Here is an 87,824-nt window from a genome sequence, read left to right on the forward strand (position 1 = left end):
CGAGGCGCTGGCCTTCGTGCGCCGGCTGGCGTTCGACCCACCGGCGGCCGCGTTCGACGCGGCCTTCGCCAGCGGGAACTAGGAGGGTCCGGGGGGGGGGGGGGGGGGGGGGGGGGGGGGGGGCCCCCCCCCCCCCCCCCCCCGGGACCTGGCGTGGTCCTACGACTTCCCGACCCGCGAGCTGCTGCCGATCGCCGGGATGGTCGCCTTCTACGACGAGCGGGTGGACGTCGTCGTCGACGGTCGGCGCCAGGAACGCCCGCGGACCCCGTTCTCCGACTAGCCGCGCAGCCGCCCGGCGGGGTCGACGTCCCACGCCTCGACCGCGCCGGTCAGCCGGCCGGCCAGGTCCGCCAGCAGCGCCGCGCCCTCCTCGGCCGAGGCGCCGGCCGGGTCTCCCAGCACGCCGGTCGGGCTGACGCTGCGCACCCCCTCGGCCCGCAGCCGCGGCAGCAGGTCCGCCAGCGGCGCGGTCTCGCCGGCGACCGCCCGGTCGGTGCGCACCAGCGCCGGTTCCACGTGCAACATCACCGACGTCTCCGTGCGCCCGGCGTGCGCGTCGGCACCGGGCACCGCGCACGGGAACCAGGCGACGTCGCGGCCCTCGGTGCGCAGCAGCGGGACGGCCGCCCGCAGCGCGTCGAGGTTGCCGCCGTGCCCGTTGACCAGGAGCAGCCGCCCCGCCCACCGGCAGGCCGACCGCCCGTACTCGACCAGCAGCCCGGTGAGCGCCTCGGTGCCGATGGAGACGGTGCCGGGGAAGCCCTCGTGCTCACCGCTCGCGCCGTAGGCCAGCGCGGGGGCCAGCAGCGCGCCGTCCAGGTCGCCGGCCGCGGCCTCGGCCACCGTGCACGCCACCGTGGTGTCGGTGGCCAGCGGCAGGTGGTGGCCGTGCTGCTCGACGGCGCCCAGCGGCACCAGCAGCAGCGGGCGCTCGGGCAGCTCGGGCCAGACGGCCCCGGCGAGGTGACTCACCGGGGCAGCCTAGAGAGGACCCCTGCCCCCACCCGCTCGCGAGCCCGCGGCGAGGGCCCTACTCCGTGGTCCGGAAGACCCGTGCCGCGAGGGTGACCAGTCCGAGGGTGATGGCGGCGACGGTCAGCAGCTGCACCACGACCGGCACCTCCCAGCCGAACCAGGTGAGCACCGGCACCAGCCGCTCACGCTCCTCGCCGGTCAGCGACAGGTGCTCCAGCACGAAGTGCCGCATCGGCTGCACCACGTAGGTCAGCGGGTTGAGCCGGGTCAGCACCGCCAGCCAGTCGGGCAGCCCCGAGATCGGGAAGAGCGCGCCCGAGAGGAACATCATCGGCATGATCAGCAGCTGGCTGACCGGCATCGCCGTCTGGATGGTCGTGATGCGGGTGGAGAGGAGCACGCCCAGCGCGGTCAGCAGCAGCGACCCGAGGAACAGGCAGGCGATCAGCTCCAGGATCAGCACCGGCGAGTAGGGGATGCCGACGGTGCCCATCAGCGCCAGCAGGACCAGGCTCTGCACGGTGGCGACGACGGCGCCGCCCAGGCACTTGCCCCAGATGATCGAGCCGCGGGAGATCGGGGCGACCATCATCTCGCGCAGGAAGCCGAACTCCCGGTCCCAGACCAGGCTGATGCCGGCGAACGCCGCGGTGAACAGCACCGACGTCGCCAGGACGCCGGGGAAGAGGAACGTGCGGAAGTCCGTGTCCCCACCGGTGTCGACGATGCTGGCCAGCCCCGTGCCCATCACGAAGATGAACAGCACCGGCTGCAGCAGCATGGTGAGGATGCGGGCCTTGTCCTGCTTGAGCCGCAGCAGTTCCCGGCGCATGACCACCCAGGTGGCGCGCAGCTCGTGACCGAGGTCGCTGCGCACCTCGGCGAGCGGGGTGGGGGCGGCGGTCGCGGGTCGGGTCGTGGTCATGCTCATCGCCTCCCGGCGAACGGGAACCCGGCGGGGCTGGCCCCCTCGGAGTCGCGGATGGTGCGGCCGGTGTAGGTCAGGAAGACGTCGTCCAGGCTCGGCCGGGTGACGGTGACCGATCGGATGCCGACGCCGAGCTCGGTGAACAGCCGGGGCACGACCTGCGCGCCCTGGGCCACGGCGAGGGTCACCTGCCCCTCGTGGACGCCGGCCTCGATGCCCAGGCGCTCGCGGACGCGGGCGATGGCCAGCTCGTCGTCGTCGGTGCGCAGCGCGATCCGGTCGGTGCCGACGCTGGACTTCAGCGCCTCCGGGGTGTCCTCCACGACGATGTCGCCGTGGTCCATGATCGCGATCCGGTCGCAGTGCTCGGCCTCGTCCATGTAGTGCGTGGTGACGAAGACGGTGATCTCCGTCGTCCGTCGCAGGTCGTGGAGGTACTCCCAGATCGCGGCGCGGGTCTGCGGGTCCAGGCCGATCGTCGGCTCGTCGAGGAAGAGCACCTGCGGGGCGTGCACGAGGCCGCGGGCGATCTCCAGCCGCCGCTTCATCCCCCCGGAGAACCGCTGGACGACGTCCGTGCGGCGGTCGGCCAGCGCGACCATCTCCAGCACCTCGGCGATGCGCCGGTCGGCGTCGGCGCGGGAGAGACCGTAGAGCTCGGCGTGGAAGCGGAGGTTCTGCTCGGCGGTGAGCTGCAGGTCCAGCGTCTGCTGCTGGAACACCAGCCCGATCCGCCGGCGCACCTGGTCGCGCTCGCGGACGACGTCGAACCCGGCGACGCGGGCGGCGCCCGACGTCGGGTTCCGGATGGTGCACAGCATCTCGATCGTCGTGGACTTGCCCGCGCCGTTGGGGCCCAGGAAGCCGTAGGTCCGGCCCCGCTCCACGCGCAGGTCGATGCCCTTGACCGCCTCCACGACGGTGTCGCCGGTCTTGTAGGTCTTCGTCAGCCCGACCACCTCGATGGCCGGCTCTCTAACGGCGTTAGGCACGCGGGACACCGTCCTCTAACGCCGTTAGGCTGTCAAGCGTGAAAGCGGCCGAGCGTGCCCCGGTGACCCGGGAGGCCGTCGTCGACGCGGCGCTGGCGCTGCTGGCCGACGGCGGCCTGGAGTCGGTGTCCTTCCGGCGGGTGGCCGCGCGCCTCGGGGTGGCCGGGCCGACGCTCTACTGGCACGTCGAGAACAAGCGCCAGCTCATGGACCTCATGGCCGAGGAGCTGTTCCGCCGGGCCGGTGTCGACCACGCGGCGCCCGAGCCGGGCCAGCCGTGGTGGGAGTGGCTGCGCGAGGACGCCCGGCAGATGTTCGCCGCGCTCGTCGCCACCCGCGACGCGCCCCGCGTGCTCGCCGGCAACCGGCCGGGGCAGCAGAGCCTGGCGCGGATCGAGCGGTCCCTGGCCGTGCTGGTCGACGCGGGGCTCACGCCCGGCCAGGCCCAGCACGCGCTGTTCGCGATCGGCTCCTACGTGATCGGCAGCGCGACCGAGTGGCAGGCGGAGGCCGAGCGCAGCCGCGGCACCCCGCTGCCCACCGCGGACGACGAGGACGCGAGCGACCTGCGCGCCGGCCTGCTCGCCGACCAGCCGCTGCTGCTGGCGGCGATCAGCGAGGTGCTGGGCGAGCCGCACGAGACGACGTTCGAGTTCGGCCTGGACCTGCTCGTCGCGGGGCTGCGCACCCGCTTCGCGCCGGGCGGGGGGGTGCGCCCACTAGAGGGCCGGGGGCGCGAACCGGAGGGCCGGGGCCCCCGCTAGAGGGCCGCGCCGACCCGCTCGCCGTCCAGGGTGGCCGCCGAGGCGCGGCGCGGGGCCAGGCAGTCGCCGACCCGGTGCACCTCCAGCCCGCTGCCGGCCAGGGCGCGCCACAGCTCGTCGTCGGCACGGGCGGGCGTGGCCACGACGACCCGGTCGACCCTCCGCTGCTCGCGGACGCCCGTCGGGTGGTGCAGCAGCCGCACGACCGGCCCCTCGACGCCCTCGACGACGAGGTCCGTGCCCAGCCGGATGCCGAGCTCCGCCGCGCGCCGGCGCCAGCGGGGCGCGTCGAGGGTCAGGCCCAGGTCCTGGCCGACCACCATCCCCGCCGTCACGACCTCCACCGCGCAGCCGCGTTCGGCCAGCAGCTCGGCGACCGACGGCGCCGCGGCCGAACCCAGGTCGTCGACGACGAGCACGTCGCCGGCCGGCTCCACCCGGCCGGCGAGGACGTCGCGGACGTCGACCACCCGCTCCCCGGCGCCCGCCCACCCCGGCCGCACCGAGCGGGCGCCGGTGGCGAGGACGACGGCCTCGGGCGCCTCGGCCGCCACCAGCGCCGCGGTGGCGCGCACCCCGGTGCGCACCCGCACCCCGGCCCGCGCGCACTCCGCGGCGAGGTCGTCGACCAGCGGCCGCAGCCCGCCCCGGCCGGGGGCGGACGCCGCGAGCAGGACCGCGCCGCCGGTGGCGGCGGCCTGCTCGAGCAGGGTGACCGCGTGCCCGCGCTGCGCGGCGGTGGCGGCCGCGCGCAGCCCGGCCGGGCCCCCGCCGACGACCAGGACCCGTCGGCGGCGCACCGGTACCGGCAGCGGCGCCTCGCGGCCCGCCCGCGGGTTGGTCACGCAGCCCAGCGGCCGGTTGAGGCCGACGCGGCCCACGCACTCCTGGTTGCAGCCCAGGCAGGTGCGGATCTCCGCGGCCCGCCCGGTGAGCGCCTTGCCCGCGAACCCGGGGTCGGCGATCTGCCCGCGGGCCACGCCGACGAGGTCGCAGTCGCCGTCGGCCAGGGTGCGCTCGGCCTGCTCCGGCGTGAGGAACCGGCCGACGCCGATGACGGGGACGCCCGCCGTGGCGCGGACGGCGGCCGCGAGCCCCCGCGCGTAGCCGGGCGGGGTGGTCATCGGCGGGATGACCCGGTCGAGGGTGGCCGTCGCGACGCCCACCGTCGTGCTCACGTAGTCGACCAGGCCACGCTCGCCCAGCAGCCGGGCGGTGGCGGCGGCCTCCGCGGGCGTCGTCCCGTCGTCCACGCCCTCCTCGGCGGCGAGGCGCACGCCGAGCGCCCGGCCCGGCCCGATCGCCTCCCGGACGGCGGTGAGCACCTCCACGAGGAAGCGGGCCCGGTGCTCCAGTGGTCCGCCGTAGCCGTCGGTGCGCCGGTTGGTCGCGCGGGACAGGAACTGCCGGGCCAGCGAGGACTGCGAGGCCTGCACCTCGACCCCGTCGAAGCCGCCGTCGGCGCAGCGGGCGGCGACGTCGGCGTACCCGGCCACCAGCCGGGCGATGTCGGCGGCGGTGGCCTCGCGCGGCACCTCGCGGAACAAGGGGTCCGGCACGGGGGACGGCGCGGTCAGCGGCGCCCGGGTGTGCGTCGCGTCGGACTGCCCGCCGTTGTGGTTGAGCTGGGCGAACACCGGCACGCCGTGCGCGTGGACGGCGTCGGTGACCCGCCGGTAGCCGGGCAGGACGGCCGGGTCGTACCCGCGGACCAGCTTCTCGTAGGGCCGGTCGGCGGGGTCGACGGTCGACTCCTCGGTGACCACCAGCCCGGCGCCGCCCGCCGCCCGCGCCGCGTAGTAGGCCGCGTGCCGCTCGGTGGGCAGCCCGTCGACGGCGAAGTTGGTCAGGTGGGCGGGGAAGACGACCCGGTTGGGCAGCGTCACCGGCCCCACGCGCAGCGGGGCGGCCAGCCGCTCGAACCCCACGTGCCCTCCTCCCCGCCCGTCCCGGAGCCCCCGGGTCCTCGGGGACACTCTCGCGCATGGCTCCCCGACGCTGTCCCTGCGGAACCGGGCTCCCCTACGCCGAGTGCTGCGGCCCGCTGCACGACGGGACGCGCGTGGCCGGCAGTGCCGAGCAGCTCATGCGGTCGCGGTACAGCGCCTTCGCCGTCGGGGACGCCGGCTACCTGCTGGCCACCTGGCACCCGACGACCCGCCCGGCGTCGCTGGAGCTGGACCCGGCGGTGCGCTGGACCGGGCTGGACGTGCTGGGCGGCACCGGCGGGGGCCTGCTGGCCGGCGAGGGGACGGTGGAGTTCCGCGCCTGGTACCGGCACGGCGGGGAGACCGGCAGCCAGCACGAGGTCAGCCGGTTCGTCCGCGAGGACGGCGCCTGGCGCTACGTGGCCGCGGTCTGAGCGGGCCGGAGCCCGGCGGCTACTTGACGGTGAACCCCGCGTCGACCGGCAGGGTCACCCCGGTCACGTAGCGGGCGTCGTCGCTGACCAGCCAGACGACCGCGTTGCTTATGTCGGCCGCCTCGAGCAGCTCCACGGGCAGCAGGTTGGTCAACGCCCCGGTGACCGTCGGGTCCTGCGCCAGCCACTGCTGCATGAACTCGTTGACGACCATGGGGGTGTTGACGCCGGTCGGGTGCACGCTGTTCACGCGGATGCCGTGCGGCCCCAGCGAGTTCGCGAAGCTGCGCATCAGGCCGACGACGCCGTGCTTGGAGGCGGTGTAGCCCTGGCCGCCACCCGAGTCGCCGCCGATGCCCTTGAGGCCGGCCGTCGAGCTGGTCAGCACGATGGCGCCGCCCTGGCCCTGCTCCACCAGCACCGGGGCGGTGGCCCGCAGGGTGTTCCAGACGCCGGTGAGGTTCACGTCGATGACGTCCTGCCAGGCGCGGGCCGCCTCCTCCTCGTCGCCCATCGGGGCGATCCCGGCGTTGGCGAGCACGATGTCGAGCCGGCCCAGCTGGGCCACGCCGTCCCGGACCGCCTGCTCCATCGCCGGCAGGCTGCGGACGTCGGCCTCGCTGGCGACGATGCGGCGGTCGAGCGCCTCCACCTCCTCGACGGTCCGGGCGAGGTCCTCCGGGGTGGCCATGGGGTAGGGGACGGTCTCGATCTGCCGGCAGAGGTCGACGGCGATGACGTCGGCGCCCTCCTGGGCCAGCCGGACCGCGTGCGACCGCCCCTGACCGCGGGCGGCTCCGGTGATGAACGCGACCTTGCCGTCCAGCTTGCCCACGTCGACCCCTCCCCCGGCTCGCCGGTGACCTGCGCCACACCGTAGGGGGACCCGGTTGCTGCCGACAACGACCACCCATCCCACGCATGGGGGCGGCTCCCTCGGGGCACCGCCCGGTCATGACCACCGAGGACACGCGCAAGGTCGCGGAGCTGATCAAGGGGGAGCGGTTCGGCTTCCTCACCACCGTCTCGCCCACGGGGAAGCTCACCAGCCGCCCCATGACGCTGCAGGAGGTGGAGTTCGACGGCGACCTGTGGTTCTTCGCCGAGCGGGGCACCGACTGGCTGGCCCACGTCGCCGCCTCGCCGCAGGTGAACGTCGGCGTCGGGTCCGGCGGCACCTGGGTGTCCCTCACCGGGCACGCCTCGGTCGTGGACGACGTGGCCAAGAAGAAGGAGCTGTGGAACAGCGGCGTCGAGGCGTGGCTGCCGCAGGGCCCCGAGGACCCGTCGACGGTGCTGGTCAAGGTCGACGCCGACTCCGCGGAGTACTGGGACAGCCCCGGCGGCCGGCTGGCGACCGCGTTCAGCTTCGTGAAGGCCAAGGCCACCGGGCAGCGGATCGACGCCGGCGAGAGCGGGAAGGTCGACCTCTAGGCCCCGGCGCCGCCTCCGGCCACCAGCACCGCCCGCGCCGCGCGCCGGCCCTCGAGCACCGCCTCGAGCACGGTGCGCGGCGCGACGACGTCCCCGGCGCCCACCGCGCCGCCGGGCACGGTGCCGGGCAGCGGGGGTGCGGCGTCCACCACGACCGCGCAGGGCAGGCGGCGCTCGCTCCCGGTCCAGCGGTCGGCCATCACCGCCGTGCCGTCGGCGACCGCCCGCAGCACGGAGCCGGTCTCGCGGCGCACCCCGGCGCGCAGCAGCCGCGTGTTGGCCGGCGCGAGGTCACCGGCCAGCCGGACACCGACGACGTCGTCCGGGGTGACCACGGTGACCTCGCGCCCGGCCGCGGCGAGCAGCTCGGCCACCCCCGTGCCGGCCGGCCCGCCGGCGGGATCATGCACGACGACCGGCCCAGGGGGAACGACTCCCCCGGCCAGCACGTCGGCGGCGGCGAGCACGCACGCGCCGTCCGCGACGGTGAAGCCCGGCGGGCGCGGCCGGGCGCCGGTGGCGACGACGTCCCCGGAGTCCGCCGCGGTCCCCAGCTCGACGCGCACCCCCAGCCGCCGCACCTCCTGCTCCAGCCAGCCGGCCAGGTCGGCGAAGCGCGCCCGGCCCGGCAGCGCCGCGACCTGCAGCAGCGCTCCCCCGAGCCGGCCGGACCGCTCGACCAGCCGGACGTCGGCGCCCGCGCCGGCCAGCACACGGGCCGCCTCCAGCCCCGCGGGGCCACCACCGACGACCACGACCTCCCGACGACGGCCCTCGTGGCCATTCCGGCCGCCCCGAGGGCGGCCGGAATGGCCACAAGGGCCGTCGTGGTCGGGCTCCTCGGTCTCGTGGCCGCTGCGCGGGTCGGCCACGCAGCTGACCGGCGGGTTGCGGACGTCGAGCACCTGGCAGGCCTGGTTGCACAGCGTGCACGGGCGCACGGGGACGCCGGCCCGCGTCTTGGCGACCAGGTCGGCGTCGGCGATCTGGGCGCGGGTCATCTCGACCGCGTCGGCCACCCCGGCGGTGAGGGCCGCCTCCGCGGCGGCGACGTCCACCACCGAGCCCTGCAGCACCACCGGCGTCCCGCCGGCCGCGGCCCGCACCGCCGCGGTCAGGCCGGCACTGGAGCCGGGCGCGGTGTGCCCGTCGGGGCGGTACGCCGAGGGCGCCAGGCCGCTGCCCCGGACGACGACCAGCAGGTCGACCAGCGGAGCCAGCTCGGCGACGGCGGCGACGGCGGTCTCCGGGGTGATGCCGGCCCACGGCGCCTGCTCGTCGCAGGACAGCCGCAGCCCCAGCACCCGGCCGGGCCCCAGCTCCGCGCGGACGGCGGTCAGCACCTCGCGGAGCAGCCGCAACCGGTCGGTGCCGTAGCCGTCGGTGCGGGTGTTGGTGAGGCCGGAGGCGAACTGGCGCAGCAGCGCCCGCGGGCCGGCGTCGACCTCCACGCCGTCCACGTCCGCGCCGACCGCGGTCCGGGTCGCGGCCCGGAAGCCGTCGACGAGCGCGGCGATCCCCTCCGGGTCCAGCTCCGCCGGGACCTCGCGGGTGACGACGTCGGGGACGGCGGACGGCGCCCAGAGCGCGGCGCGGGTGTGCGCGCTGCTGCCCTGCGACCCGGTGTGCCCGACCCCAGCGAGCACGAGCGCGCCCGCGGGCCGGCAGGCGGCGACGACGGCCGCCCAGCCGGGGCCGCAGTCGGCGGCCAGCGGTGCCCGCTCGTAGGGCCAGTCGCCGTCGTGCACCGACGCGGTCTCGGTGACGACGACGCCGCAGCCGCCGCCGGCCCGGCGGGCGTAGTAGGCGACGTGCCGGGGCGAGAGGGCCCGCCCGCGGCCGAGGTTGGTCTCGTGCGGGCCGAACAGCACCCGCGAGGGCGCCGTCCGGCCCGCCAGGACCAGTGGCTCGAGGAGCCTCAGCGCAGGTTGAGCCCGGCCAGCGGCGACTCGTCGCAGATCTTCGCCGGCGGGATGCTCGGCATGCCCAGCAGCGTCGGCTGACCGCGGACCGGGCCCTTGTGCGAGTGGTCGATGTGGCTCTTCGGCGTGACGAGGTCCAGGTCCCGCGCGGCGAGAGCGCTCTCGCCGTAGCCCTGCACGCACTCGGGGTCGGGACCGTCCAGCGGCAGGCCGGTGAAGAACTTGGCCGCCATGCAGCCGCCCCGGCAGGCGTCGAAGTGCGCGCACTTGGTGCAGGCGCCGCCGGTCTGCGGGCTGCGCAGGTCGGCGAACAGCTCCGAGGACTGCCAGACCCGCTGGAAGCCGCCCTCGTCGCGGACGTTGCCGGCGAGGAAGTTCTCGTGGATGGCGAACGGGCAGGCGTAGACGTCGCCCACCGGGTCGATCAGGCACACGACCCGGCCGGCTCCGCACAGGTTCAGCCCGGGCAGGGCCTCGCCGAACGCCGACAGGTGGAAGAACGAGTCCCCGGTCAGGACCTCGTCACCGTTGGCCAGCAGCCAGTGGTAGAGCTCCTTCTGCTGCTGCTGGGTCGGGTGCAGCTCGTCCCAGACGTCGGCGCCACGGCCCGACGGGCGCAGCCGGGTGATCCGCAGCTGGGCGCCGTAGGAGTCGGTGAGGGCCTTGAACTGGTCGAGCTGCCCGGCGTTCTCGCGGGTGACGACCACCGAGACCTTGAAGTCCTTCATCCCGGCCTCGGCCAGGTTCTCCAGCGCGCGGATGGCGGTGGCGTAGGAGCCGGTGCCGCGGACGCGGTCGTTGACCTCGGCGGTCGCGCCGTCCAGCGAGATCTGGACGTCGACGTAGTCGGTGCGGGCCAGCTGCGCGGCGCGGGTCTTGTCCAGCTTCACGCCGTTGGTGGAGAACTTGACGCCGACCTGGTGGTCGATCGCGTAGTCGAGCAGGTGCCAGAAGTCCGGCCGCACCGTGGGCTCGCCGCCGCCGACGTTGACGTAGAAGACCTGCATCCGCTGCAGCTCGTCGATGACCGCCTCGGCCTCGGCGGTGGACAGCTCGCGGGGGTCCCGCCGTCCCGAGGAGGACAGGCAGTGCGCGCACGCCAGGTTGCACGCGTAGGTGAGCTCCCAGGTCAGGCAGATCGGCGCGTCCAGCCCGTACTCGAACTGGTCGATCAGACGCCCGCCGGTCGGGCGGACCGGGGCGGGCGTGCGGGGCGGCAGGACGGCGGTCATGCTGGGCTCTCCCGTACTTCGATCATCTGCGAACGTGCGAGGTCGGCCAGCGCCTTGACGTAGGCGGCCCGCTGGGCCTCGGGGACACCGCACGCGACGAGGGTGGCCTCGGCGCTGGGGTGGTCGGCCAGCGTCTCGACGACGGTGACCAGCGTCTTCGACTTGAGGAACGACAGCTTCCGGTTGCCGAAGTGGTAGACGAGCGCGCCGAACGGCTCGGGGCGCAGGGCCACCGAGCGGGCCCGACGCCAGGGCAGCGACGCGTCGAACGCGGGGGCGGGCCCGGGCGCACCGGAGCCCGGCGGTGGAGCGGCGCCGGCGTCGCTCATCGGCTCAGCCGGCGCCGCGACGGGGGCGTCGATCAGTACACCCCGCACATGCCGTCGATGGAGACCTCCTCGACGAGCGACTCCTCGACCAGGGTCTCCTCGGCGGCGGGCGCCTCGGTGGCCTGGGTGTCGGTGATCTCGGGCACGGTGCCTCCTGTGATCGGCGTTACGAACGTGGGGTGGACGTTAGTGACACCCAGTGCCACGGGCAACACCGGGGGTCGGTCGCGCTCGACGGGTTGCCGCCCCCCTCGCCCCATCCGGGGACGCAGTGCGGCGACGGCGCCGGAGAGGCGCTCCGGTGCCGCAAGATGGACCCGTGACCTCCGTCCTGGCCGACGCGCGCGCAGACACCCGCGCCCGGATCGAGCAGGCCGCCCTCGAGCTGTTCGCCCGCACCGGCTTCGAGCAGGTGACCACCGACGAGATCGCCGACGCGGCCGGCATCAGCCGCCGGACGTTCTTCCGCTACTTCGCCACCAAGGCCGACGCGGTGTGGGGCGACTTCGCCTCCCACGTCGAGCGGCTCGACCAGCTGCTGGCCGACGCCCGGGCCGACCAGCCGGTGCTCGCCTCGATCTGCGCGGCCTACGTCGAGGTCAACGACTACTCGGCGGCCGACCTGCCGATGCTCCGCCAGCGGATGGCGCTGATCCTGGGCGAGCCGGCGCTGCAGGCGCACTCCCAGGTGCGCTACGCCGACGTCGACCGCGTCGTCGCCGAGCACGTCGCCCGCCGCACCGGGGAGCGGCCGGACGCACTGCTCCCCCGGCTGGTGGCCACCACGACCCGCGCGGCCGCGACGACGGCGTTCGAGGTGTGGCTGGCCGACGGGACGACGTCCCTCGGCGACGACCTCCACGCGGCCTTCGACCAGCTCGCCGCCGGCTTCCCCACCCTGCGCACGGCCTGACGCGCCCACAGCCGACTCCTCGGTGCCGCTCAGCCGGCGAGCCACTCCCCCAGCCCGCCCAGCAGCCGGTCGACGTCCGCCTCGTCGGAGTAGGGCGCCAGGCCCACGCGCAGGCCGCCCGCGTCACCCAGGCCGAGCCGGCGGGAGGCCTCGATCGCGTAGAAGGAGCCGGCCGGGGCGTTGACCCCGCGCCCGGCGAGGAAGCGGTGTGCGTCGGCGGCGTCCCGGCCCTCGAAGGTCAGCAGCAGGGTGGGCGTGCGGTGGCGCGCCCGCGACCACACCGTGACGCCGGGCAGCGTCCGCAGTCCGTCCTCGATGCGCTCGCGCAGCCGGTCCTCGTGCTCCTCCAGCGCGGCCATCCCGACCTCGAGCCGGGCCCGCCGGTCCCCCTCCGGGCCCCCGAGACCGGCGAGGAAGTCGACCGCCGCGGTCGTGCCGGCCAGCAGCTCGTAGGGCAGCGTGCCGAGCTCGAACCGCTCCGGGACGGCGTCGGTGGAGGGCAGCAGCTTGTCCGGGCGCAGGGTCTCCAGCAGCGCGGGCGCGGCGACGACGCAGCCGCAGTGCGGGCCCAGGAACTTGTAGGGCGAGCAGGTGAACAGGTCGGCGCCGAGGGCCCGCACGTCCACCGCGGCGTGCGCGGTCAGGTGCACGCCGTCGACGTACGTGAGCGCGCCGGCGTCGTGGGCCAGGGCGGTGATCGCGGGGAGGTCCGGCCGGGTGCCGATGAGGTTGGACGCGCCGGTGACCGCGACCAGCCGGGTGCGGTCGGAGAGGACGGCGGCGACGGCCTCGGGGGCGAGCTCGCCGGTGGCCGGGTCGAAGTCCGCCCAGCGCACCGTCGCCCCGCGCGCCTGTGCCGCCTGCACCCACGGCCGCACGTTGGCGTCGTGGTCCAGCCGGGTCACCACCACCTCGTCGTCCGCGCCCCAGCCGGCCGACAGCACCCGGGAGAGGTCGTAGGTCAGCTGCGTCGCGCTGCGGCCGAAGACGACCCCGGCGGGGTCCCCGGCGACCAGGTCCGCGACCGCCCTGCGCGCGCCCAGGACGACGTCGTCGGCGTTCCGCTCGGCCTGCGTCACCCGGCCGCGGTTGGCGATCGGTGACGTCAGCGTGGCCGCGACCGCCGCGGCCACCGACTCGGGGACCTGCGAGCCGCCCGGCCCGTCGAAGTGCGCGGTGCCGGCGCGGAGGGCGGGGAAGCAGGCGCGGACGGCCTCGACGTCGTAGCTCACCCCGCCAGCATGCCCAGCCGACCGCGGCCGTCCGCCACCGGCCGCCGGGTGTGCACGGACCGCGGTCCGGAGCCGGCGGGGACCGCGGTGTGCGCACACAGCGCGCGGGGCGTCAGCGCGCCGACCGGACGATCCGGTCGGGGCGGACGACGACGGTGGTCGCGCGCGCCCGCCGCAGCCAGGTGGTGAGGACGCCGTCGACGTCGGCCACCACGACCTCCGCACCACCCGCCGGACGCACCGCCACCCGCCCGGGGGCGAGCAGCCGCAGCCGCGCCGTCCCGGGCCCCAGGACGTCGTCCACCGGGCACCGCCGGCCGCCGGCGTCCACCGGGGCGCGGGGCAGCAGGGTGCCGGCCAGCCGCCGGGCCGGTCTCCCGCGGCGGGCGACCAGGGGGCCGGGGGGCAGCGGCGGGGTGCGGCTGTCGGTGGCGAAGGCGGCGACCGCGGGGACCCGCCCGGCCGCCGCCAGCACCGCGCGCCGCAGCACCGCCCCGCCGGCGCCGCCGCCGGTCATGAGCCGGCCGACGAGGAGCGCCAGCCGCACCATCGCCCGCGCGTGCGGCGCCCGTTCGGCCTGGTGGGTGTCGAGCAGCCGGTCGTCGGCGCCGCCGGTGAGCACCGCGGCGAGCTTCCAGGCCAGCTGGTGGACGTCGCGCAGCCCCAGGCCCAGCCCCTGGCCGATGAAGGGCGGGGTGAGGTGGGCGGCGTCCCCGGCCAGCAGCACCCGGCCGGACCGCCAGCGGTCGGCGACCTGCGCCCGGTAGACGTACTCGGCCACCCGCACCACCTCCGCGCCGTCGGCTCCCGCGGGCGCCAGCAGCGCCGGGAGTCGCGCCGCCAGCTCCTCGCGGGTCTCCCCCGCCCGCATCCGGAACTCCCAGCGGTAGCGGTCGCCGGCGACCGGCATGAACGTCGCCGGCCGGTGCGGGTCGCAGACCTGGTGCACACCGGGCCAGACCGGCAGCGGGACGGCGGAGCGGAGGTCGGCGACCAGCCAGCGGTCGGCCCGCCCCAGGTCGCGCATGGTCGCGCCGATGAGCCGGCGCACCGTGCTGTGGGCGCCGTCGCAGCCGAGCACCGCGGCCGCGGCCAGGTCCGGCGCCACCCCGCCGGCCCGGTCCCGCACGTGCACGGTGACGCCGTCCCCGTCGCCGGTCAGGTCCACCACCTCGGCACCGGTGCGCAGGGTGATCCCGGGCGTCGCGCGGACGGCGGCCAGCAGCGCCGCCTCCAGGTCGGGCTGGTGGAACATCGACCCCTGCGGCCAGCCGTGCGCCCCGGCCGACGGCGAGCGGCGGAACTCGGCGAGGGTGCGCAGCCGGCCGTCCAGCAGCCGCAGCCCGCTCATCGGCCGGCTGACCCGGAGGAACGCCGCGGCGACGCCGGCGTCGGCCAGCGCCCGCAGCGCCTCGTCGTCCAGGTGCACCGCCCGCGGCCGGGCGTAGGGGGCCGGCTGGCGCTCGAGGACGAGGACGGGCAGGCCCCGGCGGGCCAGCAGCAGCGCCCCGGTGAGCCCCACCGGGCCGGCGCCCACGACGACGACCGGCCTGCCTGTCACGGCGCCACTCTCCCAGGGGACGGGAACCGGGGTAGCGGGAACGTTGCAGCTCCCTTCCCCTGGTGTGAGCCACGCCATAACGTGCCGGTCACGGTCATGCGTCGTGCATGCGCGAGTGCCCTCGACGACGAGGGCGACGAGGAGGTTCCCTGTGCCCGTGAACACCCGCGGCGCGATCCTGCGCTCCGCTCCCGGCAAGTGGGAGGTCACCGACCTGGTCGCGGACGACCCGCGCCAGGGCGAACTCCAGGTCAAGCTGGCGGCGTCCGGCCTGTGCCACTCGGACGACCACATCGCCACCGGCGACATGCAGGTCGGCCACTACCCGTTCCTCGGCGGCCACGAGGGGTCCGGCGTCGTGACGGCGGTCGGCCCGGGCACGCCGGGCTTCAAGGAGGGCGACCACGTCGTCTTCTCGTTCCTGCCCGGCTGCGGCCGCTGTCGCTACTGCGCCAACGGCCAGCAGTACATCTGCGACTCCGGCGCCAACCTGCTCGTCGGCTCCCGGTGGGACGACGCGGAGAGCTTCCGCTTCCAGACCTCCGACGGCACCCCGGTCGGGCAGATGTGCGGCCTGGGCACCTTCGCCGAGGTGACGACGGTCGACGTCCGCTCGACGGTCAAGATCCCCGACGACATCCCGCTCGACGTCGCCTGCCTCGTCGGCTGCGGCGTCGGCACCGGCTGGGGCACCGCGGTCCAGGCCGGTGAGGTCAAGGCCGGCGACACGGTGATCGTCATGGGCATCGGCGGCATCGGCATCAACGCGGTGCAGGGTGCCGCGCACGCCGGCGCCAGCCACGTCATCGCCGTCGACCCCGTGGCCTTCAAGCGCGAGAAGGCGCAGGAGCTCGGAGCCACCCACGCCTTCGAGAGCATCGAGGAGGCCGCCGACTTCGCCCGCAGCGTCACCAACGGGCAGGGCGCGGACAAGGCGCTGGTCACCGTCGGGATCCTCAAGGGCGAGCACGTCGCCCAGGCCTTCGACGCGATCGGCAAGGGCGGCCGGGTGGTCATCACCGGCCTCGGCGACCTCACCGACGTGGGCATCCCGATCAACCCCAGCATGCTGGCGCTGTTCACCAAGGAGATCCGCGGCGCGCTGTTCGGCGACCAGAACCCCAGCGCCGACATGCTCAAGATGCTGCGCCTCTACCAGGAGGGGAAGCTCAAGCTCGACGAGCTGATCACCAGCCGGTACAAGCTCGACGACGTCAACGCCGGCTACGAGGACATGAAGGCCGGCAAGAACATCCGCGGCGTCATCATCTACGACTGAGGGAGGACCACCCTCCCCCCACGCCTCGCAGGCTCGGCGAGGGGCCCTGGAGGGTGGCCGTTCCAGCACGTCACCGGGCCGGGGCGCTCCCTTCGGGGGCGCCCCGGTCGCGTGTCACCCACCCCGAGGAGGACCGTGAGCACCACCACCACCGCCCGGCGCCTGGACGTGACCGGCATGGTCCGGGTCGCCCGTGAGCGGGTGGTCGCCCGCATGCGCGAGGCCGAGGTCGTCGCCGCCGCGCTGTCGGCCGGCCGCAACGTCCTGCTGGAGGGCCCGCCCGGCACCGGCAAGACCACCCTGCTGCGCTCGCTGGCCGACGGCGCCGGCGTCCCGCTGGTGCTGGTGGAGGGCAACGCCGAGCTCACGCCGACCCGCCTGGTCGGCCACCACGACGCCTCGCGGGTGCTGACCGAGGACTACCGGGCCGAGAACTTCGTGCCGGGCCCGCTCACCCGCGCGATGACCGACGGCGCGATCCTCTACGTCGAGGAGTTCAACCGGGTGCCCGAGGAGACGATGAACGTCCTCCTCGGCGTCCTCTCCGAGCGCGAGATGCACGTGCCGCGGTTCGGCCGGGTGACCGCCCGGCCCACCTTCCGGCTGGTGGCGGCCATGAACCCGTTCGACGCCGTCGGCACCGCGCGGGTCACCCCCGCCCTCTACGACCGCTCCTGCCGGGTCGCGATGGGCTACCAGGACGAGGAGGCCGAGCTCTCCGTCGTCGCGACCGCCACCGACGGCCCCGCGCCCCTGGTCGCCCAGGCGGTGCGCACGGTCCGCATCACCCGCGACCACCCCGAGCTGCGGATCGGCTCCTCCGTGCGCGGCGCCATCGACACCGTGCTCATCGCGCTGGAGCTGGCCACCGTCCGCGGGCACGAGAGCATCGAGGAGACCACCGGCCTGGACGCCGCCCTCGCCGCGCTCACCGGCAAGGTCACCCTCGCCGACGGCACGGCCCGCCCGGTCGAGGACGTCGTCGCCGACATCTGGCGCCGGGCGGGTGAGGAGCTGGGAAAAGCCTGACGCCCGAGGAACCGGGCGACCCCGCCGACGCCGCCGATCCGGCCGACCCACCGCCACCCCCGCCCGGGCCGGGCGGCCTGCAGGACCCACCCGGGCGCCGGCCGCCGCAGCCGGCACCGGTGGAGGACCCCGACGACGTCGAGCAGGTGCTCAAGCAGCACGCCGCCCGCAAGGCCGGCCGCGACGAGCTGGCCCGGGCGCACCCGGAGTTCCAGCAGGTCTCCCCGCAGCTCGGTGAGCTGGACGAGGAGGCGATGGCCGACCTCACCGCCCGGGACCCCGACGCGGCCAACCGGCTGCTCACCGCGATGGGCCGGGCCTTCGACCCCGGGCTGCGGGCAGCCGCGCGGGCGCTGGCCTGCCGGCTGCCGGTGGGCACCCCGCGGGCCGGCGTCCCCGACCGCCCGGGCACCCGCCGGGTGGTGACCCGCCGCGACGACACCGGCAGCGACATCGACCTCGACGCCACCCTCCAGGCCCGCGGCGCGGAGCCGCACTGGCGCGCCGAGCACCTGCACACCCGCGGCTGGCGCTCCACCGGCCGGGCCTGCGTGCTGCTGGTCGACGCCTCCGGCTCGGTGGCCGGGGACGAGCTCTCGGTCGCCGTCCTCACCGCCTCGGCGCTGGCCCAGCGGATGCGGCCCGGCGACGAGCTGGCCGTGGTGGCGTTCTGGTCGCAGGCGGTGGTGCTGCGGCCGCTGTCGACCGACCCGCGCACCGACGTCGTCATCGACCGGCTGTTCGACCTCGACGGCGGGGGCACCACCGACCTCGACCTCGGCCTGCGCACCGCCGCCGTCCAGCTGGCCCGCTCCCGGGCCGCCGCGCGCGACGTCCTGCTGCTCTCCGACGGCATGCCGACCGACAGCCCCGACCCGCTGCCCGCCGCCGGCGCGCTCGCCCGCGCCGGGGCGCACCTGCACGTGCTGTCGCTGTCGGACGAGCCGGAGTCGGTGGCCAACTGCGCCGCGCTCGCCGCCGCCGGGGACGGCCGGGTGGCGCCGCTGCTCAAGCCGACCCAGGCCCCGGCCGCGGTCCGCACCGTGCTCGGCTGACGGGGCATCCACCGGATCGGCTCGACGCGCTCCAGCCCGCCGGGGACGGCGTCGGACACCCGCGCCTGCCGGCGCCGGTACGGGCGAGGCCTGGCGCTCCCCGCCCGGGCCGCCTAGCGGGGGCGCGGCGCCGGCCGCACCGCGTCGCCGGCGCGGGCCGCGTCGAGGGGGACCGCGGAGGTGAGGACGGCGGGCCCGAGCCGGAGCACGCCGTCGGACAGGGCGGCGCAGCGGACCCCGCCGCGGCCCCGCAGCCCGCGGTGCGCCCCGGGCGCGAGGACGGCGTCCATCCACGCGCACGGGTTCGCCGGCCGGCCGCCGCGCAGCCGCACCGCGCCGGAGCCGGTGTCGAGGGCGAACTCCTCGCCGCGCAGCGCCTCCACCTCCGCGCCGCGCAGCACGACGGTGCGCCGGGCCAGCAGGGGGTCGAACGGCGGCACCCCGAGCTCGGCGGCCAGCGCCTCCAGGCCCTCGACGGCGAGCACGGTGAGCTGGGCGTCGCGGTGCGCGGGGCGGCCGGCGTAGCGGTCACCCACCACCCCGGAGCCGGCGCGCACCTCGATCTCCACGCGCCGGTCGCCGTCCACCGCCGGGACCTCCCCGCCGGGCCGCCCGCCGTAGCGGTGCACCGGGGAGGCCAGCAGCCCGACGACCTCGACGTCGTACCGGTACGGCAGCGGGTTCAGCGGCCCGGCCCGGCGTCGAGCAGGCCGTAGGCGCGCGCCTCCTCGACGTCGAGCAGCCTCCCGGCGCGCATGTCGGCGGCGACCTCCTCGACGGGACGGCCGCAGGCCCCGGCCAGCCGCTCCTGCAACCGGCGCAGCTGCCGCAGGTGCTCGGCGGCCCAGGCCTCCACCTCGTGGCCGGGCACGCCGCGCGGCGCCCGCGGCTCGCACAGCCGGAAGCTCGCGTGCGCCCCGGCCTGCCGGGAGTCGGCGACGGCCAGCACGGCGAGCGCGGGACCGGTGAGCGTGCCCAGCGCGGTCGCGTGCACGGGCGCACCGACGAGGTCGAGGGCGTCGACCAGGGTGAGGGCGCCGTCGAGGTCGGCACCGACGCCGGACAGCCGGAGCCGGACCGGTCCGTCACCGGTCGCGTCGAGCAGGGCGAGCTCGGCCACGGCCCGGTTGACCGCGTCGGCGTCCAGCACGCCGGCCAGGGTGATCACGCGCTGCTCGAGCAGCCGCTCGGTCAGCCAGTCCGCACCGCCGAGGACGACGGTGGCCGACGCCGAGGAGGGCCCGGGCACCGGCGGCCGGCCCTCCGGCTGCCAGGGGGTGCGCGGCCACTCCGGCGGCCGCGGGGGGAACGGCGGGTCGGGCGGACCGGGCGGCACGGGTGGCCAGGTGGCTCGGGTCATGACGACTCCTCGGACGGTCGGACCTGCCAGTCGACGGTGCGGCCCAGCGCGGCCGCGTAGCGCTCCAGCGTGGACAGCCGCGCGTCGAGCTCACCGCTCTCCAGCCGGGCCACCGCCGACTGCGACGTCCCCATGCGTGCGGCGACGTCGGTCTGGCTGAGCTCGCTCTCCCGGCGGGCGCGGACCAGCTCCTCGATCAGCTCCCGCCGACGGTCGGCGAGCCCCTCCAGGCCCGGGAACCGGCTGCGGCGCGGGGACGACATACCAGCAACGGTATACCCGATCCGCTATGGCCGACAGGTCCCGCCGCGATCATCGGATCGGTGCACGGGACACGCGCGGACCCGCCGCTGCGCCGGGCACGCACCCGATGACCACCACGGACGGCGGGGCCGGGCGGGGTCCCGGGGCCTCAGCGGTCGGCGGTCTTGTGGATCGGGCCCTCGATGCCGGTCAGCCGCTCACCGGAGCCACCCCAGCGCCCGGCGATGATCTCCGCCGCGATGGAGATCGCCGTCTCCTCCGGCGTGCGCGCGCCGAGGTCGAGGCCGATCGGCGAGGAGAGCCGCGCCAGCTCCTCCTTGGCCAGGCCGGCCTCCTCGAGCCGGGCGAGTCGTTCCTCGTGCGTCCGCCGGGAGCCCATCGCGCCCACGTAGGCCACCGGGATCCGCAGCGCGACCTCCAGCAGGGGGACGTCGAACTTCGGGTCGTGGGTGAGCACGCACAGCACGGTGCGCTCGTCGATGCGCCCGGCGTCCACCTCGGCCTGCAGGTAGCGGTGCGGCCACTCGACGACGACCTCGTGCGCGTCGGGGAAGCGCTTGGGGGTCGCGAACACCGGGCGGGCGTCGCAGACGGTGACCCGGTAGCCGAGGAACGCCCCCACCCGGGCGACGGCGGCGGCGAAGTCGATGGCGCCGAACACGATCATCCGGGCGGCCGGGGCGAAGGCGTTGACGAACAGCGACAGGTCGTCGCCGCGGCGCTCGCCGTCGTGGCCGACGTGCAGCATCCCGGTCCGGCCGGCGGCGAGCATGCCGCGGGCGTCGGCGGTGACGGCGTCGTCCAGGCGCTGCAGACCGAGGGTGCCCGAGGCACGGTCGGGCCAGACGACCAGGCGCCGGCCCACCCGGTCCTCCGGGCCGGCGACGCAGGTGACGACGGCGACCGGCTCGTGCGCGGCGACGGACTCGGCGATCTCGCCCAGCTCGGGGAACGACTCGCGCGAGACCCGCTCCACGAAGACGTCGAGGATGCCGCCGCAGGTCAGGCCCACGGCGAAGGCGTCGTCGTCACTGACGCCGTACCGCTCCAACGTCGGGACGCCGCTCTCCACGACGTCCTTGGCCTCCTCGTAGACCGCGCCCTCGACGCAGCCCCCGGAGACGCTGCCCACCGCGGTGCCGTCGGGGCCGACCAGCATGGAGGCGCCCGCCGGCCGCGGCGCCGAGCGCCAGGTGGCGACCACCGTGCCCATGCCGACGGTCTCGCCCGCCTGCCACCAGCCGACCAGGTCCTCGAGCACGTCACGCATCGGACAGCTCCTCTTCTCGGTGTGGGAGACCTACGGCCCCGTCCGGGTGCCCACCCCGAGCGTGCGGAGGGTGGGGGGAACGGGGTCCACTGTCAGGCACGCGAGATCACTCCCGCGAGCTTCTCGAACGCGGCCATGCTGTGCCCCGCGACGAAGTGGTCGATCGACGGCAGCGCCGCCTGCATCCCGGCGGTGAGCGGCTCGTAGCCCTCGCGGCCCTTGTGCGGGTTGACCCAGACGACCGCGTGGGCCAGCCGGTGCAGGCGCGCCATCTGCTCGGCCAGCACGTCGGTGCCGCCGCGCTCCCAGCCGTCGCTGCAGACGACGACGACCGCACCGCGCGCCGTCCCGCGCTGCCCCCACCGGTCGAGGAACGCCTTGAGCACGTCACCGAGGCGGGTGCCGCCCGACCAGTCGGGGATGGCCGCACCGCTGGCGGCCAGCGCCTTGTCCGGGTCGCGCATCCGCAGCTCCCGGGTCACGCGGGTCAGCCGGGTGCCGATCGTGAAGACCTCCGTCGCCGCCGGGTGGGCGCGGACGGCGGCGTGCGCGAACCGCAGCAGGGCGTCGGCGTAGGGGCTCATCGAGCCGGAGACGTCGACGAGCAGCACCACGCGGCGCGGGCGGGGCCGGGCCCGGCGGTGCAGCAGCCGGGTCACCTCCCCGCCGTCGTGCAGGGCGCGGCGCACGGTGCGGGAGGCGTGCACGGTCCCGTGCGCGCTGGGGCGGCGGCGGCGCGACGGGCGCATGGGGGACGCCGGGACCAGCAGCGCGAACAGCCGGCGCAGGTGGTCCCGCTCGGCGACGCTCATCTCGGCCACGTCGCGGTGGCGCAGCACCTCGTCCGCGCTCGCCGTCCCGGCCAGCTCCGGTGGCTGCTCGCCGTCGTCGCTCTGCCCGGTGCCCTGCTCCAGCGGGGCGGTCGTGGCCAGCTGCCGCTCCGGCTGGGCCGCCGAGCGGGCCGGCCGCGGCGCCTCACCGCCGAAGTAGGCGGCGAAGGCGGCGTCGTAGCGCTCCAGGTCGTCCGGCCCGCCGCACAGGGTGAGCCGGCCGGCCCAGTACACGTCGGTCGCGTCGAGCACGTCGAGGGCGCCGACGGCGCCCAGCATCGCCTCGACGCGGTCGGGTGAGGCGGTGACCCCGGCGTGCCGCAGGGTGCGCGCGAAGCCCAGGACCGTGTCGACGACGTCGCGCCGCGACGTCCGGGCCTCAGCTGCCACCGAAGAGCGCCCCCCGGGCCAGGGCGTGCACGCGGTCGGCGTCCTCCCGGTACTTGAGGACGGCACCCAGCGTGCGTGCGGCGATGTCGGGGTCGAGGTCGCGGGCGCCCAGCGTCTGCAGCGCGGTGGCCCAGTCCATGGCCTCGGCCACACCGGGCGGCTTGAGCAGGTCCAGCGTGCGCAGCTTCGCCGTCGCCCGGGCCACCTCGCGGGCCAGCTGCTCGGTGACCTCGGGCAGCCGGCGGCGGAGGATGGCGACCTCGCGGTCGAAGTCCGGGTGCTGCAGCCAGTGGTAGAGGCAGCGCCGCTTGAGGGCGTCGTGCACCTCGCGGGTGCGGTTGGACGTGAGGATCACCAGGGGCGGGGTGACCGCGCGGATCGTGCCCAGCTCCGGGATGGAGATGGTGAAGTCCGAGAGCACCTCGAGCAGGAAGGCCTCGAACTCGTCGTCGGCGCGGTCGACCTCGTCGACCAGCAGCACGGACGGCGAGTCCTCCAGGGCCTGCAGCAGCGGGCGGGCCAGCAGGAACCGGCGGTCGTAGAGGGAGGCCTCCAGCGTCTCGGTGTCGCCGGTGGCGTGCGCGGCCTCCGCGGCCCGCAGGTGCAGCAGCTGGCGGCCGAAGTCCCAGTCGTAGAGGGCCTGGCTGGCCTCCAGGCCCTCGTAGCACTGCAGCCGGTACAGCGGCCGGCCGGTCACCTGGGCCAGCGCCTGGGCGAGCGCGGTCTTGCCGACACCGGCCTCGCCCTCGAGGAACAGCGGCCGGTGCATCGCCAGGGCCAGGTAGGCGGCCGTGGCCAGCCCCTCGTCGGGCAGGTAGCCGGTGGCCTCCAGCGCGGCGGCCAGGGCCTCGGGGCCGGCGGGGGTCCCGCGCGGGTCGGTCACCGGCTCCAGCGTGGCCTCACCCACGCGTCCGCCTCGCCGTCGCTCGTCGTCCGCGTCCGTGGCACCGCTGTGTTCCCCGCGTCCGCTCGCAAGCTCGCTCACGTACCGAGCATCCCACCTGCGCGGCAGCACCTGCTCTGCGGAGCCGGGCGGCCCCGGACGGCAGGTGGCCGGCCGGAGAACTCGTCTCGGCCGGCCACCGCCGTGCTGGGTCCGGCCTGCGGCCGGGCGGGGACGTCAGATGCGACGGTCGCGGCCCGTCGTGTCGCCGTCGACGTCGATCTGCTCCTTGCGGACGTCGGCGGAGACGGTCTCGGTGTCGGTGACCGTCTCGGTGTCCAGGCGCACGCGCTCGACGGGGACGGCCTCCTTCTCCACGACCGGGCGCTCGGCGTGCAGCGTGACCTCGTGCTCCTCCTCGGAGATCGCGGGGCCGTCCATCGCGTTGCCGATGTTGGCGTCGGTGATCGGCTCGCGCTCGACGCGGACCTCCTCGCGCGAGACCGGCACGGTCTCGGTCTGGTTCTCGGTCACGACGTACTTGCGCAGCCGGGCCCGGCCGACCTCCTCGGTGCGGGTGCCCACGTTCAGCTGCTCCTCGGAGCGCGTCATCGCGTTGTCCGTCGTGGGGCCGGAGGTGTCGTGGCCCACGGCGCCGCGGGTGTCCACGCCGGCGGTGCCGGTCAGGTCGCGGTCGGTCGTGCCGGTGGTCGCGTGCCGCCCGGTCGTGTCCCGGTCGGTCATGCCGGTGGTGGCCATGCCGGTCGTCGACTCGGTGCCGGTCATCGTGCCGGTCGTCGTCTCCGGCCGGTCCACCCGGCCCACGGTGGTGTCGGTGCGGCCCGTCCCGGCCGTCCCGGTGCCCGTCTCGAGGTTGTAGTACCGGTAGAGCTCCTGCTCCTCCTGCGGCGAGAGGTGCCCGTCGGTGTCGATCTTCGGGGCGTCCTTCACGGCGCTCTTGCTCACCGGTACCCGGAGCCCGTCGTCGGTCAGGTCGGCGTCCCGGATCGGGACGAAGGACTCCTTGGTGCCGAACAGGCCGGTGCGCACGGTGACCCACTCCGGCTGGCCGGTCTCGTCGTCGAGGTAGACCTCCGAGGCCGACCCGATCTTCTCGCCGGACTGGTCGTAGACGTCCTTGCCGATCACGCGGCTGATGGTCTCGGTACCGATCATCGTCGTTCGTCGCTCCCATCTGAGCACGGGCTGTCACGGTCACCTGGATGGGTGACCCCGACCCGGCGGACGAAACAGGACCACCCGGGCGACACGCCCGGAGACCGCACGCGTCCACCCGGCGGCGCCGGCCGCCGACCCGCGCGGCGCAGGATCCGTGCAGGTCAGGCGCCAGAGAGTGGCGCGCAACCGATCGGCCGGACGCGCCGGGGCACGTCGCGACTCTCCGCGACCACCGCACCGCCGGGCGTGTCACCTTCCCCGGCGCCCCGGCGCGTCGCCGCCGTCGCCGGGGGCGCTCCTGCCCATCCTGGACGGCGTGCCTCCCCGCTCGCCGTACGACGACCTGGTCCACCCGCGCACCGTGAAGAAGCCGCCGCCGCAGGTGGAGGCGCTCAGGGACGTCGTCGTCGAGGACCCGAGCAGCGGGTTCGTCGGCGCCGTCGTGCGCTGCGAGAAGGACGTCGTCCACCTCGAGGACCGGTTCGGGAAGGTCCGCGCCTACCCCCTGGGGCCGGGCTTCTGGGTGGACGGCCGCCCCGTCGTGCTCGTCCGGCCGAAGCAGCACGCCCCCTCGGGCCCGCAGCGCAGCGCCTCGGGCTCGACCTACGTGGTCGGCGCGCGCGCCCGGGTCGCCCGCGAGGGCCGCATCTACGTCGAGGGCAAGCACGACGCCGAGCTGGTGGAGAAGGTGTGGGGCCACGACCTGCGGATCGAGGGCGTGGTCGTCGAGCCGTTGCACGGCGTCGACGACCTCCCCGCCATCGTGCGCGACTTCCGCCCCTCCTCCGGACGGCGCCTGGGCGTGCTCGTCGACCACCTGGTCACCGGCTCCAAGGAGTCCCGGATCGCCGACCGGGTCACCGGTGCGCACGCCCTGGTCGTCGGTCACCCGTTCATCGACATCTGGCAGGCGGTCAAGCCCCAGGTGGTCGGCATCCGCGCCTGGCCCACCGTGCCCAAGGGCGAGCCGTGGAAGGAGGGCGTCTGCCGGCGGCTGGGCTGGGAGGACGACACCGGGTACGTGTGGGCCCAGCGCATCCTGGCGCGGGTGCGCACCTGGACCGACCTGGAGCCGGCGCTGATCGGGCGGGTCGAGGAGCTCATCGACTTCGTCACCACCGACTGAGACCCCGTCACCACCGACCGGGACCCGCGCCCGATCCCGTTGACCGCGGGGCCGGCGACCGCCATTGTCTCAAGCACTTGAGTCAATGGGGGAACGCGTGAGCCTGCTCGTCCTGCTGCCGCTCCTCGCCGGAGCGGCGACCGCCGCCGTGACCGGGCTGCTCCGCCGCACCCCGCCCAGCCACGAACTGGCGGTGGCGGCCGCCCGGCGACACGCGCGGCTCGGCTCCGCTGCCGCCCTGGTGGCCGGGCTGGCCGCCGCGCTGTGGGTGGGCACCACCCGTCTCGGGGACCCCTCGCCCGGCAGCCTGGGCGTCACCGCACTGCTGGTCCCGGTTGTGTGCGGGGTCGTCCACACCGCCGTGCTCGGCCTCACGGAGCTCACCTGGCCCCGGCCGGCCGGCTCCGTGCGCCGGGCCCGGTTGGAGCGCCGCGGCCTGCTCGACGCGGCGCCCCGGTGGCTGGTCCGCCTGGCCGGTGCCGCGGCGGGCGCGGCGGTGCTGACCGTCGTCGTCGGCGCCCTGACCGCGGCACCCGACGGCCGCAGCCTCCGGGTCGACGCCCCACCGGTGGAGGCCACGGCGGGCCCCTTCCCGGGGCTGGTCTACGGGCGGCCGGCCGCACTCGGCCTGGTGGCGCTGGCCGCCCTGACCGCCGCGACGCTGTGGGTCGTGGCCAACCGCCCGGCGGTGGCGACCGAGGACGCCCGGGCCGAGGCCGCCCTGCGGTCGGCCTCGGCGCACCGGGTGCTGCGCGTGGCCACCGCGACGACGCTGGTGGTCGCCGGCGGGCTGCTGGCCGCGGCCGGCAACGCGGTGTGGAGCGCGTCCACCGCGACCGGGCAGCAGGTGCTCGGCGTCCTGGGGACCGGGCTGGGCGGCTGCGGGTTCGCCGCCCTGCTGGCCGGGGCGGTGGTCGCCTGCGTCCGGGCGCCCGGCGTCCCGTCGGACCGGCCGGTGGCCGCCTGACCGCCGTGGCCCTGGACATCACGGTCGACGTCACGGCCGCGACGCCGCCGTACGAGCAGATCCGCCGCCAGATCGCCGCCTACGTCGACGCGGGGCTGCTCGCCGAGGGCGCCCGGCTGCCCACCATGCGCGCCCTCGCCGCCGACCTGGGGGTGGCGGTGGGCACGGTGGGGCGGGCCTACGCCGAGCTGGAGGCCGCCGGGCTGGTGGCCAGCCGGCGCCGCACGGGCACGGTCGTCACGGGCCGCTCGCCGGCGCCCGCGGAGGTGGAGCTGCGGCGCGCCGCAGCCGACCTCGCCGCCCGCGCCCGGGCGGCGGGCGTGGACGGCGAGACGGTGCTGGCCATCGTGCGGGCGGCCCTGCTCCGCGCCGGCTGAGCGGGGTCGCCCGGGCACGGGGACCGCTCCCGGACGACTCCGCGACCCTCAGCCGGGGATGTAGTTGAAGGTGTCCGGGTCCGGGCCGGTGCGCTCGCCGCGGTCGAGGCCGGTGATGGCGGCCATCGCGGACTCGTCGAGCTCGAAGTCGAACAGCGCGAAGTTCTCCTCGACCCGCGAGCGGGTCACCGACTTCGGGAAGACGACGTCCCCGCGCTGGATGTGCCAGCGCAGCACGACCTGGGCCGGCGTGCGGCCCAGCTGCTCGGCGATCGTGGTGATCGCCGGGTCGCCGAGCACCTTCCCCTGCGCGATCGGCGACCACGCCTCGGTCACGATCTCGTGGTCGGCGTCGAACGCGCGCAGCTCGTCCTGGGCGAGGTAGGGGTGCACCTCGATCTGGTTCACCGCCGGGCGGACCCCGGTCTCGGCGAACAGCCGGCGCAGGTGGGTGGCGGTGAAGTTGGAGACGCCGATCGCGCGGCACTGCCCGCCGGCGTAGATCTCCTCCATCGCCTTCCACGTCTCCACGTAGTCGACGTCGATGCCGGGCAGCGGCCAGTGGACGAGGAACAGGTCGAGGTGGTCGGTGTCCAGCTCGGCCAGGGTCCGGTCGAAGGCCCGCAGCGCGTCGTCGCGGCGGTGGGAGGCGTTGCTCAGCTTGCTGGTGATGAAGACGTCGTCCCGCTCGACGCCGGCGCGCTTGATGCCCTCCCCGACGCCCTTCTCGTTGCGGTACATCTCGGCGGTGTCGATGTGCCGGTAGCCGACCTCGAGTGCGGTGGCGACGGCCTCGGCGGTGTCCTCGGGCGGGACCTGGTAGACGCCGAACCCCAGCTGGGGGATCTCGACACCGTTGTTGAGCCGGATCGTGGGCACGGTTGCCACGGGTGCTCCTCTCGACGGATGGGGGCGCCGCGCGCGACCGGACGGCGCGCAGCCTGCCGGGACGAGGGCTACCCGGCGGCCTCGCGCTCAACCCGGCGGCTTCCACCATGTGGCAGCCCGGCCTCGACCCGGCGCAGGAACGGCGCCCCGCAGAGCGCGAGCAGCCCGGCCAGCGCGGCGGCGAGGGCGGGGACGGCGAACGCCGACTCCGCGCCCCAGGCGTCCACGGCCGCACCCGCCAGCGCCGACCCCGCGGTCACGCCCAGCGTCAGCCCGGTGATCGTCCAGGCCAGCGACTCGGTGAGGACGCCGGGCGCCACCCGCGACTCCACCAGCGACGTCCCCGAGACCAGCACGGGCGCGATGGTCAGCCCGGCCAGGAAGCCGCAGCCGATGAGCACCGGCAGCGAGCCCACGCCCCACAGCACCTGCGCGGCCAGCCCGAAGGCGACCGCCGTCCCGACGAAGCGGGCGGCGAGCGTGCCGGGCAGCCGCGCCAGGCCGTACACCAGGCCGGCGACGAGGCTGCCGCCGGCGAAGACGGCCAGCGCCGCGCCGGAGAGGGCCGGTGCCCCCTCGGCCTCGGCGAACCCGACGACGACGACGTCGATGGCGCCGAACACCGTGCCCACGGCCAGGTACGTGACGACGACGACCAGCAGCGTGGGCGTGAGCACCGACCGCCGCCGGACCGGCGCGGCCGTGTCGACCGGGTGGACCGGGGGTTCGGTGGCCCGCTGGGCGGCCAGCCACAGCCCGCCGACGACGCCGAACCCGACCCCGGTGAGGAAGCCGACCGGCGGGGCGATCAGCGTCGCCAGCAGCGTGACCAGCGGCGGCCCGAGCACGAAGACGACCTCGTCGGCCACCGCCTCGAACGCGTAGGCCGTCTGCCGGGACACCGGGTCGAGCACCGCCGACCACCGGGCACGCACCAGCGAGCCGACGTTCGGACCGCTGGCCCCGGCGAGAGCGGCGAGCAGGAACCAGCTCCACCGCGGGCCGCCGGCGACGACGGAGGCGACGAACGCGATCCCGGCGAGCAGGAAGGCGGCCATGGCCACGCGGAGCACCACGCCCTGGCCGCGGCGGTCCATGGCGCGGGCCCACTGGGGGCCGGCCAGGCCGTAGCTGAGCGCCAGCGTGCCGGAGACGGCGCCGGCCACGCCGTAGCTGCCGGTCTCCCCCTCCACGAGCAGCACGGCGCCGAGGCCGAGCATGGGCGCCGGGAGCCGGCCGACCCAGCCGGCGAGGGAGAAGGCCACCGAGCCGGGCACGGTGAACAGGCGGGCGTACGGACCGAAGACGGTGCGGGGTGACACGGGACTCTCGCGCTTCCTGGCCACGAGCGAGTGCGGGGCTGCCCGCCGGTCTCTCGGGTGGCCCGTTGACGGTAGCAACGACCCCCGACGCCGCGCCGCCGGTTTCCGAGGGCGGGCCCTGCGTGTCACCTCGGCACTGCATGAACGTTCATGCACTCTGTGTGAGCGACCGCACACGCGGGCGCACCACCGCCCGAAGGAGTCCCGTGTCCGCGACCTCGCGCCCGCGCCTGCTGTGCGCCCTGCTCCTCGCCCTCGCCGTCTCGGTCGCCCCCGGCACCGCCGCGGCCAAGGGCGGTGACGACGCGGCGTCCGCAGAGGACGGCGGCGGTGGGGCGACCGCCGCTGCGGGGGACTTCGCGGTCACCGTCAACGGCCGCACCACCGACCCCGCCGCCGGCCGGGAGGCGCGACTGCGCGACGTGACGCCCACCGGGCCGATCGCCGTCCAGGGCCGCCACGTCACCTTCACCATCGACCCGGCCACGCTGGGCGTCTACCGCTACACCCTCACCGGCGCCCCGGACCCGCAGCGCATGGTGACCGCCCCGACCGTCGTGTTCGCCTCGAAGGTGCCGCAGCTGTCCGCCGCCCAGCTGCGCGGCGTCCGCATCAGCGAGCTGCGGCTGCGCGACGGCGTGCTGGTCGCCGAGTTCGCCACCGCCGGCGGGAAGTTCAAGGTGCAGGCGAAGGACGCTCCGCAGGGCGGCATCTTCCAGATGGAGCAGGAGTTCGGCGGGCCCGTCGAGTACGTGCACACCCTCGGGCCCTCGCTGTTCTACTTCGTCAACGAGTTCACCGGGAAGGTGAACTTCGGCGACGGCGTCAGCGGCGACGCGACGCACCAGATGCTGCTCGGCAAGGACAGCCCCCAGGTGGCCACGAAGCTCTCCCAGGACGGGACGACGACCCGCTGGTCGGTGGCCTCCGGCGGCCGGATGGGCGGCGTGCTCGGTGAGGACGCGATCGAGCTGTCGGCGGGCGCGACCGACTGCACCAGCGACTGCCAGGCCCGCAACCGCATCCAGGGCTCGGTGCCGGTGCCGCCGGAGCCGGTGGCACCGACCCCGATCGGCTGACCCGCACCCACCCCGACGGGGGCGACCGGAGCACCGGTCGCCCCCGTCGCGCGTCCGGACGGCGGCGCGGGGTCGCCCTCCACCACTACATTCGGGGCGTGACCTCGACGAGCCCGCTGCCCGACCCGGTGCTGCGCCGTCCCGACCCGGTGCCCGGCACCGGCGGGTTGGTCGACCGGCACGGCCGGGTGGCCACCGACCTGCGGGTGTCCCTGACCGACCGCTGCAACCTGCGCTGCACGTACTGCATGCCGCCCGAGGGGCTGGACTGGCTGCCCAAGGTCGAGGTGCTGACCGACGACGAGGTCGCCCGGCTGGTCCGCATCGGCGTGGAGCAGCTCGGCATCCGCGAGGTGCGCTTCACCGGCGGCGAGCCCCTGCTGCGCCCCGGCCTGGTCGGCATCGTCGCCGCCGCGACCGCGCTGCGGCCGCGCCCGGAGGTCAGCCTCACGACGAACGCGATCGGTCTGTCCCGGGTGGCGCCGGCGCTGGCCGAGGCCGGGCTGGACCGGATCAACGTCAGCCTCGACACCCTCGACCGCGACCGCTTCAAGCAGCTCACCATGCGCGACCGGCTCGACGACGTGCTCGCCGGCCTCGCCGCCGCGCAGGCCGCCGGCCTCACCCCCGTCAAGGTCAACGCCGTGCTGCTGCACGGGATGAACGACGTGGACGCCGTCCCCCTGCTGGACTTCTGCCTGGAGCACGGCTACCAGCTGCGCTTCATCGAGCAGATGCCGCTGGACGCCCACCACGCCTGGACCCGCGGCCGCATGGTCACCGCCGAGGACATCCTGGAGCGGCTGTCGGCGGCGCACACCCTCACGCCGGACACCGAGGAGCGCGGCTCGGCGCCCGCCGAGCGGTGGCTGGTCGACGGCGGCCCCGCGACCGTCGGCGTCATCGCCTCGGTGACCCGCTCGTTCTGCGGCACCTGCGACCGGACCCGCCTCACCGCCGACGGACAGGTGCGCAACTGCCTGTTCGCCCGGGAGGAGTCCGACCTGCGCACCCCGATGCGGGCCGGCGCGACCGACGAGGAGCTGGCCGACCGCTGGCGGATCGCCACGCTGGGGAAGCTCCCCGGGCACGGCATCGACGACCCCAGCTTCCTGCAGCCCTCGCGTCCGATGTCGGCGATCGGCGGCTGAGCCATGAGCACCGCCACCGTCACCGTCCGCTACTTCGCCGGGGCCCGCGCGGCCGCCGGCGTGGACACCGAGACCCGCAGCGCCGGCACCCTCGAGGAGCTGGTCGGGCAGATCGTCGCCGCGCACGGCGAGCGGCTGGAGCGGGTGCTCACCGCCTGCAGTTTCCTGGTCGACGGAACGCAGACCCGGGACCGCGCGTTGGTCCTGGAACCCGGGGCGGTCATCGACGTGCTGCCCCCGTTCGCCGGAGGTTGATCCCCCCGCAGTGACGGCGCTGCCTCACCATCCCCCGTCCCCTGACCCACGCACCCCCCGATGACCGAGTGGCTGCTCGTCGGCGTCGGCGTGCTCCTCGTCCTCGCCTGCGCCGGGTTCGTCGCCTTCGAGTTCGCCCTGGTCACCGTCGACCGCGCGACGGTCGAGCGCGAGGCCGCGGCCGGCCGGCCCGGTGCCGGCGGCGTCCTGACCGCGATGCAGACGCTGTCGACCCAGCTCTCGGGCGCGCAGCTCGGCATCACGGTCACCAACCTGGCCATCGGCTTCGTCGCCGAGCCGTCGATCGCGGCGCTGCTGCAGGGCCCCCTGGCCTCCGTCGGGCTCTCCGGCGGCGCGGCGCGCTCGGTCTCCATCACGCTCGCCCTGGTGCTCGCCACCGCGCTGACGATGGTCTTCGGCGAGCTGGTGCCCAAGAACCTCGCCATCGCCGCGCCGCTGGGCGTGGCCAGGCGGGTCTCGGGCTTCCAGCGCGGCTTCACCCGGGCCACCGCGCTGCTCATCCGGCTGCTCAACGGTTGGGCCAACGGCATCCTGCGCCGGCTGTTCGGCGTCGAGCCGCAGGAGGAGCTGGCCGCGGCCCGCTCCCCGGAGGAGCTGACCTCGCTGGTCCGTCGCTCGCGCACCGTCGGCACGCTGCCGGCCGGGACGGCGACACTGCTCGAACGCGGGCTGGCCTTCGGTGAGCTGCGGGCCAGCGACGTGGCCACCCCGCGGATCCGGATGACCACCGTCGAGGTCGACGCCCCGGTCGCCGCCGTCCTCAGCACCGCCCGGGAGTCCGGGCACTCGCGGTTCCCCGTGGTCTCCGGGGCCGGCGCCGACGACGTCGTCGGGATGGTCCACGTGAAACACGCGCTCGCGGTGCCACGCGACCAGCGCGGCGCCGTCCCGGTGCAGCGGGTCATGGTGCCGCCGCGGTTCGTCCCGACCTCCCGGCAGCTCGACGACCTGCTGGTCGACCTGCGCCGCGGCGGGCTGCAGATGGCCGTCGTCGTCGACGAGTACGGCGGCACCGACGGTGTGGTCACCGTCGAGGACCTCGTCGAGGAGCTGGTCGGTGCGGTGTCCGACGAGCACGACGAGGAGGGCGAGCAGGACGTCGTCGACCGCGGCGACGGCACCTGGTCGGTGTCCGGGCTGCTGCGCCCCGACGAGGTCAGCGCCCTCACCGGCCTCGCCGTCCCGGCGGACCGGCACTACGAGACGATCGGCGGGCTCGTGCTGCACCAGCTGGGGCGCATCCCCGAGCCGGGCGACCGGGTGACCGCCGTCCGGCAGCTGCCTCCCGAGCTGGCCGCCCAGGCCGAGGGCCACCCCGGCGGCGTGTGGGTCGAGGTGGAGAGCCTCGACGGCACGCGCGTCGACCGCGCGCTGGTCGGCGCGCTCCCCACCGAGGAGGCCGGGGATGCCTGACTGGGCCGGCGTGGTGGTGGCGGTCGTCCTGCTGCTGGCCAACGCCTTCTTCGTCGGGGCCGAGTTCGCGCTCATCTCGGCGCGGCGCTCCTCGATCGAGCCGCTGGCCGAGGCCGGTTCCCGGCGGGCACGGACCACCCTGGCGGCGATGGAGCGGGTCTCGCTCATGATGGCCGGCGCGCAGCTGGGCATCACCGTCTGCTCGCTGGGCCTGGGTGCCATCGGCGAGCCGGCCGTGGCGCACCTGCTGGAGCCGGTGTTCGAGGCGCTCAGCGTGCCCGAGGCGCTGGTCCACCCGATCTCCTTCGTCATCGCGCTCACCGTCGTGGTCGCGCTGCACGTGGTGATCGGCGAGATGGTGCCCAAGAACCTGGCGCTGGCCGGTCCCGACCGCGCCGCGCTCGCGCTGGCCCCGCCCCTGTCGGCCGTGGTCACCGTGCTCAAGCCGGTGATCGTCGTCCTCAACGCCCTGGCCAACGGCGTCCTGCGGCTGCTGCGGGTCGAGCCCAAGGACGAGGTCACCAGCTCCTTCACCCGTGACGAGGTGGCCGGTCTGTTCGACCAGTCGCGCGCCGGCGGGCTGCTCGACAAACGGGGCCACGACCTGCTCACCGGTGCGCTGACGCTGGAGGACCGCGACACCCGGTCGGTGCTCATCCCCCGCGCCCAGCTCACCACCGTGCGCCCGGGCGACGGCGCGCCCGCCGTCGAGCGCGCCGCCGCCCGGACCGGCTTCTCCCGGTTCCCCGTGCTGCACGACGGCGAGCTCACCGGCTACGTGCACGTCAAGGACGTCCTGGTGGCCGACGGGGAACCCGACGTCCGGGTCGCCGACATCACCCGCCCGCTCCCCCGCGTGCCGGCCACCGGCGACCTGCGCACGACCCTGCAGACCATGCAGGCCGACGGCGCGCAGCTCGCCGCGGTGACGCAGGACGGGACGGTGTTGGGCGTCGTCGCGCTGGAGGACATCCTGGAGGAGCTGGTCGGCGAGATCCGCGACTCGGTGCACCGGTGACGCCACGCCCGGGACTGCTGCGCCGCAGGTCACGCCGCCGGACAATGGGGGCATGAGCATCTGGGGCAGGGCCAAGGCGAAGGCCGAGGAGCTCATCGGCCGCGCCGAGGAGGTCTACGGGGAGTCGCACGGCGACGCCGCGGCGAAGGCGGCCGGTGAGGCCCGGCGCCTGGAGGGCGAGGCGGAGGAGGAGGCCGAGCTCCGCGGCGACGCCGGCCGCCGTCCGCCGCAGGACGACGACGGGGTGCCCGCACGACACTGACCGGGGCCGGCCGACCAGGCGACGCCTGCACCTGCGGCCCGCTGGGACACTGGACGGCATGGTTCCAGAACCGGGTATCGCCGACGTGGCGCCCTGGGGCGACTTCGCAGCCGCCGCCGGCGGTGCCCTGCAGTTCCTGCACGAGCACCTCGGCTGGGACGTGTGGACGGTGACCCGGGTGGTCGACGACCGCCAGGTCGTCCTGCACGCCCATCCGGCGACGGCACTGCCTCCCGGGGCGTCCCTGCCGTGGGAGGAGAGCTTCTGCCGCCTCATGGTCTCCGGTGAGGCCCCGCGGGCGGCCACGGTGACCGCCGCCGTCCCCGAGTACGCCGCCCGCTCGATGGGGCCGGTGCACCGGGTGGCGGCCTACCTCGGCGTCCCCCTGGTCACCGCGGACGGCGAGCTGTTCGGCACCGTGTGCGCGGTGGGCTTCCGGGCCCGGCCGCGCAGCGCGAACCGGGACCTCCCGCTGGTGGAGCTGGTGGCACGGATGCTCAGCACCCTCATGGCCGCCGGGCTGACCCCTCCCGAACCGCCGCCGGGGCCGGACTTCTCACCGACCGCCAACTGACCGGCCGCCTCTTCCGGCGGCGGGGCAGCGGTGCCATCGTGGGACCCCCGCGCCCCGCGCGCTCCGACCCGGAGGCACGCATGCCCAGGTCCCCCTCCCCCACCCGCACGACGGTGCTCCTCGGCGCCGTCCTCGGCCTCCTCCTGGGCACCGGCGGCCCGGCCACCGCGGCGCCCGAGGACGACGTCATCGTCCTGCCCGGCGCCAGTTCCGCCGAGGGCATCGCGCAGGGCCGGGGCGCGACCTTCTACGCCGGCGACCTCTTCCGCGGCGACGTCTTCCGCGGGGACCTGCGGGAGCGGACGGCCGAGCTGTTCATCGACGCCCCCGACGGGCGCCTGGCCGTGGGCATGGACACCGATCCCCGGCACCGGCTGCTCGTCGTCGCCGGGGGCGCCACCGGCCAGGGCTACGTGTACGACACCCGGTCCGGCGAGACGGTGGCCACCTACCAGCTCGACGACCCGACGACGTCCTTCGTCAACGACGTCACCGTCACCCGCGACGGCGCCTGGTTCACCGACAGCCTGCAGGCCCAGCTCTACTTCGTGCCGCTGGAGGACGGCGAGCCCGGGGAGGCCCGCACCCTGGCCCTCAGCGGCCCGGCGGCCGACACCAGCGGGCAGTTCAACCTCAACGGGATCGTCGCCACGCGCTCCGGCGGGACGCTGGTGGTCGCCCACTCGGGCACGGGTGGGTTGTACACCGTCGACCCGGGCTCCGGCGCCAGCGCGGTGGTGGCCGGGGTCAGCGTGCCCGACGCCGACGGCCTCGTGCTCGACGGCCGCCGTCTCTGGGTGGTCCAGAACCCGGAGAACCGGGTGGTCGAGGTCCGGCTGAGCCAGGACCTGACCTCGGGGACCGTCCGGGAGGAGATCACCGACGAGCGCTTCCAGAGCCCGTCCACGGCGATCCGGTACGAGGGCGAGCTGGCCGTGGTCAACGCCAAGTTCGACACCGGCATCCCGCCGCGGGCCGACCAGTACGAGGTCGTCCTGGTCGACGACTGAGGGGACGCCCCTGCCCGGCGGGGGCCTAGGGACAGGCGACCCACTCCTCCTCGCCGTCGGTGAAGACCTGCCGCTTCCAGATGGGCAGCCGCTTCTTCACCTCGTCGACGAGCTCCGCGCAGGCGGTGAAGGCCTCACCGCGGTGGGAGGCGCTGACCGCGCAGGCCAGGGCGACGTCGCCGATGCCCAGCATCCCGATGCGGTGGGACACCGCCACGGCGTGCACCTCGGGCCGGGCGGCGAACTCCCCGGCGATCTCGGCGAGCAGCTCCTGCGCGGTCGGGTGACCCACGTACTCCAGCTCGGTCACCGAGCGGCCGCCGTCGTGGTCACGCACCACGCCGGCGAAGGAGACGACCGCGCCGGCCGCCTTGTCCGCGACGGCGTCCTCGTGCTCGGCGACCGACAGCGGCGTGTCCACGACCCGGGCGATCACGGCGCCGACGGTACCCCGCCGGGGGGCACGTCGAGGTCGGTCGGATCCGCCAGTCCGGTGCAGTCGACCTCGCTGACCCGGTGCGCGGCCAGGTAGCGGCGGGCGCCCTCGTCCCCGGTCGCCGACGCCGCGACGCCGGCCCAGTGCTCGCGCCCGAGGAGCACCGGGTGCCCGCGGACCCCGTCGTAGGTCGCCACGGCCAGCGCGTCCGGTGTGGCGTGCCCGGCGAGTCGCTCCAGGGCCACCGGCGTCATCCCGGGCATGTCCACGAGCAGGACCAGCGCGGCGTCGACCCGTCCCGGCCAGCCGCGCAGCCCCTCCAGCCCGGTGCGCAGGGACGACGCCATGCCGGTCTCCCAGTCGCGGTTGGCCAGCACGGTCGCCCCGTCGAGGTCCGCGGTGCGCCACACGTCGACCGCCCGGGCGCCGAGGACGACGAGCACCGGGTCGCACACCGCCCGCGCCGTCCGGACCGCCCGCTCGACCAGCAGGCTGCCCTCGTACTCGACCAGTGCCTTGGGCATCCCGTACCGACGGCCGCCCCCCGCGGCGAGGACCAGACCCGCGACTGCGCTCACGGGACCAGCGTCCCAGGGACGGCCTTCGTGGCCACGATGGCCGCCCGGGAACCGGCACAAGTGGCCACGATGGCCGCGTGGGAACCGGCACAAGTGGCCACGATGGCCACGTCAGCGGGCGTAGACGGCGACCTCGGAGGCCTTCACCGTGGCCCACACCGGCGCGCCGGGGGCGAGGCCGAGCTCGGCGAAGGCGGTCGCGGTGACGTCGGCGACCAGCGGCACCTCGCCGTCGAGCTCGCAGCGCACCGTCGCCCCGTGCGGGGTCGCCGAGACCAGGCGGGCCGGCCAGACGTTGCGGGGGCTGCCGTGCGGCGCGCTCAGGTAGAGCGCCACCGACTCGGGGCGGACGGCGACGAACACCGGCCCCGCGGTCTCCTCGGCCACCGCCACCGTGCCCCCGCCGTCCAGCCGCACCGACGTGCCGGCGCCGGTGCCCGGCAGCAGCGCCAGCCCGACCAGCCGGGCGACGTAGTCGGTGCGCGGGTGCCGGCTCACGTCGGCCGGCGTCCCGGCCTGCACGACGCGGCCCTCCTCGACGACGACCACCCGGTCGGCCAGCGCCATGGCGTCGACGGGGTCGTGGGTGACCAGGACGGTGCTGCCGCCGAACGCGCCCAGGTGCCGGCGCAGCTCGGCGCGGACGGTGAGCCGGGTGCGGGCGTCCAGCGCCGACAGCGGCTCGTCGAGCAGCAGGACGGCGGGGTCACCGACCAGCGCCCGGGCCAGCGCCGCCCGCTGGGCCTGCCCGCCGGAGAGCTGCCCGGGCCGCCGGTCGCCGAGGCCCTCGAGCCCCACCCGCGCCAGCCAGTCCCCGGCGGCGGCCCGGGCGGCGGCCTTCCGCACGCCGCGGGTGCGCAGGCCGAACGCGACGTTGTCGACGGCGGAGAGGTGCGGGAACAGCAGGTGGTCCTGGAAGACCATCCCCAGCCGGCGGTCGTGGGCGGGCACGTGCACCCCGGCGGCGACGTCGTCCCAGACCCGCGCGCCGTCGACGACGACGCGGCCGGAGTCCGGCGGCAGGAGGCCGGCGAGCACCCGCAGCAGGGTGGACTTGCCCGCCCCGTTGGGCCCGAGGACGGCGAGCACCTCCCCGTCGGCGACGTCGAGGTCGAGGTCGACGGTGAGCGCGCCCCGGGCCACGGTGAGGGCGGCCGCCAGGCTCATGACACGGCCCGGGACAGCCAGCGGTCACGGAGCAGGAGCAACGTGGCCAGCGAGACGACCAGCAGGACCAGCGAGAGGACGATCGCCGCGTCCGGGTCCCGCTGCAGCGCCAGGTAGACGGCCAGCGGCATCGTCTGCGTCGTCCCCGGGAAGTTGCCGGCGAAGGTGATCGTGGCGCCGAACTCGCCCAGCGCGCGGGCCCAGCACAGCACGGCGCCCGCGGCGATCCCCGGGGCGACCAGCGGGAGGGTGACCCGCCGGAACGTCGTCCACCGGTCGGCGCCGAGGGTGGCCGCGGCGTCCTCGAAGCGGGCGTCGGCGGCGCGCAGCGCCCCCTCGACGCTGATGACGAGGAACGGCATCGCCACGAACGTCTCGGCGATCACGACCGCCGTGGTGGTGAACGGGATCGTGACGTCGAAGGCCTGGTCCAGCCAGCGGCCGACGATGCCCTGCCGGCCCAGGACGAGGAACAGTGCCACGCCGCCGACCACCGGCGGCAGCACCAGCGGCACGGTGACCAGGGCCCGGAGCACCGACCGCCCGCGGATGCGCGAGCGGGCGAGCACCCAGGCCAGCGGCACGCCGAGCAGCAGCGAGACGGCGGTGGCCAGCGTCGCCGAGACCAGGCTCAGCCGCAGTGCCTCCCCGACGGCGGGCTGGGCAAGCTGGCCGGGGAGGTCCCCCCAGGGCGTCCGGACGACCAGGCCGGCCAGCGGCAGGACGAGGAAGGCGACCGCCAGCAGCGCCGGTACCAGCAGTGGCGCCGGCACGCTCCCGGCGCGGTCCCGTCGGCGGCTCAACCGGCCGCCGGGCGGAAGCCGGCGTCGGCCAGCGCCCGCTGCCCCTCCTCGGACCGGACGAGGTCGACGAAGGCGGCCGCCGCTGCGGGGTTGGGGGCGTCGGCCAGCATCGCGATCGGGTAGTCGTTGACCGCGTCCCCGGCCTCGGGGAAGTCCAGGCCCTCCACGGCGTCCCCGGCCGCGGTGACGTCGGTGGTGTAGACCAGCGCGGCGTCCACCTCCCCCAGCTCGACCTTGGTCAGGGCCGCCCGCACGTCCTCCTCCAGGGTGTCCGGCACCGCCGTGACGCCGGCGGCGGCGAGGACGTCCTCGGCGGCCGCGCCGCAGGGCACCTCCGGCGCGCAGACCGCCAGGGTGAGGTCCTCCCGCCCGAAGTCGGCCAGCCCGGTCACCCCGGCGGGGTTGCCCTCGGGCACGGCGATCTGGAGGACGTTGGCGGCGAACACCGTCGGGTCCTCGGCCGGCAGCCCGGCGTCGGTCACCACCGTCATCTGCGCCTCGTTGGCCGATGCGAAGACGTCGGCCGGCGCCCCCTGGGTGAGCTGGGTGGCCAGGGCCGAGCTGCCGGCGAAGTTGAACCGGACGTCGAGGTCGGGGGCGTCCTGCTCCAGCCGGTCGCCGAGCTCGGTGAAGACGTCGGTGAGGGAGGCCGCGGCGAAGACGGTCAGGGTGCCGCTGAGCCCGGCCCCCGACGGGCTGGGGGTGTCCCCGGCCGCGCCGCCCGCCGTCCCGCCGCAGCCGGCGAGGGTCAGCGCGGCGACCGCCAGGACGATGGGTGTCCGCACCCGCGGGACAATAGCGCGCATCTGCCCCGGGGATGCGGATCGCCGGTGCGCGACCCCTCCGAGGATGCGGGGACTCAGGGGACGTCGACGCTGACCTGGGTGGCCTTGACCGTGGCCACCGCCCGGACGCCGACCTCCAGGCCCAGCTCGTCGGCGGCCTCCCGTGACATGAGGGAGACCACCCGGAACGGGCCGGCCTGGATCTCCACCTGCGCCATCACGGTGTCGCGGACCACGCGGGTGACGATGCCGGTGAGCCGGTTGCGGGCCGACGAGCCGCGCGTCGCGCCCGGCTCGGGCGCCTCGTGCAGCCCGGCGGCGACCCGGGCGAGGTCCGCGCCGGCGACCTGCGCCGGGCCACCGCCCTGGCGGCGGGCCGGCAGCCGGCCGCTGTCGATCCAGCGGCGCACGGTGTCGTCGCTCACCCCGAGCAGCGCGGCGGCCTCGGAGATGCGGTAGGAGGCGGCCACGGCGGGACACTAACCCGTCGCCCGGGCGCCGGCCGACGGTCGCGGCCACCGCGCAGACCACACCGGCGGCCGGTTTGCCGATCTCGCGGCGCGGGGAGGGGTGGCCGGTGCCCCGCACCGATGAGACCAACCCCGCCGGGGCATCCGCCTCCGTCCGCACCCGCCGCATCCGCGAGGTCGCCCGGGACCTGCTCGGCTTCGAGGAGTTCCGGCCGGGCCAGGAGGAGGCGATGAAGTCCGTCGTCTCCGGCCGGGACACCCTCGCGGTGCTGCCGTCGGGAGCCGGGAAGTCCGCCGTCTACCAGGTCGCCGGGCAGCTGACCGACGGCCCGGTGCTCGTCGTCTCCCCGCTGATCGCCCTGCAGCGCGACCAGGTCGACCGGCTCGACGAGCTCGACGGCCTCGACGGGCAGGCCGCCCAGCTGAACTCCGCGCTCAGTGCTGCCGACCAGCGCGCCGCCCTGGAGGGCCTGGCGGACGGAACGGTCCGCTACCTGTTCCTCGCGCCCGAGCAGCTGAGCAAGCCCGAGGTCGTCGAGGCGATCGGGCAGGCCTCCCCGGCGCTGTTCGTCGTCGACGAGGCGCACTGCGTGTCGGCCTGGGGGCACGACTTCCGCCCCGACTACCTGCGGCTCGGTGCGGTCGTCGAGCAGCTGGGCCACCCGACCGTGCTGGCGCTGACCGCGACCGCCGCCCCGCCGGTGCGCGCCGAGATCGTCGAGCGCCTGGAGATGCGCGACGCCCGGGTCGTCGTCGCGGGCTTCGACCGCCCGGAGATCCGGCTGGAGGTCGAGCAGCACGCCGACGCCCACGGCAAGCAGCAGGCGGTGCTCGACCGGGTGCTCGCCGAGGTGGGCGAGGGGCACGTGCCGGGCATCGTCTACAGCGCCACCCGCAAGGGCACCGAGGAGCTGGCCGCCGAGCTCACCGACCGCGGCCTGCGCGCCCGCGCCTACCACGCGGGGCTGAGGAAGGCCGACCGCGAGGACGCGCAGCGGGCGTTCATGGACGACGAGCTGGACGTCGTCGTCGCCACGACGGCGTTCGGCATGGGCATCGACAAGCCCGACACCCGCTTCGTCGTCCACGCCGAGCCGGCGGACTCCGTCGACAGCTACTACCAGGAGATCGGCCGCGCCGGGCGGGACGGCGAGCCGGCGCTGGCGGTGCTGGTCTACCGGCAGGAGGACCTCGGGCTGCGCAAGTTCTTCGCCGCCGGCGTCCCGGCCGAGGAGGAGCTGCAGCAGGTGGCCGGGCTCGTGACGGGCGCGGAGGCCGCCGGGCTGGAGGACGGCGTCGACGTCCGGCAGCTGCGCGAGGAGACCGGCCGGGGCGCCACCCCGCTGGCCCGCGACCTCAACCTGCTCGAGCAGGTGTCGGCGGTCGTCCTCGACGAGGAGGGCGCCGCGCACCCGGCCGAGGGGGCGCCCAGCCCCGGCGAGGCGGCCGCCGCCGCCCGCGAGCTCGCCGAGCACCACGAGCGGGTCGACCAGAGCCGCGTCGAGATGATGCGCGGCTACGCCGAGACCACCGAGTGCCGGCGGCAGTTCCTCCTCGGCTACTTCGGCGAGCAGCTGGAGGAGCCCTGCGGCAACTGCGACAACTGCTCGGCCGGGCTGTCCCAGCAGCAGCCGGGTGCCGACGACGGCGACACCCCGTTCCCCGCCCAGACGCCGGTCCAGCACGCCGAGTGGGGGCCGGGCGTGGTCATGCGGGTGGAGGAGGACCGGGTCGTCGTCCTGTTCGAGGAGGTCGGGTACAAGACCCTCGGGCTGGCCGCGGTCCTCGACAACGACCTCCTCAGCCGGCGCGAGTGACGCCCGCTCCTCCCGTCGAGATCGCGTGGTCTCGCACGCCTGGCGCCCTGGAACCGTCGAGTTCGCACGATCTCGACGAGCCACGAACGGACGACGCCGGGCCGCTCGCGCTGCGGACCAAGGTCATCGGCTCGATGATCACAACGGAGACCGGGCGGACCAGCCCGGCGAGAGGAGTACACGGGTGAAGGTCCTCGGCATCAACGCCATCTACCACGACCCGGCGGCGGCCCTGGTCATCGACGGCAGGGTCGTGGCCGCGGCCGAGGAGGAGCGCTTCAGCCGGCGCAAGCACGGGAAGCGGCCGCTGCCGTGGAGCGCGTGGGAGCTGCCGGAGCTGTCCGCGGCCTGGTGCCTGGCCGAGGCCGGCATCCGCCCCGAGGAGCTCGACGCCGTCGCCTACTCCTTCGACCCCGCGCTGATGGGGACGCCGGAGGAGTCGGGGCTGTTCGACGGCGGCGACGTCATGCGCAAGAAGTACGCCGAGATGGCGCCGGAGTTCCTGGCCCACGCCCTGCCGGGTCTGGACCCGGCGAAGGTCCGCTTCGTCAAGCACCACGTCGCCCACGCGGCCTCCGCCGGGCTGGCCGCGCCGCAGCGGGACAACTCGGTGCTGGTGCTCGACGGCCGCGGCGAGGCGCACAGCCACCTGGCCGGCCGGTACGTCGACGGCACGCTGGAGGTCCTCGCCGGCCAGGCGCTGCCGCACTCGCTGGGCCTGATGTACGAGGAGCTCACCGACCACCTGGGCTTCCTGCGCAGCTCCGACGAGTTCAAGGTCATGGCGATGGCCTCCTACGGCAAGCCGCGGTTCGTCGGCGAGCTCTCCGAGCTGATCCGGGCCACCGACGACGGCGGCTTCCGCACGGAGCGGATCGACTTCTCCGAGTTCGCGCCGCGGCTGGGCAAGGGCGACCAGTGGACCGAGGACCACGCCGACCTCGCGGCCAGCGTCCAGCAGCGCCTGGAGGAGGTGCTGGTCGACCTGGCCCGCTGGGTCCACGAGCAGACCGGCGACAGGGTCCTCACCCTGGCCGGCGGCACCGCGCTCAACTGCGTGGCCAACACCCGCATCCTCGCCGAGAGCCCGTTCGAGGAGGTGTGGGTGCAGCCGGCCGCCGGCGACGCCGGGACGGCCCTGGGCAGCGCCCTGCACGTGGCCCGGGAGCTCGGCGAGCAGACCGAGCCGATGCCGGGCGCGGCGCTGGGCCGCGGCTGGAGCGACGACGAGATCGAGCAGTGGCTGCAGACCGCCGCCATCGACTACGAGCGGCCCGACGACGTCGCCGAGGCCGTCGCCGAGGTCCTCGCCGACAACGGGATCGTGGCCTGGTTCCAGGGGCGCAGCGAGTACGGCCCGCGGGCACTGGGTCACCGCTCGCTGCTCGCCCACCCCGGCCACGAGGCCAACCTCGAGCGGATGAACGACGTCAAGGGCCGCGAGCAGTTCCGCCCGGTGGCGCCGATGGTCCTGCTGGAGCGGGCGCCGGAGATCTTCAGCCGGGGGCCGATCCCCTCGCCCTACATGCTCTTCGTCCACGACGTCGCGCCGGAGTGGCGGGACCGCATCCCGACGGTCACCCACGTCGACGGGACGGCGCGGATCCAGACGATCGACGCCGCGACCGAGCCCCTGGTGCACCGCATGATCTCGGCGTTCGAGCGGCGCACCGGGCTGCCGGTGGTGGTCAACACCAGCCTGAACACCGCCGGGCGGCCGATGGTGGACGACCCGCGCGACGCCCTGGAGTGCTTCGGTTCGGCGCCGGTGGACCTGCTGGCCATCGGCCCGTTCGTCGTCCGCCGTCCGAGGCCCACCCGCCGCTGACCGCGGGTAGGTGACGTTTCAGCAACAGTCGTCGCCGAGAGCGCGGAACACCGTTCCACACCCTCGGACCTGGGTAGTCGGGATGCGGGCCGTCCAGCACAGGGCGGTCCGCGTCTCCCTGGGAGGACCACCATGTCCGCACGGTCGAACGACACCGGTGCCGGCCGGGGGGCCATGACCTGGCCCCAGATGCTGGCGTTGGCCTTCGGCGCCGTCTACCTGCTGGTCGGCATCATCGGTTTCTTCATCACCGGCTTCGAGAACTTCTTCGGCAACGAGGCCGGCACACCACACCACGTCGACGCGAACCTGCTCGGCTTCATGATCAACCCGATGCACAACGTCGTGCACATCCTGATCGGTGTGGCCGGGCTCGTCCTCGCCCGCACGCTCAGCGGCGCCCGCACCTACGGCTGGCTGCTCGCAGTCGGCTACGGGGCCGCGTTCCTGTACGGCCTGTTCGCCGTCGGCAAGGAGTGGGACTTCCTGAACCTCAACTGGGCCGACAACATCCTGCACCTCGTGACCGCGATCGTGGGCCTGGTCATCGCCCTGGGCCCGGTGCGCTCCGCCGTCAGCGGTCGCACCAGCCGCGTCTGAGCGGTCCGGCACACCACCCGGAGGCCGGGTCCCCGCGGGGGCCCGGCCTCCGGCGCGTCCGGGGGCGGCACCACCGAAGGTCCCTGCCGGCACGATGACCTCGGCCACTCGACCCCGGCCCGGCCCGGTCGCCCACTGGTCGGTGCACCACTGCCCCGTCCCGCAGGGAACCGCCGTGGACGACGACCCCGTACTGCGCGCGCTGGGCGAGGACCTGGCCCGCGACGACCCCCGTCTGGCCGCCCTGCTCGGCGCCGGCCCGCAGCCGCGCCCACGACACCCGCTGAGGGGTACCGGGTTCCTCCTGCTGCTGGTCGCCGCGATGGGTGTCGGCGTGGCGGCGCCGCTGCTCGTGGGCCTGCCCGCGATCGGCGTCATCGGCATCGCGCTGGTCCTGGCCGCCCCGGTCCTGGTGGCGCGGTGGGCCGCCGGCCCGCCGTCCGACGAGCCGTCCTGACCCCACCCGGGCCCCGCCCTCTACGTTGCGGGCATGGACTTCGCCCTCTCCGCCCGAGCCGAGGACGTCTGCGGCCGGATGTGGGACTTCATGCGGGAGCACGTCTTCCCCGCCGAGCCCGTCTACGCCCAGTGGCGCGCCGCGCGCGGCCACGACGACCACGCCCACCCGCCGGTGCTGGAGGAGCTCAAGGCCGAGGCGCGGCGGCGTGGTCTGTGGAACCTGTTCTCACCCGAGCTCGGCGGGCTCTCCAACCTCGAGTACGCCTCCGTCGCCGAGGTCATGGGCTGGAGCCCCACGCTGGCCCCCGAGGCCACCAACTGCGGCGCCCCCGACACCGGCAACATGGAGACGCTGATGCTGTTCGGGACGCCCGAGCAGAAGCAGCGCTGGCTCGACCCGCTGCTGGCCGGGGAGATCCGGTCGGGTTTCGCGATGACCGAGCCGGACGTCGCCTCGTCCGACGCCCGCAACATCCAGACCTCGATCGTCCGGGACGGCGACGACTACGTCGTCAACGGCCACAAGTGGTGGACCAGCGGCGCCGCCGACGAGCGCTGCCAGGTGTTCATCGTGATGGGCAAGACCGACCCCGACGGCGCGCCGCACCGCCAGCAGTCGATGATCCTGGTCCCCCGCGACACCCCGGGGCTGGAGATCGTCCGGCACCTGCCGGTGTTCGGGTACCAGGACCAGCACGGGCACTCCGAGCTGGTGCTCACCGACGTCCGCGTGCCGGTGTCGAACATGCTGGCCGGCGAGGGCGACGGCTTCATGATCGCCCAGGCCCGGCTGGGCCCCGGCCGGATCCACCACTGCATGCGGGCGCTCGGGATGGCCGAGCGGGCCCTGGCCCTGATGGTCGAGCGGTCCCGCTCCCGCGTGGCCTTCGGCCGCCCCCTCGCCGAGCAGGGCACGGTACGGGAGCTGATCGCCCTGTCGCGGCTGGAGATCGACCAGGCGCGGCTGCTGGTGCTCAAGACCGCCGACCTCATCGACCGGTTCGGGGCGAAGGGCGCCCGCACCGAGATCGCCGGCATCAAGGTCGTCGCCCCACGGGTGGCCTGCGAGGTCATCGACCGCGCGATCCAGGTGCACGGCGGCGCCGGCGTCAGCGACGACACCGTGCTGGCCCGCTTCTACGCCGCGGCCCGCACGCTGCGCATCGCCGACGGGCCGGACGCCGTCCACCTGCGCTCGGTGGCCCGTGAGGAGCTGGCCCGGGAACGCCCGTACGTGGGCTGACGCGGAGCTCGCCGGAGTGCGGCCCCGCACCCGGCGACCCCGGTTCAGGGGCTGAGGGTCGAGCCGAAGCCGCCGCCGGCGAGCTTCGCCATCAGCTGGGTGCGGTCCAGGCCCACGGCGTCGAGCGCGTCGCCGTCGCGGTCGGTGTCGATCTCGTCGGGCAGCTGGGCCGCCACCTTCTCCGCCGTGTCGTTGTCGCCCTCGGTGCGCAGCACCCGCAGCAGCTCCTGCTTGTCCAGCTTCACGTCTGACCTCCGCTCGGTCGTCCGACGGTCGGGCGTCCAGCGTGCTGCCCGCTCCGCTGACCTGCAACGTCACGCCGGGCACGGGTGCCCACGGGCGGCAGGCCCGGTGGTCAGCGCCGCTGGGAGCGCCGGTACAGGAAGGCGGCCACCGCGGCGAGGACGGCGCCGAGCACCAGCTGGGCGACGCCGACCACGGCCTGGTCGCTGGCGAACCAGCTCACCGACGACACCAGCAGGACGGCGGCGATGCCGGCCGCGAGCAGCGCGACCAGCCGTTCCCGGCGGTCCCCGCCTGACCCCTGCACCATCGCCTGCGCCTCCCGCCGTCGCACCAGCCTGACGCCGGGAGCTTTCCAGACGCCCTTGTCAGGCAAGTAGACACTTGCGTATGGTCCGGGCCGTGGGCGACGTGTTCCGGGCACTCGCGGACCCGACCCGGCGGGTGATCCTCGACGAGCTGCAGGAGCGGGACGACCAGACCCTGTTCGAGCTGTGCGCCCGGCTGGTCAACCGGCACGGGCTCACCTCGAGCCGGCAGGCCATCTCCCAGCACCTCGACGTCCTCGAGGACGCCGGCCTGGTCACCACCCGCCGCGAGGGCCGCTACAAGTTCCACTCCCTGGACACCGCGCCCCTGAGAGCCATCACCGACCGGTGGCGGATCGAGCCTCGAGGAGAGTGACGATGCGGATCAACCTGGCCAGCGTCTGGGTCGACGACCAGGCGAAGGCACTGAGCTTCTACACCGACGTGCTGGGCTTCGTGAAGAAGACCGACGTCCCGACCGGGGCGCACCGGTGGCTCACCGTCGTCTCGCCCGAGGCCCCCGACGGGGTGGAGCTCCTCCTCGAGCCCGACGAGCACCCGGCCGCACGGCCGCTCAAGGAGGCGCTGGTCGCCGACGGCATCCCGTTCACCTCCTTCGCGGTGGACGACGTGCACGAGGAGTACGAACGGCTGCGCGGGCTGGGGGTCCGCTTCACGCAGGAGCCGACCGACATGGGGCCGGTCACCACCGCCGTCTTCGACGACACCTGCGGCAACCTCATCCAGATCGCCGCCATGTGACGGGCGGCCGGCCGGGGCGACCCCGCTCCGGCCGGCCGGTCGCCTAGCCCGCCTTGTTCGGCGGCTCGCCGGCCGCGAGGGCCTCGGCGGCCTGGGCCGGGTCGTAGGCGCAGGCGTCCCCGACCTCGGTCACGGCCTGGACGTCGCCGCCAGGAGCCCCCGGGGGCGGCGGAGTGGCGGTGGTGTCGGGCGCGGGCGCGTCGCTCGGGGCGGGCGTGCCGTCGGGGGCGTCGTCCGCCGGCGCCGGCGGTGCCAGGGCGTCGGAGACGATCCCGCGCATCAGGTCGTAGTCGGGGTAGGCCGGGTCGATGACGCTGGTGTCGAAGACGACGCTGCGCACCTCGGTGTCCTTGACCAGCCACGCGAGGTCCACGAAGTCGTCGAGGGCTGACCGCGGGATGTCGGTGCTCACGATGTCCTGCGTGGTGGCGGCGAGGTCCTGGTAGCGCTGCAGCAGCGTGACCGGGTCGGCGGCGTCGATGATCGCCGAGATCGTGCAGCGCTGCCGGGCCATCCGGTCGTAGTCGGTGAGGCCGAAGCGTCCGCGGGAGAACTGCAGCGCCCGCTCGCCGTCCATGTGCTGGGCGGGGCCGGGCTCGATGTAGTCGTCGGGCAGCTCGCCGGTGCCCGGGTCGCCGTTGATCGGCACGTAGTAGTTGACGTTGACGGTGATGCCGCCCAGCGCGTCGACCAGCCGGCTGAACCCGTCGAGGTTGACCAGCACGAAGTAGTCGATGTCCAGCCCGAGCGCCTCGCCGACGCCCAGCTTCAGGAAGTCCGCGCCCGGGTCGTCGGTGCGGCCCAGCACGTCGGGGAACGCGGCCGGCCCGTTGCGGTAGACGGCGTTGAGCAGGCCCTCGCTCTCGTTGCTGCCCTCGAAGCCGTCGGGATAGGCCTCGGCCAGCGGGCTGTCGGCGGGGAACGGCAGGTCCTGCAGGTTGCGGGGCAGGCTGAACAGCGTCGTCTCACCGGTGTCGGTGGCGATGCTGGCCACGATGACGGTGTCGGTGCGCACGCCCTCGCGCCCCTCCCCGCCGTCCCCGCCGAGGAGCAGCACGTTGACCCGCTCCTTGTCGCCGAACGGGTCGGGGGTGTCCACCACGGTCGCCGAGTCGCGGTCGGCGAACACGTCGTCGAGCAGCCCGCGCTGCGCCGCGGCCACCTGCACGGCCGTGTAGGCGGGGTAGGCGATGCCGGCGACCAGGGCGAGCACCACCCCGGCGCCCAGCAGGTGCCGCCACCCCGAGGTGGGCCGCGGGAGCAGCATCCGGTAGCCGGCGACGACGACCAGGACCCACAGCAGGGCCACGGCGACGACGCCGCCGAGCACCCAGCCCAGCCAGTGCGAGTCGACCGCGATCTGCAGGGCGGTGCGCCGGCCGGCCGTGGCCAGCCAGACCCCGCCACTGACGAGCGCGAGGAACAGCACCAGGGTCACCGCGCCGAGCACCCGGCGACCGGCCGCGAGGAACGCCGTCCCGGGCACGAGGGCACCGAGCACCGTCCAGCCCAGCGCGGACCGGAAGCGGCGCCCTGACCGCCGGCGCGCACGACCCCGGGGATCCGGCGGTGGCGGGAGCGGCCGCGACGGGCCGATGGGACGGGTCTCGTCCCACTCGCTCATGTGCACGCCCCCGTGCGGCAGAACCCGGTCACGCCGCCATGCTCCCACTCCTTCCCGACCCGCACCGCTCCCCGATCCGCCCCGACCTGCCCGGACACCCGATCGGGGGCACGGGACGGGTGTCCCGGGGCTCCGGCGGGGGCACCCACGGGGGCAGGTCGGCGCCTGGTTACGGCGGCGTAGGTTCAGGAGCGCAGGTCGAGTCGTCCGGAGGTCCCCATGTCCCAGACGTCCCCGCACGCGGCGGTGTTGCACGAGCTCGAGCCGGTGGTCGCGCAGAACCTCGACCGGCACGTCGCCGTCGCCAAGGAGTGGCACCCGCACGACTACATCCCGTGGTCGCAGGGCCGCGACTTCGCCTTCCTCGGCGGCGAGGACTGGTCGCCCGAGCAGTCCCGGCTCGACGAGTCGGCCAAGGCGGCGATGTTCGTGAACCTGCTCACCGAGGACAACCTGCCCAGCTACCACCGGGAGATCGCCACCCGGTTCGGCCGGGACGGCGCCTGGGGGCAGTGGGTGGGCCGGTGGACGGCCGAGGAGAACCGGCACGGGGTCGCGCTGCGCGACTACCTCGTGGTCACCCGCGGCGTGGACCCGGTCGCGCTGGAGCGGGCGCGGATGGACTACATGACCCTCGGCTACGACTCCGGCGACAAGACGCCGCTGGAGGCGGTGGCGTACGTGTCGTTCCAGGAGCTGGCCACCCGCGTCTCGCACCGCAACACCGGCCGGGCCACCGGCGACCCGATCGCCGACAGGCTGCTGGCCCGCATCGCCACCGACGAGAACCTGCACATGGTCTTCTACCGGAACCTCATGGCCGCGGCGTTCGACATCGACCCCGACCTCGCCATGCAGGCGGTGACCAAGGAGGTCGTGGGCTTCGAGATGCCCGGCGCCACGATGGCCGGCTTCCGGAAGAACTCCATGCTCATCGCCAAGGCCGGCATCTACGACCTGCGCCTGCACCACGACGAGGTGGTCAGCCCGGTGCTGCGCGCCTGGAAGGTGTTCGACCGCACCGACCTCGGACCGGCCGGCGAGAAGGCCCGCGAGGAGCTGGCCGCGTTCCTGGGCGGGCTGGACGCCCAGGCGACCCGCTTCGTGGAGAGCCGGGAGCGGATGCGCGCCCGCGAGGCCGCCCGCGACGGCTGAGCGGAGTGCCACGGCGCGGGAACCACACCCGTGTCACTCCGTATGGTCGGTCTCCGTGCGAGTGGCCACCTGGAACGTGAACTCCATCCGCAGCCGCGCCGACCGGGTCGTCGCCTGGTTGCAGCGCTCCGACGTCGACGTCCTGGCGCTGCAGGAGACCAAGTGCCGCGACGACCAGTTCCCCGAGTCCCGCTTCACCGACCTCGGCTACCAGGTCGCGCACGTGGGCCACTCGCAGTGGAACGGCGTGGCGGTCCTGTCGCGGGTCGGGCTGGACGACGTCGAGATCGGCTTCCCCGGCCAGCCGGGCTGGGGTGAGGACCCGGCTGTCGAGGCGCGCGCCCTCGGTGCCACCTGCGGCGGGGTGCGGGTGTGGAGCCTGTACGTGCCCAACGGCCGCACGCTGACCGACCCGCACTACGAGTACAAGCTGCGCTGGCTGGAGGCGCTGCGGGCCACCGCGTCGGGCTGGCTGGCCGCCGACCCGGCCGCCCAGGTCGCCCTGGTCGGCGACTGGAACATCGCCCCGCAGGACGACGACGTGTGGGACGTGCGGGTCTTCGCGCACTCCACGCACGTCTCCGAGCCCGAGCGGGCCGCGTTCCGGGCGATCGTGGACGCCGGGTACACCGACGTCGTCCGCCCGCACGCCCCCGGCCCTGGGGTCTACACGTACTGGGACTACACCCAGCTGCGCTTCCCCCGCCGCGAGGGCATGCGGATCGACTTCGTCCTCGGCTCGCCGGCGCTGGCCGCCCGCACCACGGGCGCGCGCATCGACCGGGAGGAGCGCAAGGGCAAGGGCGCCAGCGACCACGCGCCGGTCGTCGTCGAGCTCGCCTGACCACCCCCGCGGGCCTGCGCGCGGTGGGGGCAGGAGGTCCTTACGCTGGCTCCCCGTGCTCGTGCTGCTGCCCCCGTCGGAGACCAAGGCCCCCGGCGGGGCCGGCGCCCCGCTCGACCTCGACGCGCTGTCCGCACCGGAGCTCACGCCGGTCCGCACCGGGCTGGCGAAGACGCTGGCCGACCTCGCCGCCGACGTCCCCGCGTCGCGGGCCGCGCTCGGGCTGTCCCCGAAGCAGGACGACGAGATCGGCCGCAACGCCGCGCTGTTCACCAGCCCGACGACGCCGGCGCTGGAGCGGTACACCGGGGTGCTCTACGACGCGCTCGACGTCCGCTCCCTCACCCGCGCGCAGCGGGCGCGGGCCGACCGGCGGCTGGCGGTGGGCTCGGCGCTGTTCGGGCTGGTCCGGGGCACCGACGCCATCCCGGCCTACCGGCTCTCCACAGGGTCCGCCCTGCCGGGGCAGCCGACCCTGCGGGCGCTGTGGAGGCCGGTCCTCGGCCCGGTGCTGGCCGCCGTGGACGAGCTGGTCGTCGACCTGCGCAGCGGGTCCTACGCCGCCCTGGCCCCGGTGCCGGGCGCGGTCACCGTGGACGTGCTGAGCGAGCGGCCGGACGGCACCCGGTCGGTGGTCAGCCACTTCAACAAGGCACACAAGGGCCGCGTCGCGCGGTTGCTGGCCAGCACGACGGCCGAGCCGGGGGACGTCGTCCGGCTGCGGGCGCTGCTGCGCCGCGCGGGGTTGCACGTGGAACACGACGGCGGCACCGCGCTCACGCTCGTCGTCCCGGCGGAGCACGTTCGGCGCTGAGCCGTCACGGAACGTGATGCGGGAAGTGACGTCGGTCAGGTTTCCTTGCCCGATGCCGTTCCGGGTGGCATAACTGCGGGAGCGCCTTAGCTCGAACCCCCGTGGCTGTGCGCACCTCCCGACCGGAGGGTCGGATGAGAAGGGTTGCGGTGGAGGAGATCCCGCGGCGCGATGGCGCTGCGCGTGCGCTCGACGCTGCCCAGGCCGCGGACGAGCTCCGCAGCGACCCCGCGCGCGTCCGGGCGGCGCGCCGGCTGCGCGTCTCAGGGAGCGGCAACGCCGCCCTCGACCGGATCGTCGAGCTGGCCACGCGCCTGCTGGGCGTCGCGTCCGCCCAGATCTCCATCCTGGACGAGGCCCACACGATCGCCGGGGTCGCCGGGGTCCCCCCGGGTGGCCGCGGCCAGACCTCCCCGCTGGACCAGTCGCCGTGTGCCCTCGCGGCCGCGCTGGGCACCCCCCTGGCGGTCCCGGACGCGCGGGCGGACTCCCGGCTCGGTGCGCTGGAGCCGGTCACCTCCGGCGTGGTGGGCGCCTACCTCGGCGTGCCGCTCACCGACGGCGCCGGTCTCGTCGTCGGCGTCCTCTGCGTCTTCGACGCCGAGCCGCACCCGTGGTCCGAGGCGGACGTGACGACCCTGCACCACCTCGCCGACCTCGTGATGACCGAGCTCGAGTACGCGGCCCTCGTCGGCGAGCAGGAGCGCCAGCGGCTGCGCTGGGCGCTGGCCATGGACGCCGGCAGGGTCGCCACCTTCGACTGGGACCTGCGCACCGGCGAGCTCGTCTGGGACGAGCCGCTGATGACCACCTTCGGCTACACCGCCGAGGAGTTCGACGGCACGATCGACGCGTTCAACCGCCGCCTGCACCCGGACGACCTGCCGCGGGTCACCGAGGCCCTGCGCGCCTCGATCGAGACCGTCGGCGAGTACGAGGCCGAGTACCGGGTGGTCCGCCCGGACGGCGTGACCCGGTGGGTGCTCGCCCGCGGCCGGACGGTCGCCGACGACACCGGGCGCGCGGCGCGGGTCCTGGGCGCCGCGTACGACACCACCGACGACCGCAGCGACCAGGCGCGGGTGACCCGCGTGCTGGAGGCGATGCCGGCCGGCTTCTACTCCCTGGACCACGAGTGGCGGTTCACCCACGTGAACGCCGAGGCCGAGCGGCTGCTGGGGCGGTCGCGCGAGGAGTTGCTGGGCCAGGTGCTGTGGGAGGCCTTCCCGGCGGCCCTGGCCAGCGTCTTCGAGGAGAGCTACCGGAACGCCGTCCGGACGGGACAGCCGGTCAACTTCGACGCGTACTACCCGCCGCCGCTGGACGGCTGGTACGAGCTGCGCGCGTGGCCCACCCCCGAGGGCCTGTCGGTCTACTTCCTGGAGGTCACCGAGCGGCGGCGGGTCCGCGAGCGGGCCGAGCGGTCCGCCCAGCAGCTCGCGCTGCTCGCGCAGGTCAGCGCCGAGCTGGCCAGCACCCTGGACGTCGAGGCCGCCACCGCCCGCCTCCCCCGGCTGGTGGTCCCGGCGCTGAGCGACTTCTGCGTGCTCACCGTCATCGACCCCGACGGCCGGCCCCGCGACGTGGGCAGCTGGCACGTGACCCCGGCCAGCCGCGCGGTCCTCGAGCGGTACGCCGAGGTGCGCATGGACGTCATGCCGGTCACCGCCCCGGTCGCCCGCGCCCTGCACACCGGGGAGGCGGTCACCTTCGCCGGGGAGGACGTCCTCGACGTGCTGCCCCCCGGCCGGGCCAAGGACCTGCTCGCCGTCCTCGCGCCGGCCACCGAGGTCGCGCTGCCGCTGCGGGCCCGTGGCCGGACGGTCGGCCTGCTCACGCTCTTCTACGCCCAGGGGCACAGCCCCACCCCCGAGGACGTCGCCGTCGCCCAGGACGTCGCCGACCGCGCCGGGCTGGCCCTGGACAACGCCCAGCTCTACGCGCAGCAGGAGCAGCTGGCGGAGGGCCTGCAGCGCAGCCTGCTCACCGAGCCCCCCGAGCCCGACCACGCGGAGATCGCCGTCCGCTACCAGCCCGCCGTCGAGGCGGCCCGGGTCGGGGGCGACTGGTACGACGCGTTCCTCCAGCCGTGCGGCGCCACGATGCTGGTCATCGGCGACGTCGTCGGCCACGACACCGAGGCCGCCGCGGCGATGGGCCAGCTGCGCGGGCTGCTGCGGGGCATCGCGACCTACAGCGACGCCCCGCCGGCGGAGGTGCTGCGCGGCCTGGACGCCTCGATGGCGGTGCTGCAGACCCGGGTGCTGGCGACCGCGGCCGTGGCCCGCTTCGAGCAGACCCCCGACGAGCGCGAGCGCGGCGTCACCCGCATGCGCTGGGCCAACGCCGGCCACCTGCCGCCGCTGGTGATCAACCCCGACGGCAGCGTCGCCGAGCTGGCCTCCTGGCGCGGCGACCTGCTGCTCGGCGTCGACGCGGAGGCCCTGCGCCAGGAGTCGGTGGTGACCCTCGACCGGGGGGCGACCGTGCTGCTGTACACCGACGGCCTGGTCGAGCGGCGCGACGCCGACCTCGACGCCGGCATGGTGCGGCTGCGCGAGGCGCTCATCGAGCTGGCCGGCCTGCCGCTGCAGGAGATGCTCGACGCGGTGGTGCAGCGGCTGGTGGGCGGCCGCCCCGAGGACGACGTCGCGCTGGTCGCCGTCCGGCTGCACCCGCAGGACCGGCCGCGGCCGCCCGAGGCCGGCCCCAACGTCGTCCCGGACGTCGTCCCGCCGGAACCCGCGTCCTAACCTCGTCCGGTGACCGCCACCACTGACGAGCTGTGCCTGCGCCCCGCGACGGAGCTGGCCGCACTGATCCGCTCCCGGCAGCTGTCGGCCCGTGAGCTGACCGACGCCTGCCTCGACCGCATCGAGCGGCTCGACGACCGGGTCAACGCGATCGTCACCCTCGACGCCGAGGGGGCCCGCGCGGCCGCGGATGCCGCCGACGCCGCCCTGGCCGCGGGGGACGAGGTCGGCCCGCTGCACGGGCTCCCGGTGGCGCACAAGGACACCCACGCCACGGGCGGCATGCGGACGACGTGGGGCTCGCCGCTGCACGCCGACACCGTGCCCGCCGAGGACGAACTCGTCGTCGCCCGGCTGCGGGCGGCCGGCGCGATCCGCGTGGGCAAGACCAACACCCCGGAGTTCGCGGCCGGCTCGCACACCTTCAACACGCTCTTCGGCGTCACCCACAACCCCTACCGGCACGGGCTGTCGGCCGGCGGGTCCAGCGGCGGTGCGGCCGCCGCGCTGGCCGCCGGCTTCGTGCCCCTCGCCGAGGGCAGCGACATGGGCGGGTCCCTGCGCAACCCGGCGGCGTTCTGCAACGTCGTCGGCCTGCGCCCCACGCCGGGGCGGGTGCCCACCTGGCCGGCGCCGATCGGGTGGTCGCAGCTGTCGGTCCAGGGCCCGATGGGGCGCACCGTCGCCGACGTCGCGCTGACCCTCTCCGCGGTGGCCGGGCCGGACCGCCGGGTGCCGATCGCGCTCGGCGACCCCGGCGCCCCGTTCGCCGCGCCGCTCCCCGAGCGGCTGGACGGGCTGCGGGTGGCGTGGGCGCCTGACCTCGGCGGGCGGGTGCGGGTCGACCCGGCGGTCACCGCGGTGCTCTCCGACGTGGTCCGGGTCTTCGAGGACCTCGGCGCGACGGTGGACCTCGACTGCCCCGACCTCACCGGCGCCGACGACGTCTTCGGCACGCTGCGGGCCTGGCTGTTCGACGCCTCCTTCACCGACCTGGCCCGGCAGCACCCGGACCAGGTCAAGGAGTCGATCCGCTGGAACGCCGAGATGGGCGCCAAGCTGTCGGGCGCCGACGTCGCCCGGGCGGAGATGGCGCACACCGCCCTCTACGAGCGGACCGTCGCGTTCTTCGACCGGTACGACGTGCTGCTGGCCCCGACGACGCAGGTGCTGCCGTTCCCGGTGGAGCAGGAGTACCCGACGGAGATCGGCGGGGTCGCCCTCGACAACTACCTGGAGTGGATGCGCGCCTGCACGCTCATCACGCCCACCGGGTGCCCGGCGCTGTCGGTGCCGGCCGGCTTCACCGCGGACGGGCTGCCGGTCGGGCTGCAGGTCGTCGCCGAACCGCGGGCCGACCGGCGGGTCCTCGAGGTCGGTCACGCCTTCGAGCAGGCCACCCTGTTCGGGCAGCGCCGTCCGCCCCTCTGAGGGCGACCCCGAGGCGCGTGCCGACGACGCGGCGCCGATGAGTCCGGCGCCGACCGGCGGTCGGAAGGGCATGACACCCGACCCGACCCACGACCAGCACCTCGCCGAGGTGGCCGAGCGCTATCGGCGGCGCGCGGACGCCTTCGAGGCCACGGCGGCCGGCGTGCCCGACGACGCCTGGTCGCGCCCGTCACCGTGCACCGAGTGGGACGCCCGGGGCGTCGTCCGCCACGTCGTCGACATGCACCACGTGGCGCTGCGGCCCCACGACCGCACGCCGGCGGCCGCGCCCTCCGTGGACGAGGACCCCGTGGCCGCCTTCCGGGCCGCCCGGGCGGAGGTCGAGGCGGTCCTGGCCGATCCGGCGCTCGCCGCCCGGGAGACCCACAGCCCGGCCGGCACGATGCCCGGCGCCGACCTGGTCGACCGGGTCCCCAGCGCCGACCTCGTCCTGCACCGCTGGGACCTCGCGCGCGCCACCGGACAGGACGACACCATCGACGCCGCCGAGCTGGAGGCGATGTGGCCGGGGCTGCAGGAGATCCCGGACGTCATGCGGCAGCCGGGCGCCTTCGGCCCCGGCGTCGTCGTGTTCGGGCCGGTGGTCGAGGTGCCGGACGACGCGCCGCTGCAGGACCGCGCCCTGGGCCTGGTCGGCCGCGACCCCGCGTGGGCGCCGGACCGCTAGGTACCTCTGACGCTGTCCAGCGCACCGGCGGGAGCGCCACAGGCCTCCCTCAGGTGCGGCGGCGCAGGCCGCGGAGGGTCCGGACGGCGACCAGCAGCTCGGCCAGCTCCTGCCGGTCCCCCGCGGCGATGTCGACCAGCTGGGCCGCGGCGCGCTGCTGGGTGCCGTCCCAGCCGCCCACCCACCGGGCCAGGAGCTCGTCGGCGGACTCGGTGTCGCTGCGCCGTCCGGCCAGCACCTCGGCGGTGAGGGCGGCCTGCTCGCCGGTCAGGTCGTCGCGCAGGGAGGCCCGTGCCATGGAGGGCCAGCGCCGGTCCCGGGGGAGCGCGATGACCAGCTCGCGCAGCGGCACCAGGGCCAGCCGCTCGGCCAGGCACTGCTGCACCTGCCCGGCCAGGGCGATCGGGGCCCCGGTGCGCTCGGCGACGACGGCGAGGTCCAGGGCGGCCGGCAGCAGCGGCGCGGCGGCGACCTCGGCGGCCAGGTCCCCGGGCACGCCCACCTCCTGCAGCCGGGCGGCCCGCTCGGCGTAGGCGGCGGCCTCGGCACCGAGCAGCCACGACGGCAGGCCGGCCCGCACCGCGGCCACCGGGGTGGCGAACCGGTCGGTCACCTGGCCGATCGGGGCGCCGTCCTCCGCGGCGAGCTCGGCCAGGCCCAGCAGCCAGCGGGTCGCCCGCTCGGCCAGCCGGGTGGCCTCGGTGCGCAGCTCCACCTGGGTGCCGGCCGGGACCCGGTTGTCCAGCGGCCGGACGGCGTCCCACAGCCGGTCCACCTCGAACACCGCGCGCGCCACGGCGTGCGCCCGCACGACGGCGGCCAGCGGCACCCCGGTCTCCTCGACCAGCCGGAACAGGCCGGTGACACCGGCGACGTTCACCGCCCGGTTGGTGAGGGCGGTGGCGACGATCTCCCGCCGCAGCGGGTGGCCGCTCACCGCGGCCGGGAAGCGGCGGCGCAGCTCGGCCGGGAAGTACCCGACCAGCAGGTGCTCCAGCGCCGCGTCGTCGGGCAGGCCCGAGTCCAGGACGGCGTCCCCGGTCTGCAGCTTGGCGTAGGCCAGCAGCACCGACAGCTCCGGGCCGGTGAGGGCGTGCCCGTCGCGGCGCCGCTCGGTGAGCGCGCGGTCGTCGGGCAGGGCCTCCACGCTGCGCACCAGCCGTCCGGAGCGCTCCAGGGCCCGCAGGTAGCGCTGGTGGGCGTCGAGCAGGCTGCGGGCGGAGGTGGTCTCGGCGGCGAGCGTCGCGTTCTGCGCGTGGTTGTCGGTGAGGACGGCGGCGGCGACCTCGTCGGTCATCGCGCCCAGCAGCTCGGCCCGGCCGTCGGCGTCCAGCTCGCCGGCCTCCACCACCCGGTCCAGCGCGATCTTGATGTTGACCTCGTGGTCGGAGGTGTCGACGCCGGCGGAGTTGTCGATCGCGTCGGTGTTGATCTTCCCGCCGGCCAGGGCGTACTCCACCCGGCCGCGCTGGGTGAGGCCCAGGTTGCCGCCCTCGCCGACCACCCGCACGCGCAGGTCGCGGCCGTCGACCCGGACGGCGTCGTTGGCCTTGTCCCCCACGTCCAGGGCGCTCTCCGTGGAGGCCTTGACGTAGGTGCCGATGCCGCCGTTGAACAGCAGGTCCACGGGGGCGGTCAGCACCGCCCGGATCAGCTCCACCGGCGACAGCGACGTCACCCCGCCCGGGAGCCGCAGTGCCGCGCGCACCGGGTCGCTGACCGGGACCGACTTGGCCGTCCGCGGCCACACCCCGCCGCCGGGGCTGATCAGCGACGGGTCGTAGTCGGCCCAGGAGGAGCGCGGCAGCTCGAACAGCCGGCGCCGCTCGGCGAACGACGTCGCGGCGTCCGGGGTGGGGTCGACGAAGACGTGCCGGTGGTCGAAGGCGGCCACCAGCCGGATGTGCTCGGACAGGAGCATCCCGTTGCCGAACACGTCGCCGGACATGTCGCCGATGCCCACGACGGTGAAGTCCTGGCTCTGGACGTCGAGGTCGAGCTCGCGGAAGTGGCGGGTCACCGACTCCCAGGCGCCGCGGGCGGTGATGCCCATCGCCTTGTGGTCGTAGCCGACCGAGCCGCCGGAGGCGAAGGCGTCGCCCAGCCAGAACCCGCGCTCGAGCGCGACGGCGTTGGCGAGGTCGGAGAAGGTGGCGGTGCCCTTGTCGGCGGCGACCACCAGGTAGGTGTCGTCGCCGTCGTGGCGCACCACCCGCTCCGGCGGGACGACCCGGCCCTCCACCAGGTCGTCGGTCAGGGCCAGCAGCGCGCCGATGAACGACCGGTAGCAGGCCTGCCCCTCGGCGAGCCAGGCGTCGCGGCCGGCGCTCTCCGGCGGCGGCCGGCGGACGACGAACCCGCCCTTGGCGCCGGTGGGCACGATGACGGTGTTCTTGACCATCTGCGCCTTGACCAGGCCGAGCACCTCGGTGCGCAGGTCCTCGTGGCGGTCGGACCAGCGCAGGCCGCCGCGCGCGACCGCGCCGAAGCGCAGGTGCACGCCCATCACCCGCGGTGAGCTGACCCAGACCTCGCGGGCCGGCCGCGGTTCGGGCAGGTCCGGGACGGTCGCGGGGTGCAGCTTGAGCGCCAGCGGTCCGCCCGCGTAGTACGTCGTCCGGACGGTGGCGGTCACGGCGGCCAGCATCGCGCTGAGCACGCGGTCGGCGTCCAGGGACTCGACCTCGCCGATCGCCTCGCCCAGCGATCGGACCAGCTCCTCCTGGCGGCTGGCGCGCCCCGTGTCGCGCCCGGGCGAGAAGCGCGCCTCGAACAGCGCGACCAGCCGGGCGACGACGTCCGGGTGGGCGGCCAGGGTGGTCTCCACGTACCGCTGGCCGAAGGGCAGCCCCGCCTGGCGCAGCCACTGCACGTAGGCCCGGACGACGGTGACCTGGCGCCAGTTCAGGCCGGCCAGCAGCACCAGCGCGCCCAGGCCGTCGTCCTCGGCGTCGCCGCGCCACACCGCCGACAGGGCCTCGGTGAACCGCTCCGGCAGCGAGCCGGGGAACGGCAGCTCCCCCGCCGGGGCGGTGAGCCCGAACTCGTAGATCCACGCCAGCGGCGCGCCGATCCGGTCGATCTCGTAGGGGCGCTCGTCGACGACGTCCACGCCCATGTGCTGCAGCATCGGCAGGACGTCGGACAGCAGCAGCCGCTCCCCCACCCGGTACACGGCCAGCCGCGGCTCGGACCCCGACCCGGCCGCCGGGCGGCGCAGGACCAGGCCGATCTCGCCCTCGGCCAGGGCGTCGAGCCGCTCGAGGTCCTCGACGGCGACCGCGGCGGGGAAGTCCTCCTGGTAGGCGGCGGGGAAGGCGTCGGCGACCCGGGCCAGCCGCCGCTCGGCGTCCGCGCCGTAGCGGGCACCGAGGGCGTCGGCGAGGTCGTCGGTCCAGCTGCGGGCGACGGCGGCCAGCGCGGCCTGCAGGGCCGCGACGTCGACGTCCTGCAGCGCGGGGCGGCCGGCGCGGGTGACCGGCGGCCGCACGACGAAGTGCAGCCGGGCCAGCACCGACTCGGTGACCCACGCGGTGTACTCGATGCTGGTGCCGCCGAGGCGCTCGAGCAGCAGCTGCTGGATCGCCAGCCGCACCTCGGTGGTGTACCGGTCACGGGGCAGGTAGACGATCGCCGACCAGAACCGGTCGGCCGGGTCGCGGCGCAGGAACAGCCTGGTCTGCCGGCGCTCCTGCAGCTGCAGCACGGCCAGCGCGGCGGGCAGCAGCTGGTCGGCGCCGACCTGGAACAGCTCGTCGCGGGGGTAGGTCTCCAGGATGTCGAGCAGCTGCTTGCCGGTGTGGCTGTCGGCCGGCACGCCGGAGCCCTCGATCACGTCGGCCACCCGCCGGCGGACCAGCGGCACGTCGCGGACGTCGTGCGCGGCCGCCGTGGAGGGGAACAGCCCCACCAGGCGGTGCTGCCGGGCCGGGCCGCCGCCGTCGGCCGGGACGGTGACCGTGACGACGTCGAGCCAGGCGCGGCGGTGCACGGTCGAGCGGGCGTCGGCCTTGGTGACGGCCAGCAGCGCGCCACCGGGCAGGACCTCGGGGCTGGTGGCCATGTCGGTGTCGCTGCGCAGCACCCCGAGGCCGCTGCCGGGGACCGCGCGCACCGCCGCCCGGCCCCGGGCACCGGTCAGCTCGACGTCGCGTGCCCCGAGGAGCACGAAGTTGCCGTCGGTCAGCCAGCGCAGCAGGGCGGCGGCCTCGGCGGGGTCGTCGGCCGGGTCGCCGTGGGGCGCGGGCGGCAGGTCGGCCAGCCGCCCGGCCAGCTCCAGCGCGCGGGCCCGCATGCGGGCGGCGTCCTCGTCGACGGCCCGGACGTCGGCGAGGACCGTCCGCAGCCCGGTGACGAGGTCACCGGCGGCCTCCTCGTCCAGCGGGCCGTCGAGGACCACCGCCATCCAGGACTCGGCCAGGGCGTCGGGCCCGCACCCCTCCGGGCGGGCGCTGTCGCAGAAGGCGAGGACCCGTCCGGCCACGTCCCGGCGGACGACCAGCACCGGGTGGACGACGTGCTCGAGCCGGAAGCCCTGGCGGACCACCTCGGCGGTGACCGAGTCGACGAGGAAGGGCATGTCGTCGGTGACGACGAGGACGACGGAGCGCGCCGCGGGGCCGTCCCGGCCCGGCAGCCGCTGGACGGAGACGGTGGCCGACCCCTGCGGGCGCACCTCGGCCAGCCGGAGGTGGCCCAGCGCCAGCGCGGCGAGGTCGGCGGGGTCGTGGTCCAGCACCTCGGCGGCCGGCTCGCTCCAGTAGTAGCGCCGCAGCAGCGCCGGGACGTCGGCCGCGCCGCAGCCCGCGGGCAGGCCGGACCCCGTGTCGACGGCCTCGCGGGCGGCCCGTTCCAGCAGCCGTCGCTTCTCGTCGCGGGCCGCCTCCAGGGCGGCGAGGTCGGTGGCGACGGCCGGGGGTGGCAAGCCGTCAGAGGGGCCCGTCCCCGGGGTCGCCGGGGCGGTGCCGGTGGTGCTGGCCATGCCGACTGACGCTAGCCCGCCGAGTGCGCGCCGTCACAGCGACGCGGGCTCGCGGCGGGTCCCCGCCGGGAGCCGGCCCTCAGCGCTTCGCGGTCAGCTGGTCGGCGACCCAGCCGCCGACGGCCAGCAGCAGGCCGCCCAGGATCGCCGTGCCGATCCCGTCGACCTGCAGCCGGTCGGTGAGCGCGGCGGTGATGCCCAGCAGCGCGGCGTTCACCACGAGCAGGAACAACCCCAGGGTGAGCAGCACGAACGGCAGCGACAGCAGCCGCAGGACCGGCCCCACCACGGCGTTGACGACCGCGAAGACGAGCGCGATCCACAGCCAGGTGCCGGGCTCGCCGAGCGGCCCGTCGGGGTTGGGGACCACCTGGACGCCGTCGAGGAGGTGGGCGACGCCGTAGAAGACGCCGGCCATGAGGACGACCTTGACCAGGAACCTCAGCACGCGCCCACGCTAACCGCCGAAGATCACGATCCGGGTCGTGTCGGGTGGTCTACGACTGTCTAGTCCTGATGCTAGAGAGTGTCAGAGTGCGGTCGATACGCCGGACGTCACCGCTCACGACAACGGCAGCGCCCCGCCGATGAGGTGGACCTGGCCCTGGAGGCCGACCGGCTGCACGCGGTCGTGGACGGGCTGACCCCGCACACGCTCGTCCGTCCGTCGGCGCTGCCCCCGGCCCGGGTGCGCCAGGTGATCGCCGCACACCTCGACGAGCTGTGCGACCGGCGGTAGGACGGACGCGTCCCGGTCGCCGGCCGGCCCGCCTCCCACGGGAGGCATCGTCGGGGCCTCTGCGGGGCACACCACGGACGGCATCCCGGGCGGAGAGGTGGCAGCGATGGACCACGTGGTCGTGGTCGGGGCCTCCGCCGGCGGGCTGACCCCGCTGCAGGAGCTCGTCGCCGGGCTGCCCGCGGACCTCCCGGCCGCCGTCCTGGTGGTCGTGCACGTGCCGCCGACGGCCGACAGCCACCTCCCCCGGCTGCTGTCCCGCTGCGGCCCGCTGCCGGCCACCCATCCCGAGGACGGGCAGCGGCTGCGGCCCGGGACCATCCTGGTCGCCCCGCCCGACCACCACCTGCTCGTCCGTGGCTCGTACGTGCGGCTCAGCCGGGGGCCGCGGGAGAACCGGCAGCGACCGGCCGTGGACACGCTCTTCCGGAGTGCCGCCCGGTCCTGCGGCCCCGGCGTGGTCGCCGTCGTCCTGTCCGGCGCCCTGGACGACGGCGCGGCAGGAGCCGCGGCCGTGGCGGCCCAGGACGGCGTGGTGCTGGTGCAGGACCCGGCCGAGGCGCGTGTGTCGGCCATGCCCCGGGCGACGCTGGCCGGCGTCCGCCACGCGCGGGTCCTCCCCAGCTCGCGGTTGGCTCCGACCGTCACCGAGCTGGTCCGGGGGCCGGCGTCCCCTGGCACCCCGACCCCCACAGCAGAGAGGAAGCCGGCCATGGGTGGCCCCACTGCGGACACCGACCTGGGCACCCCCGCCGCGATCGGCTGCCCGGAGTGCCAGGGCGGGATGTTCGAGACGGCGCCGGGCTCCCCGGCGAGCTACACCTGCCACGTCGGCCACTCGTGGTCGGCGCAGACGCTGCTCGCCGCCCAGCGGGAGGCGGTCGAGGGTGCCATCTACAACGCCGCCTCCAAGCTGCTGGAGATCGCCGCGGTGCACCGGCGGCTGGCCGGACTCGGGGACGGCGAGACCGGCACCACCCCCGAGGAGCACCTGGCCGCCGCCGAGCGGGCCGAGGAGCGGGCCGCGCGGGTGCGGGCCCTGGCCTCGGAGGACCCGGGGCGCGACGACACGCCGTAGCAGCCTCTACCCGTCTCTAGGTCCGGGCCTAGACGTGCCCATACGGTGGTCGACATGGACCCCGTGCGGAACCCGTACGCCCCCGGCGCCGGTCAGCGCCCCCCCGAGCTGGCCGGCCGGGACGCCGAGCTGTCGGCGTTCGACGTCGTCCTCGAGCGGATCGCGCACGGCCGCCCGGAGCGCTCCTTGGTCCTCACCGGGCTGCGCGGGGTCGGGAAGACGGTGCTGCTCAACCAGCTGCGCTCGGCGGCGATCAGCCGGGGCTGGGGCACGGGGAAGATCGAGGCCCGGCCCGACCAGTCGCTGCGGCGACCGGTGTCCTCCGCGCTGCACATGGCGCTGCGCGAGCTGCGGCACCCCGACCAGGAGTCCATGGACGCCGTCCTGGGCGTGCTCAAGGCCTTCGCGCTGCGGCAGTCGTCGGACGGCAGGGTCCGCGACCGCTGGCAGCCGGGCATCGACGTCGTGGCCGCATCGGGCCGGGCCGACTCCGGGGACATGGAGATCGACCTCGTCGAGCTGCTCAGCGACGCGGCGGGGCTGGCGGCCGACGTCGGCAAGGGCGTGGCCCTGTTCATCGACGAGATGCAGGACGTGCAGTCCGACGACGTCTCCGCCATCTGCGCCGCCTGCCACGAGCTCTCCCAGCAGGGCGCCCCGCTGATCGTCGTCGGCGCGGGGCTGCCGCACCTGCCGGCGGTGCTGTCGGCGTCCAAGAGCTACTCCGAGCGACTGTTCCGCTACCTGCGCATCGACCGCCTGGACCGCCCCGCCGCCGACCGCGCGCTGATCGCCCCGGCCGAGCGGGAGGACGTCGCCTTCGAGCCCGGGGCCCTCGACGCCCTGTACGCCGCCGCCGACGGCTACCCCTACTTCGTGCAGGCCTACGGCAAGGTCACCTGGGACGTCGCCGCCTCCTCCCCCATCACCGCGGCGGACGTCGCGATGGCCGCGCCGGTGGCCGAGGCCGAGCTGGCGGTCGGGTTCTTCGGCTCCCGCTACGACCGGGCCACCCCCGCCGAGCGTGAGTACATGCACGCGATGGCCGAGCTGGGCGGGCCGAACGGGACCGCGGTCGCGACGTCGGAGGTCGCGGCCTCGCTGGGACGCAAGCCGGCGTCGCTGTCCCCCGCCCGCGACTCGCTGATCAAGAAGGGCCTGGTCTACTCCGCCGAGCGCGGGCAGATCGCCTTCACGGTGCCGCACTTCGGCCGCTACCTGCTCACCCACCCGGACTGAGGCGGCGGCGGGACGTGCACCCAGTGCTGCCCCGGGCCGCCCGGACCGCGCCGGGTGCACACACCGCCGGACCGGGCGCGGTTGCCGGCGCGGACCCGGGGCACCCAGCGCTCCGTGCCGACGTGGCTGGAAGCGGGACTGTGGGGGCTGCTCGGCGGAGGGGCGCTGGTGCTCGGCGCGCTGGTCGCCTGGTTCCTGCGGGTGCCGCAGACGGTCATCGCCTCGGTGATGGCCTTCGGCTCGGGGGTGCTGATCTCCGCGGTCGCCTTCGACCTGATGGCCGAGGCGGCCGACACCGGCGGGCTGGCCCCGACGGCGATCGGGTTCGTCGGCGGGGCGCTGGCCTACCTGGCGGCCAACGCCGCGCTGGCCCGCCGCGGCGCCCGGCACCGCAAGCGCTCCGGTGGCCAGCAGCCCTCGGAGGACGAGCACTCCGGCAGCGGCGCGGCGATCGCCGTGGGTGCGCTGCTCGACGGCGTCCCCGAGTCCGTCGTCCTGGGGCTGGGGCTGCTCGGTGGCGGCTCGGTGAGCGCGTCGGTGCTGGCGGCGGTGTTCATCTCCAACGTGCCCGAGGGCCTCTCCTCGGCCGCGGGCATGAAGGCCGGCGGGCGGTCGGCGCGCTACGTCTTCGGGGTGTGGGGCGGGATCGCGGTGGCCAGCGGGGTGGCCGCGCTGGTCGGCTACGCCGCGCTGGGCGGGGCGCCGCCGGAGGTGGTCGCGGTGATCACCGCCGTGGCGGCCGGGGCGATCCTGACGATGGTGGCCGACACGATGATCCCCGAGGCGTTCGAGCAGACCCGCACCTGGACCGGCGTCATCACCACCCTCGGTTTCCTCGTCGCCTTCGCCATCGAGGTCGCCTGAGGCTGCGGTTACCCCGCGGTCCGGGCAGGGTGGACGCCGTGACCCCCGCTCCCCGCGCACCCCAGGAGACCAGCGTCCCCGTCGACGGCGGGGAGCTCGCCGTCCTCCACTGGCCGGCCGACGCACCGGGCGCCCCGATCGCCGTCCTGCTGCACGGCATCACCGCCAACGCGATGGCGTGGGCCGCGGTGGCGCCCGCGCTGGCCGGGGAGTTCGAGGTGGTCGCCCCCGACCTGCGCGGCCGGGGCCGCTCGGCCGGTGTCCCCGGCCCGTACGGCATCGAGGTGCACGCGGCGGACGTCGCCGCGCTGCTGGACCGTCTGGGCGGGAACGCCGAGGGCGGTGCCGACGCCGCGGTCCTCGTCGGGCACTCGATGGGGGCCTTCGTCGCCGCCCTGGCCGCCGCGGGGACGGCGCGGGACCGGGTGCACGGGCTGGTCCTGGTCGACGGCGGCCTGGCACTCCCGCAGCCGCCCGGCGCGGACGTGGACGCGGTGCTCGCCGCCGTCCTCGGCCCGGCGCTGGGCCGCCTGTCGACGACCTTCCCCGACCAGGCCGCCGTGCGGGACTTCTGGGCCGGCCACCCGGCGGTCGGCCCGTGGGTCGACCACCCGGCGGTCGCCGCCTACCTGGCCCGCGACGTGGCCGGCGACCCGCCGGCGCTGCGCAGCACCTGCGTGCCGGAGGCGGTGCGCGTGGACGGCGGCGACGTCCTGCTCAACGAGCGGGTGCTGGAGGCGACCGCCGGCCTGCCGGTGCCGGCCACCCTGCTGTGGGCCTCGCGCGGGCTGTTCGACCAGACCCCCGGGCTCTACGACGAGCGCCGGCTGGCCGGGCTCGGCCTGGAGCCCAGCGGCATCACCGCCCACGAGGTGCCCGACACCAACCACTACTCGATCCTGTGGGCCCCGCAGGGCGTGGCCGCGATCGCCGAGGCCACCCGGGCGGCCGTCGCCCGCCGCTGAGGTCAGCGCCGGCAGGCCGCGGGCTGCGCCAGGGCCGTGCCCCCGAGCGGGGGCCGGCCCGCGTCCTGGGGGTGCACGCGGACCGCCAGCAGGGCCACGTCGTCCTCGGCGCCCTCCCCCACCATCCCGCTGAGGAGCCGGTCGGCGAGCGCGTCGAGGGTCTCCTCCCGCGCGTCGGCCAGCAGCCGGCGCAGTTCGGCGCGACCCTCGTCCAGGGGGACGCCGCGGCGCTCGAACAGGCCGTCGGTGAACAGCAGCAGCGTCGCGCCGTCCGGGAGGAGCACCTGGCCGTCGGTGCGGGGCCCGCGCCAGCCGATCCCCAGCGGCGGGCCCACCGGTGAGGCGAGGTCGGCGACCGTGCCGTCGGGGTACAGCAGCATCGGCTCCGGGTGGCCGGCCGTGGCCCAGCGCAGCCGGCGCACCCCTGCCGCCCGCTCCTCCGGGCTCTGCTCGACCCGGCAGACCAGGGCGGTGGCCATCGCGGGCACCGCCAGGCCGACCAGCGCGTGGTCGACCCGCCGCAGGACGCCGGCCGGCTCCTCCAGGCGGTCGAAGGCGATCGCCCGCACGAGGGTCTTGACCTGGCCCATCGCCGCGGCGGCCTCGATGTCGTGGCCCATGACGTCGCCGATGACGACCACCGTGTCGCCGTCGGGCTGCAGGAACGAGTCGTACCAGTCGCCGCCGATGGAGACCCCGCGGGTGGCGGCCCGGTAGCGGACGGCGAGCTCCATGGAGTCCGGCTGCACCGGTGGGGACAGCAGGCTGACCTGGAGCCGCTCGGCGACCTGCTGGTTGGCCCGGGCCAGCCGGGCGTTGTCCAGGGCCAGGGCGGCCCGGCGGGAGGCGATCTCCGCCGTCCGCAGCTCGGCCGGCGTGTGCGGCCCGCGCTCGGGGCCGTTGACCAGGGTGAAGGCGCCGATGACCTCACCGCGGGCGATGAGCGGGAAGGCGGCGACCGCGGAGGGCCGCAACGGCGCCAGGGCCTCGCGGGCAGTCGGCGAGCTGACCATGGCCTCGACGTCGGCCTCGGTGAGGGACGCGATGACCACCGGCCGGCCGCTGCGCAGCGACACGGGCACGGGGGCGGTGGGCGCGTTGGTCTGCACGCGGGCGTCGGCGTAGCGGTGCATGGCCTCGAGCTGGGCCGGGTCGCTGTGCGCGCGGCCGACGTCCCGGCGGGTGCCGTCGGGCTCCACGACGCTGACCAGGCACCAGTCGGCCAGCAGCGGCACGACCAGGTGCGCGAAGCGGTCGACGGCCTCGTCGACGTCGACAGTGGAGGTCATGGCCAGGTTGATGTCGCCCAGCAGCATGAGGTGCCGGCCGGCCAGCTCCGCCTCCGCGGCGACCCGGACCCGCTCCTCCTCGGTGCGCCGCCGCTCGGTGACGTCGTCGTAGGTGACGACGAGACCGGCGTCGGTGCGGAAGGCGTCGGCGCGGAACCACCGCGCCAGGGGCTCGAACCAGTCCTCGACGGCACCGGACACCCCCGTGGCGGCCACCCGCCGGTACAGCTCCTCGAACGGGCCCCCGACGGCCTCGGGGAACTCGGCCCAGACCTCCCGGCCGAGCAGCTCCTCGACGGTGCGGTCGAGCACCCGCGCGCCGGCGGGGTTGATGTACCGGAACCGCCAGTCCGCGTCGAGGACGAACAGCGGCCGCTCCATGCCCTCCACGGCCTGCACGAGCAGGCCGTGGTCGTGCACCGCCTCCGGGTCCATGGTGATCACTCTGCCGCATCCCGCCCCGGCCTCCGGCACGGCGGCTCCGGCGTCGCCCGGAAGGGGGTGCCGCGACGCGCCCGGGGCGCTTGGCAGCCGGTCGCCGCGCTGCCACCATCCGGGAGCCCGCTCCGGCGGGCCGGTGCGGGGCAGCGCCGGGCGGTGTCGCCCGGGGCCCGCGGCGGAGGAGAGGGGTGGACGGCGTGGACGACCGGTGCCCTGCGATCGCGGCGCCGACCGTCGTCCCGCTGACGCCCGCCCGGGTGCCGTCGGACCCGGTGCTGGCCACCGCCGTGCTCGCCGGCGCGCCGGCCGCCGTGTGCAGCCTGGACGCGGCCCAGCGGATCCGGTACGTCAACGGGGCGGCCGAGCGGCTGCTGGGCCGCACCGCCCCCGAGCTGTTCGGCCGTCCGGTGGCCGACGTCCTCCCCCCGGCGGTCGCCGCCGCCGTCGCCGGCGCGTGCAGCGAGGCGGTCGCCACCGACCGGCCGGTCGCGGTGGAGCTGCCGCCGTCGGAGGCCGTCTCGGGCTGGACGGAGCTGCACGCCTGGCCCACCGCGGTCGGCCCGGCCGTCGCGTTCATCGACATCACCCCCCGGCGGCGCGCGCAGCAGGCCGCCGAGGAGGCCTGGCAGGAGGCGGAGCGGGCCGGTGCCCGCCTGGCGCTGCTGGCCGCGGTCAGCGCCGAGCTGGCCGGGGCCCGCGACGTCGAGTCGGCGCTCGGGGACCTGGCACGGCTGGTGGTGCCCGACCTGGCCGACGGGTGCATCGTCACCGTCATCGACCGCGACGGCCGGGCGCGCGACGTGGCCTCCTGGCACGCCGACCCCGACCGCCGCGACGTGCTGGCCCGCTACGCCGCGGTGCGCATGGAGACCCTGCCGGAGGCGTCCCCGGTGAGCCGGGCACTGCGGGCGGGCACGGAGGCGCAGGAGACCGCCGAGGCCGTGCTCGGCCTGATGGGCCCCGGCCCGGCGAGGGACCTCCTGGCGGCGCTGGCGCCGGAGTCGGCCGTCGTCCTCCCCCTCCCCGCCGGTGACCGGCCGGTCGGTGTGCTCACCCTCTACCTGGACCGGGGCCGGTCGCTGGACGGCGAGGACCTCACCGCCGCCCGGGAGGTCGCCGACCGCGCCGGCCGGGCGGTGGACCGCGTGCACCGCCAGAGCCGCCAGGCCCAGCTGGCCGAGGTGCTCCAGCGCAGCCTGCTGACCCAGCCGCTGACCGTCGACGGCGCGCAGCTGGAGGTGCGGTACGTGCCGGCGGCGGAGGCCGCGCAGGTCGGTGGCGACTGGTACGACGCCTTCCTCCAGCGCGGCGGCGACCCGGTGCTGGTGATCGGCGACGTCGCCGGTCACGACACGGCCGCCGCCGCGGAGATGGGCCAGCTGCGCGGGCTGCTGCGCGGGATCGCGCACTACAGCGGGGCCGGCCCGGCCGAGGTGCTGCGCGGGCTGGACGACGCCATCGCGAACCTGTACCCCAGCACCCTCGCCACCGCCGCGATCGCCCGCGTCGAGGGCGACGGCACCGTGCTGCGCTGGGCCAGCGCGGGGCACCCCCCGCCCCTGGTGGCCGACCCCGACGGCGGGGTCAGCGTGCTCTCCCGGGGGTTCGGGGACCTCCTGCTCGGCGTGGACCCGGCCGCCGACCGCCGCGAGTTCGTCGCGCCGCTGCGGCCCGGGGCCACCGTGCTGCTCTACACCGACGGGCTGGTCGAGCGGCGCGACCGCGGCGTCGACGCCGGGGTGGCCGACCTGCAGCGGCACCTGGCCGAGCTGGTGGGCCTGCCGCTGGACCGGCTCTGCGACGAGCTGCTGGCCCGCATGCTCGCCGGCGTCCCGCAGGACGACGTCGCGCTCGTGGCCCTGCGCCTCCAGCCGGTCGGCGGCTCCCCGTCCGCGGGGTGAGACGCCTCACCCCGCGGGGGTCGAACCGCCGACGACACGGTTGAGCTGCCGGGTGCGTGGGCAACCCCTGTGTCGTCGGAGCCGACGACGGAGGAGAGGGCAGTGGGTCGACTCGCGTGGCCGGTGCGTCCGCTCCCGGACGGCCGGGGCGAGCTGTGGCGGTGGGACCTGCAGACGGTCGCGGAGCTGCCCTCGGCCCGTGCGGGGCTGCGCGCCCGCCTCGACGACGTCGGCCTCCCCCGCGACGACGAGGACCACGCCGCCGAGCAACTGGTGCTGGCCTTCGACGAGCTGGCGTCCAACGCGCTGCGGCACGGCCTCTCGCCGGTGGTCGCGACCGTCGTCGCCGGCAGCGGCGGCTGGCTGCTGGACGTGAGCGACCACGACCCCGAGACGATGCCGACGCCGGCCGTCGACCGCGACCCGGCGCAGGGCGGGCTGGGGCTGCACCTGGTGGCACGGCTGGCCGTGGCGCACGGCTGGTACGTCGACGACGGCTGCAAGCACGTGTGGGCGTGCATGCCGACCGCGAGCGGGGACCGGCAGCCGGCCCTGAGCTGAGGTGTGCCCCGTGTGACACGACGGCCCCGGGAGCGGTCGCTCCCGGGGCCGTCGTGCACGGGTGCGCCCGGGACGGCGGGAACTGGCGTTCCGGCGCCGTCCCGGGGCAGTCCGGGCCACCCGCTGCACCCCGGAGGGCGCGGCGGGCGGCGGTCTCAGACCGGCTGGAGGGTGTTGAGGACCAGCGACAGCCCGCCCTTGCCGTACCCGGGGACGTCGACGGCGAGGTCGATCCGGTTGAACCCGGCGGCCATCTCGACGAGGTCGGCCGGCAGCTCGTCGCCCGGGGCGTAGAGCTTGTACAGCTTCGAGTGCGGCGCACCGGGCACGTTGAACAGCGCCGAGAGCACGTTGACGACCTCGTGCAGCGCCTCGGTGAGCATCGTGGTCAGCTCGCCGTCCTCCTCGACGGCGTCCTGGACGCCACCGGGGGGCAGCATGGCCAGCGCGCCGCCGGTCCAGGCCGACAACGGCAGGTCCATGAGGCACAGCGCGTTGACCGCCAGCTGCGGGTCGACGTAGACGGCGAGGGAGACCGGGCGCTCCTCCCCCGGGGTCACCGGGGCGCCCGGGTTCACCCCGACCGGCTTGCCGAGGAGGCCCACGAGCATGTCGCGGACGTCCTTGGCGGCCGGCAGCACCAGCGTGGTGGTCACACGATCACCCCGTCCAGGGCGTCCTTGAAGGTGTCCTCGTTGAACGGCTTGGCGATGAGGAACAGCGCGCCGGCGTCGGCGGCCTTCTCCCGCATCTCCGGGGAGCCCTCGGAGGTGACGAAGCCGAAGGGCACGCCCGAGCCCGAGTTGCGCAGGGCCTGCAGGCACTCGATCCCGGTCATGTTCGGCATGTTCCAGTCCGACAGGACCAGGTCCGGGTTCTCCGCCTTGACCTTGTCGTAGGCGTCGCGGCCGTCCTCGGCCTCGACGATGTCGTGGTCGTCGTAGCCGGCCTGCCGCAGCGTCCGGATGACGATCTGCCGCATGACGCGGCTGTCGTCGGCGATCAGGATCTTCACAGGGGCACTCCGTTCTCGTACGAGGGGTCTGCGTCGGTGTCCGGGGCGGGGGTGCCCTGGACGGAGATGGTCAGGGGGCGGCCGCGCCACTGGGCGTCGACGCGGCAGGTGTCGGCCGGCGAGAGGACGCGCGGGGCGACGCCGACCTCGGGCAGGCCGAGGACGGAGGGTCCGGGGAGGACGGCCTTGACGTTGCCGCCCACCACGTTGGCCAGCTCACCGAGGGCGTCGGTGACGTCCTCGTCCTCGAGCACCTCCGGGGCGTGCTCGCGCAGCATGGCGCGGGCCAGCTGCTCGGCGGTGTCGCGGCCGCAGGTGAGGACGACGGTGCCGGTCCACGGGCCGACCACGTCGACCCAGGAGCTCAGGGTCTCGGCGGGCAGCTCGCCGGGCAGTGGCACGAGGACCTCGTCCTCGCCGACGAGGGCGGCCCACGCCTGGTCGGCGATCTCCTGGACGGTGCCCTCGTCGATCAGCGCGGTGATGACCGGCGCGGTCACAGCGCCACCTCCTGGGGGAGCAGGCCGAGCAGCGCGAGCTTGTCGCGGATGGCGTCGGCGGTGAACGGCTTGATCAGGTACTCGTGCGCGCCGGCGGCCAGCGCACGCACGATCTGGGACTGCTCGCCCTCGGAGGTGACCATCATCAGCGTCACCGCCCGCCAGGCGGGGTTGGCCCGGACGGCGGAGACGAACTGCAGCCCGTCCATCACCGGCATGTTCCAGTCGATCGTGCACAGGTCGGGCACCCAGCCCTCGTGCAGCACGTCGAGCGCCTCCTGGCCGTGGCCGGCCTGGCGGGTCTCGTAGCCGAAGCCCTCCAGGGTCCCGCTCACGATGCGCCGCATGGCGCGTGAGTCGTCGATCACCAGAGCACGCATGGTCAGGCCCCCTTCAGCGGGCGGTAGGCGGAGCTGCGGCCGATGACGACCCGCTCCCAGGAGTCGTCGACGCCGAGGGTCGTCTCTGCGGCGCCGAGGAAGAGCCACCCGTCGGGGCGCATGAGGTCACGCACCCGCCGGAGGATCGCCTGCTTGGTGGGCAGGTCGAAGTAGATGAGGACGTTGCGGAGGTAGACCACGTCGAACGGGCCCATCCGCGGGAGGGGCGCGGCCAGGTTGCACTCGAAGGCGGTCACCATCCGGCGCAGGCCGGCGGCGACCTCCCACTCGGTGCCCGCGCGGGTGAAGTGCCGCACCAGCATCGGGGCGGGCAGGCCGCGGTTCACCTCGAGTTGGCTGAACCGGCCGGCGCGGGTGCGCTCGACCATCTCGCGGGAGATGTCGGTCGCGGTGATGGCGACCCGCGTGCCGGCGTTGGGCATCGCGTCCTCGAGCAGCATCGCGATCGTGTACGCCTCCTGCCCGCTGGAGCAGGCCGCGGACCAGATCTGCAGCCGCTCGGCGGGACCACGAGCCGCCTGCAACGCGGGCAGCACCGTCGAGGTGAGCGCGGTGAACGGGTCGCCGTCGCGGAACCACGAGGTCTCGTTGGTGGTGAGCGCCTCGACGATCCTCCGGGTGGACTCCGGGCTCGGGCGGGTCCGGACCGAGTCGACGAACTGGCCGACGTCGGGCAGGCCCAGCTGGCGGGCGATCGGCAGCAGCCGGGCCTCCACCAGGTACTCCTTGCCCGGGGCGAGCACGATGGCGCTCTCCCGGTGCACGAGCTGGCGGACCCAGTCGAAGCTGGTGGCAGTGAGGGTCATCGCCGTCCTCCGGCGGTCGCCGGGACAGGGGCGGGAACGCGCGGCGGCGCCAGCCGCCGGTGGATCGCCTCGGCGATCCGGTCGAGCGGGAGCACCTCGTCGGCGAAGCCGGCCGCGGCCACGGCCCCGGGCATCCCCCAGACCACCGAGGTGGCCTGGTCCTGGACGACGACGGAGCCGCCGGCCTCGCGGATGCGTCCGGCACCGAGCCGCCCGTCGGAGCCCATGCCGGTGAGCACCACGCCCAGGACGGCGCCGTCGTAGGTGTCGACCGCGGAGCGGAACAGCGGGTCGACGGCCGGGCGGCAGAAGTTCTCCGGCGGGCCCTGGCTGAGCACCGTCTGCTGCCCGCGCCCGGTGCTGCGGATGGTCAGGTGGTGGTCGCCGGGAGCCAGGTGGACGGTGCCGGGCAGGAGCGCGGTGCCGTCGACGGCCTCGACGACCCGCAGGGCGCAGAGCCGGTCCAGCCGCTGGGCGAACTGCCGGGTGAAGACCGGCGGCATGTGCTGGACCAGCAGCACCGGCACCGGCAGCGAGGCCGGCAGCACGGGGAGCAGCTTGGCCAGCGCCTCGGGGCCACCGGTGGAGGAGCCGATCACGAGGACGGCAGGCGCCTTGACCGCACCCTGGCGCGGGACCGGCGGGGCGACGCGGGGCGGCGGGAGCGCCGGCCGGGCCGGGCCCGGGCTCGCCGGGCGACCGGTGAGCGCCTTGATCTTGGGGATGAGCTGCTCGCGCACGCTCTCCATCGACTGGGCGACGCTGCCGACGTTGGCCGGCTTGGTGACGTACTCGTTGGCGCCCGCCGAGAGCGCGTCGAGGGTCGCCGCCGCACCGCGCTCGGTCAGGGTGCTGAACATGATGATCGGCACCCGGCTGTGCCCTCGTCCCGCCCCACCACCCCCGGCACCGGCGCGGATGGCACGGACGGCCTCGATGCCGTTCATCTCCGGCATCTCGATGTCCATGGTGACCAGGTCGGGCTTCAGCTGCTCGAGCTTGCCGACGGCGATCCGGCCGTTGACCGCGGTACCGACCACCTCGATGGCCGGGTCCTCGGACAGGACGTCGGTCACGATCTTGCGGACGACCACCGAGTCGTCGACGATCATCACCCGGATCGGGTCCATGCGTCCTCCGTCTCCCCCTGGTCGGCCCAGCGGGTGTGCAGTGCTGTCTGTCGTCGGCAGTCGCCCGGAGGCCGCGTGCGGGTCGCGGGGGCGCACCGCTCCGGTGCGGTGCGTCCGAAGACGGTGCCTGTCCCCCGAGTTGTCGGCCCGCCGGCGGTACTCCTTGAGCCGATCCGGCGAATTCCCGGCGCATTTTTCCTGAGCTGCGGAAATGCGGTCACCGACCATTTCGTGCCATTTGTCGACACGTCCCCCGGGGATCGCGGGTCACCCGCCGGTCGCCGGTCGAGCGCCGTCTGCGGGGATCTAGCCCGAGGGCTAGAGAGCGGCAGATGTCCCTCGCCGCGGGTGGCGCGGATCCGCCGGGGTAGGCGGCGTCGCATGGCGCTCCCCCGTGTCCTCGTCCTCGTCCTCGCCGGTGGTGCCGGCGGCCGCCTGGAGCTGCTGACCGATCAGCGCGCCAAGCCCGCCGTCCCGTTCGCCGGGGTGTACCGGCTCATCGACTTCCCGCTGAGCAACTGCCAGCACTCCCACGTCTCCGACGTCTGGGTGTCGGTGCAGTTCCACCCGACCTCGCTGGCGCGGCACCTGGCCAACGGCCGGCCGTGGGACCTCGACCGCACGACCGGTGGCCTGCTCACGCTGCCGCCCTACCAGGGCACCGAGCGCGGCGGCTGGGTGTCGGGCACCGCGGACTCGCTGTGGCGCTACGCGCCGCTCATCCGCGAGTTCGCCGCCGACGCGCTGGTCGTGGTCAGCGCCGACGCCGTCTACAAGCTGGACTACCGGGAGGTGGTCGAGGAGCACCTGCAGTCCGGTGCCGAGGTGACGATGGTGACCACGGAGGTCGCCGCGGACGACGCACCGCGCTACGGCATCGTGGAGGTCGGCGACGGCGACCGGATCCGCGACTACGCCTACAAGCCGGACGAGCCGCGCACGACCACCGCGACCAACGAGGTGTTCGTCTTCTCCCCCGGCCCGACGCTGGACCGGCTGGAGGCGCTCAGCACGGAGGTCGGCGAGGACGGCCTGGAGGACCTCGGCACCCACCTGCTGCCCGCCCAGACCGGCGACGGGCGGGCCCGCGCGCACGCGCTGGGCTCCTACTGGCGCGACGTGGGCACCATCCCGGCGTACTGGGCGGCGCACCAGGACTTCCTCTCCCCCGAGCCGCCCCTGGACCTCGACGACCCGCGCTGGGCGGTGCACACCCGCGGTGGCCGGCACAGCGCCGCGCGGGTCCTGCGGGGTGCGGAGGTCGCCGGGAGCCTGGTGTCCGGCGGTACCCGGGTCGCCGGGCGGGTCAGCGGCTCGGTGCTCTCCCCCGGCGTCGTCGTCGAGGCCGGCGCGACGGTCGTGGACTCGGTGCTCCTGCCGGGTGCCCGCGTGCGCGCCGGCGCCACCGTCACCCGCGCCGTCCTCGACGACCGCGTCGAGATCGGCGAGGAGGCCTCGGTCGGCGGGGACGGCGACATCACCCTGGTCGGCCGCGAGGCCGTCGTCCCGCCCGGCACCGAGCTCCCCGCCGGCGCCCGCCACCCCGAGACCGACGAGCAGTAGGACGGCAGAGGAGGAGTACGCCCCCCACGGGCCGGGGACGGCAGGCGACCCGGAGTGGACCGGTCGCGGAGGCCCGGAGGGTCTCCCGACCGGGACACGGGGAGGGCTCAGCGCATCAGGGGTGCGGCACCTGGCCGCGGTGCGATCCGGAGGATCGCGGAGCACAGAGCACCGCGAGGGCGTCGGCGCCGAGCAGGTCGCCCATGACGACGCCCTGCACGCAGCCGGCCACGGCGTTCCACGCGCCCGCGGCCGCGGTGGCGGGGTCGAAGCCGCCGTCCACGAACGCCTGGACGGCGAGCAGCTGGGCGGTGGCGAGGGCGCGGGTGCGGCCGGAGACGTGCGCGGCCCACGACGCCTCGTGCATGGCGGTGGCCCACGGCCGGCGCTCGGTGCGCGCGGCGTCGACCGCGGCCTGCCAGCGGGCCCGGCCGGGGGCGTCGAGCGACCGCAGCCCGGCCAGGAGGTCGGTGAGCTCGGCGGTGGCGGGGCCGAGGTCGAGCTCCGGCGTCGGCACCATGCCGGCCGCGGTGGCGACGGCGAACGGCCCGGTCAGCTGGCGCCGGACCAGGGGCGGCAGCACCGCGGCGGCCCAGGAGCCGACGGCGGCGTCGGCGAGGACGTCGGCGGCCGCGGCCAGGACCTCCTCGTCGACCAGCGCCCGGGCCGGGTGCTCGGGGCCGAGGACGTCGTCGCGGAGCACCCGCTCCAGGGCCACGGCGTCCCCGATGGTGCTGCGCTCGAGCTGGGCGACGAGGGCGGCGGCGCGGTCGGCGCCGGGCAGGTCGACCGCGGCGGTGCGCACGTGCGGCACCGAGACGGCGAGCTCGCGGGCCTTGCGCGACCGGACGGCGAGGGTGGCCCGCTGCTCGCGGTCCCGGCCGGCGGCCGGGTGGACGGTGGCCAGCTGCTCGAGCGTGGCGGCGTCGGCCGCGAGCCCGGCCAGCAGGGCGTCGGCGACGGCGCGACCGGCGGGCAGCCGGACGAGGTCGAAGCCGAGGGTGGCGGCACTGACCAGCGAGTAGGGCACGGCAGCGCCTCCCTTTCCACGTCCCCCGAGGTGAGGTCAGCCCATGCTGACGGTGATCGACGGGCAGCGCCACGTCACCGTCACCCGATCGCCGGACCCCCGCGGCGGCCCGCCTGCGTGTCCCCTGGACCTGCGTCAGCGGGCAGTCACTCCGCGTGAGCCCCCGCGGCTCAGTCCCCGTCCGCCCCGTCGTCCTCCTCGTCGTCCTCCGTCTCCGTGGCCAGGACGCCGGCGTCCCCGGCGTCGACGGTGACCTCCGACCAGGCCCCGGCGGCGCCGCGCACGTCCACCTCCCAGACCACGAAGCCGTCCTCCTCCTCCAGCTCGGCGGCGACCGCCTCCCCGCCGCCCAGCGCCCGGACGGCGGCGGCGGTCGCGGTGGCCTCGTCCACGGAGGCCAGCTCGGCCAGCGCCCGCTGCTCCGCGGCGTCGTCCTCCGGGAGCGCCGACTCGTCCACCGCGACCGTGCCGGCGCGGGTCAGGTCGTCGGGCTCGCCGTCGCCCGTGGCGACGGCGACCCCGCCGGCGGCGGCCAGCAGGGCGGCGGCCCCCACGGTGACGACGGCGGCGCGCTTCCGGATGTGCATGGACCGGTCCTCCTCGACGCACCGGACGGTCGCCGGCGCTCCGGGTACCACCGTGCCCGCGCCGGATGAGGGGACGATGAGCCGCAGCCGGGCGCCGTTCTCATGACTGACTCATCCCGAGGTGCCACCCTCGGGTCATGCGGGTGCTGGTGGTCGAGGACTCCGTCAACATGCGCGACGTGCTCGCGCGGGGCCTCACCGAGGCCGGGCACGCGGTCGACGCGGTCGCCGACGGGTCGGCCGGGCTGGCCTGGGCCACGTCGGTGCTCTACGACGCCGTCGTGCTCGACGTGATGCTGCCGGGCATGGACGGCTTCGCCGTGTGCCGGACGCTGCGGGACCGGCAGGTGTGGACGCCGGTGATCATGCTGACCGCCCGCGACGCGGTGCCCGACCGCGTGCACGGCCTGGACTCCGGTGCCGACGACTACCTGGTCAAGCCGTTCGCCTTCACCGAGCTGCTCGGCCGGCTGCGTGCCCTGCAGCGCCGGGGAGCGCCACCCCGGCCCGCCGTGCTGCGCTGCGGCCCGCTGTCCCTGGACCCGGCGGCGCGCACCGTGGAGTGCCGCGGTGAGGAGGTGGAGCTCTCCCGGCGCGAGTACGCCCTGCTGGAGTTCCTCCTCCGCCACCCGGGGCACGTGCTCTCGCGCAGCCAGATCCTCGAGCAGGTGTGGGGGCAGGACTACGACGGGCTGTCCAACGTGGTCGACGTCTACGTCAAGTACCTGCGCGACAAGATCGACCGGCGGTTCGACCTCGACCTGGTGCAGACCGTGCGCGGCACCGGGTACCGGCTGGCCTGCCCCGGGTCGGGGGCCCGGGCGCGGTGACCCGGCTGCCGATCAGCGCGCGCATCGCCGCGCTCTCGGCCGCGTCGCTCGCCGTCCTGCTGGCGCTGGTCGGCGTCGTCGTGCACCTGCAGCTGGGCACCGCCCTGCGCGCGGGCGTCGACCAGCGCCTGGACGACCTCGCCGCGGCGCTGCCGGTCGGCCTCAGCGGTGCCGAGCTCGCCGAGGACCTCCTCCCCATCGACCTCGACGACCGCATGGTGCAGCTGGTCGACGCGCAGGACCGCGTGGTGGGCACGGCCGGGGAGGACGTCCCGGGGACCCCGCTGCTCGGGGCCGCGGACCTGGACCGGGCCCGCGGGCGGGAGGACGTGCTGCGCACCGTCGACGACGACGGGGACGGGCTGCGGGTGCTCGCCGTCCACGACGGCGACGACGGGCAGGTCGCCGTCCTCGCCGCCGAGCTCGAGGAGGTCGACGAGGCGCAGGACGCGCTGGTGTCCGGGTACCTGCCCACGGCCGGGCTGGCCACCCTGCTGGCCGGGCTCCTGGGCTACGGGATCGCCCGCCGCGGGCTGGCCCCGGTCCGGCGGGCCACCGACGAGGCGCTGGCGATCAGCGCGGCGGACCTGTCCCGGCGGCTGTCCCCGCCGGCCCGTCCCGACGAGGTGGGCCGGCTGGTGCAGACCCTGAACGGGATGCTCGACCGGCTGGCCGCCGCCGTCGCCCGGGAGCGCACCTTCACCGCCGACTGCAGCCACGAGCTGCGCACCCCGCTGGCCATCCTCACCGCGGAGGTCGAGCTGGCGCGCGACGGCGCCGAGGACCCCGACGTGCGGGCCGCGCTGGCCACCGCGCTGGAGGAGGCCGGCCGGCTGTCGGGGCTCATCGACGACCTGCTGGTGCTGGCCCGGGCCGACACCGGACACCTGGAGATCGAGCGCCCCCTGGACCTCGACGACCTCGTCGAGCGGGTGGTCGGCCGCTTCGCGACGCTCGCGGCACGGCGCGGCGTCCGGCTGCAGTCCGCCGGTGCGGCGGTGGTCCGCGGCGACCCCGCCGGCGTGGAGCGGGCGGTGGCCAACCTCGTCGACAACGCGCTGCGGCACACCCCCGACGGCGGCTCGGTCACCGTCGAGGTGCAGGCCACCGGCCCGGCCAGCGCCGAGGTCCGGGTGCGCGACACCGGGCCCGGCGTCCCGCCGGACCGGCTGGCCGCCCTGTTCGACCGGTTCAGCCGCGTGGACGACGCCCGGCACGAGCCCGGCGGCGCCGGCCTGGGCCTGGCCATCGTCGCCGCGGTCGCCGCCGCGCACGGCGGTGGCGTCTCCGCCGCCAACGACCCGTCCGGCGGCCTCGCCGTCACGCTCGCGCTCGGCCCGGCCGGTCAGCCGGCCCACCCCGGCGGACGCCGGTGACCCACCCCTCCCCCACCGCACCCCCGACCGCAGAGGAGCGAAGGAGCATGACCGCACCACCCTCCCCCGGTGAGGGGCACCTGCCGCAGCCGGCCGGTGCCCAGCCGCCGATGCGCGCCTCCGACGCCGAGCGGGACGGCGTCGCGCAGGTGCTCCGGGACGCCACCGCCCGCGGGCTGCTGAGCCTGGACGAGTGCGACGAGCGCATGGCCGCGGCCTACGGCGCCCGCTTCCAGCGGGACCTCGCGCCCCTCACCGCCGACCTGCCGCCCGCGGCGGGTGCGCCGGTGGCCCCCGGGTGGCGGGCGGTGTCGACGCTCGCCGCCCTCCAGGCCCGCGCGTCGCTGGCCCGGCTGCCCGGCGGTGCCGTCCTCGGGTCGCGGCCCGCGCTGGCCGTGGTCCTCGCCCTGCTGGTCGTCCTCCCGCTGCTGGGCGCCGGCGAGCTGGTGGAGTGGGAGCTGCTGGAGTGGGAGCTCCTGGACGACTGAGCCCCGGAACGCGTCGACCCCCGGCCGGGCGGCCCTCCGGAGAGAGGGGCCGCCCGACCGGGGGTCGGGGAGGCAGGCACCGGCCGTCGGGGAAGTCCGGCCGGTGCCCGGGACCAGGGGTCAGGCAGAGACCGCCTTCTGCACGTCGAGGGCCAGCAGCAGCTGCCCGTCGAGCTTGAACGCCCCGCGGATCAGCTCGCGGGCCGACCCGTCGAGGGTGTCCGGCGGCGCCTCGAAGTCGGCCGGGTCGACGTCGACGACGTCGGCGATCGCGTCGACGAGCAGGCTGACCGCCTCCCCGTGCAGGCGGACGACGATGACGACGGCGTCGGTGTCCTCGGGACGCGGCGGACGGCCCAGCCGTTCGCGCAGCTCGATGGCGGTCACCACCTGCCCGCGCAGGTTGATCAGCCCGGCGACGGCGGCGGGGGCCAGCGGCACCCGGGTGAGGCCCTGGCTCTTGAGGACCTCCTGCACGTGGGCGACCTCGATGCCGTAGAGGTCGCCGTCCAGCCAGAAGGTGGCCAGCTGGCCGCCGATGGCCGGCGCGGTGGTGTCGGTCGCGGCGGGCACGTCAGACCTCCAGGAGGGAGCCGGGGACGCCCTGGGGCGTCGCGGGGAGGGGGGTGGAGTAGAAGGCGGGGTCGGCGGCGAGGATCGCCGCGCGGACGTCGAGCAGCTCGGTCACCTTGTCGCCGAGGACGGCGGAGCCGAGCAGGCCCAGGTCGTCGATGTCGCTGCGCACGGCCGCCTCGCCGTCGACGATGTCGAGGATCTCCTCGACGACGATCGCGACGCTGCGCCCGTGGTCGCTGTAGACGATGACCTCGAGGACCTCGCGGTCGCTCTCGCCGTAGGCGCCCAGGTGCCGGTCGAGGCGGACCATCGGCAGGATCGCGCCGCGGTACTGCACGACCTCGCGGTTGCCGACGCGCTCGACGGACTCGGTGCGGACCTGCTCGAGCCGGGTGACGGTGTCCAGCGGGATGGCCACCCGCCGCCCGCCGCCGATGGCCGCCAGCAGCATCCGCTGGCGGTCGCTCTCGGCGGCCGCGGCCTGCAGGGCCGCCTCGCGGGACTCCTGGCGCTCGCTGGTCTCGGTGCGCAGGGCGCGGCGGGCCAGGGCCTGGACGTCGAGGATCAGCGCCACGGTGCCGTCACCGAGCACGGTCGCACCGGAGTACAGGCCGATCGCCTTGAGCTGGCCGCCGACGGCCTTGACCACGATCTCCTCGGTGTTGATGACGCGGTCGACGACGAGACCGAAGCGGCGGCCCTCGGAGCGGAGGACGGCGATGACCACGTGCCCGTCGTGCCGGTCGGAGGTGAGCCCGAGGACGTCGGTGAGCCGGACCAGCGGCAGCAGCTCCCCGCGCAGCCGGTAGACCGGCGCGCCGCCGACCTCCTCGACGGCGGTGGCGGCCTTCTCGGCGTCCAGGGACACCAGCTCCTGCAGGCTGATCTGCGGGATGGCGTAGCGGTCGCCGGCGCACTCGACGGTCAGCGCCGGGACGATCGCGAGGGTCAGCGGGATCCGCAGCCGGCAGACGGTGCCCTCGCCGGGCACCGACTCGACCTCGATGGTGCCGCCGATGGACTCGATGTTGGTCTTGACCACGTCCATGCCGACGCCGCGGCCGGAGACGTTGGTGACGGCGGAGGCGGTGGAGAACCCGGGCAGGAAGATCATCTGGAGGATGTCCGCCGGGCTGGTGCGGCTCAACGCGTCGGCGCTGATCAGGCCGCGCTCGACGGCCTTGGCCCCGACCTTGGCCGGGTCGATGCCCGCGCCGTCGTCGGCCACCTCGACCACGACCTGGCCGCTCTCGTGCTTGGCGCGCAGGGTCAGGACGCCCTCGGTGGGCTTGCCGGCGGCCCGGCGGGCCTCGGGCGCCTCGATGCCGTGGTCGACGGAGTTGCGGACCAGGTGGGTCAGCGGGTCCTTCACGGCCTCGAGCAGCGTCTTGTCCAGCTCGGTGTCGCGGCCCTCCATCTCCAGGCGGACGCTCTTCCCGCACTGCAGGCCCAGGTCGCGGACGACGCGCGGCAGCTTGGACCAGATGTGGTCGATCGGCTGCATGCGCGTCTTCATGACGCCCTCCTGCAGCTCGCTGGCGATCAGGTTGAGCCGCTGCGAGGCGCGCAGCAGGTCGGTGTCGTTGGAGCGGCCGACGTACTGGACGATCTGGTTGCGGGTCAGCACCAGCTCCCCGACCAGCAGCATCAGCTCGTCGAGCAGGTCGACGTCCACCCGGATCGTGCTGTCGGCGACGGCCCGGCGGGCCTGCCCGCCGCCGTTGTCGGCGGCCGGGCCGGCGTCGGCCTCGGCCGGCTCGGCGGGCTCGAGCACCGGCTCGGACCGGGGCGCGGGGATCTCGGACACGGGAGCGGGCACCTCCGCGGCGGGGGCCGGAGCAGGGACGACGGGGGTCGGGGCGGCCTCGGGGGCCGCGACGTGGGCGGGGAGCCCGGCGACCGGGGACGGCGCGACCGCGAGGGTCTCGGCGGACTCCTCGGGAGCCGGAGCCGGGGCCGCGGCGGGGGCCGGGGTGTCCTCCATCGCCGCGCTGATCGCGGCCACGACGGCTGAGACGTCGACCGAGCCCTCCCCCCCGGTGGCCTCGATGGAGGCCAGCAGCGAGCGGACCGTGTCGACCATCTGGAGCAGCACGCTGGTCCGGGTGGGAGTCAGCGCGAGGGCGCCGTCCCGGAGCCGGGAGAGCATGTTCTCCCCGACGTGGGTGACCTCCTCCAGGCGGTGGAAGGCCAGGAAGCCGCTGGTGCCCTTGATCGTGTGGATCGTGCGGAAGATGCTGGACAGCCGCTCGCGGGAGTCGGGCTCCTGCTCCAGGGCGACCAGGTCGGTGTCGAGCTGGTCGAGGTTCTCGTGGCTCTCGACCAGGAACTCCTCGACGATGTCGTCCAGACCGTCCACGGTTGCTCTTCTCTCTCGGTCCCGGCGCTGCGCGCGCTTCGGGTGGATCATCGGCGGGGGTGCCGGCGGGTTGAGCCCAACGGCCGGGCGGGAGTCGCTGACGTTCCGCCGTCGGTGCGTTGGAGGAATGGTGGGCGCCGGCCGGGCCACCCGTCGCGCCATTCCGCGCGTGTCGCGGAATGGGCCCGCAGAAATGTCGGTGACCGCATCGCGGTGGTCCCCATGTCGACAGTCCGACCATTCCCGGGAATGCGCGGACGCCGCCCGGCCGGGAGCACGGGGCTCCGGCCGGGCGGCGTCCGGGTTGATCAGTAGGTGAAGCGGCCGACGGTGCTGCGCAGGTCGGCGGCCATCCGTGACAGCTCGTCGACGGCGACCCTGGTCTGGGTCAGCGCCTGCGTGGTCGACTCCGCCGCCGCGGAGACGCCGGTGATGTTCTCCGCGATCTGACCCGAGCCGCTGGCGGCCTCGGACACCGACCGGGACATCTCGTTCGTCGTCGCGGTCTGCTCCTCCACCGCGGAGGCGATGGTCAGCTGGAAGTCGTTGATCCGGCCGATGACCTCGCTGATCCGCCCGATCGCAGCCACCGCACCCGAGGTGTCGCCCTGGATCGCCTCGACCCGGCGGGCGATGTCCTCGGTCGCCTTGGCCGTCTCCTGCGCCAGCTCCTTGACCTCGTTCGCGACCACCGCGAAGCCCTTGCCCGCCTCCCCCGCACGCGCCGCCTCGATCGTCGCGTTCAACGCCAGCAGGTTCGTCTGCTCGGCGATGGAGGTGATCACCTTCACCACGTCGCCGATCTCCCGGGAGGAGTCCCCGAGCCGGGTGACCGTCGCCGTGGTCACCTCCGCCTCGGTGACCGCCGCCGCGGCCACGCGGGCCGCCTCGTTGGCGTTCTGGGCGATCTCCCGGATCGACGCGCCCATCTGCTCGGCACCGGCCGCGACGGTCTGCACGTTGCGGGACACCTCCTCCGCGGCGCCGGCCACCACACCGGACTGGGCGCTGGTCTCCTCCGCCGACGCCGAGATCTGCGCCGAGGACGCCGACAACTCCTCCGACGAGGCCGCGACCGCGTCCGCCGCGCCGACCACCGAGGCCATCACCCCGCGCAGGCTCTCCACCGCCGTGTCCAGCGCCCGGCCCATGAGCCCGACCTCGTCGTGGGACCGCACGCCGGCCGAGCGGGTCAGGTCACCCGTGGCCAGGCCCTCGGCGACGGCCTGGACCCGGCGGATCCCCCCGGTCACCAGCCGGGCCACCGCGACGCCGGCCCCCAGGGCCACCACCGCACCGGCGGCGAGGACGAGGACCAGCTGCAGGCGGGTGCTGCGGTAGTCGGCCGCCGCGGCCTCGGCCGTCGCGGCCGCCCCGGTCCGGGTGATCTCCGCGAGGCGGTCGAGGTCGGCGCTGACCCGCTTGGCGATGGGGGAGATCGTCGCCTCGCGGGCAGCGGACCAGCCGACCAGGTCGCCGGCGTCGGCCAGCGCGTCGAGCTGCACCATCCCCAGCCGGTACGCGGTCATCTGGTCGGTGACGTCGGCGACGAGGTCCCGCGACTCGGCCTCCGGACCGGTGGCGAGGAACCGGTCCGCGGCGGCGTCGAGGCCCGCGTAGGCCTCGTTGCGGGTCGCCAGGTAGCCCTGGCGCAGCTCCGGGCTGGTGGCGACGGCGTAGTTGGTCCCGGCCAGCCGGACGAGGAACAGCTGCGAGCGCATGGCCTCGACCTCGACGGTGCCGACCAGCTCCCGGTCGTACATCTCCTGCGTGCGCTCGGCCGAGGTGCCCAGGCTGGTCAGCCCGACCAGGCCGACGCCGACCGCCACCACGACGGCCAGGCCGACGGCGAGGACGACCTTCACGGCGATCCGCAGGTCGCGGAACCGGGCCACCGGTCCCCGCCCCGCGGGGAGGGCGGGGGCCACCCGCGAGCGGGTGGGACCGCCGGGTGTGGTGCTGTGCATGACGGGTGCTCCTCGAGCGATCGGTCGACGGCGGCGATGGACGCGAGCCGCACCTGCCGACCGCTGTCGCGGGAGCAATACGGTTGTGCGCCACTGACTCATCGGGAGGCGTCCCGCCGTCGGCGAGGGGTTCCCGGGTCGAACCGCCCGACCCGGGGACGCGACGTCCCCTGCGAGGGGGACGACCGCCGGTCTCCGGTCTCGGTTCGTCGCAGAACGTAGCGACTCCACCCACCGATCGCGTGCACCTCACGGACACGTCCTCGCAGCTTATCCCGGGAGGACGGCGTCCCGGTGCCGGTCGGGTCGACATGCCGTCCGCCTCCGGCCGGCGACCTCCCCCCGAAGATGTCGGTCACACCCGTCCCGATCCGGTGCCGGAGATCGCGGCGGCGTCGGTCCGCGTCCCTCACGGCCGGCAGGCGGCGGTGACCGGCACCTGGGGGTGCGGTTTGTCGACGCCGTCGCGGCGGTGACCGCACCGCCGTCCGCCCGGGGCGGAGGCGGCGCCACGCGGCTGGAGCAGCGGCGTCGGCGTGTCGCGCGGTGGGCGGGGAGCCGGGAACGCGACCACCCCCGGTCGGCTCCGCGGGGGAGCCGGCCGGGGGCGGTCTGCCAGGGTGCGTCAGAAGGTGAAGCGGGCGACGCCGGTGCGCAGCTCGGCGGCCATCCGCGACAGCTCGTCGACGGCGGTGCGGGTCTGGGTCAGCGCCTGGGTCGTCGCCTCCGCGGCGGTGGAGACGCCGCTGATGTTCTCCGCGATCTGACCGGAGCCGCCAGCGGCCTCGGACACCGACCGGGACATCTCGTTCGTCGTGGCGGTCTGCTCCTCCACCGCCGAGGCGATGGTGGTCTGCCGGTCGGAGATCTGCGCCACGATCTGCGAGATCTCCCCGATCGCGGTCACCGCCGCGGTGGTGTCGCCCTGGATCGCCTGCACCCGCCGCGCGATGTCCTCGGTCGCCTTGGCCGTCTCCTGCGCCAGCTCCTTGACCTCGTTGGCGACCACCGCGAAGCCCTTACCGGCCTCGCCGGCCCGGGCGGCCTCGATGGTCGCGTTGAGTGCCAGCAGGTTCGTCTGCTCGGCGATCGAGGTGATCACCTTCACCACGTTGCCGATCTCGGCGCTGGACTCCCCCAGCTTCGCCACGGTCGCGGTGGTCGTCTCCGCGGCGGTCACCGCGCGAGCGGCGACGTCCGAGGCCTCGGCCGCGTTCGTCGCGATCTCCCGGATGCTCGCCCCCATCTGCTCCGCACCGGCGGCCACCGTCTGCACGCTGCGGCTGACCTCCTCGGCTGCGCCCGCGACCACACCGGACTGCGCGGAGGTCTCCTCCGCCGACGCCGAGATCTGCGCCGACGAGGCCGACAGCTCCTCCGACGAAGCCGCCACGGCATCCGCCGCGCCCGCCACCGAGGACAGCACGCCACGCAGGCTCTCCACCGCGGTGTCCAGGGAGGCGCCCATCCGGCCCAGCTCGTCCCGGGTCTCCAGACCCGCCGAGCGGGTCAGGTCACCCGCGGCCAGGGCGTCGGTCACCGCCTGCACCCGACGGACGTTGCGCGCCACGCCCGCGGCCACCCACAGCCCGATGGCCACCGCCACCGCGGTGCCGGCGACGAGGATGAGGACCGACGTGGTGCGCTGGCTGTCGGCGGCCTCCCGTGCGGCGGCCGCGGCAGCCTCGGCCTCGCCCTGCTCGAGGACCACGAGGGCGTTGAGCCCCTCCTCGACCGCGGCGGCCAGCGGGCCCACCTGGGTGTCGTTGGCCTGGATCCAGGCGTCGACCTGGCGGGTGAGCGCCAACGGGGCCAGGACGGCGTCCGCCTGCTCGAGGTACCCGGCGTACCCCGCCTCGACCTGCTGGAGCAGCTCGCCGCTGCGCCCCTGCTGGTTGTGCGGCCGGTAGTGCTCCAGCGCCGCGGCGAACCGGCCCGCGACCTCGTCGACGGCGGCCAGCTTCTGCCGGGTCTCCGCGGGGTCGGTGCTGAGGACCGTGTCCCGGAGGGCCACGCGGGTGTCCTTGACCGCGCCGCGCATCGCCGTGACGTCCGAGAGGCCCTGGACGTTGGTGTCGTAGAGCGTCTGCGTGCGGTCGGCGGCCGCGTTGAGGGCCTGGATGCCGAGCAGGCCGACGAGGACGGCGACGAGTGCCGCCGTCCCCACGGCGACGAGCACCTTGGTCTTCACCCCCCGGTCGGCGAACCAGGCCCCGGGCCGGCGGCCGGGGGTGGGCGGTGGGGTGGCGCTCATGCGATCTCTCCTGGGCGTGGACGGCGTCCGAGACGGAGGCGCGACTGGAATGCGCTCCAGGAGTTTCTTCGGCAGCATTCCCGGCGACTCTCAGGGCCTTTGGTCCCGAGCGGCCGAGATGCGCATCTCACTCTGCTGCCGGAATGGTCGACGAGCCGCTCGGAATGGCGGACATGTCGACACGGTGCTGCATTCCTGCGTCGTCGACCATTCCTGGGACCCGCGGTGGTCCCGGTGCCGCGACGGTGGGCAGAGACGTCCGGGGACGGTGGTGGGGTGCGCCGGGGGGGGGGGGGGGGGGGGGGGGGGGGGGGGGGGGGGGGGGGGGGGGGGGGGGGGGGGGGGGGGGGGGGGGGGGGGCGGGGGGGGGGGGGGGCGCGCGGCGCGGCGCCCGCGCGCCCCTCCCCCGTCCCCGCCCCCGCCCACC

The 87,824-nt window shown here is 75.6% G+C and carries 86 protein-coding genes and 2 pseudogenes; 43 read left to right on the forward strand and 45 right to left on the reverse strand.

All coding sequences use genetic code 11. The features are described 5' to 3' along the window. Positions 1-279: 279 nt before the first annotated feature. From mftE to ACI79E_RS15310, 3 genes are read right to left on the reverse strand one after another with little or no spacing between them, the layout of a single operon-like run. Positions 280-975 carry a mycofactocin biosynthesis peptidyl-dipeptidase MftE gene (mftE, locus tag ACI79E_RS15300; protein ID WP_456933419.1) on the reverse strand — a complete coding sequence of 232 codons (696 nt, stop codon included), beginning with the start codon at positions 973-975 and terminating at the stop codon, positions 280-282. Between the two features lie 58 nt (positions 976-1,033). After that, entirely contained in the window at positions 1,034-1,903 is an 870-nt protein-coding gene (locus ACI79E_RS15305) for an ABC transporter permease (RefSeq protein WP_456933420.1), read from the reverse strand. A gap of 2 nt (positions 1,904-1,905) precedes the next feature. Then, a complete protein-coding gene (locus tag ACI79E_RS15310; RefSeq protein ID WP_456933421.1) occupies positions 1,906-2,898 on the reverse strand; it encodes an ATP-binding cassette domain-containing protein in 993 nt (330 codons plus the stop codon). Between the two features lie 38 nt (positions 2,899-2,936). On the opposite strand from ACI79E_RS15310, the gene ACI79E_RS15315 reads away from it, so the two are divergent. Then, entirely contained in the window at positions 2,937-3,662 is a 726-nt protein-coding gene (locus ACI79E_RS15315) for a TetR/AcrR family transcriptional regulator C-terminal domain-containing protein (RefSeq protein ID WP_456933422.1), read from the forward strand. Here ACI79E_RS15315 and ACI79E_RS15320 read toward each other — a convergent pair. After that, entirely contained in the window at positions 3,659-5,590 is a 1,932-nt protein-coding gene (locus tag ACI79E_RS15320) for a mycofactocin system FadH/OYE family oxidoreductase 2 (protein ID WP_456933423.1), read from the reverse strand. The two genes, ACI79E_RS15315 and ACI79E_RS15320, sit on opposite strands and share 4 nt — an antisense overlap. Positions 5,591-5,646: 56 nt before the next feature. Here ACI79E_RS15320 and ACI79E_RS15325 point away from each other — a divergent pair. Beyond that, positions 5,647-5,706: pseudogene (locus tag ACI79E_RS15325) on the forward strand (SEC-C metal-binding domain-containing protein); the annotation flags it as partial. An 18-nt stretch (positions 5,707-5,724) separates the two neighbouring features. Beyond that, positions 5,725-6,024 carry a YchJ family protein gene (locus tag ACI79E_RS15330; RefSeq protein ID WP_456933502.1) on the forward strand — a complete coding sequence of 100 codons (300 nt, stop codon included), beginning with the start codon at positions 5,725-5,727 and terminating at the stop codon, positions 6,022-6,024. Positions 6,025-6,043: 19 nt separating this feature from the next. Here the strand turns inward: ACI79E_RS15330 and ACI79E_RS15335 are convergent, their stop codons facing one another. Further along, a complete protein-coding gene (locus ACI79E_RS15335; protein WP_456933424.1) occupies positions 6,044-6,859 on the reverse strand; it encodes a mycofactocin-coupled SDR family oxidoreductase in 816 nt (271 codons plus the stop codon). Between the two features lie 119 nt (positions 6,860-6,978). Between ACI79E_RS15335 and ACI79E_RS15340 the strand changes: the two genes are divergently transcribed. Next, the gene (locus ACI79E_RS15340; RefSeq protein WP_456933425.1) at positions 6,979-7,458 is read left to right on the forward strand and encodes a pyridoxamine 5'-phosphate oxidase family protein; all 480 of its coding nucleotides are present in this window, start codon (positions 6,979-6,981) and stop codon (positions 7,456-7,458) included. On the opposite strand, the gene ACI79E_RS15345 is transcribed toward ACI79E_RS15340, so the two are convergent. The 4 genes from ACI79E_RS15345 to mftA are packed head-to-tail and all read right to left on the reverse strand — an operon-like array spanning position 7,455 to position 11,087. After that, on the reverse strand, positions 7,455-9,416 hold the full coding sequence (locus ACI79E_RS15345; RefSeq protein WP_456933503.1) for a mycofactocin system FadH/OYE family oxidoreductase 1: 1,962 nt from the start codon (positions 9,414-9,416) through the stop codon (positions 7,455-7,457). The two genes, ACI79E_RS15340 and ACI79E_RS15345, sit on opposite strands and share 4 nt — an antisense overlap. After that, positions 9,377-10,612 (reverse strand): mycofactocin radical SAM maturase, encoded by a 1,236-nt coding sequence (gene mftC / locus ACI79E_RS15350; RefSeq protein ID WP_456933426.1) that lies wholly within the window; start codon positions 10,610-10,612, stop codon positions 9,377-9,379. Before mftC ends, ACI79E_RS15345 begins: the two co-directional genes overlap by 40 nt. Continuing rightward, entirely contained in the window at positions 10,609-10,941 is a 333-nt protein-coding gene (gene mftB, locus ACI79E_RS15355) for a mycofactocin biosynthesis chaperone MftB (RefSeq protein ID WP_456933427.1), read from the reverse strand. The genes mftC and mftB overlap by 4 nt, the downstream gene beginning before the upstream one ends. A 32-nt stretch (positions 10,942-10,973) precedes the next feature. After that, positions 10,974-11,087, reverse strand: a complete 114-nt coding sequence (gene mftA / locus ACI79E_RS15360; RefSeq protein WP_456933428.1) for a mycofactocin precursor MftA — start codon at positions 11,085-11,087, stop codon at positions 10,974-10,976. Positions 11,088-11,260: 173 nt separating this feature from the next. Here mftA and mftR point away from each other — a divergent pair, with 173 nt between their 5' ends. Next, positions 11,261-11,854, forward strand: coding sequence for a mycofactocin system transcriptional regulator (gene mftR, locus ACI79E_RS15365; RefSeq protein WP_456933429.1), 594 nt, complete (start codon positions 11,261-11,263; stop codon positions 11,852-11,854). 29 nt (positions 11,855-11,883) lie between these two features. Here the strand turns inward: mftR and ACI79E_RS15370 are convergent, their stop codons facing one another. Together ACI79E_RS15370 and ACI79E_RS15375 are read right to left on the reverse strand one after the other, a co-directional pair. Next, positions 11,884-13,086, reverse strand: coding sequence for a cysteine desulfurase-like protein (locus ACI79E_RS15370; RefSeq protein ID WP_456933430.1), 1,203 nt, complete (start codon positions 13,084-13,086; stop codon positions 11,884-11,886). A 112-nt stretch (positions 13,087-13,198) separates the two neighbouring features. After that, a complete protein-coding gene (locus ACI79E_RS15375) occupies positions 13,199-14,647 on the reverse strand; it encodes a bifunctional 3-(3-hydroxy-phenyl)propionate/3-hydroxycinnamic acid hydroxylase (RefSeq protein ID WP_456933431.1) in 1,449 nt (482 codons plus the stop codon). Between the two features lie 151 nt (positions 14,648-14,798). Here ACI79E_RS15375 and ACI79E_RS15380 point away from each other — a divergent pair, with 151 nt between their 5' ends. From ACI79E_RS15380 to ACI79E_RS15390, 3 genes are all read left to right on the forward strand, one after another. Further along, positions 14,799-15,926 (forward strand): NDMA-dependent alcohol dehydrogenase, encoded by a 1,128-nt coding sequence (locus tag ACI79E_RS15380; protein ID WP_456933432.1) that lies wholly within the window; start codon positions 14,799-14,801, stop codon positions 15,924-15,926. 135 nt (positions 15,927-16,061) lie between these two features. Then, positions 16,062-16,955: an AAA family ATPase gene (locus ACI79E_RS15385; RefSeq protein ID WP_456933433.1), complete on the forward strand. Its 894-nt coding sequence runs from the start codon at positions 16,062-16,064 to the stop codon at positions 16,953-16,955. Between the two features lie 119 nt (positions 16,956-17,074). Next, positions 17,075-18,010, forward strand: coding sequence for a vWA domain-containing protein (locus ACI79E_RS15390; protein WP_456933434.1), 936 nt, complete (start codon positions 17,075-17,077; stop codon positions 18,008-18,010). Between the two features lie 113 nt (positions 18,011-18,123). Here ACI79E_RS15390 and ACI79E_RS15395 read toward each other — a convergent pair whose 3' ends face one another. The 7 genes from ACI79E_RS15395 to ACI79E_RS15425 form a co-directional block, all read right to left on the reverse strand. Beyond that, the gene (locus ACI79E_RS15395; RefSeq protein WP_456933435.1) at positions 18,124-18,597 is read right to left on the reverse strand and encodes an MOSC domain-containing protein; all 474 of its coding nucleotides are present in this window, start codon (positions 18,595-18,597) and stop codon (positions 18,124-18,126) included. Between the two features lie 95 nt (positions 18,598-18,692). Next, positions 18,693-19,370 carry an ATP-dependent Clp protease proteolytic subunit gene (locus ACI79E_RS15400; protein ID WP_456933436.1) on the reverse strand — a complete coding sequence of 226 codons (678 nt, stop codon included), beginning with the start codon at positions 19,368-19,370 and terminating at the stop codon, positions 18,693-18,695. After that, positions 19,367-19,633 carry a helix-turn-helix domain-containing protein gene (locus tag ACI79E_RS15405; protein WP_456933437.1) on the reverse strand — a complete coding sequence of 89 codons (267 nt, stop codon included), beginning with the start codon at positions 19,631-19,633 and terminating at the stop codon, positions 19,367-19,369. Before ACI79E_RS15405 ends, ACI79E_RS15400 begins: the two co-directional genes overlap by 4 nt. Positions 19,634-19,782: 149 nt before the next feature. Further along, positions 19,783-20,904 (reverse strand): XdhC family protein, encoded by a 1,122-nt coding sequence (locus ACI79E_RS15410; RefSeq protein ID WP_456933438.1) that lies wholly within the window; start codon positions 20,902-20,904, stop codon positions 19,783-19,785. Positions 20,905-20,996: 92 nt separating this feature from the next. After that, positions 20,997-22,124, reverse strand: a complete 1,128-nt coding sequence (locus ACI79E_RS15415) for a vWA domain-containing protein (RefSeq protein WP_456933439.1) — start codon at positions 22,122-22,124, stop codon at positions 20,997-20,999. Further along, positions 22,114-23,031, reverse strand: coding sequence for an AAA family ATPase (locus tag ACI79E_RS15420; RefSeq protein ID WP_456933440.1), 918 nt, complete (start codon positions 23,029-23,031; stop codon positions 22,114-22,116). Before ACI79E_RS15420 ends, ACI79E_RS15415 begins: the two co-directional genes overlap by 11 nt. Before the next feature lie 213 nt (positions 23,032-23,244). Then, positions 23,245-24,183, reverse strand: coding sequence for a DUF2382 domain-containing protein (locus ACI79E_RS15425; protein ID WP_456933441.1), 939 nt, complete (start codon positions 24,181-24,183; stop codon positions 23,245-23,247). A 319-nt stretch (positions 24,184-24,502) separates the two neighbouring features. Here ACI79E_RS15425 and ACI79E_RS15430 point away from each other — a divergent pair, with 319 nt between their 5' ends. The 3 genes from ACI79E_RS15430 (at position 24,503) to ACI79E_RS15440 (ending at position 26,656) form a co-directional block, all read left to right on the forward strand. Further along, positions 24,503-25,312, forward strand: coding sequence for a DUF3097 domain-containing protein (locus ACI79E_RS15430; protein WP_456933442.1), 810 nt, complete (start codon positions 24,503-24,505; stop codon positions 25,310-25,312). A gap of 97 nt (positions 25,313-25,409) precedes the next feature. After that, entirely contained in the window at positions 25,410-26,279 is an 870-nt protein-coding gene (locus tag ACI79E_RS15435) for a hypothetical protein (protein ID WP_456933443.1), read from the forward strand. 5 nt (positions 26,280-26,284) lie between these two features. Next, entirely contained in the window at positions 26,285-26,656 is a 372-nt protein-coding gene (locus ACI79E_RS15440; protein ID WP_456933444.1) for a GntR family transcriptional regulator, read from the forward strand. Between the two features lie 48 nt (positions 26,657-26,704). Here the strand turns inward: ACI79E_RS15440 and ACI79E_RS15445 are convergent, their stop codons facing one another. Further along, the gene (locus tag ACI79E_RS15445; RefSeq protein ID WP_456933445.1) at positions 26,705-27,544 is read right to left on the reverse strand and encodes an aldo/keto reductase; all 840 of its coding nucleotides are present in this window, start codon (positions 27,542-27,544) and stop codon (positions 26,705-26,707) included. A gap of 68 nt (positions 27,545-27,612) precedes the next feature. Next, positions 27,613-28,866, reverse strand: a complete 1,254-nt coding sequence (locus ACI79E_RS15450; protein ID WP_456933446.1) for an MFS transporter — start codon at positions 28,864-28,866, stop codon at positions 27,613-27,615. Positions 28,867-29,072: 206 nt separating this feature from the next. Here ACI79E_RS15450 and ACI79E_RS15455 point away from each other — a divergent pair, with 206 nt between their 5' ends. The 8 genes from ACI79E_RS15455 (at position 29,073) to ACI79E_RS15490 (ending at position 35,649) form a co-directional block, all read left to right on the forward strand. Beyond that, positions 29,073-29,945 (forward strand): hypothetical protein, encoded by an 873-nt coding sequence (locus ACI79E_RS15455; RefSeq protein ID WP_456933447.1) that lies wholly within the window; start codon positions 29,073-29,075, stop codon positions 29,943-29,945. 98 nt (positions 29,946-30,043) lie between these two features. Further along, a complete protein-coding gene (gene moaA / locus ACI79E_RS15460) occupies positions 30,044-31,096 on the forward strand; it encodes a GTP 3',8-cyclase MoaA (protein ID WP_456933448.1) in 1,053 nt (350 codons plus the stop codon). 3 nt (positions 31,097-31,099) lie between these two features. Beyond that, the gene (locus tag ACI79E_RS15465; protein WP_456933449.1) at positions 31,100-31,351 is read left to right on the forward strand and encodes a MoaD/ThiS family protein; all 252 of its coding nucleotides are present in this window, start codon (positions 31,100-31,102) and stop codon (positions 31,349-31,351) included. Between the two features lie 60 nt (positions 31,352-31,411). Next, complete coding sequence (locus ACI79E_RS15470) at positions 31,412-32,785, forward strand: hemolysin family protein (RefSeq protein WP_456933450.1); 1,374 nt, start codon at positions 31,412-31,414, stop codon at positions 32,783-32,785. Continuing rightward, positions 32,778-33,803 (forward strand): hemolysin family protein, encoded by a 1,026-nt coding sequence (locus tag ACI79E_RS15475; protein WP_456933451.1) that lies wholly within the window; start codon positions 32,778-32,780, stop codon positions 33,801-33,803. Before ACI79E_RS15470 ends, ACI79E_RS15475 begins: the two co-directional genes overlap by 8 nt. 52 nt (positions 33,804-33,855) lie before the next feature. Continuing rightward, on the forward strand, positions 33,856-34,065 hold the full coding sequence (locus ACI79E_RS15480; protein WP_456933452.1) for a hypothetical protein: 210 nt from the start codon (positions 33,856-33,858) through the stop codon (positions 34,063-34,065). 58 nt (positions 34,066-34,123) lie between these two features. Continuing rightward, positions 34,124-34,639: a GAF domain-containing protein gene (locus ACI79E_RS15485; RefSeq protein WP_456933453.1), complete on the forward strand. Its 516-nt coding sequence runs from the start codon at positions 34,124-34,126 to the stop codon at positions 34,637-34,639. Between the two features lie 80 nt (positions 34,640-34,719). Next, positions 34,720-35,649: an SMP-30/gluconolactonase/LRE family protein gene (locus ACI79E_RS15490; RefSeq protein ID WP_456933454.1), complete on the forward strand. Its 930-nt coding sequence runs from the start codon at positions 34,720-34,722 to the stop codon at positions 35,647-35,649. 25 nt (positions 35,650-35,674) lie between these two features. On the opposite strand, the gene ACI79E_RS15495 is transcribed toward ACI79E_RS15490, so the two are convergent. The 7 genes and pseudogenes from ACI79E_RS15495 to ACI79E_RS15525 form a co-directional block, all read right to left on the reverse strand. Further along, entirely contained in the window at positions 35,675-36,085 is a 411-nt protein-coding gene (locus ACI79E_RS15495) for a molybdenum cofactor biosynthesis protein MoaE (protein ID WP_456933455.1), read from the reverse strand. Then, complete coding sequence (locus tag ACI79E_RS15500) at positions 36,082-36,663, reverse strand: nucleotidyltransferase family protein (RefSeq protein ID WP_456933456.1); 582 nt, start codon at positions 36,661-36,663, stop codon at positions 36,082-36,084. Before ACI79E_RS15500 ends, ACI79E_RS15495 begins: the two co-directional genes overlap by 4 nt. A gap of 111 nt (positions 36,664-36,774) precedes the next feature. Continuing rightward, positions 36,775-37,230, reverse strand: coding sequence for a TOBE domain-containing protein (locus ACI79E_RS15505; RefSeq protein WP_456933504.1), 456 nt, complete (start codon positions 37,228-37,230; stop codon positions 36,775-36,777). A 120-nt stretch (positions 37,231-37,350) separates the two neighbouring features. Then, positions 37,351-37,818: pseudogene (locus tag ACI79E_RS15510) on the reverse strand (ATP-binding cassette domain-containing protein); the annotation flags it as partial. 8 nt (positions 37,819-37,826) lie between these two features. After that, positions 37,827-38,603, reverse strand: coding sequence for a molybdate ABC transporter permease subunit (modB, locus tag ACI79E_RS15515; protein WP_456933457.1), 777 nt, complete (start codon positions 38,601-38,603; stop codon positions 37,827-37,829). 26 nt (positions 38,604-38,629) lie between these two features. After that, positions 38,630-39,418: a molybdate ABC transporter substrate-binding protein gene (gene modA, locus ACI79E_RS15520; RefSeq protein ID WP_456933458.1), complete on the reverse strand. Its 789-nt coding sequence runs from the start codon at positions 39,416-39,418 to the stop codon at positions 38,630-38,632. 74 nt (positions 39,419-39,492) lie between these two features. Then, complete coding sequence (locus tag ACI79E_RS15525; RefSeq protein WP_456933459.1) at positions 39,493-39,888, reverse strand: TOBE domain-containing protein; 396 nt, start codon at positions 39,886-39,888, stop codon at positions 39,493-39,495. Positions 39,889-39,995: 107 nt separating this feature from the next. Between ACI79E_RS15525 and ACI79E_RS15530 the strand changes: the two genes are divergently transcribed. From ACI79E_RS15530 to ACI79E_RS15550, 5 genes are all read left to right on the forward strand, one after another. Beyond that, the gene (locus tag ACI79E_RS15530) at positions 39,996-41,705 is read left to right on the forward strand and encodes a RecQ family ATP-dependent DNA helicase (RefSeq protein ID WP_456933460.1); all 1,710 of its coding nucleotides are present in this window, start codon (positions 39,996-39,998) and stop codon (positions 41,703-41,705) included. A gap of 184 nt (positions 41,706-41,889) precedes the next feature. Next, positions 41,890-43,533: a carbamoyltransferase family protein gene (locus tag ACI79E_RS15535; protein WP_456933461.1), complete on the forward strand. Its 1,644-nt coding sequence runs from the start codon at positions 41,890-41,892 to the stop codon at positions 43,531-43,533. 132 nt (positions 43,534-43,665) lie between these two features. Continuing rightward, positions 43,666-44,133, forward strand: a complete 468-nt coding sequence (locus ACI79E_RS15540; RefSeq protein ID WP_456933462.1) for a DUF4383 domain-containing protein — start codon at positions 43,666-43,668, stop codon at positions 44,131-44,133. Between the two features lie 175 nt (positions 44,134-44,308). Then, positions 44,309-44,590 carry a DUF3040 domain-containing protein gene (locus tag ACI79E_RS15545; protein WP_456933463.1) on the forward strand — a complete coding sequence of 94 codons (282 nt, stop codon included), beginning with the start codon at positions 44,309-44,311 and terminating at the stop codon, positions 44,588-44,590. A gap of 33 nt (positions 44,591-44,623) precedes the next feature. Next, complete coding sequence (locus ACI79E_RS15550) at positions 44,624-45,835, forward strand: acyl-CoA dehydrogenase family protein (RefSeq protein ID WP_456933464.1); 1,212 nt, start codon at positions 44,624-44,626, stop codon at positions 45,833-45,835. Between the two features lie 44 nt (positions 45,836-45,879). Here the strand turns inward: ACI79E_RS15550 and ACI79E_RS15555 are convergent, their stop codons facing one another. Both ACI79E_RS15555 and ACI79E_RS15560 read right to left on the reverse strand, forming a co-directional pair. Then, complete coding sequence (locus tag ACI79E_RS15555; protein WP_456933465.1) at positions 45,880-46,080, reverse strand: hypothetical protein; 201 nt, start codon at positions 46,078-46,080, stop codon at positions 45,880-45,882. 110 nt (positions 46,081-46,190) lie between these two features. Continuing rightward, a complete protein-coding gene (locus ACI79E_RS15560) occupies positions 46,191-46,388 on the reverse strand; it encodes a hypothetical protein (protein WP_456933466.1) in 198 nt (65 codons plus the stop codon). 92 nt (positions 46,389-46,480) lie between these two features. Here ACI79E_RS15560 and ACI79E_RS15565 point away from each other — a divergent pair, with 92 nt between their 5' ends. After that, complete coding sequence (locus tag ACI79E_RS15565; protein ID WP_456933467.1) at positions 46,481-46,762, forward strand: ArsR/SmtB family transcription factor; 282 nt, start codon at positions 46,481-46,483, stop codon at positions 46,760-46,762. Positions 46,763-46,764: 2 nt separating this feature from the next. Beyond that, positions 46,765-47,148 (forward strand): VOC family protein, encoded by a 384-nt coding sequence (locus tag ACI79E_RS15570; protein WP_456933468.1) that lies wholly within the window; start codon positions 46,765-46,767, stop codon positions 47,146-47,148. A gap of 43 nt (positions 47,149-47,191) precedes the next feature. Here ACI79E_RS15570 and ACI79E_RS15575 read toward each other — a convergent pair whose 3' ends face one another. Continuing rightward, entirely contained in the window at positions 47,192-48,649 is a 1,458-nt protein-coding gene (locus ACI79E_RS15575) for an LCP family protein (RefSeq protein ID WP_456933469.1), read from the reverse strand. A 342-nt stretch (positions 48,650-48,991) separates the two neighbouring features. Here ACI79E_RS15575 and ACI79E_RS15580 point away from each other — a divergent pair, with 342 nt between their 5' ends. The 6 genes from ACI79E_RS15580 (at position 48,992) to ACI79E_RS15605 (ending at position 56,457) form a co-directional block, all read left to right on the forward strand. Then, a complete protein-coding gene (locus ACI79E_RS15580) occupies positions 48,992-49,927 on the forward strand; it encodes an acyl-ACP desaturase (protein ID WP_456933470.1) in 936 nt (311 codons plus the stop codon). Positions 49,928-49,982: 55 nt separating this feature from the next. Continuing rightward, on the forward strand, positions 49,983-50,771 hold the full coding sequence (locus ACI79E_RS15585; protein ID WP_456933471.1) for an exodeoxyribonuclease III: 789 nt from the start codon (positions 49,983-49,985) through the stop codon (positions 50,769-50,771). Positions 50,772-50,826: 55 nt separating this feature from the next. Next, positions 50,827-51,585, forward strand: coding sequence for a peroxide stress protein YaaA (yaaA, locus tag ACI79E_RS15590; RefSeq protein WP_456933472.1), 759 nt, complete (start codon positions 50,827-50,829; stop codon positions 51,583-51,585). A gap of 134 nt (positions 51,586-51,719) precedes the next feature. Beyond that, complete coding sequence (locus ACI79E_RS15595; RefSeq protein ID WP_456933473.1) at positions 51,720-54,338, forward strand: SpoIIE family protein phosphatase; 2,619 nt, start codon at positions 51,720-51,722, stop codon at positions 54,336-54,338. 9 nt (positions 54,339-54,347) lie between these two features. Next, complete coding sequence (locus ACI79E_RS15600) at positions 54,348-55,769, forward strand: amidase (protein WP_456933474.1); 1,422 nt, start codon at positions 54,348-54,350, stop codon at positions 55,767-55,769. A 70-nt stretch (positions 55,770-55,839) separates the two neighbouring features. After that, entirely contained in the window at positions 55,840-56,457 is a 618-nt protein-coding gene (locus ACI79E_RS15605; protein ID WP_456933475.1) for a TIGR03086 family metal-binding protein, read from the forward strand. 49 nt (positions 56,458-56,506) lie between these two features. On the opposite strand, the gene ACI79E_RS15610 is transcribed toward ACI79E_RS15605, so the two are convergent. Then, entirely contained in the window at positions 56,507-61,438 is a 4,932-nt protein-coding gene (locus tag ACI79E_RS15610; RefSeq protein ID WP_456933476.1) for an NAD-glutamate dehydrogenase, read from the reverse strand. A 79-nt stretch (positions 61,439-61,517) separates the two neighbouring features. Then, on the reverse strand, positions 61,518-61,886 hold the full coding sequence (locus ACI79E_RS15615) for a phage holin family protein (protein ID WP_456933477.1): 369 nt from the start codon (positions 61,884-61,886) through the stop codon (positions 61,518-61,520). A 144-nt stretch (positions 61,887-62,030) separates the two neighbouring features. Here ACI79E_RS15615 and ACI79E_RS15620 point away from each other — a divergent pair, with 144 nt between their 5' ends. From ACI79E_RS15620 to ACI79E_RS15640, 5 genes are all read left to right on the forward strand, one after another. After that, positions 62,031-62,177, forward strand: a complete 147-nt coding sequence (locus ACI79E_RS15620) for a TetR family transcriptional regulator C-terminal domain-containing protein (protein WP_456933478.1) — start codon at positions 62,031-62,033, stop codon at positions 62,175-62,177. Between the two features lie 106 nt (positions 62,178-62,283). Then, positions 62,284-63,255: a chemotaxis protein CheB gene (locus ACI79E_RS15625; RefSeq protein ID WP_456933479.1), complete on the forward strand. Its 972-nt coding sequence runs from the start codon at positions 62,284-62,286 to the stop codon at positions 63,253-63,255. A gap of 54 nt (positions 63,256-63,309) precedes the next feature. After that, a complete protein-coding gene (locus tag ACI79E_RS15630) occupies positions 63,310-64,494 on the forward strand; it encodes an AAA family ATPase (RefSeq protein WP_456933480.1) in 1,185 nt (394 codons plus the stop codon). Between the two features lie 114 nt (positions 64,495-64,608). Continuing rightward, positions 64,609-65,358 (forward strand): ZIP family metal transporter, encoded by a 750-nt coding sequence (locus tag ACI79E_RS15635; protein WP_456933481.1) that lies wholly within the window; start codon positions 64,609-64,611, stop codon positions 65,356-65,358. Positions 65,359-65,396: 38 nt separating this feature from the next. Beyond that, on the forward strand, positions 65,397-66,323 hold the full coding sequence (locus ACI79E_RS15640) for an alpha/beta fold hydrolase (RefSeq protein ID WP_456933482.1): 927 nt from the start codon (positions 65,397-65,399) through the stop codon (positions 66,321-66,323). 2 nt (positions 66,324-66,325) lie between these two features. On the opposite strand, the gene ACI79E_RS15645 is transcribed toward ACI79E_RS15640, so the two are convergent. After that, a complete protein-coding gene (locus ACI79E_RS15645) occupies positions 66,326-68,047 on the reverse strand; it encodes a SpoIIE family protein phosphatase (RefSeq protein ID WP_456933483.1) in 1,722 nt (573 codons plus the stop codon). A gap of 194 nt (positions 68,048-68,241) precedes the next feature. On the opposite strand from ACI79E_RS15645, the gene ACI79E_RS15650 reads away from it, so the two are divergent. Further along, complete coding sequence (locus ACI79E_RS15650) at positions 68,242-69,954, forward strand: SpoIIE family protein phosphatase (RefSeq protein ID WP_456933484.1); 1,713 nt, start codon at positions 68,242-68,244, stop codon at positions 69,952-69,954. 102 nt (positions 69,955-70,056) lie between these two features. Then, positions 70,057-70,515, forward strand: coding sequence for an ATP-binding protein (locus ACI79E_RS15655; protein WP_456933485.1), 459 nt, complete (start codon positions 70,057-70,059; stop codon positions 70,513-70,515). A 155-nt stretch (positions 70,516-70,670) separates the two neighbouring features. Here ACI79E_RS15655 and ACI79E_RS15660 read toward each other — a convergent pair whose 3' ends face one another. Genes ACI79E_RS15660 through ACI79E_RS15685 form a run of 6 tightly spaced genes read right to left on the reverse strand, consistent with a single transcriptional unit; the run spans position 70,671 to position 74,367 of the window. Then, entirely contained in the window at positions 70,671-71,171 is a 501-nt protein-coding gene (locus ACI79E_RS15660) for a hypothetical protein (protein ID WP_456933486.1), read from the reverse strand. Further along, positions 71,168-71,530 carry a response regulator gene (locus ACI79E_RS15665; protein WP_456933487.1) on the reverse strand — a complete coding sequence of 121 codons (363 nt, stop codon included), beginning with the start codon at positions 71,528-71,530 and terminating at the stop codon, positions 71,168-71,170. The genes ACI79E_RS15660 and ACI79E_RS15665 overlap by 4 nt, the downstream gene beginning before the upstream one ends. Further along, positions 71,527-72,030 (reverse strand): chemotaxis protein CheX, encoded by a 504-nt coding sequence (locus tag ACI79E_RS15670; RefSeq protein WP_456933488.1) that lies wholly within the window; start codon positions 72,028-72,030, stop codon positions 71,527-71,529. Before ACI79E_RS15670 ends, ACI79E_RS15665 begins: the two co-directional genes overlap by 4 nt. Continuing rightward, positions 72,027-72,410 carry a response regulator gene (locus ACI79E_RS15675; protein ID WP_456933489.1) on the reverse strand — a complete coding sequence of 128 codons (384 nt, stop codon included), beginning with the start codon at positions 72,408-72,410 and terminating at the stop codon, positions 72,027-72,029. Before ACI79E_RS15675 ends, ACI79E_RS15670 begins: the two co-directional genes overlap by 4 nt. 2 nt (positions 72,411-72,412) lie before the next feature. Continuing rightward, the gene (locus tag ACI79E_RS15680; protein WP_456933490.1) at positions 72,413-73,237 is read right to left on the reverse strand and encodes a CheR family methyltransferase; all 825 of its coding nucleotides are present in this window, start codon (positions 73,235-73,237) and stop codon (positions 72,413-72,415) included. Then, positions 73,234-74,367, reverse strand: a complete 1,134-nt coding sequence (locus ACI79E_RS15685; protein WP_456933491.1) for a protein-glutamate methylesterase/protein-glutamine glutaminase — start codon at positions 74,365-74,367, stop codon at positions 73,234-73,236. Before ACI79E_RS15685 ends, ACI79E_RS15680 begins: the two co-directional genes overlap by 4 nt. A gap of 381 nt (positions 74,368-74,748) precedes the next feature. Here ACI79E_RS15685 and ACI79E_RS15690 point away from each other — a divergent pair, with 381 nt between their 5' ends. Further along, complete coding sequence (locus tag ACI79E_RS15690) at positions 74,749-75,930, forward strand: glucose-1-phosphate adenylyltransferase family protein (RefSeq protein ID WP_456933492.1); 1,182 nt, start codon at positions 74,749-74,751, stop codon at positions 75,928-75,930. A 115-nt stretch (positions 75,931-76,045) separates the two neighbouring features. On the opposite strand, the gene ACI79E_RS15695 is transcribed toward ACI79E_RS15690, so the two are convergent. After that, entirely contained in the window at positions 76,046-76,960 is a 915-nt protein-coding gene (locus ACI79E_RS15695) for a hypothetical protein (protein WP_456933493.1), read from the reverse strand. A gap of 170 nt (positions 76,961-77,130) precedes the next feature. Continuing rightward, positions 77,131-77,547 (reverse strand): hypothetical protein, encoded by a 417-nt coding sequence (locus ACI79E_RS15700; RefSeq protein ID WP_456933494.1) that lies wholly within the window; start codon positions 77,545-77,547, stop codon positions 77,131-77,133. Between the two features lie 137 nt (positions 77,548-77,684). Between ACI79E_RS15700 and ACI79E_RS15705 the strand changes: the two genes are divergently transcribed. From ACI79E_RS15705 to ACI79E_RS15715, 3 genes are read left to right on the forward strand one after another with little or no spacing between them, the layout of a single operon-like run. Further along, positions 77,685-78,377 carry a response regulator transcription factor gene (locus ACI79E_RS15705; protein WP_456933495.1) on the forward strand — a complete coding sequence of 231 codons (693 nt, stop codon included), beginning with the start codon at positions 77,685-77,687 and terminating at the stop codon, positions 78,375-78,377. Next, positions 78,374-79,753: an ATP-binding protein gene (locus ACI79E_RS15710; protein WP_456933496.1), complete on the forward strand. Its 1,380-nt coding sequence runs from the start codon at positions 78,374-78,376 to the stop codon at positions 79,751-79,753. The genes ACI79E_RS15705 and ACI79E_RS15710 overlap by 4 nt, the downstream gene beginning before the upstream one ends. Before the next feature lie 47 nt (positions 79,754-79,800). Further along, the gene (locus ACI79E_RS15715) at positions 79,801-80,241 is read left to right on the forward strand and encodes a DUF1707 SHOCT-like domain-containing protein (RefSeq protein ID WP_456933497.1); all 441 of its coding nucleotides are present in this window, start codon (positions 79,801-79,803) and stop codon (positions 80,239-80,241) included. A 120-nt stretch (positions 80,242-80,361) separates the two neighbouring features. Here ACI79E_RS15715 and ACI79E_RS15720 read toward each other — a convergent pair whose 3' ends face one another. The 4 genes from ACI79E_RS15720 to ACI79E_RS15735 form a co-directional block, all read right to left on the reverse strand. After that, a complete protein-coding gene (locus ACI79E_RS15720) occupies positions 80,362-80,814 on the reverse strand; it encodes a chemotaxis protein CheW (RefSeq protein WP_456933498.1) in 453 nt (150 codons plus the stop codon). Position 80,815: 1 nt separating this feature from the next. Continuing rightward, positions 80,816-83,176, reverse strand: a complete 2,361-nt coding sequence (locus ACI79E_RS15725; protein ID WP_456933499.1) for a chemotaxis protein CheA — start codon at positions 83,174-83,176, stop codon at positions 80,816-80,818. A gap of 308 nt (positions 83,177-83,484) precedes the next feature. After that, positions 83,485-85,143, reverse strand: coding sequence for a methyl-accepting chemotaxis protein (locus ACI79E_RS15730; protein WP_456933500.1), 1,659 nt, complete (start codon positions 85,141-85,143; stop codon positions 83,485-83,487). Between the two features lie 625 nt (positions 85,144-85,768). Beyond that, entirely contained in the window at positions 85,769-87,397 is a 1,629-nt protein-coding gene (locus tag ACI79E_RS15735) for a methyl-accepting chemotaxis protein (RefSeq protein ID WP_456933501.1), read from the reverse strand. Positions 87,398-87,824: the final 427 nt, after the last annotated feature.

This window comes from Geodermatophilus sp. SYSU D00079 (assembly GCF_054050635.1).

Bases quoted from the DNA above. Each gene is read 5' to 3' on its own strand.
- ACI79E_RS15305 (WP_456933420.1), bottom strand. From the start codon at position 1,903: ATGACCACGACCCGACCCGCGACCGCCGCCCCCACCCCGCTCGCCGAG.
- ACI79E_RS15340 (WP_456933425.1), top strand. From the start codon at position 6,979: ATGACCACCGAGGACACGCGCAAGGTCGCGGAGCTGATCAAGGGGGAG.
- mftC (WP_456933426.1), bottom strand. From the start codon at position 10,612: ATGACCGCCGTCCTGCCGCCCCGCACGCCCGCCCCGGTCCGCCCGACC.
- mftB (WP_456933427.1), bottom strand. From the start codon at position 10,941: ATGAGCGACGCCGGCGCCGCTCCACCGCCGGGCTCCGGTGCGCCCGGG.
- ACI79E_RS15400 (WP_456933436.1), bottom strand. From the start codon at position 19,370: ATGACCCGAGCCACCTGGCCACCCGTGCCGCCCGGTCCGCCCGACCCG.
- ACI79E_RS15405 (WP_456933437.1), bottom strand. From the start codon at position 19,633: ATGTCGTCCCCGCGCCGCAGCCGGTTCCCGGGCCTGGAGGGGCTCGCC.
- ACI79E_RS15410 (WP_456933438.1), bottom strand. From the start codon at position 20,904: ATGCGTGACGTGCTCGAGGACCTGGTCGGCTGGTGGCAGGCGGGCGAG.
- ACI79E_RS15425 (WP_456933441.1), bottom strand. From the start codon at position 24,183: ATGATCGGTACCGAGACCATCAGCCGCGTGATCGGCAAGGACGTCTAC.
- ACI79E_RS15465 (WP_456933449.1), top strand. From the start codon at position 31,100: ATGAGCACCGCCACCGTCACCGTCCGCTACTTCGCCGGGGCCCGCGCG.
- ACI79E_RS15470 (WP_456933450.1), top strand. From the start codon at position 31,412: ATGACCGAGTGGCTGCTCGTCGGCGTCGGCGTGCTCCTCGTCCTCGCC.
- ACI79E_RS15475 (WP_456933451.1), top strand. From the start codon at position 32,778: ATGCCTGACTGGGCCGGCGTGGTGGTGGCGGTCGTCCTGCTGCTGGCC.
- ACI79E_RS15480 (WP_456933452.1), top strand. From the start codon at position 33,856: ATGAGCATCTGGGGCAGGGCCAAGGCGAAGGCCGAGGAGCTCATCGGC.
- ACI79E_RS15485 (WP_456933453.1), top strand. From the start codon at position 34,124: ATGGTTCCAGAACCGGGTATCGCCGACGTGGCGCCCTGGGGCGACTTC.
- ACI79E_RS15490 (WP_456933454.1), top strand. From the start codon at position 34,720: ATGCCCAGGTCCCCCTCCCCCACCCGCACGACGGTGCTCCTCGGCGCC.
- ACI79E_RS15505 (WP_456933504.1), bottom strand. From the start codon at position 37,230: ATGGCGCTGGCCGACCGGGTGGTCGTCGTCGAGGAGGGCCGCGTCGTG.
- ACI79E_RS15540 (WP_456933462.1), top strand. From the start codon at position 43,666: ATGTCCGCACGGTCGAACGACACCGGTGCCGGCCGGGGGGCCATGACC.
- ACI79E_RS15550 (WP_456933464.1), top strand. From the start codon at position 44,624: ATGGACTTCGCCCTCTCCGCCCGAGCCGAGGACGTCTGCGGCCGGATG.
- ACI79E_RS15560 (WP_456933466.1), bottom strand. From the start codon at position 46,388: ATGGTGCAGGGGTCAGGCGGGGACCGCCGGGAACGGCTGGTCGCGCTG.
- ACI79E_RS15570 (WP_456933468.1), top strand. From the start codon at position 46,765: ATGCGGATCAACCTGGCCAGCGTCTGGGTCGACGACCAGGCGAAGGCA.
- ACI79E_RS15580 (WP_456933470.1), top strand. From the start codon at position 48,992: ATGTCCCAGACGTCCCCGCACGCGGCGGTGTTGCACGAGCTCGAGCCG.
- ACI79E_RS15595 (WP_456933473.1), top strand. From the start codon at position 51,720: ATGAGAAGGGTTGCGGTGGAGGAGATCCCGCGGCGCGATGGCGCTGCG.
- ACI79E_RS15605 (WP_456933475.1), top strand. From the start codon at position 55,840: ATGACACCCGACCCGACCCACGACCAGCACCTCGCCGAGGTGGCCGAG.
- ACI79E_RS15610 (WP_456933476.1), bottom strand. From the start codon at position 61,438: ATGGCCAGCACCACCGGCACCGCCCCGGCGACCCCGGGGACGGGCCCC.
- ACI79E_RS15625 (WP_456933479.1), top strand. From the start codon at position 62,284: ATGGACCACGTGGTCGTGGTCGGGGCCTCCGCCGGCGGGCTGACCCCG.
- ACI79E_RS15630 (WP_456933480.1), top strand. From the start codon at position 63,310: ATGGACCCCGTGCGGAACCCGTACGCCCCCGGCGCCGGTCAGCGCCCC.
- ACI79E_RS15645 (WP_456933483.1), bottom strand. From the start codon at position 68,047: ATGGACCCGGAGGCGGTGCACGACCACGGCCTGCTCGTGCAGGCCGTG.
- ACI79E_RS15675 (WP_456933489.1), bottom strand. From the start codon at position 72,410: ATGCGTGCTCTGGTGATCGACGACTCACGCGCCATGCGGCGCATCGTG.
- ACI79E_RS15680 (WP_456933490.1), bottom strand. From the start codon at position 73,237: ATGACCCTCACTGCCACCAGCTTCGACTGGGTCCGCCAGCTCGTGCAC.
- ACI79E_RS15685 (WP_456933491.1), bottom strand. From the start codon at position 74,367: ATGGACCCGATCCGGGTGATGATCGTCGACGACTCGGTGGTCGTCCGC.
- ACI79E_RS15690 (WP_456933492.1), top strand. From the start codon at position 74,749: ATGGCGCTCCCCCGTGTCCTCGTCCTCGTCCTCGCCGGTGGTGCCGGC.
- ACI79E_RS15700 (WP_456933494.1), bottom strand. From the start codon at position 77,547: ATGCACATCCGGAAGCGCGCCGCCGTCGTCACCGTGGGGGCCGCCGCC.
- ACI79E_RS15705 (WP_456933495.1), top strand. From the start codon at position 77,685: ATGCGGGTGCTGGTGGTCGAGGACTCCGTCAACATGCGCGACGTGCTC.
- ACI79E_RS15715 (WP_456933497.1), top strand. From the start codon at position 79,801: ATGACCGCACCACCCTCCCCCGGTGAGGGGCACCTGCCGCAGCCGGCC.
- ACI79E_RS15730 (WP_456933500.1), bottom strand. From the start codon at position 85,143: ATGCACAGCACCACACCCGGCGGTCCCACCCGCTCGCGGGTGGCCCCC.
- ACI79E_RS15735 (WP_456933501.1), bottom strand. From the start codon at position 87,397: ATGAGCGCCACCCCACCGCCCACCCCCGGCCGCCGGCCCGGGGCCTGG.